Origin of the sequence: Halopolyspora algeriensis (genome assembly GCF_003337235.1) — a bacterium.
Taxonomy (GTDB): domain Bacteria; phylum Actinomycetota; class Actinomycetes; order Mycobacteriales; family Pseudonocardiaceae; genus Haloactinomyces; species Haloactinomyces algeriensis.
In genome coordinates, this window is the sequence record NZ_QPJC01000006.1 from 57,273 (window position 1) to 171,178 (window position 113,906).

The following is a 113,906-nucleotide window of genomic DNA, read 5'->3' on the forward strand; positions in this document are numbered from 1 at the left end:
GGCGGCTTGGGATCGATGGACACGGGTGGCGGTTTTGCCGCCGGTTCGCAGGGAGGTAGCAGGTGATTCCCGCATCGTTCGACTACATTGCCCCCACTACGGTGGAGGAAGCCATGGCCGCACTGGACGAGGCGGGTGAGGACGCCAAGATTCTCGCGGGCGGCCAGAGCCTGCTGCCGGTGCTGCGGATGCGGCTGGCCGATCCGCGTCTGGTCGTCGACCTCGGCAGGGTCCCGGAGTTGCGAGGTGTTCGTCAGGAGGGTGACTCGCTGGTCATCGGCTCGATGACCAGCCACCACGAGGTGCTCGGTGATCCGCTGATCCGCGAGCACGCGAAACTGCTGGCACTGGCCACCCGCACGGTCGCCGACCCGCAGGTGCGGCATCGGGGAACCTTCGGTGGTTCCCTGGCCCATGCCGATCCGGCGGGGGATCTCCCCGCTCCGGCACTGGCGCTGGAAGCGGACATGGTGATCGCAGGCTCCTCCGGGCGCCGCGTGGTCCCCGCTTCCGAGTTCTTCGTGGATTACTTCACGACCGCCCTGCAGCCCAACGAGCTGCTGGTCGAGGTGCGCATGCCGCACTGGACCGGGTGGGGTGCCCACTACGAGAAGTTCAACCGGGTGGCTCAGGCGTGGTCGGTGGTCGGTGTGGCCGCCGCCGTGCGCACCGAGGGAGGGGCGATCGCCGAGGCCAGGGTCGGGCTGACCAACATGGGTCCGACTCCCGTGCGCGCCACGGGGGTCGAACAGGCACTTCTCGGCAGGCCCGCCACATCGGAGACGATCCGGGAAGCGGCCCGGCATGCTGCCGAGGGCACCAGCCCGACCAGCGATGCCAGCGCCGATGTCGATTACCGCGAGCACCTCGCCGAGGTGTTGACCGGGAGGGCGCTGACCACAGCCGCCGGTGCATAGGGAGTGTGCGGATTGACTTGCGTGGGTGCAGGCAGCGGAACACCCGCAGCGGTGCCGGTTGCTTCCGTGGGTGCAAGCGGCTGACGCCGCTCACCCGGCATCCGACATGGCCGCCGACAGGCCGCTGCCTCTCTTCGCATCAATCCGCGCACCCTCGAGGAACGCGTGTCTGAGGAGGATCACCAGTGCAGATGCAACACCACTTCACGGTCCCCGCGCCGGTGGAGGTGGCCTGGCCGGCGTTGCTCGACGTCGAGGGGGTCGCCCCGTGCATGCCGGGTGCCACCCTCACCAAGGTCGAGGGCAACGAGTTCGGTGGTTCGGTCAAGGTCAAGCTCGGTCCGATTTCCCTGTTGTACAAGGGATCGGGCACGTTCACCGAGATCGACCCCGAGGCGCATCGGGTGGTGATCGAGGCCAGCGGCAAGGATTCGCGTGGCAACGGAACCGCTGCCGCCACGGTCACGGCGGTGCTTTCTCCCGAGAGCGGGAGCACCTCCGTGACCGTGGACACCGACCTGAAGGTCACCGGGAAACCGGCCCAGTTCGGGCGCGGCCTGATCTCCGAGGTGGGCAGCAAGATCATCGGACAGTTCGCTGATTGCCTGTCCGAGCGGCTCTCCGGACGGGAGCAGGCCGAGGAGCGGGCGGTCAGCGAGCAGGTCGGCGCGGAGTCGACACTTGATCAATCGGCTTTCGTCGAGCAGGAGGCCTCGGGTGCGGGGACGCCCGAGGCGGTAACGCCTCGACCGGAGCCGGTGCAGGCCGAGCCGGAAACCGCCAAGGCGGGGGCGAATACCTGGCGGGTCACCGCACCGGATGACCGGGAGGCGATCGATCTGCTGGATACCGCGGGCGCTCCGGTCCTCAAGCGCCTCGCCCCCGTGGCGGCGGCCCTTGCCGTGGTGGCCGCCGTGGTGCTGCTGCGGCGCCGCAGGCGCCGATAGATCGGCAGGGAGTCGTGCGGGTGGCGTGGGACCCGCACGGCACTCACCCCAGCGCGTGCACCCGGCGCAGTCGGTCGAGCCAGCGGCGCTGGGTGCTCGCCGAAGGGGTGGCCGCCGCGACGCGCACCGGGTCGGGTTCGGGGGCACGCCGGGGTACCGGAAGGTGACCGCCGGACGGCAACAGCGAATCGGCGACGGTATCGCCGCCGAGCAGCGACACCGTGCCCAGACCGCAGGCGAACGGCAGCTCCGGCAACGAGCCCGCCAGGGCGAGCTGGGCGGACAGGCCGACGCTGCTTTCCAGGGCGGAGGAGACGACGCAGGGCAGGCCGCAGGCTTCGGCAACCTGCAGTGCGCGGCGAACACCGCCGAGCGGCGCCACCTTCAGCACGGCGACATCCGCCGCCTCCGCGACGGCCACGCGCAGCGGGTCCTCGGCGCGGCGGATGGACTCGTCGGCGGCGATACGCACGTCGACACGCCGCCGCACGGCGGCGAGCTCCTCGACGGTGGCGCAGGGCTGCTCGACGTACTCGAGCCCGTGCGCGGCGCGGTCGAGCTCCTTGATGCGTGTCACCGCTTCGTCGACATCCCAGGCGGCGTTGGCGTCGACGCGCACGGCACCGGAGGCCCCGAGCGCCTCCCGCACGGCGGTGACACGGTCGGTGTCGTCGCCGGGTGTCTGCCCGGCCTCGGCGACCTTCACCTTCGCCGTGGAGCAGCCGGAGGCAGCGGCGATCTCGTACGCCCTGTTCGGGGTGACCGCCGGGACGGTGCAGTTGACCGGGATCTCCTCGCGTACCGGCTCCGGCCAGGCACCCGCGCAGGCTTCCAGTGCCGCATCGAGCCAGGGCACGGATTCGGTGTCGGAGTAGTCCTCGAAAGCGCAGAACTCGCCCCAGCCTGCAGGACCGCTCAGCAGGATGCCCTCGCGCACGGTGAGACCGCGGAAGCGGGTCCGCATCGGCAGTGCGTACACCCGCACGGCGTCCAGCTCCGTCAATGCGATCCTGTCTGTGCTCGGGCTCATGCCCCGATCCTGGCACGTCCGTGCCGGCACGGCCGCATCAGCGAATGTCAGAAGAGGCCGAGTATGAGACGCAGCGCCTGATCGACTTCGTGCTGTTCGTCGACGCTGAGCCGCCCGACCTTGCGTCCCAGCCGCTTTTCGGCATCGATCGCCTGTAGTTGCTCGACGAGGACGCGGGTACGGCGGCCACCCAGTTCGATCACCGGGTGAAAGGAACTTTCCCAGGATCCGGTGCTCGTGGGTGCGGCCACAACGGTCGCGAGTTGCTGCAGTGAGTCCGATTGCAGCGCGATGGCGTAACGCTTTCCTTTTTGCTCGCGGCCCTGCGCGTGTGGGTTCGCGCGAAGTTCGTAGATATCACCACGCATCTTCGGCACCCATGTCCGCGCGTGCTGCCTGTACTTCAGCCCGGTAATCGGAGTTGTCTCGCAACGCCTCCGCGTCCTCGCGAAGGCGCGCGTACGCTGCCTGCCGATATGCCTCGTGGATCGCGCTCACGATGGCCGCGTTGCGGGACCGGCCGTCGGCGGTGAGTACTGCGAGTTCTTCTTCGGTTTCGCTGTCGACTCTGATGCTGAGTGTTGCGGACATACCATTAATGTAGCACAATCAGTGGTTGAAATCGTATTGCACGAGTGCCACCACCTCAGGCGACGCTGGGGCGTCCGAGGTCGAAGACGTCGACCTCGAACCGCGACCACTGCTGCCGCAGCGCGGAAACCCCGCTGTCGAGCGCGAAGTTGATCTCGCCCAGCGTCACGGGCAGCAGGGTGAACACCTGGAGCTGCTCGACGCCGTCCGCATCGGTGAACCGGGTGAACTCCGCCGGAAACAACGGGTGCCCGCTGGTGAGCACACCGTGGAACTCCGTGTTCGCCAGCAGGGGCTCCTCATTGGGGATGACCTGATCGGGAACCACGTGGGTACCCATGTTCACGAGAAGCTGGGCGGTGAGATCGACCAGGTACCGCGCGGCTTCGGCCTGCTCCCGATACACGGTGCAGGCCAGCTCCTGGGCCGGCTCGGCGCCGATCGGCTGGAACCGCAGACCCGAGCTGATGACCGTGGTCAGGTGGTATTCCTCGCGCTGGAAGAACACCAGGCCGTAGCCACGGTTGTCACCGCGCACGTTCGGTGGTTCGGCCCCGCTGGGCGTGCCCGCGTAATACTCGAGGTTCTCGGCAAGCCCGACGAACCGGTGCGCGCCGCCCCCCGTCGCGATTTCCTGTTTCTCGGCGCTCATCTGCTCTCCCGTGCTCCATGTGCTCGCTGCCACCGTATCCGGTCGGTGGAGCGTGTCCGGAGGGCTTTCGGACACGTCCGGCGCGAGTCGAGCGATCCTATTCTCGGCCGGTGTCGGGAACGGCGGGTCCGAGCAGGTCGTCGGAGTCGACGATGTGGTAGGCGTAACCCTGTTCGGCGAGGAAGCGTTGCCGGTGAGCGGCGTAGTCGGTGTCGAGGGTGTCGCGGGAGACGACGGAGTAGAAGTGGGCCTGCTTGCGATCGGACTTGGGCCGCAGCAACCGCCCCAGCCGCTGCGCTTCCTCCTGGCGTGACCCGAAGGTGCCCGATACCTGCACGGCCACCGAAGCCTCGGGCAGGTCGATGGAGAAGTTGGCGACCTTCGACACCACCAGCCGGTTGATCTCGCCGCGCCGGAAGGCCTCGTAGAGTGCCTCGCGTTCCTTGTTCCTCGTGGAACCCTCGACGATCGAGGCGTCCAGGGCTTCGCCGAGTTCGTGCAACTGCTCCAGGTAGGCACCGATGACCAGGGCGGGTTCGCCGGGGTGGCGGTCGAGGATCGCCTGGACGACCGGTGCCTTGGTGTGCGCGGTGGAGCACACCTTGTAGCGCTCCTCGGACTCGGAGGTCGCATACGACAGGCGCTCGTTGTCGGTGAGCGTGACCCGCACCTCCACGCATTCGGCAGGGGCGATCCAGCCCTGCGACTCGATGTCCTTCCACGGCGCGTCGTAGCGCTTGGGGCCGATCAGGGAGAACACGTCGCCCTCGCGGCCGTCCTCGCGCACCAGTGTCGCGGTCAGGCCGAGCCGCCGCCGTGACTGCAGGTCGGCGGTCATCCGGAACACGGGGGCGGGTAGCAGGTGCACCTCGTCGTAGATGATCAGTCCCCAGTCGCGGGAGTCGAACAGATCCAGGTGCTTGTACTCGCCTTTGGATTTGCGGGTGATGACCTGGTACGTCGCGATGGTGATCGGACGGATCTCCTTTTTCTCCCCGGAGTACTCGCCGATCTCGTCTTCGGTCAGCGAGGTGCGTTCGACGAGTTCGCGCTTCCACTGCCTGCCCGCCACGGTGTTGGTGACCAGGATCAGCGTGGTCGCCTGGGCCTCGGCCATCGCCGCTGCCCCGACGAGTGTCTTACCCGCGCCGCAGGGCAGCACGACGACGCCGGAGCCGCCCGCCCAGAACGATTGCACGGCCTGGCGCTGGTAGTCGCGCAGTTGCCAGCCGTTTTCCTCCAGCGCGATCGCGTGCGCCTCACCGTCGACGTATCCGGCGAGGTCCTCGGCGGGCCAGCCGAGCTTGAGCAGCGCCTGCTTGAGCCGGCCGCGCTCGCTCGGGTGCACCACGACGGTGTCGTCGTCGATGCGCTCCCCCAGCATCGGCTTGATCTTCTTGCTGCGCAGCACCTCTTCGAGGACCGCGCGATCCCGGGACAGCAGCACGAGTCCGTGCGCCGGATCGTTGGACAGTTCCAGCCGGCCGAAGCGGCCCATCGTCTCGGTGATGTCGACCAGCAGCGGCTGCGGCACCGGGTAGCGGGAGTGCGTGACCAGCGCGTCGACGACCTGCTCCGGATCGTGCCCGGCGGCGCGGGCGTTCCACAGCGCCAGCGGCGTGATCCGGTAGGTGTGTACGTGCTCCGGGGCCCGTTCGAGTTCGGCGAACGGGGCGATGGCGGTGCGTGCGTCGTCGGCTTGAGCGTGGTCGACCTCGAGCAGCACGGTCTTGTCCGACTGGACGATGAGAGGTCCGTCAGTCACGGGGCAGACTCCTCGCAAGGGCGGGCTGGTCCGGTTCAGAGGTGGCGGGCACCGTTGGCGCCAACGGCTGCGCAGCCGTCCAGTATTCCACCGTCCTCAACCACGGTGGGCCGCCTGGGAGGAGGTGGAGTCCGGAATCGGTGTGTCGCGCAGCAGACGGGCGATCTCGCCACGCAGGTGAACGAAGGTCTCGGATTCGCGAGTGGTGATCTGGTCCCGGTCGTCGCCCAGCTCCACCGGCAGGTCCGCCACGATCTCCGCGGGCGCTTGCGACAGCACCAGCACCCGATCGCCGAGGTAGACGCTCTCGTCGATGTCGTGGGTGACCAGCAGCACCGTGGTGTCCTGCTCCTTGCGCACCCGCAGCAGCAGGTCCTCCAGGTCGAACCGGGTCTGGGCGTCCACTGAGGCGAACGGTTCGTCCATGAGCAGCAGCGCGGGTCGGCACGCCAGCGCCCGCGCGATCGCCACCCGTTGCTGCATGCCGCCGGAGAGCTGCCACGGATACTTCGCCGCCGCATCCGCCAGGCCGACCCAGCCCAGCGTCTCCGTGGCGCGCTCGCGCCGTTCGGCCTTGCTCAGACCTCGGGAGCGCAGCGGGAACTCGATGTTGCCCCGCACGCTCATCCACGGAAACAGCGAGCGGCTGTAGTCCTGGAACACCACCGCCAGATCCTCGGGAACCTCCCGTACGAGATCCCCGTGCAGGTGCACCTGCCCCCGGCTCGGTTCGACGAGCCGGGCGATACATCGCAGCAGGGTGGACTTCCCGCACCCGGAGGGACCAACGATGCAGGTGAGTTCGCCGGATGCCACGGTGAACGTCAGGTCCGACATCGCGGTGTGGGCCTGCCTGCCGTCGTAGGTGTGGCCGAGCCCGGTGACGTCGAGCATGGTTCCCACTACGAAACTCCTGTCCAGCTATTGGGGGAGGGCACGCAGTACGCGCTTCTCGACGGCCGTGAGGGCGGCGTTGAGCGCGTATCCGAGTACGCCCAGCAGCACCACGCCTGCCCAGAGTTGCGTGTACTCGAACCGGAACTGTGCGAGTTGCATCGCATGGCCGATGCCGTTGGTCGACCCGACCAGTTCGGAGATCACCATCATGATCAGTGCGAGCGCGAGACTGATCCGCAACCCCGCGAAGACCTTCGGCAACGCCGCGGGCAGCACGACGCTGCCGATCCACTGCCCACGCGGGATACGGAAGGCGCGGGCCGTCTCGGTCTTGGTGACGTCGACCGCGCGGGCGCCGTCGGCGCTGTTGAGCAGGACCGGCCAGACGACTCCGAAGACGATCGTGGCGACCTGCATCCTGAATCCGATGCCGAACAGCACCAGGAACACCGGCACCAGCGCGGGCGGCGGGATCGAGCGCGCGAAGGAGAACAACGCTCCGCAGTAGGCCATGGCGGTGCCGGAGCGTCCGAGCAGCAAGCCCGCGGTCACGCCCACGACGGCGGCGATCAGCCAGCCGAGCAGCAGCCTGCTCATGCTGGGGAGGATGTCGGTGAAGACCGCCTCGGTCAGGAACATCCTGCTCGCCGGCCCGCTGAACCAGTTGCTCCACATCCGGGCACCGATTTCCAGCGGTGTCGGGAAGAACACGCTCTGCACCGGGGTGGTGACCAGTTGCCAGCCGAGGAGGCAGGCGAGGAGCACTCCCCACTGCTGGGCCGGCCGCCCGAACCGTTTCCACAGCCGAGTGGACGGGGCTGCCGCTCCTGCCGTGCTCATGTCGTTCCTCCGGCCGGGGCCCAGGTGACCCAGCGGCGCTGCATGCCCGCCATCCCGGCGTTGATCGCATAGCCCAGCAGTCCGGCGACCAGCGTGCCCGCCAGTACCTGGTCCATGCGTCCCGCGCCGCTGCCTGCGAGGTAGATGAAGTGGCCGATACCGCCGCTTGCGGGGACCAGCATCTCGGTGCTGATCAGCACGATCAGCGCTGTGCTCGCGGACAGGCGCAGGCCGGTGAGCACGAACGGCGCCACGCCCGGCAGCGTGACCCGCAGCAGGAGTTCGGGCCGGGAGATGTTGAACGCCCGGGCCGAGTCGAGCAGTTGATCATCGATCTCGCCGAGAGCGTAGATGGTGTTGAACAGCAGCGGCCACACCGCCGCGTAGACGGCGAGGAAGATCTTGGTGCCGGGGCCACCGCCGGCGATGACCACCACCAGCGGGATCAATGCCACCGAGGGGATGGGGCGGAGAAATTCCACCACCGCGCCGACCGCGTTGCGCAGGAAGGGCACGCTGCCCAGCAGCAGGCCGGCGGGTACTGCGATCGCCGCTGCGATCGCCAGCGCGATCAGCCAGGACAGCACCGTGGCGATGACGTCGAGCAGGAAGGTGCGCTCACCGAGCAGACGAGCCAGTTCCACCAGCACGACCGACGGTGGGGGCAGGTATCCCTGCGGAGCCGAACCGGAGCGGCCGACGATCTCGCACACTGCGAGAAAGCCTGCCACACCGAGCAGGGGACGAATGCTGCCGCGCATGAAGTGCCGCTCCCGAGTTGTGCCCGCTCGCACTCACTCCTTCGGCGGTGCGTGGAACAGCATGGACTCGATGTCGAACTTCTTCTTGGGGAGTTGGCCGTTGGCCTTCATCAGCCCGGTGACACGCTCCAGCCGCGAGGCATCCAGCGTGGTGGGATAGGTGCCGATCTCCACCAGGGAGGCCGTGCTCGGGTCGATCTTGGTGTAGGTGGGCAGGAGCCGCTCCACCTTGTTGCGGTCCGCGCCCGCCTCTCGCTGGGCTCGTGACATCACCCGCTGGAACTTGGCGGCGACGTCCCGGTTGTTCTCGACCCATGTGCCGGTCGCCGCGTACCCGGCGATGGGCATGTTCGCGGTGGGGCCCGAGGCGGTGTCGGCCAGTGTCTCGGCGCCGAGCTTGTGGGCCTGCGAAATGAACGGCTCGATGACCGAGATCGCGGCGACATCGTTGTTTTTGAGGGCGGTCGGCATGTCGGGGAAGTCCATGACCACGAACTCGACGTCTTCTCTGGACAGCCCGTGGAGCTTCAGCGTCGCGAGCGTGGTCAGTTCGTTGATGTTGGCCCGGGTGTTGACCGCGATCTTCTCGTTCCGGAGCCGGTCGGGGGAGGTGATGCCTCGCCCGGGGTAGCGCATCAGCAGGAACGTGCCCTTGTCGGCCTGGTAGGCATCCGAGATCGCCTTGAGATCCACGACTCCCTGTTGCTGGGCTCGGAAGAACGACACCCAGTTGCCGAAGGTGATGTCCAGGGAGCCGTTGGCCAGTTTCGGGATGCCTTTGGCGCCCCCGGAGATGGTTTTCAGCTCGACGTTGAGGCCGGCCTGCTCGAAATATCCGTTCTGTATCGCCAGGTGTAGCGGGGCCACGTCGACCGCGGGCATGGTGCCGACCGTGATCGTGGTCAGATCACCCTTGGAGTCGGTGGATCCGCCCTCCGATCCACTGAGCATCCCGCAGCCGGAGACGACGAGGAGGCTGAGACAAGCAACAAGGGCCAGAACCGCGCGGGACGGTGAGCCGCGTCTGCGGTCGGCTCGGCAAGCAGATCGAACCATCTCGGGCTCTCCGGTGATACGGGCGGGTGAAGAACGCCATGTACTCTTACTTCTTCAACACTGTGAGTCAACAGTGGAGCCCCCACTCCTCGAAAGGGTGACGCTGTTCACCTTTGATTGCTCGTCAGGCAACGGAACGGAGCCGTGAGAGCGCGCCCGGCTCCTTCGAGACGCTCCGGCGAGAGAGGCTGCCGGATCGATACCGATCGCTGCCGACGAGGTGATCGGAATCGCAGCGGACGCAGGTTTTCGACGGTGGTGAGCGCGAGGGAAACGTAAACCACCTGAATGGCTGAACCTGGAAGGGATCGGGTCACATTGCGTACTGGTGCCCCACTTCCCCGTTCGTCGTCGACGCCAGTACGCTGGCCTCGCCCATGGGAGTGACCCAGCCCGTACTCCTGTGCGGTGAGGGGGTCGGTGGCCTGAGCGGTTACCATCCCATGAGCTGCAAATTTCGGCTTTTGTGTCGGCCGGTGAATGCGTCGGCGCGGCACGTGCCCCGCGACTGTCGGAATGAGGAAGCCCGGAGTGGCCCGAGGAGACAAAGGCTCCGATCGTCTCGACATGGTCGGCTCAGCGGACTCTCGTGCACCCTCAAAGGGTGACGAGTCGATTACTGCTGGTGAAGATGATGTGTCGTCGTCCACGCAGGGATCCTCGACCCGGAGTGGCGGCCTCGGTTCGGCCGGTGCCCACAACACCGGCCGCGGTTTCGGCGGTCTGCGGTCCATACGCGACTGGCGGCTGCGGACCAAACTCCTCGTGGTCATGCTGATTCCGTCGATCGCGGCACTGGTTCTGGGGGCTCTGCAGGTTCGCTCCGCGTACGTGCAGGTGCAAGACCTCGCCGGAAACAGTCGCCAGGTCGAGCTGTACTCCAGCGCCCTGTCGGTCATGCACGAGCTGCAGCGCGAGCGCGACCTCACGGTTGCCTACATCGCCTCGGGCCGGACAGCCGGCAGAGCCGAGCTGGACGAGCAGCGAGCCGCCGTGGACCGCGAGATCTCCCGGTTCCGTTCCGACATCGATCGGGTACGCAACGGTTCGCATCCCGAAGTGGCCGACCGGTTCCGCAGAGCCGCATCCAGCCTCGACCGCCTCGCTTCGCTGCGCCAGGTCACCGACAACACGCAATACCCCGTCGACGCTGCTCTGCGGGCCTACACCGGCATCGTGGACAGCCTGCTGCATCTGGGCGAGCAGGACATCAAACGGATCGACAACCCCGAGGTCGTCCGCCTCGTCCTGGCAGCCAGCGCGATGTCCCATGTCAAGGAACAGGAATCCACCAAACGGGCGCTGCTGGCCGCGGTGCTGCACGGCGGTGGTTTCGAGCCGGGTGAACAACGGAGGCTGCTCGCCGCCGACACGGCGCTGGATGCGGCCTTGCACGACTTCCGGAAGTGGGCCACTCCCGCGCAGTTGCAGCTCTACAACGACACCGTGGCCGGTGTGGCTGTGGACCAGGCAAGCACCATCGAGGAAACGGCGCTCGTGCGGGCCCAGTCCGGCGAGCAGCTCACCGACCTGTCGTCGCAGGAGTGGCTGCAGACCTCCACCGAGACCGTCAACCTGACGTACCGGGTGGGGCAGCAGTTGCACGGGCAGGTGCAGGACAGAGTGGACGAACTCGCCGGTGAGGCACGTACCCGGATGTACCTCTCGGCGGGGCTGGTCCTCGGTGCTTTGGTGCTGGCCTCCACGATCGCCTTGCTCGTGGCCCGCTCGCTGTTGCTGCCACTGCGGACCCTGCGCCGGTCGGCCCTGGAGGTGGCCGACAACCGGTTGCCCGATGCGGTGAACTCGATCCTCGACGAATCGACCCCGGAAATCTCCTCCCGTGGCCGGATCGAACCGATCCCGGTACACACCAGGGAGGAGATCGGGCGGGTGGCCCGCTCGTTCGATGCCGTGCATTCACAGGCGCTGCGTCTGGCTTCCGAACAGGCACTGCTGCGCAACAACGTCAACGATCTGTTCGTCAACCTGGCACGGCGCAGCCAGACCCTGGTGCAGCGTCAGCTCTCGCTCATCGACCGCCTCGAGCAGGACGAGCAGGATCCGGACCAGCTCAGCAGTCTGTTCGAACTGGACCATCTCGCCACCCGGATGCGGCGCAACAACGAGAACCTGCTGATTCTGGGCGGCACCGACCTGACCCGGCGCACGATACGTCCCGTTCCGCTGGCCGAGGTCGTCGGTGCCGCGGTCTCCGAGGTGGAGCAATACGCGCGGATCGCCATCGCCGATGCTCCCGAGCTTGCGATCCAGGGCCGCATCGTCAACGACGTGGTGCACCTGATCGCCGAGTTGCTGGAGAACGCCACCGTATTCTCCAACCCGGACACCGAGGTCACCGTCCGGACCGCCTATCGCCAGCAGGAACTCGTTCTGGAGATTCGCGACCGCGGAGTGGGCATCGACCCCGTGGAGCTGTCCGACATCAACGATCGGCTGATCCGGCCACCGGAAGTGGATGTCGCGGTTTCCCGCCGCATGGGGCTTTACGTGGTCGGCCAGCTCTCGCGGCGGCACGACATCGGCGTCGAGTTGCACAACAACGACGACCTCGAAGGTGGCGTCACCGCGACGGTTCACCTGTCCGGGGAGTACGTGCTCCAGCTCACCGCGGACGGTCCCGTGCCGATGCCGGACATGCAACGGGCGGCGGCTCACGACCGGCGTGATGCGCTCGTCGACAGCGGCTCCCAGGGCGGAGTCGCCGCGGCCTTCGGGCACGGTGGAACCGCACGCGCCCTCACCGAGCCGCCCACCGAGAGGGCCGTGCCGGTGAGCGGCCACGGTGCGCAGGCGCCGGCCGCGGAGGACGAAGACGCTTCGTGGCCGGATTCCGAGGCGGCGGACGAACCGGCCACCCAGTACTCCGTGCAGGTTGCTGCGGGACATTCCTACGGGGCGACCGATATCCCGCACTGGAACGCGGATTCCGGCACGGTGGCTCCCGAGGGGAGCGGAGAGCTCGCTCGGGACGAGGTCTCCGATGCCGAATGGCCGAGCGAAGATGTCGCCGTGGACCGCGACATCCCCGAGGTGTACGACGGGCAGTGCGGTGCTCCCCCGGGGGTCGAAGGCCCTGCGAGCCTGTTCCACAGTCCCCTCGAAACCGAGAAGACGACCCAGTTCGCACCGACCACCGACGATCGGGAGCCGGAAGGGCACATAGGGGGTGCTCTGGCGCCTGCGGACAGCGGTGTTCCGGAGCAGGAGCAGTCGGCGGGCGTGCAGCCGGAGGCCGCCGCCCGCGACATGGACGACGCGCCGACCGAGCGCCTACCGATTTACGAGGCCGTGCTCTCCCAGTGGTTCCGTGAACCCGAAGAGGAGGATGGTGCTTCTCCGGTGGCTCCCGACACCGCGGAGGAGAAAGCCGACGGTGCCGGGACGGCCTTGCCGGAGGATGTCGCGAGCCGGACGAACAGCGGCTTCCCCGCCTTCGATGCGGACCCGCCCCGGAACGGGGAGCATGGCCGGAACACGTCCGCCGAGACGGTGGAGGATCTCGCCGGAGCCGGTACGGCCGGAACCGGCGAAGTCGGCACCCGTAACGGCACGGATCTCTCACCCGATCGAGGTGACCCGCTCCAGGGGGTATTCGCCGAGGAGAACGAGCACGTCGACAGGAGTGCTCGCAACGGTTCGGAATACCCGGGCGGACCGATCGGGGAACCGGAACCGAACGGATCGGCTCCCGAGGCGGAGCCGGCTGAGGAGCCGCGGGTCGGGCGGCGGGCTGCGACCCGGGAGCAGCGGAACCGCGTTGCCGAGGAGCGGCAGGCTGCCGAGCCCGGCTGGGGAGCCGGCGACGCGGGCTGGCAGGCCGCCGAGGCGCTCATGGAGCAGTACGATCAGGAGCAGGAGACGACTTCGGCAGGACTGCCCAAGCGCAGACCCCAGTCTCACCTGGTTCCGGGTTCCGCCACGGTCCGGCTGCAGTCCCCGCCGCCGGAGAATCCCGCCAAGCCTCGCTCGGCCGAAGCCGTGCGTGGCAGGATGTCGAATTTTCAGCAAGGCGTCCAGCGTGGCCGGCACGCCAAGATCGACGATGAACCGGCCTCGACCGAACAGTCCCACTCGATCTCGAGTCGTCACGAGGAGCAGGAGTGACTGGGTCCGCCCACCAACCCATGAGCAGCAGCAACTTCAGTTGGCTGATTACCGACTTCGTGCGCCGGGTTCCCGGTGTCGCGCACTCGGTCGTGGTCTCAGCGGACGGACTGCTGCTCGCAGGCTCGCAGGGTTTGCCCCGCGACCGTGCCGAGCAGCTCTCCGCGGTCGCGTCCGGCCTGGCCAGCTTGACTCAGGGAGCAGCGCGATGTTTCGAGGCCGGTGATGTCACCCAGACCGTCGTCGAGATGGAACAGGGCTACTTGTTCCTGATGTCGATCAGCGATGGATCGTGCCTGGCGGTGCTGGCGGCTCCCAACGCCGACATCGGCCTGGTCGCCTACGAGATGACCCTCCTCGTGGAGCGGGTCGGTCGCCAGCTCACACCGGAGCTGCGCGCGCAGTTGCAGGGGATGAGCCGATGAGTACCGCCGCGGGAGCCGAGGGGAGTTCACCATGAGCGGGGGTGCCGATCCCAACTGGGACGGTGATCTTTTCCGGTTGTACAGCAAACGGATGGGGCCGGGTTCCTGGCAGGACGATTTCCTCGACGGTTCGAGTGCGGAGGAGGCGGACTTCGGCTCCTCCGCACCGTTCGAGAGAACAGGTGACCAGGAGTATGGTCTGTTCGGCGGGCCGGGAGCCGACCTGTTCGGCTCCGGTTACGGCTCGGAGCAGGCGGAGGCCGATGCCCGGTCCGGGCCGGAGCAGTACCCGGAGGGCGGCCCCGCCTCGATGCCGTCGATCTCCCAGCCGATGTCCCCGCTCTCGGGCTCCATGCCCTCCATTTCCGGATCGATGCCGTCCATACCCGATCAGGGGGCGGTCGAGGACGCCGGGAGTGAGACCGGCTCGCTGATGCGGCCGTACGCGCGCACCCGGGGCCGTACCCGAGCGGAATACGATCTGGCTATCGAGACGCTGGTGTCCACCAGCGAACGCGGTCGTACCCAGGCCGCGCAGTCCAAGCCCGAGCATCGCTCCATCTGCGGGCTGTGTACGGATGCCCGCTCGGTGGCCGAGATCTCGGCCCACCTGCGCCTCCCCCTCGGCGTGGTGCGGGTGCTGGTCGGTGACATGGCCGGTCTTGGCCTGGTGCAGATTCATGACAGTGGAATGGTCGTGGGCGACCGGCCGTCCATGGAGTTCTTGGAAAGGGTTCTCAGTGGGCTACGCAAGCTCTGATCCTCCCGGGATGGCCGGAGGCCACGGCAGCGAGAAGACCTCGACGAAGATCGTGGTCGCCGGTGGCTTCGGCGTCGGTAAGACGACGCTGGTGGGGTCGGTTTCCGAGATCGTTCCGCTGACCACCGAAGCGGTCATGACCGAAGCGAGCGTGGGGGTCGACGACCTCTCCGCGACTCCGGACAAGTCGACCACGACCGTGGCGATGGACTTCGGTCGTGTCTCGCTGGACTCCGATCTCATCCTGTACCTGTTCGGCACGCCGGGCCAGCACCGCTTCTGGTTCATGTGGGACGACCTGGTGCGCGGTGCGATCGGAGCCGTGGTGCTCGTCGACACCCGCAGGCTCGCGGACGCGTTCGCCTCGATCGACTTCTTCGACGATCGGCAGTTGCCCTACGTCGTCGCGGTGAACACCTTCGACGGCGTGCTGCATCACCGCGTGGAGGATGTGCGGGAAGCACTGACCATCGACGAGTCGGTGCCCATCCTGTGTTGCGATGCTCGCAGCAAGGATTCGACCAAGGAAACGCTGATCACGTTGGTGCAGCATTCCATGCGGCAGCACATGGCCACCGCATAGCGGGTCCTTTCAAAAGAATCTCTTGTCGCTCGAGTGCTCAGCCTGAGCAGGATGACCAGCTCCGGCGTCTCATTTGGATGCATTGCAAGGCAGAAGGACACGTGATGTAGGTGGCTACCTGATGTGTCCTTCAACGCCGCAAGGCGCCAAATGAGGCGGCGGTTCAGCAACCACTCGAGCAAGCTGCCAGAACCATTCTTTCCTCACTCCTCGACGACTGCCACCGAGGTAATGCGGTGCAGCGGGAAACTGCCCACCTCCCCACGAGCGCGGTCGAATCCCTGCAGCACGCCACCTCCGACACTGACCGGCTCCACGACGCGCTGTGTCGCCCCACCCTGGGCATCGACGAAGCCGAGCCAGACGCTCCGGTTCTGCCGTGCCGCGTCCCGCAGCAGTTCCAGAGTCGCCGTGGCGCTGGGGCGCCCGCGTTCGGGGATCACGGCGTTGCCACGCCGGGTGGCTGCCGCGCGATCGCCCGCCCGCATCGTGCGCACCCTTTCCGCGAGTTGCTCCTCGTCGGGCACCGAAGGGGCAGTCGGTGACTGTGCTGCCCGACTTCGCGCGCGCACGCGCCGTGCACCGGGCCGCAGGTCCAGAACCTGACCGTCCGGCCCTTCGGCCACGGGAGCGAATCCCGCTGTCTGCAGCCCGCTGACGACGTCGCTCAGCGGCAGCGGGCTGATCAGGACTGTCGGTGCGATCCTGCGCAGCCCCAGCTCGGACACTCCCGGATTGGCGAGCACCTCGGCGAGGAGGACGGGATCGTCGCAGCGCAGGAAAGTCGATGCGGTACCCGCGCGGAGCCGCCCGTGCCTGCGGGCGACATCGTCGACGAGATAGGTCAGCGACTGCGGCACCGGGGTGCGCGAGCGGTCCCGAAACAGGGCGTGCAGGTCGTCGGCACTGCGTCCGGCATCCAGTGCGCGCCGGATGCTGGATTCGCCGACCCGGTACACGGTGGCGCTGCCCGCGGACTCGACGTCGGCGACGAGGTTCATCTCGGAGGCCAGGTCCGGTTCCAGGCGTCCGGGCGCGACCACGGTCAGATCGGCCTGCACCAGCACGTGGTCGAGCGGTTCCGGCAGAGCCGCACCCAGGAGTCGCGCCGCCTCGGTCGCGTCGCCTTCAAGCAGTGCACGCCCGGCGGTGGTCAATCCCCCGAGCGCGATGATCCCCAGCGCGGTGGCCTCGGACAAGGACCAGTGCACGAAGTCGTCACGCAATCTCCCACCCCGCCTCGGTGCCCGCCAGGCCAGGACCGCTGCGGCGTTGCCGGGATCGCGCACCCCGTGCCCGGAGGGCAGTTCGTCGAGCAGGTTCAGGGCACGGCGCCTTTCCTCCGGCGCCTGCGGCCGCCGCAGATCCTCCGAGAGAGGGCCGATCAGCCGCTCCTTGTCGTCACGTGCGCCCACGAGCCCGGGAATCCTGGGCAGGTCCAGCCAGGCCCTGGCCAGCAGGGACCAGCGTTGTTCGGGCGCGGCGGCCAACCACGTGTCGGCCTGGACGGTGGGTACCCATTCCGGCTCGTCGCCCTCGCTCTCGGCGATCAGCCCCGCGGCGACGGCGATCTCCACGAGCAGCGCGAGCCGGTTCTCGTCGAGGCCCAGCGCCTTGCCGGTCCGGCGCAGGTCCCGGACTCCCACCCCGCCCGAGCGCAGCACGTCGGGTGGTTGCTCGCCCCAGGCCTCGATCAGCAGTTCGGTGTGCCGGGACAGTTCCAGTACCTCGCCGGCTGCGGTGCTGTCGATCGCGGATTGGCCGTGGTCGGCGGAATCGAGCAGTGGCTCCTCGGGTTCGACGGTCCCCATCGGCCGGTTGCCGCGCACGGCCAGGGCCAGTTGCCGGGGAAGTTCCACCGTGGCGCTGTCCCGACGCAGCAGCAGGTCCCCGGCGAGCAGGCGCTGAACGGGGGTGCGCTGCTGCTCTGCGGGAAGGGGAATGCCCGCGTCCCTCGTCCGCCCCACCGGTGGACCCTCGGCCAGCGCGTCGACCAGTTTCCGCTCCTCCTCGTCGAGAGTCTCCAGCACCTCCCGTGCCCGAGCCTCGGTGAGGTCCGGGGCGGCCCTGCCGAGCCCGCCCGGAAACGTCGAGATCGTCTCGCGCACGGCCGGGAGCAGCGACAATTGCGCCTCCTCGCCCCAGACGAGCGCGCGTTCACGCAGTGCGGCCAGTGAGCGCCGCACGCGCTCCGGTGTGATGTCCTCACCGAGGAAATCCGCGAGCGCGGCGATCGACACCGGCGACTCGTCGGCGTCGAGCAGGACGAGCGCCTCCAGCGTGGACAACATGAACGAGTCGAGGTCCTCGTAGGTCCGGGCCACCGAGGAACGCACATCCACGCGAGTGGCCAGCACCGACACGTCGGCGGGTGCGGGCGTGGCCAGATCGGGTCTGGCCCGCAGCAGCGCCAGCAACTCGTCGTCGCCGCGGGCACGGAGCCAGTCCACCAAAGAGGGCCGGTCCGACCGGGGGGAGTCCGCTCGTGAGCTACCGGGCATCCCTGCCAAGATACCGTTTGAACGGGGACACCGACCGAGGCAGTCGGCGAGGACAGCGCCGCTTGCCGAAGCCCGATGCAGGAAGCCGGGGCGGGTCGGGCAAACTGGAACCCGAAAGGTACTCGGGTCAGGAGGATGACGTGGCGAAAGCGAACAAGGCGGGTAACGAGCGCATCGATCCGACGTGGCCGCAGTCCGGGGAGAACGACGACGTCCCGGTCAGCGAGCTCGCCACCGACCGGCAGGGTGCCATGTCGCCGTTCGGTGACGTCGCTTTTCCGCTGCCGGAGGAGGACCTTCCCTACCGGCATCCGGTGACCAGGATCAACAAGTGATCGTGACCACCCGGTGAGCGATCATTCACATTTCAGCACGACAGGGGGGCACCATGGCGGTTCCGGGGCCGGGTTATTCGATCACCGTTCGCGTGGAGGCTCCGCCGTCGGCCAGCGCGGCCGGTGACCTGACCAGCGCTGTCGGCCGCGCCGGCGGTGTGATCACGGCGTTCGACGTCGTCGAGTCCCACGCTGACCGCATCGTGGTCGACATCACCTGCAATGCCCTGTCTTCCGACCATGCCGAAGACCTCACCGATGTCCTGCGCGCGCTGCCCGGTGTCGGGGTCCGCAAGGTCTCCGACCGGACATTCCTGGTGCATCTCGGTGGCAAGATCGAGGTCAATTCCAAGGTCGCCCTGTCCAATCGAGACGACCTCTCCCGCGCCTACACCCCCGGGGTGGCGCGGGTGTGCACGGCGATCGCGGACAACCCCGAGGATGCCCGTCGCCTGACCGTCAAGCGCAACAGCGTCGCCGTGGTCACCGACGGTTCCGCGGTTCTGGGGCTCGGCAACATCGGCCCGGAGGCCGCGCTGCCGGTCATGGAGGGCAAGGCGGCCCTGTTCAAGAAGTTCGCCGGTGTCAACGCCTGGCCGGTGTGTCTGAACACGCAGGACCCGGATGAGGTCGTCCGCGCGGTCGAACTCATCGCCCCCGTCTACGGCGGTATCAACCTGGAGGACATCGCCGCACCGCACTGCTTCGAGATCGAACGGCGTCTGCGGGACAAGCTCGACATCCCCGTGTTCCACGACGACCAGCACGGTACGGCGATCGTCGTGCTCGGCGCCCTGCGCAACGCGTTGCGCGTGGTCGACAAGGACATCACCGACTGCCGTGTCGTGGTCTGCGGAGTGGGCGCAGCCGGATCGGCGATCATTCGCCTGCTGCAGCACAAGCAGCCCCGCGATGTCATCGCCGCCGATATCGACGGCATCGTGCACAGCGGGCGAGGCGACACCGATGCCAATCTGCGCTCGATCGCCGAAAGCACGAACGCGCAGGGGCGGACCGGCGGCCTCGGCGACGCGGTGGCCGGTGCCGACGTGTTCATCGGTGTGTCGGCCCCCAACCTGCTCAGTGCCGAGCAGGTTGCCACGATGAATCCCGGCGCGATCGTGTTCGCGCTGGCCAATCCCGACCCGGAAATCGATCCGCTGGAGGCGCAGCAGCACGCCGCGGTGGTGGCCACCGGCCGCAGCGACTACCCGAACCAGATCAACAACGTGTTGGCGTTTCCGGGTTTCTTCCGCGGTCTGCTCGATGCTCATGCGCGCGAGATCACCGACGAGATGATGCTCGCCGCCGCGGACACGGTCGCCGACGTCGTCGACAGCAACGACCGGGTCAACGCTTCGTTCATCGTGCCCAGCGTGTTCGACACCTCGGTGGCACCCGCCGTGGCCGAAGCGGTGCGTCGCGTGGTGGCTTCCGAACGGCAGGAGGCCGAGTCGGTGACCGCGGCGTCGAGCGACGCGGCCATTCCCGGTGCCCCGGCGGGGAGCTCGAAGTCCTGAGCACCCGTGGCCGGGTCGGCACGGCCTTCCGGCCGGGCAGCCGTTGACTCACCGGGCATGGCGGCTGTTCTAGGGTCGGTGTATGGCCCAGCAGGACGGCAACCAGGGACTCACACACGTCGACGAAGTCGGTGCGGCCCGCATGGTCGATGTCTCGGAAAAGCGGACGAGCGCCCGCACGGCGATCGCCACCGGCATCGTACGGACCACCGAGGAGGTGGTCGGGTTGTTGCGCAGCGACGAGCTCCCCAAGGGTGATGCGTTGGCCACCGCCCGGATAGCGGGCATCATGGCCGCCAAACGAACTCCGGACCTGGTTCCACTGTGTCACCCGATCGCGCTCTCGGGGGTGCAGGTGGCTCTCGAGACCGGTGATGCCGAGGTGCGGATCACGGCCACGGTGCGCACCACCGACCGGACCGGTGTCGAGATGGAGGCGTTGACGGCCGTGACCGGTGCGGGACTCGCCTTGCATGACATGATCAAAGCCGTGGACCCCGCTGCCGTCCTCGACGGCGTCCGCGTGGAACGCAAGGAAGGCGGGAAGACCGGCACCTGGGTGCGCGACACGGAGGAGGAGGGCCAATGACCGCACGTACCGCCCGTGTGGTGGCGGCATCGAACCGGGCGGCCGCCGGGGTGTACGAGGATCGGACCGGGCCCGTCATCGCCGACTGGCTGCGCGAGCGCGGCTACGAGGTACCCGACCCCCAGGTGCTTCCGGACGGGGACCCGGTCGGACAGGCGCTGCGGCACGCCGTTGCCGAGGGCGTGCGCGTGGTCATCACGACCGGGGGCACGGGAATCAGCCCGACCGATCGCACCCCCGACGTCACCGCCGAGGTGCTCGACTACCCGATCCCGGGCCTGGCCGATGCCGTGCGCCGTGCAGGACTGCCCGACGTTCCCACCGCCGTCCTCTCCCGAGGAATCGCCGGGGTCGGTGGCAGGACGCTGATCGTCAACCTGCCCGGCTCACGAGGCGGGGTCGACGATGGCCTGCGGGTCCTCGACGGCGTCCTCGAGCACGCGGTGGATCAGGTGCTCGGCGGTGACCACGCTCCCGCGGGCCACGAGCAGGACGGAACAGACCGGGGAGCGCACGGCCGGGGACACGGCCATACCGCGACACCGGGAGAAGAGGGTGGCACGGGCGCCGAAGTGGTGCGTGCCGCCGTCACGCAGGAGCCGCTCGATGTCGACGGGCTCGCACGCCTGGTGGAGCACCGCGCTGCCGGCGCCGTGGTCACCTTCGGCGGAGTGGTGCGCGACCACGACGGCGGACGCGGCGTTCGGGAACTCGAATACGTGGGGCATCCCAGCGCCTCGGAGGTGATCACGACAGTCGCCGAGCAGATCGCGTCGCAGTGCGAGGGCGTCCGGGCCATCGCGGTGGAACACCGCCTCGGGATGCTGCGGATCGGCGAGGTTGCCCTGGCCTGTGCTGTTGCGGCCGATCATCGCAAGCAGGCATTCGAGACCTGCTCGGAACTGGTCGACGAGGTCAAGCGGCAGCTGCCGATCTGGAAGCGGCAGGTGTTCGAGGACGAGACCGAAGAGTGGGTCAACTGCCCGTGAGGGGATACCGGCGGTCTGCGTAGGTGGTTGCTGAACCGTCGTCTCGGCTCTCATCGCCAATCGCCGCCGTGGGTGCTTGAATCGCTGTCGCGGACCACGATCGTTGACTCCGTACGTACCGCAGGGGTTCCTCATGCGTGATGCCGAGGCGCTGCTGCCGAGTTGCACGCCACGGGAGATCGAGGAATGGGTGCGCCCGGAGGCGCTCGTGGCGGAGGTGTGGCTGCGATACTGCGTCCCATGCTCGTGCAGTTCCTCGCGGCGATCGGTGTGCTGGCCGTGCTGACCATGGTGCCCGGTCCGGATATGGCCGTGGTGACGAAGCGCGCCGTCGCCTCCAGCCGGCAGGACGGTCTGCGGACGGTCGGCGGCATCATCGCCGGGCTGCTGGGCTGGGGGGTGCTGACCGTGGTGGGTCTGGCCGCAGTCCTGGCCGCGTCCGCGACGGCCTACATGGTGGTCAAGGTGGCCGGGGCCGCCTACCTGGTCTTCCTCGGAATCCAAGCACTGGTGCACAGTCGCCGCGGTCGCTCAGCGGCTCCGACACCGACCGAGTCATTCTCAGCCGGCAACCCGTGGCGGACCGGTCTGGTCAGCAATCTCCTCAATCCCAAGATCGCCGTTTTCTACACCGGTCTGCTGCCCACCCTCGCGCCGTCCGGACTGTCCCCGCATGTCGGGATGGCGGTGCTGGTGCTGCTACACGCGGCACTGACCCTGGGTTGGCTCGGTGGCTACGTGCTGCTGCTGGCCAGGGCCCGCGCGTTCTTCGAACGGCCCCTCGTCCGCAGGGTCATGGAGCGGACTACCGGGGTCGTGCTGATCAGCTTCGGTGTGAAGGTCGCCGCCTCCCAGCACTGACAACCTTCACGCTCTCCGAGCGGAGTGCCTGCCCGAGCACTGTCGTCCGCGCTTGACTCCGCGACCTTCACACCCAGCAGCTGACCACAGCTCCTCCGCCCGCAGAGCGAACCCGCGGTTGGGATTCGTACGTGGCGCCAGGTGCGACCGCCGAGATAAGCAGGTGCTTCGTCCGCTCACCCGGTTGTAGCGTCCGCGTGTGGGTAGCGCCTCAGAACTGCAACGACGTTCGGGAGTCGTGTCGCACACGGCTCGTACACGGCCACGGCTGACGATGGCTCTGGGCGCCCTCGCCCTTGCCGCTCTCGTTCTCGGCGAGCAACCGACGCTGCTGCAACTGTTGGGATGCGCCCTGATGCTCACCAGCGCTTACGCAGCATCCGCGTCCAGCTCGTCCTGGCGCTGGTTCACCGGCCCCGTCAGGAGACTGCTTGGCCTCTCGTGACGTGTAAGCCTTCGACAATCGTTCGCAGCGGGAGGATCCCCTTCTGGGCAGGGGCAGACCGCCGGCGACGTGGATGTTCTGATCGGTGAGTCATCGCGCTGCTGGAGCCGGAAGACGCTCTGGTCGATCATCATCCAGGTGTCTCTTATCCGCCCGATTTTCGGCGAGTACTACGGCAACCCCCTGTGGAACCGTCCCCGGAAATGGGACGGGGCCCCACCGCTGGGGGAAGGCGGCGGGGCCCCGGGTTCATCGAGCCGGCCGGTTCGCTCGATCGCCGCACCGGAGTGATGCGCCGAGCGCCTGACCGTGCTGCCTGCCGGATCGACAGGCCGAGAAGGGTCAGCGAATGTCGAGCTGCTGACCGGGGAAGATCAGGTTCGGGTCGTTCAGGATATCGGTGTTGCGCTGGTAGATGTCCTGGTAGTTCACGCCGAACCGCTGACCGATCTTGCTCAGCGTGTCACCCTGCTGGACGGTGTAGTCCGCCCCGTTGGACTGCACGCTGCTGGAGCTCTTCACGCTGGCGGAGCTCTCCGTGGAGCCGGAGCTCTGCTCCGAGGAAGCCTCGGTGCTGCTCGAGGCGCTGGCGCTTCCCGAAGTGCTGCCGCTGACCCAGTTGGTCTTGGAGGTGCAGGCGGGCCAGGCACCCGGACCCTGGGCCTCGAGGACCTTCTTGGCGACGGCGATCTGCTGTTCACGGGTGGCCAGGTGGGCGTTGGCGGCGTACTGATCACCGCCGAAAGCGGCCCATGTGGACTCGGTGAACTGCAGCCCGCCGTAGAAGCCGTTACCGGTGTTGATGTGCCAGTCTCCGCTGCTCTCGCACTGGGCCAGCTCGTCCCAGTCGGCGGCGCTGGCCGGGGCGGCGACCGCGAGCGGGCTGGCGACCACGGCGCCCGCGACGGCTACGCGGGCGGCGGTGCGGGCAGTATTGGACTGCTTGCGATGCTTGCCTTTATAGCGAGCCATGTCCCTCTCTCCTACCGCGCCTGCGAAGTTAGCTGTCGGGTTCGGGCTGTTCGGGGACAACCCGGCCGGCTCGTCGAGCCGGCTTCACCCCTAGGGCGTCGGGGCGCCCAATGGTGGTTCCCCCGCCCCTGTCCGGTCCTGTTTTCGTTCGGGGGTAGGAGCCCGCCGGACAGGGTTCGGCGCTGCGGACTCCCGGACTCCTTGCTGGTCGGTTCGGGGCCGACCGAGGAGGACAGTACGTAATCATGAACGGGAACGGAAATCGCAGTGACAGTGACTCTGCTCACAGTAACGCCGCATCAGGGGTGTCCGATCTCGGGTATTTGCGCTGCTCAGAGCGTTGTTATCAAGTCGTATCCCACTCGATATTGATCACGGTCAGTGAGTCTTGGATCACCCGGTCGATGAGGTCGCAGCTGAACAGGTGAGAGCGTGTTACGTCAGATTCGACATATTTGTGCCCGTGCGGCGCTTCTCCGCGCCGTGACGGAGCGAATCGGCGGAAACGCACTGTGTCATGACTCGGGGTCGGCGCGGAAAGCTGATCCGTTCGAGTGAAGCCGTCTCGCCGACGATCTTGGACAAGATCGTCGAGGCCGGATGAAAATCACCTGGACGAGTGTCCTCGACACGCCTGTACAACGGCGGCGGAACGAGGCAAGAACGCTATGCGCGCGTGCGCGCACCTCCGCGCGCACGCGCGCGAGAAGAAGTTCGAGACCCGCTTTCGTCCCGGGCGACGAAGAAGTGCTTCAGCCCCCCGCGAAGGGCGGGAGAACGTCCAGCTGCGCACCTTCGCCGACCTCGGTATTGCGGTCCCGTACGGCGATGCCGTCGAGCAGGAAACCGGATGCCGCCAGCACCTGTGCCAACCGCTCGCCGTGCAGGGAGAGCACCGCCTCGAGGACGTCGGCGACGCTGACCGATGCGGAACCGGCGCCCGCCCTGCGCGGGAGCACCCGTACCGTCTCCTCGGCGGTCCCCGCGGCGGCGCGTGCTCCCGCGAAGTACCGGACACGGACGCCGAGAGCGGCTGCGGCAGCCTCCTCGGGAGCCGTGGCTCCTGTCGAGGCCCCTGCCGACGTCGTCGCCGGTGAATCCGGCTGTGACGGCCGTGCTGCCACTGCTACCCCCCGATCGCGCTCATGGGCCGGGACGGCTGGGCGAATCCTTCGCTGTCCATGCCGTGCCCGGCCGCTTTGGCCCACATGGTCTCCCGCCAGAGGCGGGCGATCTCGTCGTCACCGGCCCCGGTGCGCAGTGGTTCACGCAGATCGGTCTCGGTTTGCGAGAACAGGCACGAGCGGAGCTGGCCGTCGGCGGTGAGCCTGGTGCGGTCGCAGTCCGCACAGAACGGACGGGTCACCGACCCGATCACCCCGACCGTGCCCGGCCCGCCGTCGACCAACCAGCGTTCGGCCGGGGCCGAACCGCGGTCGGCGGAATGCGGGGTGAGAGTGAACTCCCGCTGGAGTCGCTCCAGGATCTCGTCCGCGGTGATCATCTGCTCGCGATCCCACGCGTGTTGCGCGTCCAGGGGCATCTGCTCGATGAACCGGAGCTGATAGCCCCTTTCCAGGCAGAAGTGCAGTAGGTCGCGGGTCTCGTGCTCGTTGATGCCCCGCATGAGCACGGCGTTGACCTTGACGGGTTCCAGGCCGGTGGACTTGGCCGCCTCCAGCCCGGCCAGCACGTCGTCCAGTCGGTCGCGCCGCGTGAGCTCTCGGAAGGTCTGCCGGTCGAGTGTGTCCAGCGAAACGTTGACCCGGTCGAGCCCTGCCTGGACGAGCCGGTCGGCGTAGTCGCCCAGGTTGATCCCATTGGTGGTCAACGAGGTTCGTGGTCGGCCCGGCAGTGCTGTGGTGGCCGCGATGATCTCCACCAGGTCCTGGCGCAGCAGGGGCTCGCCCCCGGTGAATCGCACGGTGGTCACGCCGAGCGTTTCGACCGCGAGCCGGATCAGCCGGATCATCTCGGCGGTGTCGAGCAGTTCGCTCCGCTTCAGCCAGGGCAGGCCCTCGGCGGGCATGCAGTAGGTACAGCGGAGATTGCACTTGTCGATCAGGGACACCCGGAGGTCGGTGGCGACCCGTCCGAAACGGTCCACCAGGTACGGCGTGTCCGGGCGTGCGGACGTGTCGGTCGGTCGGGCGACCGGAATTCCCAGGTCCACGGCACTCACATCCCCGAGCGTAACCACCATCACCCCGAAAATTCGATCGTCTTCGGGGGTTTTCGTCTCGATCGCCGAATCGACACGCGCATGCGTGGCACTTTCGGAGGAAACCACGAAAGCGCCGTGAGGCGCTTTTGCGTGCCGTGCAAGGTGGATGATTCCGCACATGCGGGTTTATCGTTCCGTGTGTGCCGCAATACCGGATTTCGGAAGCAGCCGAGCTCTTCGGTGTCAGCGATGACACCGTTCGCCGCTGGGTCGACGCGCAGCAGCTGACCGCCGAGCGGGACCCGGCCGGCCGCCTTGTCGTGGACGGCACGGTGCTGGCGACGTTCGCCCGGGCCCAGGCCCGATCGACACCGGATCCTTCCGGTGTGGGGCGTTCCGCGCGCAACCGGTTCGTCGGACTGGTCACCGAGGTGACCCAGGACAGTGTGATGGCGCAGGTCGAGCTCCAGTGCGGCCCGCACCGCGTGGTGTCTCTGATGAGCACGGAGGCGGTACGTGAGCTCGGGCTGACACCGGGAGTCCTGGCGGTGGCCGTGGTCAAGTCGACGACGGTCGTGGTGGAGACGCCGGGAGCACACGCATGAGCGGGCACCGGCGTCTGGCCGCCGGTCTCGCGGTGCTGCTCGTCCTGCTCACCGGATGCGCCGGCCGGGACTCCGGGGGAGGCCGGACGCTGACCGTGCTGGCAGCCGCCTCGCTGACCGAAGCGTTCCGCGACATCGGCGCGAAGTTCTCCGCCGAGCATCCCGGTGTGCGGGTGCGATTCAACTTCCAGGGCTCGACGTTGCTGGCCGAACAGATCCGGCAGGGGCGCAGCGCCGATGTGTATGCCTCGGCGGACACGCGGACGATGGCGAAGGTGGTCCGGGCGCAAGCGGCTGCGGGGCAGCCGCGGACCTTTGCCACGAACCGGCTGACGATCGCCGTGCCCGCGGGCAACCCCGCCGGCATCGCCTCGCTCGCCGACCTCGCCCGTCCCGGCCCTGCCGTGGTGGTGTGTGCTCCCCAGGTGCCTTGTGGTGCGGCCACGCAGGACGTGGAGCGGATCACCGGGGTACGGCTGAGCCCGGTCAGCGAGGAAAGCAACGTGAAGGCGGTGCTGAACAAGGTCATCGCGGGAGAGGCGGACGCGGGACTCGTCTACGTCACGGACGCCCGCGCCGCCGGCGAGCAGGTGCGCGCCATCGACTTCCCGGCTTCGAAGCGCGCGGTCCACTCCTACCCGGCCGTCGTGCTGAAAGGTGCCGACCACCCCGAGCTCGCGGCCGAGTTCGCCCGGTTCCTGCAGGGCACGCAGGCCCGCGAGATCCTCGGCAAGTACGGGTTCGGCACGCCGTGAAACACGACCACGGCACGGAGGAGTCCGTGCAGCCGGCGGACCGGAGCGCGCCGCGCACGCAACGGCGGCGCGGGGCTCCCGTGGAGCGCAGCCGCACCGGTGTCCCGGCACCGCTGTGGATGCCCGCGGCGATGGCGTTGGCACTGCTGGTGCTGCCGGTGCTGGGCCTGCTCACCCGCATCGAGCTGTCCCGGCTTCCGGAGCTGGTGACCGCTCCGGCCGCGCTGGACGCGCTGGAGCTGTCCCTGCGGACGTCGTTGGCCGCGACCGTGCTGTCGTTGCTGCTGGGGGCGCCACTGGCCGTGGTGCTCGCGCGGTCACGGCTTCGCGGGCTGCGCGTGCTCCGGGCAGCGGTCCTGCTGCCGCTCGTGCTGCCCCCGGTGGTGGGGGGACTCGCACTGCTGTACCTGCTCGGCCGGACCGGGCCGCTCGGCCGGTTGCTGGAGGATGCCTTCGGGGTGACGGTGCCCTACACCAGTGCCGCCGTGGTGCTGGCCCAGACGTTCGTGGCGATGCCGTTCCTCGTCGTAGGGCTGGAGGGTGCTCTGCGCACGTCCGGTGCGCGCTACGAGCGAGTCGCGGCGACGCTCGGAGCGGGACCGTGGTTGACCTTTCGGCGCGTGACCGTCCCTCTTCTCGTGCCCGCTCTGGGGTCGAGTCTGGTGTTGACCTTTGCCCGCGCACTCGGCGAGTTCGGTGCGACGATCACGTTCGCGGGCAGCCTGCGGGGAACCACGCGGACCCTGCCGTTGGCCATCTACACCACCGCGCAGTCCGATGTGGATGCCGCGGTGGCGATGTCGCTGCTGCTGGTGGTGATCGCTCTGCTGGTGATCGCCCTCGTGGGCCCGAAAGCGGTGGAGGGCAGAGGTGACTGAGCGGGCAGGCGAAGCCGCGATGCTCGCCGATGTCGCGCTACGGCGGGCGGGGTTCGGCCTGGATGTGACATGCACGGTGGCCCCGGGGGAGGTCGTGGCGGTCCTCGGCCCCAACGGCGCCGGGAAGTCGACCCTGCTGTCGGCGCTGTCCGGCCTGGTTCGCCCGGAGCGCGGCCGTATCGCTCTCGGCGACCGGGTATGGCTGGACACCGACCACAACGTCGACCTGCCCGCCCATCGCCGTGGTGTCGGGCTGCTGGCACAGAACGCACTGCTGTTTCCCTACCTGTCGGCACTGGACAACGTCGCGTTCGGACCGAGAGCCGCCGGGGCAGGCAAGCGCACCGCACGCACGATCGCCGAACGGTGGTTGGCGCGAGTGGACGCGGCCGACCTCGCCGGGCACCGGCCCGGCAGGCTCTCCGGCGGACAGGCACAGCGGGTGGCGCTGGCCCGGGCACTTGCCGCCGACCCCGAGCTGCTCCTGCTCGACGAGCCCCTCGCCGCTCTCGACGTCGATGCCGCACCCGCGCTGCGCGGTCTTCTGCACCGCGTGCTGCGGAGCCAGCACCGGCCCACGGTGCTGGTCACCCACGACGTCCTCGACGCGGTGGTGCTGGCCGACCGGGTGCTGGTGCTCGTCGACGGGCGGATTGCCGAGCAAGGGCCGACGCGCGCGGTGCTGGCCCGGCCGCGGGCGGCGTTCACCGCACGCATCGCCGGGCTCAACCTGGTACCCGGAATCGCGGAGGAGGAGGGGATCAAGACCGGTGAGGGCGTGATCAGCGGCCGCATCGCCGAGCCGGTCGAGCAGGGGGAGGCTGCTGCGGCGGTGTTCGCCCCTTCCGCGGTCGCCGTGCACCGTGAATGCCCGCACGGCAGCCCGCGCAACGCCCTGCGGGTGCGACTGGCCGGACTCGAACCACGTGGTGATGTGATCCGGCTGCGTGCCGCTGCCCGCCTCATGGGGGAGGATCCGGTACTGGCGGCGGACGTCACCCCGGCGGCCGTCGCCGACCTGGGACTGGCCGCAGGCGACGAGGTGTTCTTCGTCGTCAAGGCCACCGAGGTGGCCATCCACCCGGCTTCCGGAGGATCATCGTCGCCGTGACAGAGATACCCCCCTGGACCTACCTGATGGACATGGACGGCGTCCTGGTGCACGAGAGCCGCATGGTTCCGGGCGCGGACCGGTTCCTCGACGGCCTGCGCGAGCACGGGATGCCGTTCATGGTTTTCACCAACAACTCGATCTACACCCCGCGGGATCTGCGTGCCCGGCTGCTGCGGAGCGGGTTGGACGTACCGGAATCGGCGATCTGGACCTCGGCGCTGGCCACGGCACAGTTCCTCAACAAGCAGCGCCCCGGGGGATCGGCCCATGTCGTCGGTGAGTCGGGGTTGACCACGGCCCTGCACGGGATCGGCTACGTGCTCACCGACACCGACCCCGACTACGTGGTTCTGGGTGAGACCCGCACCTACAGCTTCGAAGCGATCACCAGGGCGATCCGGCTGGTCGAGGGAGGTGCCCGGTTCATCGCCACCAACCCGGACGAGAAGGGGCCGAGTCCGCAGGGCACGCTCCCCGCCACCGGTGCGGTCGCCGCGCTCATCGAGCGGGTCACCGGCCGTGCGCCCTACTACATCGGCAAGCCGAACCCGCTGATGATGCGTTCGGCACTGTGGGCATTGGGGGGACATTCCGAGAACACGCTCATGATCGGCGACCGGATGGACACCGACGTGCGGTCGGGGCTGGAATCCGGGATGCAGACGATCCTGGTGCTGTCGGGCATCTCGGACAGCAACACCGCCGAGCGTTACCCCTACCGCCCGACCAAGGTGATCAATTCGATCGCCGACCTCGTCGATCACGTCGCCGATCCGTTCGCCGCGTGACGCGCGGGGCCGGGCGGCTCCGAGTGGTGAGGTGCTCCTTCGAGTGGCCTGCTCCGCAGGCCATCTCTCTCCGGAGAGGACCGCAGCCGGACCGGCGGTGGGAGGGGCCTGCCCGAGCAGCTTTCGGCACGCTCGTCAGTGACGTGGCACCAGGGCATGCACATCGTCGGTGTCGACGATGTGCTTGCCCAGCGGGAACAGCGAGACCGGAACGAGTTTGAAGCTCGCCACTCCCAGCGGGATACCGATGATCGTCACGCACAGCGCGATACCCGTGAGGATGTGTCCCAGCGCGAGCCACCAGCCCGCGAGAACGAGCCACAGCACGTTGCCGATCGCCGAGAACACGCCGGCATCGTGGTCCTCGACCAAGCGACGGCCGAACGGCCACAGGGCGAAGTTGGCCATCCGGAACGAGGCAATGGCGAACGGGATCCCGATGATGGTGACGGTCAGAACCACCCCGGCGACCGCGTACCCCACGGCCATCCAGAAGCCGCTCAGCACGAGCCAGATGATGTTCAGCAACAGCCGCATGGCACCAGCCTGCCACGTCGACCGCCCTGCGCCCTCGGGGGTTTTCCCCGAGATCGGTGCTCGCGCGGATCGGGATCGGCCGCCTGCTCGGCCGCTTCTCGGATGTCAGGCCAGCAACTCGCCACGGAGGATCGTCACCGCCCGCCCTGCCAGCCCGACGCGGGAACCGTGCAGGGTCATGCGCACCAGGCCACCGCGCGGGGATGCCTGCTCCCCGATCAGCTCGGTACTCTCCGCCGTGCGGCCGAGCGCGGCCGACCACCAGGATGCGAGGGCGCAGTGCGCCGAACCGGTGACCGGGTCCTCACCGATACCGACCCGGGGGGCGAAAACGCGGCTGACGACGTCGACGCCTTCCCGATCTCCCGGTGCCGTGACGATCACCGCGCGCGTGGGGATCCGTGCGAGCGTGTCGAGATCGGGACGGAGCGCGCGGACCTCGGCGGCCGAGGCCACCTGCACGAGAAGGTCGAAATCACCCCGAGCGACGGATTCGACGGTGACGCCGGGCAACGCGGTGGTCAGTTCCTCGGGGGCCCGTACCGGCTGGGACGTCACGCTCGGGAAGTCCATCTCCACGATGCCGTCGCCGGTCGAGGTGCAGTTCAGCGTGCCGCTGCGGGTGTCGAACCGCTGGCTTCCGCCCAGGATGTAGGCGGTTGCCAGCGTGGCGTGTCCGCACAGGTCGACCTCGGTGGTCGGTGTGAACCAGCGCAGTGATTTCGGTTCGCCGCCGTCCGCACCTTCCGATCCGTCCGCCACGACGAACGCGGTCTCGGCGTGTTTGAACTCGGCGGCGACCGCCTGCATCCACGCGGGATCGGCCGGGGCGTCGAGCACCACCACCCCGGCCGGATTGCCGCAGAAAGCGGTGCTGGTGAAGGCATCCACGACGTAAGCGTCCATGATCACGAGTTTATGCGTTGCGCGTGTCCGCCGGTTGCCTTCGTGAGCTGCCTCCCTCGACCGAACAGCGGAGATGGGCAATCATGTGTTTCACCACACACGGGACGGGAGGCAGTCGTGGAGACACGGAACGGATCCGCCGCATCGGCAGTGCCCGCACAACCCAGCTATGCCTCGGGGACCTCGGAGGTGGCCCTGCTCGGGGACACCATCGGCACGAACCTCGATCGCACGGCCGCGCGCTTCGGCGAGCGGGACGCCCTCGTGGAGTTCGCCACCGGTCGCCGCTGGACGTACCGGGAGTTCGTCGCCGACGTGGACGCGCTCGCCCTGGGTCTGCTGGATGCCGGCCTCGGCAAGGGAGACCGGGTCGGGATCTGGGCGCCGAACCGGGCGGAGTGGACGCTGGTCCAGTACGCCACGGCGAAGATCGGCGCGATTCTGGTCAACATCAACCCGTCCTACCGGGTCCACGAGCTGGAGTTCGTGCTCAACCAGTCCGGTATCCGGATGCTGGTGTCGGCGCAGCGGTTCAAAACCTCCGACTACGTGACGATGGTGGAGCAGGTGCGTCCGCAGAGCCCGGCGCTGGAGCGGGTCGTCTTCCTCGACACCGCCGAGTGGGAAGCTCTGTTGCAGCCGGACGGTGATGCCCGCCGGCTGGCCGAGGCGCAGGCCGGGCTCTCCGCCGATGATCCGATCAACATCCAGTACACCTCGGGGACCACGGGATTCCCGAAGGGGGCGACGCTGTCGCACCACAACATCCTCAACAACGGGTTCTTCGTCGGGGAGCTGTGCGGCTACACCGAGATCGACCGGGTCGCGATCGTGCCGCCTTTTTATCATTGCTTCGGGATGGTCATGGGCAATCTCGCCTGCACCACCCACGGTTCGGCGATGGTCGTCCCGTCCGAGGGGTTCGACCCGGCCACCGCGCTGTCGGCCGTGGCCACCGAACGATGCACGTCGCTGTACGGGGTGCCGACGATGTTCATCGCCGAACTCGATCTGCCGGACTTCGACAGCTACGACCTGAGTTCGCTGCGCACCGGGATCATGGCCGGTTCGCCCTGCCCGACGGAAGTGATGAAGCAGGTCATCGACCGGATGGGCATGGCCGAGGTCGCGATCTGCTACGGCATGACGGAAACGAGTCCGGTCTCGACGCAGACCCGCGCCGACGACTCCCTGGACCGTCGGGTGTCCACGGTCGGCAGGGTCGGCCCGCACCTGGAGGTCAAGATCGTGGACCCGTCCACCGGGTTGACCGTGCCGGTCGGCGAGCCGGGTGAGCTGTGCACCCGGGGGTACTCGGTGATGCTCGGGTACTGGCAGCAACCGGACGCCACGGCCGAGGTCATCGATGCCGCTCGCTGGATGCACACGGGCGACCTCGCCGCGATGGACTCCTCGGGCTACGTCAGCATCACCGGACGGATCAAGGACATGATCATCCGTGGTGGGGAGAACCTCTACCCGCGCGAGATCGAGGAGTTCCTGTACACCCATCCCGACATCCTCGATGCGCAGGTCATCGGGGTGCCGGATCCTCGCTACGGCGAGGAGCTCATGGCCTGGGTGCGGTTGCGCGAGGGGGCGGGGGAGATGACCGCCGAGACCCTGCGCGAGTTCTGCTCGGGCCGGCTCGCGCACCACAAGATCCCGCGCTACGTGCACGTGGTGGACGAGTTCCCGATGACGGTGACGGGCAAGGTGCGCAAGGTGGAGATGCGCGAGGAGGCCAAGAAACTCCTCGACCTCGGTTGAGGAGAGTGTGTGGATTGGCTTGTTTCTCGGTGCGGGTGGCGGAACCTCCGGCTGCGCCTCGCTCCGGGAGTCCCGACCTCAGGGAGAGGCACTACATCACGTCGGAACTGTCCTCGCGAGGCTGTGCCGGAGAACCCGCAGCGGTGCCGGTTGCGTGCGTGGCGAACAAGCGGAATGCGCTGCCTTTCCGGCGCGGTTGGCCGGGTGCACGGCGGCAACCACCCACACAGCTCTAGGCGCCTGCTTTCGCCAGGGCCTGGGCGTCCTCGGCGCCGAACTGCTCTTCCAGTTGCTCGGGGGAGGCGTCGACGTCGATCTGCGCCAGCGGCATGCCCCGGGCCGAGGAGATCGCGCCGAGCCGTCGTCCCGCGCGGTCGGAGGCGTAGGCGGTGAGTTCCTCGGTGTCGAGCTGGAAGGGACGCTCCTCCGGGGCGTCCTCCGGCATCCACTCGATCTGGCTGACGGCGTAGGGCAGGAGCTCGTCCATCCGCTGCTGGACGACCTCCCAGTTGCGCTCGTCGGCGGCGACGTGCCTGCGGCAGGTGAACGTGCCCCACGCCATGTGCCGCCGCTCGTCGTCGCCGATGCGTCGCACCAGTTCCTGCATGCCGGGCATGATGCCCCGGCTGCGGCAGATCTTGTTCCACGCGAAGTAGCCGGTCAGCGCCAGGGTTCCCTCGACGACGTGGTTGTAGGTCACCGAGGCGCGGACCTGGTTGGCCGGGCTCGGGTCGGCGTGCAGCGCGTTCAGCGATTCGGGCAGCGCCTCGTAGAAGATGGCCCGGTACCCGGGATTGTCCTCGATGTAGGAGTGCAGGTCCTCCTCGAGACCGACCGCGTCCATCCACATCCGGAACACCTGTGTGTGCTTGGCTTCCTCGAATGCGAACTGCGTCAGGTACATCTCGTCGCCGAACCGCCCCTCGGCGGCCATGGCCGCCATGAACGGCTGTATGTCCTGGGTGACGGCTTCCTCGCCGGCGATGAACTGCGCGCACAGTGCCGCGACGCTGAATCGCTCGTCGTCGGTGAGTTGCTGCCAGTCCTCGGCGTCCTGGCTGAAGTCGATGTCGGCAGGGTTCCAGAACTTCGCGTTTCCCTTGGTGAACAGGCGCAGCGGCAGCGAGTCCCAGTTCATCCCGCCCGCACGCAGCGAGTGGAAGTTCTCGCGGTGGACAGTGGTGTCCGAGTCGGCGAGCAGCTCTTCGGTCATGTCGCGCTCCTGCCCATCAAGATCGTGCCCGTCGAGTGCCGGCTTGCTTCGGCGCGGCCCCGTGGAGGCCGGTCCCGGCGGGGCCGGCCTGTGAGTGGTGACACCGTGATTTTCGGTACGACCGAGTTTCGCGTCAAGGCTTCCCGGGTCGGCCCACGTCCCTGCGTGCCTGCACGACTGCGGAGACCAGGCCGACGCCCAGGGCCAGCGGTGCGAGCATGGCGGCCAGGTTCAGCCACACGGGAAGGTTGCGGTAACCCGCCGCGAACAGCCCGAAGATGGCGAGCACGGCGAGCAGGCCGATACCGAACAGGATCAGTACGGCGGGCATCACGGCGGATCTGCGAGTGGAACCGGTCATGTCGCCAGAGTAGGGCGAGCCTTCCGGCGGCGGGCACCGTGTGCCTGGCTGTGGCATTGTCCGGGAGAAGGCGATGCTGTTCCAGCCCCGCCAGGTACCCTTAGGATGACGCGTCCTGGGAAAGCCCGACTGCATCGGTGTGTCGAGACCGCGATGCAGGGGGCGGTCCCTGGGGCGCGTTCGTCGTACCGGGACGATGGTTTTCGCCATCGGAGGCGATGGCGTGCAAGCAACGTAGACAGGACCCGCTCGCGCGGTGTCCCCACCGGGCATCCGCGCGGAAATGCCCCGGTGGGCACACGGGGGGTCAGCAGCGACAGGGAACGGTGAGGACAGTGCCGACCGGCAGGGTCAAGTGGTTCGACGCGAACAAGGGCTTCGGCTTCGTGACCCAGGACGGTGGTGAGGACGTGTACGTCCGGGCCTCCGCGCTGCCGTCCGGGGTGGAGTCACTCAAGACCGGCCAGCGGGTCGACTTCGACATGGCGCAGGGACGTCGTGGGCCGCAGGCGCTCAAGCTCAAACTGCTGGACCCACCGCCCTCGGTGGTGGAGGCGCAGCGCCGTCCGGCCGACGAGCTGCACGGCATGGTCGATGACATGATCAAGTTGCTGGAGGCCCGGGTCCTTCCCGACCTGGCCAAGGGGCGCTACCCGGACAAGAAGTCCGCCAAGCGCGTCGGTGAGGTCGTCCGTGCGGTGGCTCGCGAACTCGATCCCGGTGGTTCCTGACGCCGCCCCGGGTGGTGTCAGGAACGTGCCGGCGGCGCGGGGTGCGCGTTCAGCGCCCAGCTGCCGCCGATGGTGAACCGGATGCCGCCCTCGGCGGCCAAGACCGGGGCCGCATACCGCTGTACCTCGACGTATTCGAGCTGCGCGCTCCCGGGCTCGCCGTTGCCCGGGGGGCGCAGGGTGTAGGCATGGCGCTGCCCCGCCTCGAACACCGTGCTTCGCCCGGCTTCCTGCCTGCCGTCGGCGGTGCGGTAGCGGAAGGCGACCTGCCACGGAGCCGAGGAGATCTCCTCGGACACCGAGATCTGCAGCGGTGCGCCGGGCGGTACGGTGAGGTTCACCACGGCTTCCGGGTTCGGCTCCGAGCAGTTCCGGCCCAGCCGGTCGCAGTGGCGGACCGGCGCGGCCCGCACGGAGTCCCCGTGGGAGTAGAAGGTGACCTGCGGTGAGGCGGGAGCGGAGCATCCCGCCAGGGCAATGCCGGCCACGGCCAGCAGCGACATCGGTCCTCGGCGCACGTCGCCGAGCCTACGACGTCGGCCCGGGCCGTTCGTTTCCCGGTGCAAGCGTTCCGGCGGGATCGCCGTTTTTCGGGCCCGTACCGCACTCCCCGAGCCCGGGGCGGCCGCGCACGATCACGCGGGCACGAAGCGCACGCGGTAGAGGTGCGGCCAGTTCTTGCCGGTGAGCAGGAACTCGTCGGTGCCCTCGACGGCGGCGATGCCGTTGAGCACTCCCGCTCGTGCGCGCTGCTCGGGGCGGAGCAGGCCGGAGGCGTCGACGACGGCGGTCACGCGCCCGGATGCCGGATCGATCCGCAGAATCCGCTCGCTTTTCCACACATTGGCCCACACCGAGCCGGCCGCGCATTCCAGCTCGTTGAGCTCGGCGGCGGGATCGCCGCCGAGCCGCACGGTGACCTCGCCGGTGGGGGTGAACGTCTCCGGGTCGCGGAAGGTCAGCCGGGCACTGCCGTCGCTCATGATCAGCCGCTCGCCGTCGTGGCACAGGCCCCAGCCCTCACCCTCGTAGCGCACCCGGGTGATCTCGGCCAGGTTCGTCCGGTTCCGCAGGATCGCCAGACCGGATTTCCAGGTGAGCTGCCAGACGCGGTCGCCGACCACGGTGATGCCCTCGCCGAAGAGCTGGTCGGGAAGCCGCACCTCGCGCAGGACACGCCCGCTGTTCGGGTCCACGGCACGCAGCACCGACTGCCCGCGCTTGCCGGTGCCTTCGTAGAGCGTTCCCCGGTGGAGTTCGAGTCCCTGGGTGAATGCGGAAGGATCGTGTGGCAGGACCTGAACCACATCGGCGCGTAAGTGTGACACGCTATCGGTGTGCCCAATGCCTTGTTCGGTCTGCTCGCGGTCGGACTGGCCGTGGTGCTCCGTTGGTACTGGCGGCGTGCCGCACTGCACCGCGCCGAGGACCAGGAGGGGCACCAGCGCCCTCAGCCCGACGCTCGACAGGCCACGCCCAGTTCCCTGCCGAGTCGGCCATCCCGCTCGTCGTCTCCGAATCCTCACCCGGAAAGCGTGACACGCCCGGCAACGGATTCGGCAGCGTACGGCACAATCGAAACCGTGACGCCTATGCCTGCTCCGATCAGCGACATCGACACCGAGTCGGCGCTGCGGACCCGGCCTCAGGAGCAACCTGAGCGGCAGCCGGATCCGGCCCTCGCCGACGCGGTGGGTACTGCCCGTGCTGCGGCGGAGGAAGAGGCGGCAGCCGGTAATGACCCGCTCGGGTCGCCTCTGCTGGCCAAGGAGGTCAGCGATGGCGATGCGGTCGGTGCGCATGCCGGTGTCGTGGCCGAGTCCGAGGGCACGGCCACGCACTACTTCGAGTCGACCTATCCCGGCTATGTGGGCTGGCGCTGGGCCGTGACGGTGGCGAGCGCCGGTCCCGGCGAGCCGGTGACGGTCAGCGAGGTCGTGCTCCTTCCCGGGCCGGAGGCGCTGACCGCGCCGGAGTGGGTGCCGTGGAGCGACCGGGTCCGGCCGGGAGACCTCGGCGCGGGTGATCTGCTGCCGAGCGAGCACGACGATCCGCGCCTGGCCCCCGGGTACCTCCCCGGCGACGATTCCTCCGAGGAGCTGGCCCGCGATGCCGGCTTCGAGCGCAACCGGGTGCTCAGTCACGAGGGACGCAGGCAGGCCGCCGAACGCTGGCATGCCGGGGATTTCGGCCCGGACACCGAGACGGCGAGACTGGCACCGGGAGCCTGCGGTACGTGTGGCTTCTTCCTGCCGCTTGCGGGGTCGATGAGCGCGGCGTTCGGGGTGTGCGGCAATGCGCTCGCCCCGGCCGACGGTCGTGTGGTGCACGTCGAGTTCGGGTGCGGGGCGCATTCGGAGGGCGAGGTGGACACCGCATCGACGGTGCCCGTGGCCGAGGTCGTCTACGACGACACGACCCTGGACTACGAGTCGCGCGATCCCGGCGCCGGCGAGTGAGCGGTTCCGATCCCTTCGGCACGGCGGAACTTCGCCGTGCCGTGCTGCGGGCCTGGGAAGGATCACCCACCCGGTTCCGGGAGGACGCCAACGCCGAGGAGGATCTGCGCCTCGGCGGCTACCGGGACAGGCTGCTGGTCGAACTCGCCCAGAACGCGGCGGATGCGGCCGGTGCCGGTGGTGTGCTGCGTGTCGAGCTGGCCGAGGGGCAACCGGTGGGTGGTGGCCCGGCGGTTCGGGAGCTGCGCGTGGCCAATACCGGCACCCCGCTGACCGCGGCCGGGGTGACGGGGCTGGCCTCGTTGCGTGCTTCGGCCAAGCGCGAGGGTGCTTCGGTCGGCCGGTTCGGTGTGGGGTTCGCGGCGGTCCTGGCGGTCAGTGACGAGCCTCGCGTGGTGTCGACCGGGGGTGGTGTGGCGTTTTCGGCCCAGCACACCCGCGAGGAGGTGGCACATCTCACCGGTCCTGCCGAGGAGCTTGCCGCGCGTGGGGGAGCGGTTCCGGTGTTGCGGCTGGTGTGGCCGCAGGCCGGCGAGCCGCCGCACGGGTTCGCCACCGAGGTGCGCCTGCCCCTGCGCAGCGATATCGACGCCGATGCTCTGCTGGAGTCCTGTGCACAGCAGGCCCCCGACCTGCTGCTGGCGTTGCCCGCGCTGGCCGAGATCCGCGTCGGCGCGCGATCGTGGCGGCGAGAGGATCTCGGCGCCGATCGTGTCGTCGTGCACGGGCCGCAGCGCAGTGACCGGTGGCTGCTGCATCACCGATCGGGGCGGTTGCCGGAGGCGGCCCTGTCGGATCTGGGGGCAGAGGCCCGGCAGCACACCGAGTGGCGGGTGTGCTGGGCGTTGCCATTGGACGAGGAGGGGGAGCCGGCACCGCTCGAGCGCGATGTGCTGCACACTCCCACCCCCACCGAGGAGCGGCTGTCGCTGCCCGCGCGGCTGCTGGCCGGTGTCCCGATGGAGCCCGACCGTCGGCGCGTGTCGGCGTCCTCGGCCACGGATGCGGTGCTGATGTTCGCCGCCGAGTGCTATCCCGAGCTGATCGACAAGGTCACACCGCAGGATCGGCCGGTACTCGTGCCGCTCCCGGAATTCCCGCTGTCCGATGTGGACGACAGCTTGCGGCGGGCCGTGCTCGACCGGCTGCGGTCGACTTCCTGGCTGCCTGCCGCCGACGGCGGTACGGTCACTCCGAACCGGGCCGGGGTCCTGGATCGGGAATCGCCGGAGCTGGTCGCCCTGCTGGCGGATGTGGTGCCCGGTTTGCTCGTCTCCGAGCTCTCCGGCGCCCGGCATCGGCGCGCCCTGGCCGCGCTGGAGGTCCGGCGCCTGGGCATGGCCGAGCTGGTGGAGGCGGTGACCGGGCTGCAGCGTCCGGCATCGTGGTGGCGGCGTCTGTACGAGGCTCTGGACCCGATCGAACGAGCCGACCGGTCCGTGCGCGAGGAGCTCGAAGCTCTGCCGGTGCCCCTGGCCGACGGCCGCACCGTGATCGGCGTGCGGGACGTGCTGCTCGGCGACGGCGAAGGCGGGCCCGATCCGGTGGCAACTCTGTCCACCCTGGACATCGCGGGGTTGCGGATCGCCGACCGGGAGGCCGCCCATCCTCTCCTGGAGCGGCTGGGTGCCCATCGTGCGGATCCGGGCGAGTTGCTCGACACCAGGCCGCTGGTCGATGCCGTGCGCAACAGCGTGTCCGACGCGCAGGCGGGAACCGACACTCGCCCACTGGCCGAGGCCGTGTTGCGCCTGGTCGAGCACACGGGTGCGCGGGACTGGATCGGCGCGCTCGCCCTGCCCGATGCCGACGGCGGCCGGCGCCGGGCCGACGAGCTGCTGCTGCCCGGCGCCGCGCTGCTCGACGTCCTGGACCCGGAGGCGGTGGGCGAGGACGCGGCGCTGGGCGTTCTCGACGCCGACTTCGCCGCGCAGTGGCCACCGGAGGTGTTGCGCTCGGTCGGGGTGCTGGACGGCTTCGCCGTGCACGTCGAGGACGACCCGGTGCGGCCGGAGGAGACGCTTGCCGATGTCGAGCAGTGGTGGGCCGAGCAGGAAGCCGCCGCCCCCGGACAGTGGCCACCGGCGCGCTTCGTCGGTGTCCGCGATCTCGACCTCGTCTCCGATGAGGCTTGGCCTGCGGCGATCCGCCTGCTCACCGCTGACCCGGACACGCTGGAGGCGCTGCGGGAACCGGGTGGCTACTCGACCTGGTGGATCGAGCGGTTCGCCATGCTGGCCGGTCACCCGCCCCGGCACTGGCGATTGCCCGGGGCCGAGGGGCTCGCGGGGCTGTACGAGGTGGCGCCCGAGGTCGGCCTGTCGGAGGAGCAGCTGCGGCTCGCCGGGGTGCGCGCCGAGCTGCGTGTGACCGGCGCTGCGGACGCGGCCGACCTGATGCGGCGGCTCGGTGATCGGGAACGGTCCGTGCGCGCGGGCACGGCACTGCGCGCACATCGCGCGCTCGCCGACGCGGTCGCGTGCGAGCTGGTCGATCCGGCCGAGGCGGAGCCACCGCAGGCGGTGCGCTCGGTTTCGGGGGCGGTCGTCGGCGCGGAGCGCGCGGTCGTGCTCGACGAGCCGTGGCTGCTCGGCGTGTTCGAGGCCCCGCTGGTGGTGGCGGGTGGCAGCCCGGAGGAGTTCGATGCGGAGGCGCTCGCGGAGCTGTTCGACCTGCCGTTGGCTTCCGAGCAGGGGCCGATGCGGGTGCGGGAAGGGGCCGGGGCGGTGCAGCGCTGGCGCGATGTCGGCCGCGTTCCCGCCGCGTGCGAATTGCTGGGGATGCCGGTTCCGGACGGCGATGTCACCCTGCAGGACGGCCTGCGGGTGGTCATGGCCGGGGAGGAGCACCCGGTGCACTGGTGGGTGGACGAGTCCGGTGCTGTCCGTGCGGAGCGGACACCGGACGGTCTCGGGCGTGCCCTCGCCTGGGCGGCGGGTCGCTGGAGCGAGCGCTTCGCGCTGACCGCGTTGCTCGCCGATCCCCAGGCGACGACTCTGCTGCGGTGAGGGGTGCAGCGATGAGCGCGCTCAGCCTGCGAGGTCGGCAAGGACGAAGTGGCGGTTCGAAGACCACAGTGCCCACTCCTGTCGAAAGCGGTCCTTACCCGTCGAGGCCGGACAATCCCTGCCAGGCGCCGCGGGAACCGCGGCGGGCAGCGGAGCGCTGCCAGCGGAACACGCCGTAGCCGAGGCTGCCGAGGATTCCGCCGATGAGGCAGGTCCAGAACCGGATGTCGACTCCGCCGCTCAGCCCACTCGTGATGCCGAATACGAGGCAGGCGGTGAACCACAGCAGGGTCCCGGTGAGCACGACCGGGGTGGGGTCGGCAAGTTTGCGCGGCAGGGACGGCACGTGTTGCATCGGCGGCGGTCCGGTCGAAGTGCGGTTGTCCTCGGCTGCCACACCGGAGAGGTTACCCGGACCGTGGCTGTCCGGTTTGCCCGGCACCACGAAGATGCTTTGCTAGACTAACGAGTGTGTCCGAGACCGACCGTACCGGCAATGCCGCCGTCGACACCGTCGAGGCACAGCGAACCTTGGCAGGGCGCCTGCGCGTCGCGGTCGTCCGGCTCAACCGCCGGTTACGGGCACAGGCCGAATCCGGTGTGACGCTGTCGCAGCTGTCGACGCTGGCGTCCCTGCGTCGGAACGGAGCCCTGACACCGGGGGAGCTGGCTGCCAAGGAAGGTGTCCAGCCGCCGTCGATGACCCGGGTCATCGCGTCCCTGGAGGACCTCGGCCTGGTGGCCCGGCGCAAGCACCCCACCGACGGGCGGCAGGTGATCGTCGAGCTGACCGATGCCGGGAACGCTCGTATCGAGGCGGAGGTGTCGGCGCGTGAGCGCTGGCTGGACCTGCGGCTGGCGGATCTGACCGAGGACGAGCGAGCGACGCTGTCCCGAGCGGTGGAGATTCTCGACCGCATGGCAGGACGATGATCGAAGGGCTGAACGCATAACGGTGGCTGCTTACACCTCCGGACGATCGGAAACCGACCGGAACGGGGGGCAGGTCACCTCGGCGCAGCCGTCCATATCGGACACATCGGCGCGTTCCGGTTCCGCGGAGCGCACGGACACCGGCGGCATGTTCCGTTCCCTGCGGGAACGCAACTACCGCTACTACGCCTCCGGTCAGATCGTCTCGCTGACCGGCACCTGGATGCAGCGGGCCGCGCAGGACTGGCTCGTGCTGGAGTTGTCCGGTGGCAGCCCCGCCGCACTCGGTTTTGCCGTGGCCCTGCAGTTCATGCCGACGTTGTTGCTGACGTTGTGGGCGGGGCTCATCGCCGACCGCTTCGACAAGCGGCGCCTGCTGATCGTGGTGCAGACCGCGATGGGTCTGTGCGGCCTCGCGCTCGGGTTGCTCGATGTCACGGGCGTGGTCGAGCTTTGGCACGTGTACGCGCTCGCGATGGTACTGGGAGCGTTCTCCGCGATCGATGCGCCGGTGCGTCAGTCGTTCGTGGTGGAAATGGTCGGTCCCGCGCAGTTGACCAACGCGGTCGCGCTGAACTCCATGACCTTCAACCTGGCCCGGATCGTGGGTCCGGCGATCGCCGGGGTGCTGATCACGATGATCGGCACCGGACCGGTGTTTGTGTCCAACGGTGCGAGTTCCGCCGCGGTGGTGTTGGGGCTGGTGCTCATGGACCCCGCTCGGCTGCGGCGTCCCACGGCGGCGCCGAAGGAAGGCGGCCAACTGCGGGCGGGCCTGCGCTACGTGCGCGGGCGCGCGGAACTGATGGTCATCCTCGCACTGGTGTTCTGCGTCAGCACCTTCGGGATGAACTTCGAGAGCGTCTTCGCCGTGATCGCGCGCAACGTGTTCCACCGCGACGCCGCCGGGTACGGATTGCTGATCACGATGCTGGCCGTGGGCACGCTCAGCGGTGCGGCTCTGGCGGCACGGCGCAGCGGGAGCGGGCGACCGCGCCTGCGCCTGCTGTTCGCGGGAGCGGCGGCATTCGGCGCACTGGAGGCGTTCGCCTCGCAGTTGCCGAGCTACGAGATTTTCGCGATGGCGCTCGTTCCGGTCGGTGTCGCGGTCATGACGTTTACGACCACGGCGAACTCGACCGTGCAGCTCTCGATCGACCCGGCGATGCGGGGGCGGGTGATGGGCCTGTACATGATGTTGTTCTTGGGCGGCAGACCGATCGGCGGCCTGTTGTCGGGTTGGCTTGCCGAGGTCCTGGGGGGCCGCGCGCCGCTGCTGTTGGGCGGTCTCGCGACGCTGGTGGCCACGGCGGCCGGGGCTGCGGTGCTGGCCTGGCGACGACGCGAGGTTGCCGATGACAGCAGGTTAGGCTAACCTAATTATTGTCCGCTTCGTGGTGGGAGCGGCGGTCAGTTCGGGAACCGCTCGGGCCCCGGCTCCCCTGCGGGAGCCGGGGCCCGAGCATGTGCGTGCCGGTCACTTAGTGGCCGCGCGGATGGGGGTCGGCTGACCGGCTGTGTGCGGTCGTTTCGGCAAGCGGCGTCAGCCGCTTCCTTGTCACGTATGCAGCCGGCACCGCCGCGGGTTCTCGCCGCACAGCCTCGCGAGGACACTGCCGACGTGATGTAGCGCCTCTCCCTGATGTCGGGGCTCCCGGAGCGAGGCGCAGCCGGAGGTTCCGCCGCCCGCACTCCTACGCAAACCAATCCGCGGACCCTTTTACTGCCACATGGCCATCCCGCGCACCTCCGGCCACAGCTGGGACCAGGGGGCCTTGCGTTCCTCGGCAAGCCAGATCGGTCTCCCGTTGTGCGGCTCGGTCCCGGGGCTCACCGTGGCAATCCGGCGGACGCTGTCGAAGTGGCGCTGCAGGGATCGGCGCGTGCTGCCGACGTAGAGGACCGCGCGGGTGGCTTCCGGGGGCCGGCCGAAGTAGCCGTAGCCACGGCTTCCGCTGTAGACGGTGTGGATTCCGTACCGCGGGCCGAAGTGGTGCAGCGCAGCGGCCGACCAGTAACTGGCGGCGATGACCGCGGTGTGCTGCTGCTCTTCGGCGGGTAAGGAGTGCAGCGCAGCGGCGGTGTCCCGGGCGAGTACCGGCCATTGCTCGCCGCTGTGGTTCACGAGGTCCCCGGGGAGCGCGGAAACAAGCGGGTTGGGTGTCAGCGTGGAGACGCAGATGACGGCCGAGAGCGCATAGACGGGCCAGGCAAGCCAGGTTCCCCGGGGGCGGGTCCTGACCTCCCGGCGCCGCTGCAGTCCCACTGCGCCGACCGCCCAGAGCAGGGGATACATCCCGGCCAGGTAGTACTCGCGCGCGCCGGTACTCACAAAGATCGCGGCCAGGAGCAGGAAGGTGACCCCGAGGAATCGGTAGGGACGCAACTCCGCCGAGCGCAGGAGCTTCAGCAGGCCGTAGCAGAGCAGTACGGCGCCGACGGTGCCCGCGATGATCAGCGCCCGTTTCAACAACACCGCACCATCGGCCTGGCTTTCCGCGTTGATGACACCCGCCATGCCCAGTTGCGGCCAGCCGTGGGTGGCCTGCCAGATCAGCGTGGGAATCGTTGTCAGCACGACGATGGCCGCCCCCGCCCACAGCTTCGGGCGGCGCAGCACATCCCGCGGCCCGGTGAGCAGCAGGGCGATTCCCGCGGCCGCCCAGAAACCGACGACGAGGAACTTGACCTGGATCGCCACTGCGGTGGTCACTCCCGCCCACAGCAGCAGGCGATCGTCCCCGCGGCCGTCCTGGCGCAGGCGTACCCAGCGCACGAGCAGCCACGTGAGCAGTACCCACAGGATCGGATCGAAGGTCATGGTGCCCAGCAGGCGGCCATTGAGCAGGAACTGGGGGCAGATCGCGAAGGCGCCCGCAGCGAGCACCTGGGCACGGCGGTCTGCCCCGAGTTCCCGCGCGAGCAGTGCGGTCAGGGGAACACCTGCCGCGGTAACCAGGATGGCGGGCAGGCGAAGCCCCAGCGGAGATCCGGGAAAGAGGAACTCCATCATCCGGGCCAGCAACGGCACCAACGGTTGCTGATCCGCGTAGCCCCATGCCAGGTGATCGCCGGCTGCCAGAAAGTACAGCTCATCGCCGAAATAGCCGTACCGGCTGCTTGCCGCCGCCAGCAGCAGCCCCATCGCCCCGGCGATCAGGAGGACGGGCACGGTCGCCGGCGGTGCGAGGCGAGCTCGGGCAGGCATCTCCGCCGGAGCGGAAATCGTGCTGGTCATGAGGTGGCTCTTCGCAGTCGGTCCTCGATCGGGAGAGTGATACCGGACCCGATCGGGCGGCCGATACCGGATCGATCGTAACTACTGTTTGCAAGGCGCCGGTGAAGAAGTGCTCATCGACCGGGTACGGTCCTGTCGTATACGGCAGTCGAGACATTCGGGGACCGGAAAAGCACCTCGGGACCCTCCGAGCAGGAGAGTCCCGAGGTGTCTCGGCAGCGTCGCTTGTCGGAGCATTCACTGCCGGGTCCGTGGGCCGGTCCGGGCCGTCAGGCTTGCGGAAGCCGCAGCCCGTTGTAACCGGCACGCGCGTCGGCGAACCGCCGGGATACCTCGTCCCAGTTCACGACGTTCCAGAGCTGCTGGACGTAGTCCGCTTTCGCGTTCTTGTACTGCAGGTAGTAGGCGTGTTCCCAGATGTCGAACACGAGCAGCGACGTCGTGGCGATCGACAGGTTCAACGACAAGTCTGTCTTAGTTGCAACTATGAGGCAACTGATGAGTTCCCGCATCTGGGAGGTATGGATCTCACCCCTGATCGTTTGACCTTGCCCGGCCACTCGTGGAGCATTCGGGCGAGACCTCGCGAACGGGGAAAGTCCGGTCGAACTCCGGCGCTGACCCGCAACGGTGGGCCGCGCACGCGCGCGGCGAGCCCGATCACCCGCTCGCGGGAAGGCTCCAACGACCGTCGCGGTCTGCGGTCGGGGCTTGGGTGGCCGCGCAGGATGCCCGCGGTGGATCCGGGCCGGCGCAGGCCTCACCCGGAAGGTAACGATGCGCACCACAGCGCGAGTCATACGGCGCCTGCTCGCCTTGCTCCTGACCGCCGGTGTCCTGGTCGGTTGCGGTACCGCGACCTCCGGCCGGGTTTCGCCCGACGCAGTACGTGTCGACAATTGTGGGCGCACCGAAACCTTCGAGCACCCGCCGCAGCGGGTGGTGAGCCTGAATCAGCACGCCACCGAGATCCTGCTGGCGATCGGGCTCGGAGACCGACTCGTCGGCACCGCCTTCCCGGACGATCACACACCGCCGGAGTCGGTCGCCGCCGAGTACGCGACGGTGCCGGTGCTGGCGCAGAAGTATCCCTCGGTCGAACGCATCCTCGCGGCGCGACCGGACCTCGTCGTCGGCGGCTATGCCAGTGCTTTCAGCAAGGCCGAAGGGCGCGGCCGAGCATCCCTGGAAGCCAAGGGGATCGACACGCTGCTGCTCTCGGAATCCTGTACTCAGACCCCGGCGGGGATGCACACCCTGCTCGACGACATCGCCATGTTCGGCGAGGTTCTCGGTCTGCAGGACGGTGCCGCCGAGCTCGCCGCGAGTATCAGGCAGCGGGTGAGCGCCGCCGAGCAACGGCTCAGCGGCGTGCGACCGATCGACGTGTTCGTCTACGACTCCGGCGAGAAGGCCCCGCTGACGCTCGGCGGGCACGGTATCGGCAACGATGTTCTGACGCGGGCGGGAGCGCGCAACGTGTTCGCCGACGTTGCCGAGGACTTCGCCACCGTGAGCTGGGAACAGGTCGCCGCTCGGGCACCCGGGACGATCGTGCTCGTCGACTACCTCGGCGGCGGATCGGTGCGGGACAAGCGGGCGTTCCTGGAAGGGCACCCGCTGGCCTCGCGGACCCCGGCCGTGCGCCACGATCGCTACATCACCCTGGATCTCGTCCAGTTGACCGAGGGGATCCGGTTTCCCGGCGCGGTCGAGCATCTCGCCCACGCACTGCACGGGGTGTGAGCAATGGCGACCGTTCCGCGCAATTCGAACGGCGTGGCCCGGATCGTGCTCGTGCAGGCCGCGCTGCTGGCGGCACTGGTCGTCGCCGGTGTCCTGGCCGTGTCGATGGGTTCCGTCCGGATCCCGCCGAGCCAGGTGTGGCGCATCGTCGCCGAACCGGTGGTTCCCTGGCTGGAGGCCGACTGGTCCGGGGTGTGGGAGGTGATCGTCTGGGAGTCGCGGCTGCCCCGCGTGGTCACCGCCATGGTCGTCGGTGCGGCACTGGCGCTGTCGGGTGGGGTCGCCCAGCTCGTCACCGCCAATCCGATGGCCGACCCGTACCTGCTCGGCGTGTCCAGTGGGGCGGGACTGGCGGTCACGCTGCTGACCGTGCTCGGCTTCGGTGCCGGGGCGCTGGGGCCGGTGACGCTGCCTGCAGCGGCCTTCCTCGGTGGACTGGGGGCATTGCTGGCGGTACTGGTGTTCGCGGGGCGCTCGGGTTCGGTGCTGACGTTGATTCTCGGTGGTCTCGCGGTGGGGCAGGTCGCGGGAGCGCTGACCTCGCTGGTGATCCACACGTCCGCCACCGGGGAACAGACCAGGCAGGTCGTGTTCTGGATGGCAGGCGGCCTGGGCGGATCCAGATGGGGGCTGCTGGCGGTGCCCGGCGCGGTGCTCGTGCTCGCGTTGGTCGTGGCGCTGGCGGCCGGCCGTTGGATGAACGTGCTGCACGCCGGCGACGACGGTGCCGCCGCGCTGGGGTTGAACGCGCGCCGGTTCCGGGCGCTGGCGCTGGTCGGCATCTCCCTGCTGGCGGGTACCTCGGTGGCGGTGGCGGGCGGCATCGCGTTCGTCGGGTTGCTGATCCCGCACGCTGCGAGCTTTCTCGTCGGCTCGGAGGCCCGGCGCATGCTGAGCGTCTCGGCGCTACTGGGCGCGGTGTTCCTCGTGCTGGCCGACCTGGCGGCACGCCTGGTGGTGGCGCCCTCGGAGCTGCCCGTCGGGGTGCTCACCGCGATCGTGGGAGGTCCGGTCTTCCTGCTCATGCTGCGGCGCCGGAGGAGGTTGCTGTGACAGGGGTGTCGATGAGTGGTGTCCGGGTCGACCTGGGCGCCCGTAGCGTGGTCTCCGATGTGGACCTGACGGTCGCTGCCGGCGAGGTGCTGGGGTTGGTCGGCCCGAACGGCAGCGGCAAGACGACCCTGCTGCGTACCCTGTATCGGTCGGTTCGGCCGGTTGCCGGTGCCGTGGACGTGGCGGGCCTGCCGGTCTCCTCGACCTCCCGACACCGCCTGGCCCGCACGTTGGCGGCCACGACACAGGAATCCGAGAACCGGGTCGCGTTGACGGTCCGGGAGGTGGTCGAGCAGGGCCGGGTGCCGCATCTGGGACTGCTGGATCCGATGCGCGCCGAGGACCGGCGCATTGTCGCGGACGCGCTGGCCGCCACCGGGATGCAGCAGTGGCAGGACCGGGATGTGCGGACACTGTCCGGGGGAGAGTCGCAGCGGGTGGCGATCGCGCGGGCGCTGGCGCAGTGCCCAGAGGTGCTGGTACTCGACGAGCCCACCAACCACCTCGACCTGCGCCACCAGTTCGGAGTGCTGGAGTTGCTGCGCACGCTCGCCGCGGAGGGGATGGCGGTGCTGCTCACGCTGCACGACCTGCGCCACGCGGCCGAGCACTGTGACCGCTTGGTGGTACTCGACGCCGGGCGTGTCGTCGCGGTGGGCAGCCCGGTGGAGGTGCTCGACGAGCGGCTGCTCGCCGAGGTCTTCGGCGTGCGCGGGCGGCTGCGTGTGCCGGACGCAGCATCGCAGGAGGTGGTGGGTGAGGAGCCGCATGACGCGTCCGCGCGGCCCGTCCTGGACCTCCACGGCACGGTGTGAGCATGGCTACCTGATGTGGCCTCCAACGCTGGGCAACCCTTCTCCGGGAAGGACTGCACCCGAGAAGACGGTTCACCGACCACCGCGCCAGGCCGATCGTGAAAGCACTCCTCAGCTCACCCCACGGGCCAGGTGTGCACGGGCTCACCCGAGTCGGTCAGGTCGATGTAGCGGTGCAGCATGCCCGCCAGTGCCTCCCGACGATCCATGCGCCGTTCCAGCAGCCGAACCGTGTCCCGCTGCCAGGTCGATCCGGTCTGGCCGTGCAGGCAGCGTTGCTCGATCACACCGAGGTGGCGTTCCCGCGCGCCGTCGGAGACCCCGATGGCGCGCAGACCCTCGTGCGCCATCGGCAGCAGGCGGCGCAGCACCAGTTCGTCCGGCGCGATCCACCCGACCCCGGGCCAGTACAGGTGGCCGTTCATGCCGTTGCGTGCGCCGGTGTAGAAGTTCTCCTCGGCCGCGGTGAACGACATCTGAGTCCACAGCGGTCGCTCCTGCTCGGTCAGCGCCCGCTGGACGCCGTAGAAGAAGGCCGCGTTGGCCAGGACGTCGATGACGGTCGGACCCGCCGGGAGCACCCGGTTTTCCACCCGCAGGTGCGGAACACCGTCGACCAGGTCGTACACGGGGCGGTTCCAGCGCCAGATCGTGCCGTTGTGCAATCGCAGCTCGGCCAGCGTCGGTGCCCGGCCCGCGTTCAGCGCGGCCACCGGGTCCTCCTCCTCGGGTTCCGGCAGCAGCGCCGGGAAGTAGCGGACATTCTCCTCGAACAGGTCGAAGATCGATGTGATCCAGCGCTCCCCGAACCACACCCGCGGGCGCACGCCCTGGTTCTTCAACTCCTCGGGGCGGCTGTCGGTGGCCTGCTGGAACAGCGGCACCCGCGTTTCCTGCCAGAGAGCCTTACCCAGCAGGAACGGTGAGTTGGAGCCGATGGCGAGCTGCACACCGGCCAGGCACTGGGCGGCGTTCCAGTGCGCGGCGAAGTCCTCCGGGGCCACCTGCAGGTGCAGCTGCACCGAGGTGCACGCCGAGGTGGGCAGGATCGACTCCGCATACGAGCGCAGCCGTTCGGTGCCCCCCTCGCTCAGCGGTATCCCCTCCATGTCCAGCAGGATCTCCTCGCCCCGGGCGTTGCAGATCTGCTGGTTGAGTACCGAGTACCGGGGCGGTCGGGACAGCCACTGCGGGTCGAAATGCGTGCTGCGCAGGGTCGGCAGGGTACCGATCATGACGAGTTTCGCGCCCGCATCGTGCGCCTTGCCGTCGGCACGGACCAGCGCCGTGCGCAGTTCGTCCTCCAGCTCCAGCGCACCGTCACCGGCCAGCACCCGGGGACGCACGTTGATTTCGATGTTGTGCTGACCGAGTTCGGTCGTGAAGGAGGAGTCGCCGATCTTCTCCAGCACCGTGCCGTTCGACATCGAGGGATCCATCTCGTCGTTGACGAGACTGAGTTCCATCTCCAGACCCATCTGCTGGTGCGGAAAGGAGAAGTTGCCCCCGGCGAGCATGCGGGCCAGCGCATCCAGGCCCCGCTGCATCTTGTCCCGGTACCGCTGGCGATCCACCGCCTTGAACGACCGGTCCGTCACTTGCCTTCCCATGCCGTTTCTCCCCCGCTCCTCCGGCCGGTGTACCGGCCTTCAAGGCTGGTCAGCAGGAAATTCACGGTGACACATCGGCAGAGTCGGTACCAGGGGCCAAAACGGTGGTGCCCGAGTTCATGCCGAGGTGGCGTCCCGGCGTTGCAGTTCGGCGTCGGTCAACGTGGTATCGGCCGCAGGCAGGATCGTGGTGAGCTGTGCGGAGTTGCGCGCGCCGGCGATCGGAGCAATCACATCCTGCCGGGCGAGCAACCAGGCGAGTGAGACCGCCGAAACCGGTACGTTACGCAGCGTGGCTGCCTCGTCGAGAGCAGCCAGCATCGTGACTCCCCGCTCGTCGCCGCGGATCATCGCCGTCGCCCTTCTGAGGAGTGGGGTACGCCCCCTCCGCCTGCGTCGGCGACCGGGCGCCTGCCCGCGGGCTCGGCGTTCCCCCGCGTGCCGTGGCCGCTGGCGACGGTGACGTGCCCGGTCTGCCTGATCCCGCGGCGCCCGAGCGTGAGGTGAACGACCGTCGCGGACAGCGCCACCCCGAACATCACCAGCGCCATCGGCAGGGCCGATTCGACGCCACCCAGTCCGACCAGCGGTGCCGCGAGGGCACCGACCACGAATTGGGTGACTCCGAGCAGCGCCGAGGCAGTGCCCGAAACCTCGCGATGCTCGCCCAGCACCAGTGTCGTGGTGTTGGGCATGACGAAGCCGAGGCTGGCGATCATCACGAACAGCGCCGCCAGGAGAACCGGCAGGGGAAGGCCGAACAGGACGGTGCTGACGAGGAACACCCCGGCGACCGAGGCCGAGACGAGGGCGCCGAGGAGCAACTGCGACTCCGTGGCCAGGCGCCCGACCAATCGGGCGTTGAGCTGCCCGGCGGCGACCAGGCCGATCGCGTTCATGCCGAACACGAGGCCGTAGGTCTGTGGCGACATCCCGTAGATGCCCTGCAGGACGAAGGAGGAGCCGGAGACGTAGGCGAACATCGCGGCCATCGCGAGCCCGGCGGCGAGTGCGTTGCCGAGGAACGACGGCTCGGTCAGCAACCGGCCGATGGTGGTGAAGGTGCTTCCCAGCCGGGCGGGTTGGCGCCACTGCTGCGGCTTGGTCTCCGGGAGGGCGAATATGACCACCAGCATGAGCAGGAGGCCGAAAGCGGTCAGTACGGCGAAGATCCCGCGCCACGTCGTGTATGCCAGTACCTGGCCTCCGATGACCGGTGCGAGGATCGGAGCCAGCCCGGTGACCAGCATCAATCCGGAGAAGAACCGGGTGACTTCCAGCCCCGAGTACAGATCCCGGACCGAGGCACGCGCGATGACCATGCCCGCGGCGGCACCGAAGCCCTGCAGGGCGCGCAGCGCGGTCAGCGCATACACCGACTCGGACAGGGCGCACAGCACCGAGGCGACGATGTAGATCACGAGGCCGACCATGAGCGGCTTGCGCCGCCCGACGGAGTCGCTGATCGGCCCGGCGAGAAGCTGGCCGAAAGCCAGGCCGAGCAGTGTCGCCATCAGGGTGAGTTGTCCCTGCGCTGCCGTGGCCCCCAGGTCCTCGGTCAGTTGTGGCAGGGCGGGCAGGTACATGTCGATGGACAGCGGCCCGAACGCGGTCAGACCGCCCAGGATCAGCGCGAAGCGGGTCTTGCGCCGCAGGCTGGAATTGTTGACGCCGGTCGCCGCGTCGGCCCCGTGGTCGGGGGAGACTTGTTCGCCCACGGCTTCCCTCCTCGAATCCACGGCACTGCGCTGCGCTCGCCGTACAACGTCGATGACTGTTGATTTATGCCAACTATCCTGCTTCCGCAGTCGTGAATTCCCTCACCGCGCGGGGTGGGCGGTGTGCGATCGGTGTGCGCGGCGAATGAAAAAATGAGCGGCGTGGCGCGGCTGATCGAAGTGACCGCAGTGGAGGACCCCCGGGTCGACGACTTCCGCGATCTGTCGACCGCCGACCGGCGCCCCGACCGCCCTGGTGGGCGGGGACTGGTCATCGCGGAGGGAGTCGTCGTGGTCCGACGCATGCTCGCCTCCCCGTACCCGATCCGCGCACTGCTCGGAGTGCGGCGACGCATCGAGGAACTCGGTGACGAGATCGCCGACCTCGACGTGCCCGCCTACATCGCCGATGCCGAGGTGATGGCAGGCATCGTCGGGTTCCACCTCAACCGTGGCGTGCTGGCCATCGCCGACCGAGCCCCCGAGGTCGAGCTCACGAGACTGACCGCCACCGCACGGCGCCTGGCCGTGCTGGAAGGCATCGGTGACCACGAGAACCTCGGATCGCTGTTCCGCAACGCCGCCGCGTTCGGCATCGACGGGGTGCTGCTCGGGGCCGGATGCTCGGACCCGCTGTACCGGCGCAGCGTCCGGGTGTCGATGGGACACGTGCTGCGAGTGCCGTTCACACGCGTGCACTCGTGGCCCGGGGACCTGAAACTGCTGCGCGATGAGGGTTTCCGCATCGTCGCGCTGTCCCCGCGGGCGAGCTCGGTGCCGCTGCGCGAGGCGGAACCGGGGCGGGAACCCGTCGCGATACTGCTGGGTTCCGAGGGCCCGGGCCTGACCGAGCAGGCCATGACGGCAGCGGACGTGACGGTTCGAATCCCGATGGCAGGCGAGGTGGACTCGCTCAATGTCGCCACCTCGGCGGCGATCGTCTTCCACATCATGGGTGAGGGATCCGAGGGAGGCGGCCGGTGAACAGGGTGAAAGCGGGCGCGGGCACCAGGGTGCCGGCGATGGAACTGCACGCGCGGGCCGGACGCGCGATGGTGCTCGCTGCTTCCGACCGCGCCGAGCTGGCCCCGGAGAGCTTGCCGGTGTCCGAGGCCCTGGCCGAGGCGCTGCACGAGTGGGCGCACGTGGCGGATCGGGTTGCCCACCGCGAGGCGATCGACCACGATTCCTCCCTCGTGCGGACGATCTCCCGGCGTGGGAGGCAGCTCGCGGGATTGCTGGCCGGCGAGATCGGGGCCGAGGTCGATTACGTGGACCCGAGCAGCGGGCAGGTGCACCGGATGGCCCCGCGGCGACCGGCTCGTCCCGCAACGCGCGAGCCCGCAGGGGCGCCGCGTGCTGTTCCGGCCGGAGGTGCCATGGCCGGAGAGGACGCGAGCGGACCGACCCCGTGGGCCACCGGTTCGACCGTGAGCGTGATCATCGCTGCCATCGTCGTTGTCGCGCTCGTCATCGTCTCGTCCGGGCTGGCGGAGGTCAGCGTGCTGCTGGCCGTGATCGTCAACGTGGCGATGGCCGCGGGCTTCGCCCCCTCGATCTGGCTGGGGCGGCACGTGCCGGTCTGGCGTTGGGTGGCCCTGGGCACGGCCGGGGGGATTTTCCTGTCCTGGGGGGCCCTGCTCCTCAACCTGCTGGGGTAGCGGATCCGCGGATTGGCTCGGGTGGCTGCCTCAGCGGTGGGAGCGAACGCCGAGAAGGACGTCTTCCCAGGAGGGCACGATCGGGTGCTGCTTGCGTCCCCGACGTGGGGCCTGCTCGTGCGTGGCGGATTCCTGCGCGGACGCGTCTCCGAGGACCTCTCCCACATCCGGTACTTCCGTGGTCGCGGCCTCCGTGTGCTCGCAGGGGTCGACTCGCCGGTTCCTCGCCTCTGCTGCCACTTCATCGGGTGACGTTCCGTCGGGTGCCGTTGCACCCGGTGGCGCCTCGATGTGCGGGTTGCTCGCAACAGGCGGTATCTGCGGGGACGGGCGTGCCGCCGGGGCGGGTGCCTCCGCCCCGGCCGGTGCGCCCGATGGCGGAGAAGAGGGGAGCGGGACCTCGTGTTCCGGCCGGGACGGCGCCTGCTCACCGATGGGACTCGGTGTCCATCCCGTGCCCGGTTCTCCCGACGCGGCGCTGCTGCCGGTGTCGTCCTGGTCGAGTTCGAGAGCCTCCCGGGCCAGCTCGGTCACCGGCCGTACCGTCCGCAACGGGCGGTTGGGGGAAGGGTCGAGGAGGTCGGCGGCGTGCTCGTCCAGTGCGGTGGCCGTTCCGCCTTGCGCGCCCGGGTGGAAAACCCAGTACGCGGTGTTCTCGGACTTGCCTGCCTGCCAGCGCAACTGGACGACCCACTTGCCGTCCTCCCCGCGCCAGGAGTCCCATACCGTCTCGGCGTAATCGTGCCCGCGCATGCCGAAGGTGTGCGCGACGATTTCGCCGAGAGTCTGCACATCGGGCCCGTCCTCGCGGATCGGGTGTGCCCGCTGGGCCTTCTCGGCGATTTGGGCCCGCTCCAGCAGCACGGGGTAGGCGTAGCGTTCGACACGCTGCTCCGGGAGGCCGGATGCCGCCGCGACCTGCTCGACGGAGGCTCCCCCGCGGATCCGGGACTGGATCTCGCGCGGCCGCATCTGGGCTTCCAGCTCGATCTGGACTTGTCCGAGCCGGGTCAGATCGCCCCGGGCGGCGGCCCGCAGACGCTCGTCGGCGGGTACGGAAAAGCGTTCGCCGTTGTCGGGGTCCTCGCAGATGACGGTCTCGCCGTCCTCGTCGAGCCCGACCACCCGCAGCGCTCGCATTGCTCGGCCTCCCCGCGCCTCCGGCTGCATACATGTCACCAAGTCATAACGGTAACCCGGCGTGCCGTGTCGAAGAGGCAGGCACGCCGGGCCGCCGCCTGCATGGGTGCCACGATCTTGCCCGAGGAACGAAGACTGTGCGAATCGGTAAGATCACTCATCTTCGCGTCGATCACGCAGTGCTCGATCGTGGCCGCGGGTGAGTGCCGCGCCGGTGTGGCGCGCTCAGCCCAGCTTGTTGACGATCCAGTCGATGGACTGCGTCAGCGCGGTGACGTCATCGGGTTCGATGGCGGGGAACGTTCCGACCCGCAGCTGGTTGCGGCCGAGCTTGCGGTAGGGCTCGGTGTCGACGATCCCGTTCGCACGCAGCGCCTTGGCCACCGCTGCGGCGTCGACCGACTCGGCGAAGTCGATCGTGCCGACCACCTGGGAACGCTTGGCCGGATCGGCGACGAACGGTGCCGCGTACTCCGAGGCTTCCGCCCACGAGTACAGCCTGCCCGAGGACTCGGCCGTGCGTCGGACGCACCAGTCCAGGCCGCCCTGGCCGAGCATCCACTCGATCTGGTCGGCCAGCAGGAACAGCGTGGCCAGGGCCGGGGTGTTGTAGGTCTGGTCCTTGCGGGAGTTGTCCAGCGCCGTGGTCAGCGACAGGAACTCCGGCACCCAGCGACCGGAGGCGCCGATCTCACCGATCCGCTCGATCGCGGCGGGGCTCATCGCGGCGAGCCACAGGCCACCGTCGGAGGCGAAGGACTTCTGTGGTGCGAAGTAGTACACGTCGACATCGGCGGGATCGAACGCGAGGCCTCCGGCTCCCGAGGTGGCATCCACGGCGATCAACGCGTGCTCGGATCCGGCAGGCCGTGTCGGTGGCAGCATCACGCCGGTCGAGGTCTCGTTGTGGGCCCAGGCGATCAGGTCCGCGCTCGGGTCCGAGACCGGTTCCGGTGCGTCACCGGGGTCGGACGAGACCTGCAGGGAGTCCTGCAGGAAGGGGGCGTCCTGGGTGGCCTTGGCGAACTTCTGCGAGAACTCACCGTAGGTCAGGTGCAGCGCGCGCTCGCGGACGAGCCCGAACGTCGCCGCATCCCAGAAGGCCGTGGTGCCACCGACCCCGAGGACGACCTCGTAGCCCTCGGGTAGGGAGAACAGCTGGCTGAGACCTTCCCGAACGCGCCCGACGAGGGACTTCACCGGCTTCTGCCGGTGCGAGGTGCCCATCACCGCAGCGCCCTCCGAGGCGAGCCGCGCGAGCTGCTCGTCGCGGACCTTGGACGGACCGCAGCCGAACCGGCCGTCGGAGGGGGCGAGGTCGGAGGGCAGCTGCAGGGTCGTCGGGTCGGTCGTGGTTTCGGCCTGCGTCATGCCGGCGCCTTTCGGTCGTTGTTGTGTCGGGACCAACCTGGGTCGCAGGTGGCCGTGCTTGCAAACGTCTCCTGGAGAGCGGCCGGATGACCGGCGCCGTTGCCGGATCAAGCGCGGCCGTGCCGCGGTGGACGGCTCGCAACGTCCGGTGGCCGTGTACTGCCGCGAACCGTCATCGGGCAACTTACTGCCCCGAGCGAGCTGTTGGCCACCGGTGACAGCCAGAAGGGGACTTAAGACCCACCACCGGGGCCGCCGAACCCGCGGCCCCGTTCAACCTAATCCTCCGGGTACCGGGGCCGGAGCGCGATCGTGACCAGAGGCACCGCCGGTGAAATCAGCCACCGGGGTCGGCGCGGGGTGCGGGAGCGTCGTCGCGCAGGTGCTCGGCGAGGTCGGATCGAGCTCTGGCCACCCGGGACCGCACCGTGCCGATCCTGCAGCCGCAGACCCGGGCGGTTTCCTCGTAGCTGAGCCCCAGGACCTGGGTGAGTACGAAGGCCTCCCGCCGGTCGGCATCCAGCTCGCCGAGAGCGACACGGAGCGCATAGCTCTCGGACATCGCAGGCTGGAGCGGCTGGACGCGCTCGGCGGCCGACTGCCAGTCCACGCAGTCGGCCTGCTGCGGGCGTCGGCGCCGCCGGCGCAGGTGATCGGCGGCGACGCGGCGTGCGATCGCCAGGAGCCAGCTGCGCGCGGAGGCCTGCCCGCGAAACGATGCCAGCGAGGAGAAGGCCCGCACGTAGCAGTCCTGGGTGAGGTCGTCGGCGTGGTGGCGATCGGTCAGGTGTCGCAGCAATTGCCGGACCTGCCGTTGCGTTCCCCGGACAAAAGCGGCGGCAGCTTCGCGATCGCCCTGCTTCGCCGCGATCGCATACCACGTCAGCTGCTGGTCATCCACCGTTACCCACCAGGTTCACCGGCACCGGAAAGCTTCTCGGCCGTCTCTGCCGCAGAGCACGATACGCCGCACGCGTCGGGGAACCGAAACGGTGTCGGCGAGCACGAAGCATGCGTGCCGCACGGCACAGCGAGGAGAGACACGGGTCGTCCGGCCGCTTCCCGCGGACCACTCCGCAGGACAGGGCCGGTGCGGCGCGTACATTGGCTTTGCCTCGCCAAGCCTGTGGGCTGCGGGTTCGGTGGTGCGCGCCCGCTGGTGGCAGGGCCGAACCCGCCCGACTCGACCGTTACGGAAAGGTACAGGTGACAATGTCGGCGACGTCGTCGCTCACCGGAGAATCCGCCACGGGTCGTGATGTGGAGCTGGCTGTGAGCGGTATGACCTGTGCTGCCTGCGCGGCCCGTGTCGAACGCAAGCTGAACAAGCTCGACGGTGTCCGGGCCAATGTCAACTATGCGACCGCGCGTGCGAGCGTGACCGTGTCCGCACCGGCCGGCGACGACGTGCTCACGGACACCGTGGAGAAGGCCGGCTATCACGCCGAGGTGCTTCGCCCGGCCGCGGCGGGCGGGACCGCGGAACATTCCGACGACCGCACGCGCGACCTGTGGCGCAGGCTCGTGGTCGCCGTGCTGCTGTTCGTTCCGCTGGCGGATCTGGCCATCCTGTTCACGGTCATGCCCGCGGCGCGCTTCGCCGGCTGGCAGTGGTTGCTCGTTGCTCTCGCCCTGCCGGTGGCGGGGTGGGCGGCCTGGCCGTTCCATCGAGCTGCATTCGTCAACGCGCGGCACGGCTCCTCCTCGATGGACACGCTGGTCTCGATCGGCATCGTCGCCGCCAGTGCCTGGTCGCTGTACGCGATGTTCACCCGGACCGGCACCACCTCCGACGCTTCCGGCCTGTGGCTGCTGGTGAACGCCGAAGGCGTGGCGTACCTGGAGGTCGCCGCCGGAGTGACCACCTTCGTCCTGGCAGGCCGGTATTTCGAAGCCCGCGCGCAACGCAAGGCAGGCAGCGCCCTTCGCGCGCTGGCCGAGCTCAGCGCCTCCAGTGCCACCGTGCTGCTCGAGGACGGCTCGCAGCGCGACATCGCGATCGAGGACCTGCAGGTCGGTCAGCGCTTCGTCACTCGTCCCGGGGGCACGATCGCCACCGACGGCCGTGTCGTCGAGGGCCGGGCCGCGGTCGACGGCAGTTCGATGACGGGCGAGTCGGTTCCGACCGAAGTCGCCCCGGGCGAGGAGGTCATCGGCGGCACAGTGGTCTCGAACGGGCGGCTGGTGGTCGAGGCCACCAGGGTCGGGCGGGACACCCAGCTCGCCGCCATGGTGCGCCTGGTCGAAGAGGCGCAAACGGGCAAGGCGGCCGTGCAACGCCTGGCCGACCGCATCTCGGCGTACTTCGTCCCCGCCGTTCTGGTGCTCGCGACACTCACGTTCGGCGGATGGCTGCTCGCAGGCGGCTCGGTCGAGCGGTCGTTCACCGTGGCCCTGTCGGTGCTGATCATCGCCTGCCCGTGCGCGCTGGGGCTGGCGACCCCGACCGCGTTGATGGCGGCGTCCGGGCGAGGGGCGCAACTCGGGATCTTCCTCAAGGGCTATCAGGCCCTGGAATCCACGCGTGCCATCGACACGGTCGTGTTCGACAAGACGGGCACGGTCACCTCGGGCCGGATGTCGCTGGTCGACGTCTCCTGCACCGAAGGCGTCGATCGAGCCGGGGTGCTGCGCTTGGCCGGTGCCCTGGAGGAGGCCTCGGAACACGCGGTGGCCGCGGCGATCAGCGCGGCGGCCCGCGCGGAGCTGGACGAGCTGCCGCAGGTCGAGCGGTTCGTCAGCGAGCCGGGGCTCGGCGCCGGTGGTGTCGTGGACGGCCACGACGTGCTGGCGGGCCGGGCGAAGTTGTTCACCGAGCGCGGCCTGGCGATTCCTCCGGAACTCGACCGGCAGCGCGAGCAATGGGAGCAGCAGGGCAGAACGACCGTGCTCATCGGGTGCGATGACCGGGTGCTCGCCGTGCTGGCCCTGGCGGATCTGGTCAAGCCCTCTGCGGAGCGGGCTGTGCGGCAACTGCACCGGCTCGGTCTCCGCACCGTCCTGCTGACCGGGGACAACGAGGCCACTGCCGATGCCGTGGCCGGTGAGGTCGGGATCGGGGAGGCGATCGCGGGAGTCCTTCCCGGGGAGAAGGTCGATGTCGTCCACGAGCTGCAGTCCGCGGGACGCACGGTGGCGGTCGTGGGGGACGGTGTCAACGATGCTCCGGCACTGGCTGCCGCCGATCTCGGTCTGGCGGTGGTGGCCGGTACCGACGTGGCGATCAAGGCCGCCGACCTGATCCTGGTGCGCGAGGACCTGACCGTGGTCCCGGACGCGATCAAGCTCGCCCGCGGTGCCCTGCGCACCATTCGCGGCAATCTGATGTGGGCCTTCGGCTACAACATCGCCGCGATCCCCTTGGCGATGTTGGGACTGCTGAACCCGCTGATCGCCGGAGGGGCCATGGCGCTCTCGTCGGGCTTCGTCGTGTCGAACAGCCTGCGCCTGCGTCGCTTTCCCGCCGGTGCCGCGCCCACCGGTGCCGCGTCCGCCAGTGCTGCGCCTGCGGAGGCCACGTGAGCGGTCTGTTCAGGCCCGGCGCGACTCGGCCATCTTGGCGAGCATCGCGGTGTAGGCCGCGTCCTCCTCGGAACCGCCGGTGCCGTCCCCGTCTCGCTGCTCGCGATGCCACTGCCACAGCAAGGCCGCCAGGGCCAGCATCAACGGCACTTCGCCTGCGAGCCAGCCGATCACCCCGCCGAGTCGCTGATCGGCGAGCAGGTCCGGTGCCCACGGAAGATCCAGGGTGCGGTAGTAGTTGCCCGCGATCACCGCGGGCATGCTCATGACGAGCACGCCGAAGAAGACCTGGAACGGCATGGCGCCGAGCACGATGCCGAGTCGGGGCAGGTGCGGCACCTGCCGCGGTGTCGCGTCCACCCCGACGACCGCCCAGTAGTACAGGTACCCGACCACGAGGAAGTACCCGTACAGGATCTGATGCGCCCAGTGCTCCTCCATCGCGGCCTCGAAGAGCCCGGTGAGGTACAGCCCGTAGAGCGAACCGATCAACAGTACCGCGGCGAGCACGGGGTGGGTGAGCACGCGCACCAGCGGGGAATGCGCGATCGCGAGTACCCATTCGCGAGGACCGTACGGCTGCCCGCCTGCGGCGGAGGGCAGGGCCCGCAGCGCGAGTGTCACCGGCCCGCCGAGCACGAGCAGTACGGGGGCGAGCATGTTCAGCAGCACGTGGGTGACCATGTGCACGCTGAACACCGCCGGTGCGTACATCCCCAGGCCGGACGAGGTGGCGATCAGGACCGTCGCGCACCCGCCCAGCCAGGCCGCCGTGCGTCCGAGTGGCCAGTGCTCGCCGCGCAGGCGCAGCCGGCGTGCGCCCAGCAGGTACCCGAGGGCCAGGACGATCGCGGCTGTGCCCAGCACGAGGTCGAGGCGCCACATGGTCGCGAACCGCAGCAACGTGGGTGCCTCGGGCAGGCTGTAGCCGAAGATCACTTCGGTGGCGGTCACATCCCGGGTGAGCAGGTTCGGCGGCGGGGTGTGGGCCATGCCCATCGACACCCCGATGGTGATCAGCATGATCGCGGTGTCGAGGCCGACCAGGCGCCACAGCGTGCGGCGCGGGCCGCCGGGACGGGCCGCACCGGTGATCCGCCTGCGGGCGAGGACACCGCTCGCGCCGAGAAGAAGCAAGCAGAGGGCCTTGAGCAGCACCAGAGCCCCGTAGCCGGTACCGAGCAACCGGGTCGGTGTCATCAGCACCAGCGCGTCGATCGTGCCCGAGACGGCCAGCACGAGCCAGCATCCTGCGGCGAGCCGCCGGTACCGGGTGGCGACGGATTCGAGGTGGGAGCCCCGACGGCGCAGGTGAGCGGCCACCGCGATCAGCACTCCCAGCCACACGGAGGCGGCGAGCACGTGGAACACGAGACTGTTGGTGGCGTAATCGTGCCCGGCATTGGAGGCGGAGTGGCTCACGAACACCGGAGGCAGCAGCCCCACGGCCGCCACCCCCGCCAGCGCCATGCTCGTCCGCCAGCGCAGCACCACGTGGCAGGACACGGCCACGATCAGGGACAGCAGCGCGGACAGCAGCCACGCCTTGGGCGCGTCGAGCGCGCCGAGCAGACCGAGCAGGGCTTCGGGGCTCGCGACCTCGGAAACCGGTTGGCCCGCCGAGTCGGCGGTGTCGAACACGGTCATGAGCAGTGTCGCCCCGAACCACACCCAGGCCGCGCCCCCGCCGAAGCGCAAGGCCGCATAGCCGTCGGCGGAGACGATGCCGGACTGCTGGGGAGCGGTGAAGAACGCGGAGAAGACCAGCGAACCCACGCATGCGGCACCGGCGACGTCGACCACCCAGCGGAGGAGGTTGACGCCCACCTTCGTCACCACGCCGGGATCGGCGTACCCCAGAACCGTGTAGGCCGTGCTTCCGGCGGTGAGCACCAGAACGGTGATCACCGCGACCGCCCCGATCACCCCGGTCGCCATCCAGGCGAGAGCGACCGACCGCCCGGGTGTGGCGGCCCGGGAATCGGTGCGCGAATCCCGCGAATCCGCAGGGTCGGTGGTCGGTACGGAATCGGGCATGGATCGACCTCGGTTCGATGCGGATATGCCGGCCGGTCGGCTCTCCGAACCGGTCGATGCGCAGGATAAACCCTTGCCGACTCGCTACCGTGAAGCACCGGTGTGCGGTGTGACGTGCCCGTACACGGCCGCCGGCGTGCAGGCCATGCCGGCGGCCGTCAGGGCGTCCCCGGCGATACCGACCGTTTCCTCGGAAGAGCTCCCGGCGACCGGAGCCGACCCCCGTGCCCGCTGCCTGTCCCCGTCAGCCGACGGCGGCCTCCAGCGGGGTGACCGAGGACCATCCCTCCAGCTCGTGCGGCGACCGCGGCCCGGGGCCGACGTAGTGGGCCGAGGGGCGCACCAGACGCCCGGTGCGCTTCTGCTCCAGGATGTGCGCACACCAGCCGGCCGTGCGGGCACAGGTGAACATCGCGGGCATCATGCGCGTGGGTACCTGGGCGAAGTCGAGAATCAGAGCTGCCCAGAATTCGACGTTGGTCGCGATCGGCCGGTCGGGGCGGCGCTCGGCCAGGACCGACAGCGCGGCCTGCTCCAGCTCGGCCGCCACTTCGAAACGGGGGGCACCCAGCTGCTTGCAGGTGCTGCGCAGCACGCGGGCGCGCGGGTCTTCGGCCCGGTAGACCCGGTGACCGAAACCCATGAGACGGTCCCCGCGGTCGAGGATCGACTCGACCACCTTGCGGGCATCGCCGGTGAGTTCGACCTCTTCGACCATCGGCAGCACGCGGGCGGGAGCGCCGCCGTGCAGCGGTCCGGACATCGCACCGATCGCGCCGGAGAGCGTGGCCGCGACGTCGGCTCCGGTCGAGGCGATCACACGTGCGGTGAACGTCGAGGCGTTCAGGCCGTGCTCCGCCGCCGAGGCCCAGTAGGCGTCCAGTGCCTTGACGTGGGCCGGGTCGGCCTCGCCGCGCCAGCGTGTCAGGAACCGCTCGGTCACCGTCGAGCAGCGGTCGAGCTCGCGTTGCGCAACGGCGGGCCGGTCACCGCGAGCGGACTGCGCGACATAGGACAGCCCGAGTTCGGAGGCGCGGGCGAGCTGCTCCCGCGCCTGCTCGTCACCGATGTCGAGCAGCGGTTCGAAACCGAGCTCCGGGGCGAGCATGGCCAGGGCGGACTGCACATCGACCCGCACGTCCCCGGTGCGCACCGGGAGCGGCAGGTCCTCGGAGGGGCGCAGCCCGTTGCCGAAGCGTCCGTCGACGAGCAGGGCCCACACGTCTCCGAAGGAGACCCTGCCCGCGAGTTCCTCGATGTCGACGCCGCGATAACGCAGCGCACCCCCGTCACGGTCGGGTTCGGCGATCTCCGTTTCGAATGCCACCACGCCTTCCAGCCCGGGCCGGAAAGTGGAGTGTTCCTGCTCCGGTTCACCTTGCCCTGCGGTGGCTTGCCCGGTCTTGTCCTCAACTGGGTTCGGCATCGTCGCCTCGTCTCCTCGTCGCTGGTTGTGACCGCATACCGGTGGTACACGGCGGGGACGTGGCGGGGTGCGCAGGACACGGCCAGTGGCCGCGGCCGTTGCTGTGGGAACAACGGTGCACCCGACGGGGCCCCGGAAGCAACGCCGATGAGCAAAGTCACAGTGCCACCGGGGCGGTGATCACGTTGTCGCCTCGAACGCGCGGGCCCCGCACCCGGAGACGACCAGGAGCAACGCGGTGCTCCGGCGTGCTGGATCGGTGACGGGATCGATTGTGAACAATCCGGTGATTCAGCACACGCTCGGTTGCCGTTTACCGTCGTCGTCAGTGGCTCATTGCGGTGGCATGGCCGGAGCTTTCTCCGGCGGTGTTGCGTCTGCCGTACGGGCCCGTAGTCTCCGGCGTCACAGCCCGAGCAGTTCAGCAGCACCGCGCAGCCCCACCGACCCGGCCGTGCGGCCGAGACAGGGAGGAACAACGGATGTCGGAGGCAAATGCCACATTGTCGTCCATGCGGGTCTCCTACGACGAGGGCTCGCTGGACGAGGCGGTGCTCGCCGAGAGCTGGCACGAGCAGCTCCGGGGGTGGTTCGACGCGGCTGTGCAGGCCGAGGTGAACGAACCCAACGCGATGGTGCTGGCCACGGCCGATGCCGAGGGAATGCCCTCCTCGCGCACCGTGCTGTGCAAGGGGTTCGACGAGCGCGGCCTGGTGTTTTTCACCAACTACACATCCGCCAAGAGCCACGATCTCGCCTCCACCAGGGTCGCGGCGGCGACATTCCCGTGGCTGACCATGCAGCGTCAGGTCAACGTGCGTGGCACGGTCGAAAAGGTCAGGACGGACGAGACCACCCGGTACTGGTCGGGGCGCCCGCGCGGCTCGCAGCTCGGTGCGTGGGCCTCTCCCCAGTCCCGGGTCGTGCCGGATCGTGCCGCACTGGAATCCTCGCTCAGCGGCATCGAACGTCGGTTCTCCGACGCCGAACAGGTGCCGGTCCCACCGCACTGGGGCGGGTGGCGGATTCTGCCGGACTTCGTCGAGTTCTGGCAGGGCCGCCCGGACCGCCTGCACGACCGGCTCTGCTTCCGGCGGGAGAACGACACCTGGGTCGTCGAACGGTTGGCTCCCTGAGCGGACGTCAGCGCCTGCGCGAACCTCCGAACGGTCCCTAGGGTGGGGATGTGCATGATCCCATCCCCGCCACCGGCAGGCAGCTCGAGATCACCCACGGTGCCGCGCGCGCCGTCGTCACCGAGGTCGGCGCGGCGCTGCGCGCGTTCGACGTGGACGGCGTGCCCTACTCGGAGACCTACGGCGCCGATGAGCGTCCTCCGGCAGGCGCCGGTGCGGTGCTGATTCCGTGGCCCAACCGGGTCGCCGACGGCCGGTGGGTCCTGGAGGGAGAATCCCAGCAGCTGGCGCTCACCGAACCGGACAAGCACAACGCGATCCACGGGTTGCTGCGCCACGTGCCGTGGACGGTGACCGAGCACGGCGAGTCGACCGTCATCCTGCACGCGATGGTGCCCGTGCAGCCGGGATGGCCGATGCCGCTGCTGACCTCGGTCGGCTACTCGCTGGATGCGGCCGGGTTGACCGTCACCCACACCGTGGAGAATCTCGGCTCCCGAACCGTCCCGTTCGGTATGGGTGTGCACCCGTATCCGAGGGCGGGGCATGCCGCCACCGACGACTGCACGCTGCGGCTGGCGGCGTCCAGCGTGCTGCCCGTGGACCCCGAGCGGCTGTTGCCCGCCCGGCCGCCGCGCGCGCTGCAGGGGAACGAGCAGGAGTTCCGCAGTGGCCGGCGACTCGGTGGCGTGGTGCTGGACACCGCCTTCGGTGGGGCGAGTCCCCGCCCGGACGATCCGCGGCAGCTCGTGCGCCACTCGGTCACCGACCCCACGGGGCACGGTATCGAGCTGTGGGCGGATCCGGTGTTCGGCTGGGTGCAGGTGTTCACGGCCTCGGAATTCCCCGGCCGGGGGCGGGCGGTCGCGATCGAGCCCATGACCTGCCCGCCCGATGCCCTGAACTCGGGGACCGACCTGATCACACTGCCGCCCGGGGAGACATGGACCGCCCGGTGGGGCCTGCGCCCGTTTTAGGGGTCCTCGGGTTGGCTCGCGTAGGGATGCGGGTGGCGGAATCCTCCTCACACCTGGGCGAGGTGGCGTCCGATGACCATCCGCTGAATCTGGTTGGTGCCTTCGAAGATCTGCAGCACCTTGGCCTCCCGCATGTAGCGCTCGGCCGGAAAGTCGCGGGTGTAGCCGGCGCCACCGAGCACCTGCACGGCGTCGGTGGTCACCTTCATCGCCGCGTCGGTGGCCACCAGCTTGGCCACCGAGGCCTCCTGCCCGAACGACATCCCGGCATCCCGCCGCCGGGCGGCGTCGAGGTAGGTTGCGCGCGCCGAGTGCACGGCGGCGGCCATGTCGGCCAGCAGGAACTCCAGGCCCTGGAAGGTGATGATCGGCTGCCCGAACTGGTGGCGCTGCCGGGCGTAGTCGACGGCGAGGTCGAGTGCGGCCTGCGCGAGTCCGACCGCGCACGCGGCGATGCCGAGCCGCCCGGAGTTCAGCGCGGTCAGAGCGATCTTGAGTCCGCTTCCTTCGGCGCCGATGAGCCGGTCACCGGCGACCGGCGCGCCGTCGAAATGCAGCTCGGTGGTCGGTGACCCCGTCAGTCCCATCTTGTGTTCCGGAGGGCCGGCGGAAAGGCCTTCGGTGGCGCCGTCGACGAGGAAGCAGCTGATGTCGTCGTCGGACGTGCGGGCCATGAGGGTGTAGAAGTCCGCGACACCACCGTGGGTGATCCAGCACTTGGTGCCGGTGACGGTGTAGCCGTCGCCCGTCCGTTCGGCGCGCGTGCGCAGCGCTGCCGCGTCGGATCCCGCGTGTGCCTCGGACAGGGCGTACGCGCCGAGGGTGTCGCCGCCGAGCATGTCCGGCAGCAGGCGGGCCCGCTGCTCGTCCGTGCCGAAGTGGGCCAGCGGGAAGCACGACATGGTGTGCACCGACAGGCCCACCCCGACGGTCATCGACGCGCTGCTGAGCTCTTCGAGGACCTGCAGGTAGACCTCGTAGGGCTGGGCACCCCCGCCGTGCTCCTCGGCATAGGGCAGGCCGAGCAGGCCGGACTTGCCGAGCAGTCGGAACGTGTCCCGGGGGAAGTGCTCGGCGGCCTCGTGCTCGGCGGTGGTGGGTGCGATCTCGTCACGCGCGATTTCCCTGGTGAGCGCGAGCAGGTCGGTGGCCTCGGTGGTGGTGAGCAGGCGGTGAGCGGGCATGGCGTTCGTGCTCCTGTGGCCGGGTGCCGGTGGCGGGGTGGCGCCGTGCGGGCGGACAGCAGTACTCGTTTCAGTACTGTGGGACTGTTTATAGTACTGAGGTGTGTATCCCGGCAAGCCGTCGCCGAGCGCCCGTTTCCCGCGTAGCGGGCCCTTCGCCGAGATGTGGCAGGCTCGGGTCATGACCATGTCCGAACCGGTGGCCACGTCCCGGGAGGCGGTACACGCGCGCCGCGCGGACCTGCTGGACCGGCTGTGCGAGCTCTTTCTCGCCGAGGGCTTCGCCCACTTCACGCTCAACGAGCTGGCCGCGCGGCTACGGTGCTCCAAGTCGACGCTGTACAACCTGGCGGGCAGCAAGGAGCAACTTGCGGTTCGCGTGGTCAATCACTACTTCAAGTGCGCGACCGCGAGCATCGAGCACCGTGTCTCCGAGATGACCGACGTGCGCGCGCGGATGCACGCCTACTTGCAGGCGGCCTCCGAGGCACTGGCCCCCGCCTCGCGCCGGTTCATCGAGGACATGGCCGCCAATCCGGCGACGCGGGCCACCTACGAGGCCAATGCCAGGGCCGCGGCCGAACACATCCGCTCCGACGTGAAGGAGGGCGTGCGGGACGGCGTGTTCCGCGAGGTGGACGCGGCTCTGGTCGGCGAGATGGTCGGCCTGACCATCACCGCGATCCAGCGTGGCGAGATCGGCGAGCGCACCGGGCTGTCCGACTCCGAGGCGTTCGCGGCGCTGTCGCATTTCCTCGTGGACGGGCTGGCCACCCGATCCGAGCACTCCGCGCGGCGACGCACCGGTGATCCGGACACGGCGGAGGATCCGTGATCGCCGTCTGCGGTGAGGCGCTGGTCGACCTCGTCCCGGACCCGTCCACCGCGGAAGGAGAACTCGGGCCGCTGCATCCGAGGCTGGGCGGTGGCCCCTACAACGCGGCGATCGCGCTGGGCAGGCTCGGCGTTCCCGTGAACTTCCAGACCCGGCTGTCCACCGACCGGTTCGGTGACACGTTGCTCGACCGGCTCCGCGAGGCCGGGGTGGACACCGATGCGGTGCAGCGCGGTGCGGAGCCGACGGCGCTGGCCGTGGTGGGATTCGGTGCCGGCGGTTCGGCCCGCTACAGCTTCCACACGGCCGGGACCGCGGGGAGGTTCTTCACCGACCCGGGACCGTTGCCGGAGGAGATCACAGCGGTGTCCTTCGGAACCCTGTCCATGGTTCTGGAACCCGGCGCCACCGCCTACGAGAGCGTTCTGTTCCGGCAGGCCCGCAGTGGCGCGCTCGTCGTGCTCGACCCGAACATCCGGGCCGACCTGATCGACGATGCCGAGGCATACCGCGCACGCTTCGGCACCTGGCTCGGCGGTGTGGGCCTGCTCAAGCTCTCCGCCGAGGACGCCGCCTGGCTGGCGAGGCAGCCGGGGGAGGCGGATCCGGCCGAGCTGATCGGCGCACTCCGGCGCTGGCAGCAGGCCGGCCCGGCCGCTGTGGTGCTGACCCGGGGAGCCGAGGGGATGACGGTGCTCACCGGCGCGGGCGAACTTGTCGAGGTGCCGGGGGTCGACGCGCCGGTCGTGGACACGATCGGCGCGGGTGACACCGTTCAAGCAGCCCTGCTGGCCTGGCTGTACCGGCATGACGCGCTGTCGGAGGCGGCCGTGCGCGCGCTCGACCGCGGGCAGTGGGAGCTTGCGCTGCGATTCGCTGCCTCGGCTGCGGCGGTGACGGTTTCGCGGCCGGGTGCTCAACCACCGTGTGCCGACGAACTCGACTGACCGGCGCCCGCACATGAGTTGCCCGGTGGCCCGCGGGCGGGGAAGGTGGAGGGGGTGCCGCAGGTGTGTGCCCGTTCCCCGGGCGACGGGTGCGCGAACCGGCACGCTGCCCGGAAGCGTTGTCGCCGGTGGCCGTAGCGCCTCCCCACACCGGCGATCCGACCGGTGTGGAGCGGAAAATGATGTGATCGTGGTCCCACCTGCTCGATTCGGCGAAAACGGTTGCTGCGCGAGAGGCCTCCGGCGGTCTAGCGTGGCTACTGACAGGACCCCAATGGGGTGGTACTGCGGCGGTACTGCGCCGGTTCGGACAGATCCCGACCGGCGTGCGCGTTCGCCGGGCGCGCTCCATGCAGGGCAGTCCGGGCTATGGCGCATCGGCCTGCCTGCTGCGCACACCAGTGCTACCCCTGACCGAGCGCGAGAGGTTCGACAGAATGCCCGACGACGCGACCACCGAACGTAACGTCGCGCTGCGCTACGACGCCGGCGAACACGAGATGAGCGTGACGCCGTCCACCGAGGGCGCACCCGGTGTGGATCTCGACAAGCTGATGGCCAAGACCGGTTTGGTGACGCTCGATCCGGGCTTCGTCAACACGGCGGCGTGCACCTCCGGCATCACCTACATCGACGGTGACGCCGGTATCCTGCGCTACCGTGGCTATCCGATCGAGGAGCTCGCGGACAAGTCGAACTTCGTCGAGGTCAGCTACCTGTTGATCTACGGTGAGCTGCCGAACAAGCAGCAGTACGAGGAGTTCGCCCAGCGCATCCAGCGCCACACCCTGCTGCACGAGGACCTCAAGCAGTTCTTCGACGGCTTCCCCCGCGACGCGCACCCGATGCCGGTGCTGTCCTCGGCGGTCTCGGCGCTGTCCACCTTCTACCAGGACAGCCTCAACCCGTTCGACGATCAGCAGGTCGAGTTGTCCACGGTGCGGTTGCTGGCCAAGTTGCCGACCATCGCGGCCTATGCCTACAAGAAGTCGGTGGGCCAGCCGTTCCTCTACCCGGACAACTCGCTGGGACTGGTGGAGAACTTCCTGCGGATGACCTTCGGGTTCCCCGCCGAGCCCTACGAGGTCGACCCGGCCCTGACGCGGGCACTGGACCTGCTGTTCATCCTGCACGCCGACCACGAGCAGAACTGCTCGACGTCGACCGTGCGGATGGTGGGGTCCTCCGAGGCGAACCTCTTCGCCAGCATCTCGGCAGGCATCAACGCCCTGTTCGGACCGCTGCACGGTGGTGCCAACAGTGCGGTGCTGGACATGCTCGAGGGAATCCGCGCCGACGGTGGCGACGTGGACAAGTTCGTCGAGCGAGTCAAGAACAAGGAGCCGGGGGTGAAGCTGATGGGCTTCGGCCACCGGGTCTACAAGAACTACGACCCGCGCGCCAAGATCGTCAAGAAGACGGCGGACGAGGTGCTCTCCAAGCTCGGAACCAACGATCCGCTGCTGGACATCGCGCTGAAGCTGGAGGAGCGGGCGTTGTCCGACGACTACTTCGTCGAGCGCAAGCTCTACCCGAACGTCGACTTCTACACCGGCCTGATCTACAAGGCGATGGGCTTCCCCACGAAGTACTTCACCGTGCTGTTCGCGCTGGGGCGGCTGCCGGGCTGGATCGCGCACTGGCGCGAGATGCTGGTCGACCCGCAGCGCAAGATCAGCCGTCCGCGTCAGGTGTACACCGGTCAGCCCGAGCGCTCGTTCACGCCGATCGAGCAGCGCTGAATCCTTCTCGGAACCGTTGTGCCCCGGGACAGCTGGGCCGTCCCGGGGCGACGGTTTCCGGCAGGGGAGGGTGCTCACGCCGCCCGTAGTGCCTCGGAGAGCTTGACACGAGCACCGGTGCGCAGCACCGCGTTGGAGTAGATCCGGCCACCGAGCCACAGCAGTCCGACCGTGGCCAGCACCGTCAGCGCCAGTGCGGTCGCGATCTCCCAGGGTGCGGCAACGCCGAGTGCGATCCGCATCGGCATGAGCACCGGGGAGAAGCCGGGGATCAGCGACAGCGTCGCGCCGAGCGAGCTTTCCGGGTTGCTCGGCAGGATCGACACGCCGACGACGAACGGCACGATCAGGAGCATGATGGCCGGGGTCATGACACTTTGCAGCTCTTCCTGCCGGGAGACCAGGGAGGCACCCGCCGCCATGATGGTGGCGTAGAAGAAGAATCCGAGCAGGAACCACACCAGTGCCCACACCAGGGTGCCCGCCAGCGCTGTCGACGGCAGGGTCATCAATCCGGCCGCGGTGGTCACCACCATGCCGACGGCTCCGATGATGACGAACTGCAGCAGGCTCGTCAGCCCGATGCCGACCACTTTTCCCGCCAGCAACTGACTCGGCCGGATGGTCGACAGCAGGATTTCGACCACGCGGCTGGACTTCTCCTCGACCACACCCTGAGCCACCATCTGGCCGGATCCGATCAGCATGAAGTAGAGCAGGAAAGCCGCCGCCATCGCGAGCGCGAGCCGCTGACCCTGCTGGGGATCGGCGGCTTCCAGACTGGTCACCGCCACCCGGGCGGAGGCCACTCTCTCGTTGACCTCGGCCGGATCGAGCCCGGCCCGGGAGAGTTCGGCGTTGAGGGCACGCTGCTGTACCACGGCGTTCAGCGCCGACCGGAGCTCTTCGTCGGGTTGTTGCTCGACGACGAGTTTCAGTGCTCCCGGCGTGCCGGTGACCAGTGCGTCGAGTTCACCTTCGCGGACCTGTTGCCTCCCGGTGGCCGGATCGGGAGTCTCGCGGGTTTCGATGGGATCGCCCATCGACTCCGCCGTTGTTTCCACCGGCTGGAGCACCGCGGTGGCCTGCCCGGTGAACCCCACGGTCGTGGTGCCCATGCTCCGGCCGATGAAGAACATCAGCGCCGGGTAAGCCGCGATGATCAGGACCATGACCAGGGTGCCGATGAGGAAGGAACGCTTGCGTACGTGGGTGTCGAGCTCGCGGCCCGCCACCAGCCCCACGGTGCGCAGGGTGCCCGTCCTGCCCGCGCCCTGCTGATCGGAGTCCTGCCGACGGGGGTTCGCCGGGTCGCCGCCCTGCTGCGGGGTGTCCGTTCGGCCGGTGACGGTCATGCGGCGCTCTCCTCGGTGACGACGTTGCGGAACAGTTCGGTCAGCTCGGGACGTCGCCTGCTGAACTCGTGGACCGGGCCGGTGGCCAGGGCCGCGGCGAGCACGGCCTGGTCGTCGGCGCCGCGTTCCAGTTCCAGCGTGGTGCGACCGGAGTCGGTGCCGACCGTCCGCACCCCGGGCAGCCCCTCGGCCCAACCGGCGGGTGCCTGCGGCGCGTCGACGACCAGCGTGGCCGCGCCGCTGTCGCGCAGTTCGTCCACGGTGCCGCAGGCCACCATCCGTCCGCTGCGCACGATGCCGATCCGGTCGCACAGGCGCTGCACGAGTTCCAGCTGGTGGCTGGAGAACACCACCGGCACTCCGGCCTCGCACCGCTCGCGCAGCACCTGGCTCATCACGTCGACGGCGACCGGGTCCAGGCCGGAGAACGGTTCGTCGAGCACGAGTATCTCGGGTTCGTGGATCAGTGCGGCGGCCAGCTGCACGCGCTGCTGATTGCCGAGGCTGAGTTTCTGCACCTCGTCGTTGCGGCGCTCGGCCAGCCCGAGCCGCTCCGTCCAGCTTTCGGCGCTCCTCCGGGCCTCGCGTGGTGCCATCCCGTGCAGCCTGCCGAAGTAGGCGAGCTGTCCTGCGACCTTCATCTTCGGGTACAGGCCGCGTTCCTCCGGCATGTAGCCGATGCGGCGCCGGGTGTGCAGGTCCAGCGGGGCACCGTTCCAGCGCACCTCGCCGGAGTCGGCGGCCAGTACACCGAGCGCGATGCGCATCGTGGTGGTCTTGCCCGCACCGTTGCTGCCGACGAAACCGAACATCTCACCCGCGCGCACCGTGAATGCCATGTCCTCCAGGGCCACGACATTCCCGTATCTTTTGGAGATCCGGTCGATCTCAAGCACGCTCTCGGGCATGTTCTCCCCTCCAGACCGATGCCCGTCTTCGACGAACATCCGCGGGCGTTCGGACGAGCCGCCCGCGCTGCCTCCAGTACGTCTTCGGATGCCCCTGCAGAGGCGAGCACCCGCTCGCTTTTCGGCATGACTCTAGCGAGCCGAAGTCACGCGGAGATCACCATCGGAAAGTTCCACCGGCGCCCGGAGCCGATCCTGCCGCTCTGCCCGGCGAACGGCACAATTCGTGCGGTTCGCCCGGTATTCGTCAGGCGTAGACGCCGTGCATCGCACGCGCGACGAGCCCTGCCACGGTGGCATGAGCGGTCTCGCGCTCGGCCGGAGCCAGGCCGAGCCGGGTACGCCGGTCGAGGACGTCATCGGTGTCGAACGCCCCCTCGTGGCGTACGGCCCACAGCACCTCGGCCGCCGTGAGCGGGAGCGATTCAACGACCGGATCCGCCAGATCGGGATCGAGCTCGGCGAGCGCGGCGACCCGGGCGGCCTCGGTGCCGTAGCGCGAGACCAGGCGAGGAGCGGCCTCGATGCTGTCCAACCGGGCGCGTTCGGCAGCACCGACCAGCGGTACGGCGGCAGTCCGCGACGGTCCGGCGGGCAATCCTGCGCTGCCGAGAGCCGTGTCGACGGCCTCGGCGGCCATCTTCCGGTAGGTGGTCAGCTTCCCACCGACCACCGTCACCACGCCGCCCGCCGAGGTCAGCACGGCGTGCTTGCGGGACAGGTCGGCCGAACCACCGGAGCGGCGGCGCAGCGCACCGAATCCGCCCCTCGGTCCGGTCGCGTCCAGCAGCGGACGCAGCCCGGCGAAGGATCCCAGCACGTGCTCACGGCCCAGGGGCCGTCCCAGTGCTCGGCTCGCGGCACTGAGCAGGAAATCCACGTCGGATTCCGGCACTTCGGGCACCGAGGGCACGGGGCCCTCGACAGGTTCGTCGGTCAGGCCCAGATAGGCATGGCCGTCCGGCTGGGGCAACAACAGCAGGAATCGCCCGGAGTGCTCGGGCAGCGGTGCGATGACGGCGGTTCCGGCGAGCCCGGCAGCGTCCGCGTCGAGCACCAGGTGGGAGCCGCGCGACGGCCGCAGCCGGATCTCCGGTGCCAGCTCGTCGGCCCACACGCCCGTCGCGTTGACCACCGAATGCGCGCGGATGCGCAGTGACTCGCCGCTGCGCTGGTCCACGACCTCGGCGCCGTTCCGATCGAGTGTCCGCGCGCGCACGCGGGTGAGGATGCGGGCGCCGAAACCGGCTGCCGTGCGGGCGAGAGCGACGACGAGCCGCGCGTCGTCGACGAGCTGCCCGTCGAAGCTCAACAACCCCCCGCGCAGACCGTCCAGGCGCAGTCCGGGAACCAGCGCTCTGGCCTCGGCCTCTGGTACGCGATGTGGGGGCGGGAGCACCGAGGAGGGTGTCCGGGCGCTGCGGCGCAGCGCATCACCGGCGTGCAGGCCACTGGACAACGTCAGCTCGGAGCGGCGTGACACTCCGCTGTGCAGGGGAATGAGCTGGGGCAGGGTCCGTACGAGATGCGGTGCCGTCCGGGTCATCAGGACGCCGCGCTCCACGGCACTCTCCCTGGCCAGGCCGAGCTCGCCGTGCGCGAGGTAGCGCAGCCCACCGTGCACCAGCTTGCTCGACCAGCGCGAGGTGCCCCAGGCGAGATCCTCCGCCTCGACCAGTGCCACCGACAAGCCACGCGCCGCCGCATCGAGGGCCACTCCGGTACCGGTGACCCCGCCGCCCACGACCAGCATGTCCACCTGCCGGCCGTTGCCGACCTCGGACAGTTCCCGATCACGCCGGGCAGCGTTGAGCGAGGTGGCCTGCAGGGATCCGGCGGGCAGCGGCGTGGTGGTCATCGCGCCTCCTCGGCGGCAGTGTTCTCGGCAGGGCCCGCGGAGGTGTGTTCCTGCCCGCCGCGGTCCTGGGCGGTGGGAATCGACGGATGCAGGGCGGAGTCGAGGGAGTGGGCGAGTTCGGCGGACAGGTTCCGCGGGTCGACCCCGGTGGCAGCGGGAGCGGCGGAGATCACGAAGGACTGCGCGATCAGCACCAGCGTCCTGGCCTGGGTGGCGGTATCGGTGCGGCGGATCGAGCCGTCGGCATGCCCTTCGTACAGGTACTCGTGCACGAAACGCTCGGCGGCCAGTTGTGCGCTGCCGAGCCGCTCGACCAGGTAGGGCAGCAGCATCTCGGCATCGGTGTCCAGCACGCGCTGCAGCAGGGGATCGGACTGCAGCATCCGCACGCAGCGGATCGTGGCGGTGACCAGACGGGTGCGGGCGGTGCCGGTGCCCGCCGCGGCGTGTGCCTTGCGGAGTGTCTCGGCGAACTCCTCGGTCATCAACGCCGCGACCATGCTGTGTACGTCGGGGAAGCGCCGGTAGAGCGTCATCCGGCTGACCCCGGCGCGCCGGGCGATCCCGGTCAGTGTGCTCCGGCGCACACCGTGGGCCAGGACGCACTCGCGTGCCGCCTGCAGCAGGGTGGCATCGGAGATCCGGTGCACGGCCGGTTTCGCCGCCGCTTCGGAGGCGGCGGCATGATCGGGAGCTTCCGGAGCGGACGCGGGGGAAGTCGGCCGGTCGGTGTGCTGTCCACGCACCGGACGGTCCTGCTGCGGCAGCTCGCAGCGAGTGTGACGCTGGGACGTCATATGTAACACTGTACTGGTGAGCGAGTCGATCGACCATACCCTGCGGGGCAGCTGGACACCGTCGGGCGCCGGTGCGGCACCCCTTTCCGCGCATGCCGTGCGCTGGTTGCGGCAACGCACGGGCCTGGGTGAACAACTCACACCCGCCGTCCCCCCGTCCCTGATCGAGATACCCGAGGACGTGCTGCCACAGGCCGCGCACGCCGAACTCGTCGCGCTCGTCGGTGCCGAGAACGTGCTGACCGAACCGGGGCAGCGGCTCGGCCGTGCGGGCGGCCTTTCCTACAGCGATCTGATCCGCAGGCGCCGCGGCACCGGTGTCACCGTTCCGGACGCCGTGGTGCTGCCCGCCGATCCCGGGCAGGTGCAGCGAGTTCTGGAGCTGTGCGTCCGGCACGACCTCGCCGTGGTCCCGTTCGGCGGCGGAACCTCCGTGGTCGGTGGGGTCGATGCGTTGCGCGGCGACAAGGTCGCCGCCGTCACGCTCGATCTGGCCAGGCTGGACCGGCTGATCTCGGTGGACCCCGTCTCGCACGTGGCCGTCATGCAGGCGGGGATGCGCGCACCCGACGCGGAAGCGCTACTGGCCGCGCACGGGTTCACGCTCGGCCACTTCCCGCAGTCCTTCGAGCGGGCCACCATCGGCGGTTTCGCGGCCACCCGCTCGGCCGGGCAGGCTTCCTCGGGTTACGGGCGTTTCGAGAGCCTGGTCGAGGGGGTGCGGCTGGCGACACCGGCCGGGGAGTGGCAGCTCGGAACGGCTCCGGCCTCGGCGGCGGGGCCGGATCTGCGACACCTGGCCGTGGGCAGCGAGGGGGCGCTCGGGGTCATCACGGAGGTGGCGCTGCGGGTTCGCCCCGCGCCGGTGCACAGCCGGTACGAGGCGGTGATCCTGGACGGTTGGCAATCCGGGTCGGACGCCGTGCGGGCGCTGGCGCAGTCCCACGCGCTCGCCGACGTCACCCGATTGTCCGACAGAGACGAAACGGAGGTCCAGGTCGAGCTCTCCGGTGGGATGCAGGCCCGTGTGCTATGGGCGCTGTTGCGTGCCCGGCGGGTCCACGAACCGTGCATGCTGGTGCTGGGCTGGGACGCTGCGACTCGCCGCGAACTCGACGATCGGCGGGATGCGACGTGGCGGGTGCTGCGCCGCTTCCGTCCCGTCCGGCTCGGCGACAAGGTCGGCGAGTCCTGGAAGGCGAACCGCTTCTCGGGGCCGCGGCAGCGGGACACGCTGCTGGATTACGGGGTGTGCGTGGAGACCCTGGAGACGGCGACGCACTGGGCGGGGTTGAGCGAGCTGCGCTCGGCCGTGCGCGCGGCGTTGTTGCGGACCCTGGAAAGCGAGGGGAAACCACCGATCGTGATGTGTCACCTCTCGCATGCCTACGAGACCGGCGCCTCGCTGTACTTCACGGTGCTCGCGGTGCGGGACCAGCAGGATCCACTCGGGCAGTGGCAGCGTGCGAAGCAGGCGGCCACGGAGGCCATCACCGAGCGCTCGCCGGGTCGTGCGATGGGGCGTGGCACGATCACCCACCATCATGCCGTCGGGACCGACCACAAGCCCTGGCTCGCCGGTGAGGTCGGCCCGGTCGGCGTTCGGGTGCTGGCGGCGGCGAAGCAAGCGGTGGATCCCACGGGGATCCTCAACCCCGGAAAGCTCGTCGACGGGGAGTAGCCGGGCGGCTCGTCACCCCTCGAAGCCAGAGCGAATTCGGTTGTCGACTTGCTGGGTGTGAGTGCGCAGCTATGCACGCATCCATGCATGCATGAAATGCATGTTATCATGGTCACATGCACAACGTGCAGGTGAGAGACGTTCCGCCGGAGATTTACGAGGCCCTGCGTTCCGAGGCCAAAGCGGAAGGAAAGTCGCTGCAGCAGCACCTGCTCGCGGTGCTCGACGAGCACACCGCACGCACCCGCAGGCAGGCGCTTTTCCGCAGGCTCGATGACGTTCTCGGTGACGAGCCCGTGCTCACCGCCGACCCGGCCGATGCCGTTCGCGCTGGTCGGGATGAGCGGGAGGCACGCGACAACACCAGGGCGGAGGATTACGAGTGAGCGTCGCGGTCGTCGATGCCAGCGTGTGGTGCGATGCCCTCCTGCCCGGCCCGCGCCGGACTGCTGCCCGGTCCGCACTCGACAGCTATACGGCGATGGCCGCGCCGGAGCACCTGCAACTGGAGATCACGCAGGTTCTCCGGCGCCACGCCCGCCACGATCTCGGGGCCGTCCGGGCGGAGGCGATCCTGCGCACACTGCGGGAGATGCCGGTCGAGCACGTTCCCACGAGAACCCTGCTCGACCGGATCTGGGAGCTGCGCGAGGCCCTCACTGCCTACGATGCCGCCTATGTCGCGGTCGCCGAACAACGCGATGCCCCCCTGATCACGCGTGACAAGGGACTGCTCGCCCACGCCGGGACAGTGCGCTGTGCGGTTCTGGCCGTTCCACCGGAGCAAGGGGCCTCGGCTCAGTGAGTCCAGGACCGGTGAGCCACCGTCACACGGTGACGAGCATCTTGCCGGTGTTCCGACCCTGCAGCATGCCCAGGAAGGCGTCGGGAGCGTTGCGCAGCCCGGCCACCGTGGTCTCGTCGTAGCGCAGCTTTCCGTCGCGGACCAGGGGGCCGACGTCGTTGAAGAACTGGTCACGCCGGTCGGCGTGGTCGATCACGATGAAACCGCGCAGGCTCAGCCGCTTGGTGACGATCTGGAACATGTTGCGCGGCCCCGGCTGGGGCTCGCTGGCGTTGTACTGCGACACCGCCCCGCAGGCGGCGATGCGTCCGAAGTCGTTGAGCGAGCCGATCGCGGCTTCGAGGTGATCGCCGCCGACGTTGTCGAAGTAGACGCTGATGCCGTCCGGGGCGGCGGCCTTCAACTGCTCGGCCACGGGGGCGTCCTTGTAGTTGAAGGCGGTGTCGAAGCCCAGGTCCTCGGTGAGGTAGCGCACCTTCTCGGCCGATCCCGCGCTGCCGATCACCCGCGAGGCCCCGTGCAGTTTGGCCAGCTGTCCCACGATGGAACCGACGGCACCCGCTGCTCCCGAGACGAACACGGTGTCGCCCTGCTGGAACCGTGCGATGTCGAACAGCCCGACGTAGGCCGTCAGCCCCGGCATCCCGAGCACGCCGAGATAGGCGCCGAGCGGGGCGGTCTCGCCCGAAACCGCGACCGCGTGCGACTCGCCGACCGTGGCGTACTCCCGCCACCCGAGCTGGTGCAGCACGGCTTGGCCGACCTCGAAATTGTCCGAGTTGGAGGCCACGACCTCACCGACCGCGCCGCCGGACAGTGGCTTGCCGATTTCGAACGGCGGTACGTAGGACTTCGCGTTGTTCATCCGGCCACGCATGGCCGGGTCGACGCTCATGACCTTGTTGCGTACGAGAATCTGCCCCTCACCCGGTGCGGCGATCGGGGCCTGCGTGATCTCGAAGTTGTCCTGGGTGGGCCAGCCCTGCGGCCGGGAAGCCAGCCGGATCTCCAGACCCTGGTCGGGGATTTCCTGGTCTGCCACACCATCCTCCAAATGCGAAACTATTACGTATCGTAATTTTACCGCGGCTGCTCCGAATGTGCCATGAACAGCATACCGACCAGTCGGTTCCGTATATCACCTCTCGCCGCGGCGGGAGCGGGGCTTCGGAGGTAGTGGACCTCCTGCCGTTGTGATGACTATAATTCTGTCCATGAAGACACTGCCACTTGCCGAGGTCAAAGCCAAGCTCTCGTCGTTGCTTTCCGAGGTCGAGCGTGAGCACGACGAGATCACGGTGACCCGCAACGGCGTGCCCTCGGCCGTGGTGATCTCCGCCGACGAGTGGGAGTCGCTGCAGGAAACCCTGGCGGTGCTCAGTGATCAGGACGCGCTGGCCGATCTCAAAGAGGCGCGGGAAACCACGGCCGAAGGCGAGCTCTACGACACCGATGACGTACTCGCGGAGTTCGAACAGCAGCGCTCGCACGGCTCATGAGTGAGCCGTATGCCGTGAAGTGGTCGAAGCCGGCCAAACGAGCCGTCGCCAAGGAGTTGCCGGAAGCGGTCGCGGCCGCGGTGATCGAGTTGGTGACCGGTGCGCTCGCGCAACAGCCGTATCGAGTCGGCAAGCCGCTCAAGGAACCGTTCGAGGGCATGTGGTCCGCGCGGCGGGCGACCTATCGGGTGCTGTACCGGGTCGATGATCAGCAGCGGATCGTGGTGATCGAATCGGTTCAGCACCGCGGTCACGCCTACCGGCCCTGATTTCCTCGGCCGCGTGTCACCTCTCGTCGCGGCGGGAGCGGGGCTTCGGGAGCAGGGACGTCACCGACCAGCGGGGCTTGCCCAGCGCCTCGTGCAGCTCCAGAGAGGCATCCTGAACCGAGCGCAGGGACTCCTCCGGCGTCGCGGCAGGAGCCGAGGGGTCCGGGGCGGGTATGCTGGTGACCCGCATCCAGCGCTCGTCCCACAGCGCCTCCATCGCGGCGTTCCACCGCGATCGCACGCCTTCGGCGACCCGCTCCTCCTGCTGCTCGGCCTCGGCAATGCGTTCCCGCCCGGCCACGACCTCGTCCTCGAGTTGCTCGGCGCGCTTGCGTTCCAGTTCGTGCATGCGCTCGACCGCGTCGGTGGCCGTCGCGGTGATCTCCTTGTAGCGTTCGACCGCGCCGGGCGGCCTGCCGGAGGGGTCCTCACTCATCGGTTTCCTTCCGGATCTCCTGCTCGATCGAGGGCCCACCGCCGGAACCACCCTCGGCGCAGCCGTGCGGCGGCGAGACCTCGGGAAGTGTTTCGGGGTCGAACGGCAGCACGACCTCGGGTCGCGAGTGGATCGATCGATCGAAGAACAGGCCCCTGCGGGCACGTGGTGACCAGTTCACGGGCTGGCCGGCCGCGAAGGGAGAGAGCTCCTGGCCGTGGACGTCGAAGGCGATCCATGCGCCGATATCGTCCACCGGGCCCATGCCGAGGGTGTTCTTCAGACGTTGCGTGCTGCGCCACCATCCGACGGTGTGAATCCCGGACTCCGGGCCCTGCTTGAGAATCCTGCGCAACTGCTCCTGACCGCTCACGCGCGTCTCCGGACTCCTGCGTTCCAGCAGCGTCTGCGCCGCATCCGCCGCGTAGAGCAGCAGGCAGTGCGGCACCGGAGGTGCTGCCTCGAAGGTGGTTTCGGCACGCTCGTCGACGAGTTCGGCCAGACCGTTCAGCGCAGATCCCAGGTCTCCCGGACCGAGCAGATCCACCTCGTGTCCCGCGTCCCGTAGTGCTGCGGTCAGCGCGCGTACCTGCTCGTCGCAATCCTCCAGCAGGCCGGCCACGGTGAATGTGATCCGGCCCGCGGAGTGCCGGCGTGCCAGGGAAAGTGCCGCGGCGCCCAGGACACCGGTCGCATCCTGCTGCGTCGAGCCGAGCACGGCGATGTTGCGTCCCGGTGCGCGGGTGAGTCGCACCGATGCCGCCGTCCCCGCCACGTCGATCACCTGCCCCAGCAGGACCTGTGGCGCGGTGCCCGGAACCTCCCGCAGTCGCCGGAATTCGTCGAGCGTGTCCAGCGCGGGAAGATTCGAACCGTCGAACAGGCGTGGCGGCGGCAGGCGCTCGGTGCCCTGCTCGCGCAGATGCCGTTGCCACAGGCACTGCTGCAGCCCGTCCAGACCGCCGGCATCCGGAATCCGCGCGACCTCGTTGCCGTGCTTGGCCCCGGACTCGTGGTTGATGACCGCATGCCGCCGGGGGAGTTCGAGTGCGGTCGTGTTGGTCTCGGTGAGCATCCGCCGCGCCTTGGGCAGCGCGACACGCAGGATGAACTGCTCGAAGATCGCGGGCTTGCCCCAGAACGCTTCGATACCGGAGATGTCCTGGCTGGCCAGTACCAGATGGATGCCCTGTGAGCGGCCGCGCCGCGCGACGTCCTCCAGAAGCGCGGCGGCCTGTGTCGAGACCACGTCCCGCTCGGCGAACAGGTACTGGAACTCGTCGATCACCGCCACGATCCGGGGCCACCGTCCCTGCGGGTCCTCGGCTCGCAGTTCCTCCAGCTTGGTGACCTCGTGGGCCTTCGCCGCGTCGGCCCGGCGCCGCATCTCCGCGGACAGGAACCGCAGCAGGGCCAGGCCGAATTCGCGATCGGTGTTCACATTGATCCCCACGAGCCGGGCGTGCGGCAACCAGCTCGGATCGCGGCGGCCCGGCGTGAACTGCGCGAAGGAGACTCCCTCCTTGAAGTCCATCAGGTACAGCTCGAGTTCGTCGGGGCTGTAGCGCGCGGTCAGACTGCCCAGCATGCCGTACAGGAAATTCGTCTTCCCCGACCCGCTGGGGCCGCCGATCAGCGTGTGCGGACTCGCGTCCCCCAGCGTGATCCGGACCTGTTCACCCTCGTGGAAACCGACGGGAGCCTGCAGGCCGGTGGTGGAGTGGTGCGCCCAGAGCTGCTCGGGCAGCAGGTCGTCGAAGGTGTGCACGCGGGAGCGCCGGGCGAGGAACTCGTCGGCGATGGCCGAGCACGCCCTGGTCGTTCTCTCCCGGGGGAACGCCTCGTCGGGGCGGACCACCGCGTAGGGGCCGGTCATGCTGGTGCGAGCGTGATCCGGGGTGGACAGCGTGATCGACTCGACCGCGCTGTTCACCGTCATCGGCAGGTCGACGACGACGAGCTGTACACCGCAGGCCAGGCCGTTGCGGGCGATGCGCTGCAGTTGCTGCTGCTGCTCGTCCTTGAGCGGGTGCCCGTCTCCGAAGAGCACCGCGATCCGCCATGGTTCACCGCGGTGGCCGGTCTCCTCGGCCAGCGAGCGCAGTGAGGTGTACCCGCCGAGCAGGGAACCGGTGTGGATGCGGCGGATGTGCTCGGACAGCTCCTCGAGCATCTCCTCCAGCCGCGTCGGGTCGTGCGCGGTGAGCAGTCCGGCCCGCGTGAGCGGGTACAGCCCCGGAAGGGTCCCGGTCAGGCGGGCGACATCCCAGACGTGGATGCGCACCAAGCCCGGTTGGTAGTGGCTCAGCACACGCAACAGCAGGTTCTGCACCAGCAGCTCGGCGGCGTCCCGGGTGGCCGTTGCTCGAGCACCGGAACTTCCCGCGGATGTGATGCGCAGGTGGGACTCGTCGAGGAGGGGCACGGCCGCCGGGAAGGGTTGCGGATCCGGCGAGTCCGGTACCACAGCGGTGCCGAGACGCCACAGTGGCGGCGTGGAACCGGCGGCTTCGGACGAACCGGTCCGGCCCAGCCAGTCCTGCCACGGCAGCGAGGCGGTGCCGGGCGCCGCCGAGGCGACCAGCTCGGTGAGTTGCGCGGGGCCGTGCGACCACTGTGCATAGACCTCCGCGCGTTCGCGCAGAGCCTCGTCCAGCGCCTCCTGGAAAGCGGGAGCGTCCGGTTCCCCGACCGCTGACGGATCACGCTCCACCGTCGACACGCCCAGTTGGGCGATCCGCAGTGCGCACTCCTGCCGTGCGTGTTCGGCCCGAACACGCGCACTTTCGTTCGCGGCCGCGCCGAGGGCCGTGGCGACGCCGGCGCTCAGGTGTTCGAAGGCTGTTTCGATGGCACTGCGGCGCTCGTTGCGTCTACGCACACCTCACCCCGGTACACGTTGCTACTGACCGTGATCAAAATAGCACTTTGCTCGTCCAGCGAGCGTGGACTTCGCGTCTTGGACAACCGGACCGCACCTCGCGCGTTCACAGCCGCGCGGCGAAGTCGCGGAGCGCTTCGGCGACGTGGTCGACCGCCGTGAGCGTGTGCTCGATCCGATCCTGCGCATGGGGGAGCCCCGGTGGAACCACGGTCTCCGGATGATCGGGATCGATGCGGGTCAGCGCCACCTCGGCTTCCCGCAGTACGCGCTGCGCATGCGCCAGATGTCGTTGTCCCCGGTCGAGGTGGTCCTCGACGGTCCGCAAAGCCTGCAGGAGTTCTTCCAGGGCCGACACCGCGTTACAGCCGTCCCGCGTAGCCCTCGGCGGACGAGATGACCGCGTTGAGCGTGCCCTGGGCCCCGCTGATGTTCTGCGTGACCTCGGCGAGCATCCCGTAAGCGTGCTGAATCTCCTCCTGGCTGCTGCCCTGCGTGGCTGCGGCCAGCGCCTGCTGCGCCTCTTCCAGAGCCAGGGTGGCCTGCTGCAGCGCGGCGATGCCATCCGAAGCCTTCTGGGTCGCCAGGGAAATCCCTGCGCGAACCTCTTCCACGCCTGTCATCTGTACGGGGCCCTCCAGGATGCGGACGAAACACAAGGCGCCACCCGCCGAAAGCAGGTGCTGTATCGGTCCACAAGTTAGCGTCCGGTGCCCGAGTCCGCGCAGGCAGGTCGGTGCTCGCTGTCGTGCTGCGTGCACTCCGCGTAACGAAACTTCGGCCCGTTCGGCTACGCCGAGTGCTCGAAACTGCCCACGGCGGCGGCGAACTGCGCTGTGGAGTGCGGGGAAATCTCCGCCACGGCCTCCGGCCGGAAGGCGAAGAGCTCGATCGCCGCGATCCCGGACGGGGAAGCGGAGGCGGTCGACCAGTGGGCCACGGTGTTCGCCGTCGAGTGCATGGCGGGCATCGACCAGCCCTGGCCGCCGAGTTCGGACGCCGCCCACGACACGAGCTCGGGGCCGTCGGCGGTGAAAGGTCCCAGATCCAGCACCACGCGCACCGCGGGAGGCCGTTCGGCACTGCCTGCGACGGTGACGGCGCGCGAGACTCGGCTCGCCAGCGCCCTGGCGGGCCACTCCGCACCGGAGTGCCGCTCGGTCAGAACATCGACCACCATGCCCAGGCGAGTACGTGGCCTGCCACTCTCGTCGACATCGTCGAGCGGGGGGTCGGCGGTTGTCTCCGGAGCGGGTTCGTCGGGGTCGCCGAGCTCCTCGGGATCGGCCGACTCCTCCGGGCGAGTGGACTCCTGCGGAACCGCCGGCAGCAACGAGTCGCCCTGCCACGCTTCCACCAGCAGGCGCTCGCCCCCGTCGACCAGCTCACCCACCAGTTCGGGATCGTCCACCACGGTCCAGGCGGTCGGCGGCTCGCACGACACCCGTGCGTTGCTGTAGGCGGGGCCGAGTTCACGCATGAAGGCGCGTACGGAGCGGGACAGCGCCGCAGCACTCGCCGAGTTCCCGGACTCGCCGCCGTTGCGCAGCAGAGTGACCGACCAGCAGCCCGGCTCCTCGTCGGAGCAGTCTCCGGACTCCACGATCCGACCGCCGACACGCCGGACCAGTTTCCGGCATGCCTCGCGTGCGTCGCGGTCGTCCTCGGCGGCGAGCACGATCGTGATCAGTAATTCGAGTTCGGTTTCCTCACCCATGACGGGGAGCATTCTCGCCCATGTCCCGCGGGTGGGCGAGGCCTCGTCGGCAGTGCGGCGGTGATGCGTGCCGTGGTTGCCGTTCACGCGGATGTTCGTGGGCGCACCTCGCCGCCCCGGGCGGCGAGGTGCCGGTACCACCACGGCGTTCGGGGACGTTCAGTCACCGGGATCCTTGCGGTGTCTGCCCTCCCGGCTCCGGCCGGCTGCCGGGACCACGAGTCGTTCCTCGGAATCGATCTCCGATCGGTGGTGCCGGCCGGTCGGTACCGGTGCCGCCCTCTCGGTCCGCCGTTGCTCGCCGCCTTCGCCGGAGTCGAGGTGCCGTGGCCGGTCGGCCACCGGGTGCGGTGTCGACGCCGAGAGCGAACGGAAGCCGTAATACCTGTAGAGGTCCCGGCCCTCCTGCTCGGACAGGTGGCCGTGCTCGGCATCGACGCGGGGAGCGTCCTCGACCTGCTTGCGCGATACGTCGAGCTGGACCCGCTGCTCCTGGGACGAGGCGCCCGCCAGCGGCACGAAGTGCTCCTTCATGCCGAACAGTCCGGTACGGACCGTGATCCACTCCGGCTGATGGGTGGTGTCGTCCAGGTAGACGGTGCCGACCCGGCCGATTCTGGCGCCGTCGCGGTCGTAGACGTCGTTGCCGATCAGTTCCTGTGCCCGTGTGGCGTCGTCCATGTGGCTCGCCTCGATCGTGTCCGTGGGGAGGGCGCCGCGACGAGTTCCGGCGCAGTGACGCTGCGCTGCAGACGCTGCATGCGGATCTCGCCACCCGCAACCGGACATGCGCCGCAATTCACGCCTTCGGGTGAGTGGGGTGTGCGCCGAGGTCGTCAGGGCGGCGCAAAAGTTCGCAGATGCCTGCTGCAGGCATCTGCGAACGGTCCTCGAACACTCAGGAGCCCCTGTCCCTGCGGTGCCGTCCGCCTTCGTCGTCGACGTCGAACTGTTCCCGCTGTACCTCGTCGGAGACGGTCTGCTCCTCGGTCACCTCGTCCTTGTCCAGTTTCACGCGCTCGACGGGCACGGATTCCTTGCCGACCACCGGCTGCTCCGAGTGCAGGACGACCTCCTGCTCCTGTTCGCCGATTTCGGCGTCCGAGGACATCCGCTGCTGTTCGGACTCGTTGATCGGTTCCCGCTCGACACGCACCTCCTCGCGGCTGACGGGTACCGTCACCGACTCCTGCTCGGTCGTGACGTACTTGCGCAGGCGTACGCGACCCGACTCGACATTCTGCTTGCCGACACGGAGGTGCTCCTCGGAGCGAGTCATCGACTGCGGCTCCGTGCTGCGGGTCTCCGTCTCCTGTCCGGCGGTTTCGGTCCGTCGTGTGGACATCTCCTCACCGCGCTGCTGCCCGCCGGCGGCTCCCGGCTGCATGTGGTAGTACTCGTAGAGTTCCCGGCCCTCCTGCTCGGACAGGTGGCCCTGCTCCGCCTCGATCCGGGGAGCTTGGCTGACCTGGTCCTTCGAGACCTCGACGTTGACCCCCGAGTCCGTTGCGGTGGCCCCGGCCAGTGGCACGAAGCTCTCCTTGGTGCCGAACATGCCGGTCTTCACGGTCACCCATTCCGGCTGGCGCGTGTCATCGTCCAGATACACGTTGCCGATACGGCCGACCTTGCTGCCGTCAGGGGAATAGACATCGCTGCCGATCAGGTCTTGTGCGTTTCGGACATCCTTCATGAATATCGCCTCCATCACGTCGGCTGGAAGGCTGCTCTATTCGGGTTACCCATCGGATTCCGTCGTATGCGCGCCGGATTCAATGAAAAGCGGTGACATCCAGGGAACCGCCTGCGCAGACCGGCCCGAGGGCCCAGGGCGTGGCCAGCGGGTCCCTCTCGTCCGGCGGGATGACTTCGAGTTCGGCGGGCTCGGGACCGCACGGACCGTCGACCGGTTCGTTCCCGGCGGGCACCACACCCCAGTGCAAGGTGGCCACCGCCGACTCGCCCGGCGCCAGTCGCACCGGCTCGGGGTCCGTATCCGGCATCCGGCTCACGTCGGTGGGCAGTGGCCGCCCGTCCGAACCGACCAGCAGCAGTCCCGGGTAGCCGTGGACGGTGCAGGTACGGGCGCTGCTGTTGCGCAGGACCAGCTCGGCGTAGCGCTGCCCCGCTGCCGGATTTTCGCGCCGGAGGTTTCCCGCCAGCATCGAGGTGTGGCAGCGCTCGGTCACCGGTGGCTGCTGTGCCGCCCCGGCGGGCACGAGCCCGCTGTTGGCGTGTGGTGAGGGTGTTCGCGTGGGCGGGGGTGACAGGGGCGGTGAAGAGGGCGTTCCCGCCACGCTGCCCTCCCGCGTCCCGGGCATCGAGGTGCCCGGCGGTGTGGGCACGGTTCGCGCCGAGGGAACGGGGTTGTTCGCCTGTTGTGCCCGGGGTGCCTGCTGGGTCTGTTGCCCGCAGCCTGCCAGCAGTGCGCCGACCACGAGCACGGCCGAAGCCCGTATTGCCACCCGCATGGCGGTGTCCAGTGTGCCTGCGACCACGATGGCCACCTCCGCTTCCCACGAAGAGGGTGGGATCGCTCCCGGCGAATCCTCTCGCCGGTGAAGACGTGTGGCGGGATATCCGGTTGCACGCCGCCGGGTACGTCTGCCGCCCGCTTCACATTTCCCCCGGCCGGGGGGTCGGTATGGCCCCGACGGTGGTCTGCTCCCGCCGCCGACTTCGCTACGTTGAGCATGTACGTGCCTGCACAGGCTCTCTATCGACCTACCCGTGAGGTTTGCGATGGCCACTCGAATTCCCGGTATCGATGTGGCGCGTTACCAGGGTGAACCCGATTGGCCCGCAGTGCGCGATGCGGGATACCGGTTCGCCTACATCAAAGCCACGGAGGGCATCGGCCACGTCAGTCCCACGCTGGATCTCCAGCTCGCCGGTGCTCGGCGGGCGGGGATGGCCACGGGCCTGTATCACTTCGCGCGGCCGGACACGAACGCCCCGCTGCAGGAGGCCGCGGATTTCGCCGCGCAGCTGGCCCGGCTCGACTCCGGTGCACCGGGCAATCTGCCGCCATGCCTGGACATCGAGACGGACGGCGCCGAACTCGCGAGCTGGGTGCGGGAATTCATCGACGCCCTCCGCGGGCACACGGGCCGTCACGAGGTGACGGTTTATGCGTCCGCCTCCTGGTTCGACGGCAAGCTCGGCACGGAGAACTGGGTCGACTCCGGGGTGTTCCTGTGGGTGGCCCACTACGGCCGTACGCCGGGGCAGCCCGGGTACCTCACGGAGCACGTGAAGCTGCATCAGTATGCGTCGGAGGGCCGGGTCCCCGGCATCGCGGGCCACACGGACCTGAATGTGTCGCTCGTCGAGCTGTCGCTGCTCACCGGAGGGATGGTTCCGCCCGCCCCACCTCCTCCGCCGCCGGACGGGACCTACGTTGTTCAGCCCGGTGACACGCTCTCGGGGATCGGGGCACGCCTGGGTGTGGACTGGCGGACGGTGGCCGATGTGAACGGGATCTTCGATCCCGACTTGATCTACGTGGGGCAGGTTCTGTCGATCCCCCGCTGAGATCGGCAGCCGGCTGCCTGCCCGAGGTGATCACTCCGGGAGAACGCACCACCGCGTGGCACGCGACTGTGGTGAAACACTCGACCGGTTCGGAAAATATGTGAAATCGGTGTGAGGTTCCACGGGTGCCGTTGTGAGCGCGATTCGCGCGAGAAAAGTTGATCTTCGTGTGCATTCGCGTCGCCATGAACTGCGACTTCGGTGACGCGCGGTGGTATCGCGAGGCCGCGCTCCGAAGGTTGCGGGCTTTCCTGTCGGGACGGTGACGCATTCCCCGCCCATCTCTCCGTTGCGATTGTTCTAGAGTCGTATTCGTGTACGGGGTCTCGGTGTCGCCACGGCGATGTGGCAGCGTCGGATCCGGGAGTGTGTGCTCTGCCCGGATCGGGAGGTGCTCGCGGAGTCCCCGAGGTTCGAAAGGAGGTGGGCCCGGTGGGGTACGGGCACGGAAACCTCAGGGAAATGGGGGGTGTGGCCCCGGATGTGGGGCGAGAGCAGGATGCACGAGATTGGTGATGTGGACGGACAGCGACACCGGCTCGCGCCGGTAGCGGACTCCGGAATGAGCGACACCGGCTCCTGCCCCGACCGGTGCGGCCCGGCCTTTCCCGGTGAGGATCCATGAATCATCCGCTGTGCTCACCGAGTGAACGTCCGCGCTGCGGGCAGCCGAAGAGCGGCCCGGCCGTGGTGAGATCCCCGATTCGCCCACCGGGGTGTGATTCGCCATGACCCTGCTCGCGGTGGCTCTTGCGGCGCTGGCCGCATGCGGGTGCGCCGTCGGCGCGCGAATGCAGCACGGTGCCGTGCACACCACCACCGAAGGCCGGGGTTTCGGCATCCGGTCCCAGTTACGACTCGTCCGTACTCCCCGATGGCTCCTGGGCCTGGGATGCCTGATGGGCGGAGCACTGCTGCACGCGGTGGCACTCGGGTTGGCTCCGCTGAGCGTGGTGCAGCCGATCGGTGTGCTGGCACTGCCCATCACGGTGTTGCTCAACGTGCGCGAGCAGGGCTTGCACGTCCGCGATATCCACCGCTCGGCCGTGTTCGCCGTGGTGGCGAGCACGGGAGGTGTGGCGGCCTTCGTCCTCCTCGCCGCCGGAAGTGCGACGGCAACCCCAGTCTCGGATGAGGCCGCGAGCACAGCCATCCGGCTCGTTGCCGGGATGGTTCTGATACTGGGCGGTATCGCTGTACTGAACAGGGGAAACGTCCGTTGTGTGGCCTATGCCGCCGGGTGTGCGGTCTGCTACGGGCTGGTCTCCCTGCTGATGCGCGCGGTTTCGCAGCAGGTCACGGTCTGGGAACTCGCGGAAATCAGCCTGCTTCCGCCCGTCGGTCTCGTCACGGCGCTGCTGGTCGGGGGCTGGCTGCTGCAGCACAGCTATGCCAGTGGGCCGCCGGATCTGGTGGTGGCATGCCTGACCGTGATCGATCCGCTGGTGGCGGTGGGGCTCGGTATCGGGCTGCTGGGGGAGGCGGACAACGTCGGCATGTGGACAGCGACCGGTGAAGCCGTGTGCGCGATGGTCGCCTGTGCCGGGGTGTTCGTACTCGCGCGGTATCACCCCGAGCAGCAACAGCGCCCTCCGGATCTCGCTGTGGCCGGTGGCCGTGGACTCGCCGGACCGGCTTCGATGGATCGTTCCTGACAGGAGTGTCACTTGATTTCGCAACCGCTCGACAGGCGGCCGCTCCGGATCGTGATCGGGGCGGTGACCTACCCGCCCGACGTCAACGGTGCGGCGAACTTCGGCCACCGGCTGGCCACGGGATTGGCCCGCCGGGGTCATGACGTGCACGTGATCTGCCACTCGACCGACCGCTGTTCCGGCACGACGGTCGAAGAAGGGGTGACGGTGCACCGGGTCGGCTCGTACGCGACGCCCGTGCATCCCACGATCCGCGTCTGCACGCCCTGGCGCGCCTCCACCGCCGCCAAGCGCCTGCTGGACGAGATCCGGCCCGATGTGGTGCACGTACAGTCGCACTTCTTCATCGGGCGGGGCATCATCAACGCGGCCCGGCGACGTGGCAACGGGTTGGTGGCGACCAACCACTTCATGCCGGAGAACATCTTCGGCTACATCCGGGTGCCCCGGATGCTGCAGACCGCCGCGTCCCGGCTGCTGTGGCGCAACCTGGTCAAGCACTACAGCAAGGCACAGGTGGTGACCGCGCCGACACCACGCGCGGTGCAGCTGCTGCGGGACAACGGTTTCGCCAACACGGCGATGCCGGTCTCCTGCGGTATCGACGTCGACCGGTACCGGCGGCGGGCCGCGGCCTTCCGCAGCAGCAACCCCGACCCGGAGACCCGCACGGTGCTGTTCGTCGGCCGACTCGACGAGGAAAAGCACATCGAGGACCTGCTCCGGGCCATGTCGCTGCTGCACACGCACGTGCCGACGCGGCTGGAAATCGTGGGGGACGGCAGCAAGCGGGAGCACTACGAGCAGCTCGCCGCCGACCTCGGAATCGCCGAGCGGGTGCGTTTCACCGGGTTCGTCGACGACGAGGAACTGCTCGACGCCTACGCCCGTGCCGACTTGTTCTGCATGCCGAGCGTGGCCGAACTGCAGAGCCTGGCCACCATGGAGGCGATGTCGGCCGGTACACCGGTGGTGCTCGCCAACGCCATGGCCCTGCCGCACCTGGTGCGGCAGGGACGGAACGGTTGGCTCCACCCGCCCCGGGACGTGCAGTCCCTCGCCACCGCGATCGACAGGATCATCAGTGATCGCTCCGTCATCGACCGGATGGGGGCCGCCAGCCAGGAACTGGTCTCCCAGCACGACATCGACGCGATCCTGGAGCGCTTCGAGCAGCTCTACGGGCACGCGATCGATGCCGGAGAGCAAGCGCCGGAACCGGCCGAGGTCCACACCGGACTCGCGAGCTGAGCCGCTGTCGTGAGCAGCGTGAATGGGGAAACCGGTCCGGTCGAGCACACGGTACGGCTCGGCGGCAGCGACCTGCACTACTGGGTGTACGGCGCGGCCACCACCGTGCGGCGTTCCGACGCCAGGGCTCCCGTCGTCATGATCCACGGCCTGCGTGGAACCCACCATGGCCTGGAACTCATCGCCGAGCACTTCCCCGAACGCACCGTCGTGATCCCGGACCTGCCCGGCTTCGGTGACTCCGGCCCGATGCGACAACGGCAGCACGATGTCGAGGGCTATGCCCAGCTCGTGACCGAGCTGGTGGAGCACCTCGGTGGGCGCGATCGTCCGGTGCTGCTGCTGGGCCATTCGTTCGGGTCTCTCGTCGCCGCTCGTGCCGCCCGGCTGGCTCCCGAGCCGGTGTGGCGGCTCGTCCTGGTCAATCCGATCTCGACGCCGGCATTGCGCGGGCCGCGGGTCGTGCTCTCCCGCCTGACCTCGGTGTACTACCGGCTGGGCAAGGCCCTGCCTCCGCGGGTCGGCCGGGCGCTGTTGTCGAACAGAGGGATCGTGCTCGCGGCGAGCGCGGCCATGGTGCGCAGTCGGGACAAGCGAGTGCGCCGGTTCGTGCACGGCAGCCACCTGCGTTACTTCAGCCGCTTCCACAGCCCGGCTCTGCTGTCCGAAACCTACGAGGCGTCGGTGACGCACACCGTGGCCGAGTACGCCGCGGGGCTGGACACGCCCACGTTGCTGATCGCCGGGGCGGAGGACGACATCGCACCGGTGCACGGCCAGCGCCGGCTGGCGGCCGAGCTGACCGATGCCGAGCTGACCGTGATCCCCGATGTCGGTCACCTGGTGCACTACGAGACCCCGGTGGCCGCCTCCCGGGCGATTCAGCGGTTTCTCGACGCCCGAGAGGAGGAGGAAGCGCGGCAGTGAAGGGGACCGCCGTGGACGGAGAACCGATGAGCGTGTTCGTCGACGCGCGATGGACACGAACCGATGCCTACGACGGGATCAGCCGCTACGGCGCAAGCCTGATCGCCGAGCTGCATCGGCTCCACCCCGTGACGATGTTGATTCACGACCGGGCACAGCTGGCACTGCTGCCCCGTGACGTCCCGTACGTCGTGGTGAACAACCCCCTCTCGCCACGCGAGCTGTGGCTGTCGCGGACGCTGCACCGCCTCGGTGCGGATGTCGTGTTCAGCCCGTTGCAGGTCATCGGTGGTTTCCGGCGCCGCTATCGGCTGATCCTGACGCTGCACGACCTGATCTACTACCGGCATCCGCAGCCTCCCGGTTTCCTGCCGTTGCCGGTCCGGCTCGCCTGGCGCCTGTACCACCGGGCTTTCTGGCCGCAACGGGTGCTGCTCAACCGTGCCGATGCGGTCGTCACGGTCAGCGAGACCACCAGAAACCTCATCGCCGAACACGGGCTGACCCGGCGTCCCGTCGCCGTGGTGGCCAATGCTCCCTCGGCCGGAACCTCGCAGACCGACGCCGCCGGCGAGCGGGATGCCGCAGCCGGGCCGGTCCGGGCGGATGATTCACGTGGCGCTCGGCGTGATCTGGTGTACATGGGATCGTTCATGCCGTACAAGAACGTCGAGACGTTGCTGGCGGGGATGGCGGCACTTCCCGGGTACCGCTTGCACCTGCTCAGCCGGATCGACCCGGCGCGGGAGGCCGAACTGGCCGGCTCTGTTCCCGCAGGCGCCGACGTGGTGTTCTGGCGTGGCATCGGCGACGACGACTACCGTGACCTGCTCGCGGGTGCGGCGGCACTGGTCACCGCATCCAGGGACGAGGGATTCGGCCTTCCCGTCATCGAGGCGATGAACGCGCAAACCCCCGTGGTGTGCAGTGATCTGGCCATCTTCCGGGAGGTCACCGGGGGTCATGCCGAGTTCTTCGCCCCGGATTCCGCCGAGGGGTTCGCAGCGGCGGTACGGCGGTTGGAAGAGCCGGAACACCGGGCCCGCCTGGTCTCCTCGGCGCGGGAGCAAGCGGCCGGATTCACCTGGGCGGCCTCGGCCGGACGGCTGCTGGAGTTGATGCGGTCCGTGGTGCACTCCTGAGGAGAGTGCGCGGATGGGCGTGCGTGGCCGAGAGCGGCTGACGCCGCTTGCCTCCACGACCGCAAACAGCCAGTCGGTCGAGCACAGTGCGTGCGGTCGGCAAATGCATCGAAGGCCCGGTTGTTGTCGGCGCGCCCCGGCCGCATACCGTCGGTCGGCATGACCGTCGAGAGCATCGGCCCCGGCATCGAGGAAACCGGCGATGTGGCCGCGGTCGCCGCCCGACTGGCGCGTGCGACCCTGGCCGACCTCGACGCGGTCACCGACCGCCTGGTCGCCGAGATCCTCAGCGAGAACCCGGACTACTACGAGGCGGCGCTGGTGTCGGAGCCGGATCTGCGCACCTCGTGCCGCAGCAACATCGAGCGGGTGCTGCAACTGCTCGGTGAGTGCGTGACGGAGGGGGAGGATCCCTACGACGCGGCGAAGCGCACGGGCAGGCGGCGGGCCGAGCAGCGAGTGGCGCTCGATCTGGTGTTGCGCTCGTTCCGGTTGGGCGGGCGCGTGGTGTGGTCCAGCGCGCTCGACGCCGCGCGCCGCGAGAGCGATGTCGAACCCGAGATGCTGCTGGATGTGGCGACCTCCATCTGGACCGTGGTCGATGCGGTGTCGTCGTCGGTGGCGGACTCCTACCGCCGTACCGAGTTGGAGATGCTGCGTGCCGACGAGCAACGGCGCCGGGTGCTCATCGACGAGCTGCTTCGAGGTGCAGGCGAGGATCCCGCTTTCGCGGACGAAGCGCTGCGCACTCTCGGGTTGTCGACCGAAGGGGCCTATGCGGTGGTGGCCGCCGAGGACGGGCAGGGCTCCATCGGCCTGCTGGAACCGGAGGAAGCGCTCGCGTGCCACGGCCTCCACTCGGTGTGGCAGACCCGGTCCGGTGCGCTGATCGGCATCGTGGCGATCGGCGATCGTTCCGTCGAGGAAGTGGCGGCTGCCTTGGGCCGCAAGATCCGTGCCAAGGTCGGTGTCTCGCCCGCCGTGCCCCGGTGTGCGGGCATCCCCCAGGCACGGGAACTCGCGCTCGTCGCACTGCGCACGATCCCGCCCGGGGTAGTACGCACGGTGTCGCTGGACGATTACCTGCCGCAGGCGCTGCTCGCCCGGTCACCGGATCTGGCCGACCGGCTCGTCGACAGGACACTCGGTCCGGTGCTGGCGCTGCCGCAGGGGGAACGCGAGTTGCTGCTGACCACGCTCGCGACCTGGCTGGATGCGGATTGCTCGGCCAAGGCCACGGCAGGAAGGCTGTACTGCCATCGCAACACGGTCCTCAACCGCCTTTCCCGGATCGAGTCCCTGCTCGGCCCCGTGCACGGTGCCCAGCGTTGTGTGTGGCTGTCGTTGGCGTTGCAGGCACGCACGCTGCGCTCGGCGTAGTCGCCGATCGACGCGGCACACCGCCGAGCCCGCTGTGCCCGGTGCACAACGGGGTTGCCACAACGATGGGCTCGTGGCCTAGTGATCTCGAGTGTCTGCGGCTGCTAAACACTCCGTGTTTGCCATCACATCCCTTCGAGACCGATCTCGGCTCGGAAAGGAATGGAGAAAGCCGGCTATGGCACCACGTCACTGCGATCCGGGCCACCGCGATCCGAGCAGACGAGCGTTCCTGGCTCGTATCGGGCTGCTCGGTGCGGCCGTCGGTGCGGGCGGGTTGCTTCCGCGCAGTGCCCTGGCGGAGGGAGCTTTCGCCGACCCGCTCGACAGGCTCGCCGATCGGCTCTCCCCACTGCTCGACGAGCTCGGCCGCGACACCTGGAACGGGTTCTGCGCCTTCGTGATGCCCGGGCCGGACCCGTACTCGGCCGCCCAGGGAACACCGCGCGAGGAAGCCGGCGCCATGGAGGCCCGGGTTCCCGATCTCGTGATCGACTCGCTGAACAACTTCGTGCTTTTCCCACGGAAACCGGCCCGTCCCATCGCGACCGCGGTGGCGACCGGGATTTCCGATGCGGGGATCGATCTCCCGTCGGGGGCGGACGAGCTCCTGCCGAGCGAGATCGTGACGCTGGATCGTGCGCTGCAGCGGCTGATCTCCTCCGACGCCACCATTCCGCTGTCGGTGTCCGTGGCCCTGTTGCTGAATCTGGTGGCCACCCGGGTGAATCCCGCGGCCGTGCAGGGGCCGTTCCTCTCGCCGTTCGCGCGCCTGACCTTCGCCGAGAAGGCCCGCGCGATGTCGCTGGCGGCGGATGCCGATTCCGACCTGGTGCACCCGCTCGACACGAACTTCCCGGATCCGCTGAAGGACCCGGTTTCCGGGTTGCTGAAGTTCGTCGGCGGGGCGCTGCTGGAATTCGCCGCGTCCGGAGACCACTCGGAACAGGCGGTGTTCGACCGGGACGGCGAAGAGGATCTTTCGGAAGTATTCCGACGGCAACCCGTGGGTGGGCTCGCAGGAACCGGTCGTCCCGACCGAGCCGCGGATCAGCGTCCGTCTCGCGGAACTCGGATTGTGACAGAAACCACCAGTCGGTAACTTTCACTCCGACGGGTGGATGAACACGGCCATTACCGTTGCACGAACAGGGCCAACCCTGTGGAGGGGACACGGGCTCTCCAGTCCCGGGCCCCACGTGCACGCTCGCGGACAAGGAGAGCACAGCATGCACGGTTTGATGCAGGATCGGCCACTGACCCTGCCGCACCTTTTTCACCGCGCGGAACGCCACTTCGGCGGCAAGACCATGGTCACCGCCACTGCCGATGGAGGCGAGAGCACCGCCACCTACGCGGAGTGGGCCACGCGGGTCCGCCGGCTGGCGACCGTGATGGACACTCTCGAGGTCCCGGCGGGCGCGCGGGTGGCGTCCTTCGGATGGAACACCCAGCGCCACCTGGAGTTGTACTTCGCCGTGCCGTGCACCGGCCGGGTGCTGCACACGCTGAACATCCGGCTGTTCCCGGAACAGATCGGCTACATCGCCGCGCACGCGGAGGACGACGTCGTATTCGTCGACCGCTCCCTGCTTTCCGTGCTGTGGCCGCTGGCCGACAAGCTCTCCACCGTGCGGCACTTCGTGGTCCTCGACGACGGTGCCGATGTCGACATCCCGGATGACCCGCGCGTGCACGACTACGAGCGGTTGCTGGCGCAGGCATCGCCCCGCGAGGGCGAGTTCCGCGTCGACGACGAGAACGCCGCCGCCGCCATGTGCTACACCTCGGGAACGACCGGCAACCCCAAGGGCGTGGTGTACTCGCACCGCTCGACCGTGCTGCACTCGCTGGTCAGCCTCACCACCGACTCGCTCGGCCTGAGTGAGCGCGACACGTTGATGCCGGTGGTCCCGATGTTCCACGTCAACGCCTGGGGTCTGCCGTACGCGGCGGTGTTCGCCGGCTCGGACCTGGTTTTCCCCGGCCCCGCGATGAAGCCCGAGGCGCTGGTCGGCGCGATCGAACGGCACCGTGTGACGGTCACGGCGGGTGTGCCGACCATCTGGATGGGGATGCTGCCGCTGCTGGGTGACCACGACCTGTCGAGCCTGCGGACGGTGGTCGGCGGCGGCTCGGCCATCCCGCGGTCGCTGTCGGAGGGATGGCGCGAGGCGATCGGCCTCCCGATCACCCAGGCGTGGGGGATGACCGAGACCAGCCCGCTGGCCTCGGCGGCGACCCCGCGCAGCCACCACGACAACCTCGATGCGGACGAACTGGCCGAGGTTCGCGCGACCCAGGGGCAGGCGGTGCCGCTGGTGGAGCTGCGCATCGTGGACATGGACACCGGCGCCGAGCAGCCCTGGGACGGGGTCTCCGCAGGGGAGCTGCAGGCGGCAGGCCCCTGGATCGCCTCCGCCTACTACGGCGACAACGTGGGCACCGATGCGTTCACTTCCGACGGTTGGCTGCGCACCGGCGATGTGGCCACGATGGACGAGCACGGCTTCGTGCGGCTGGTCGATCGCACCAAGGACCTGGTGAAGTCCGGTGGCGAGTGGATCTCCTCGGTCGAGCTGGAAAACCACATCATGGCGCACCCGCGGGTGGCCGAGGCCGCCGTGATCGCCAAACCCGATCCGCGGTGGACGGAGCGACCGCTGGCCTGTGTCGTCGTTGCCGAGGGTGAGCAGCTCACCGGCGACGAGCTGTTGGAGCACCTGCGCGAGCGGGTGGCCAAGTGGTGGCTGCCGGACGAGGTCCGGTTCGTCGAGGAGTTGCCCAAGACCAGTACCGGCAAGTTCTCCAAGAAGTCCCTGCGCGAGCAACTGCTCGGGTAGATCGATGCGCGCGGACCGCTGTGGCCGCCTGCCGATGGCCACAGCGGCCCGTGCACTCTCTCATCGGTCCCGCCGAGTGGGGGGAGGCTTGCACTCCAACGGCCGCACGGCGGGGCCCTCCAGGACGCTGCCGTCGATGTCGAAGCGGGAGCCGTGGCAGGGGCAGTCCCAACTGCGGTCGGCGCCGTTGAAGCGCAGCAGGCAGCCGAGATGCGTGCAACGCAGCGAAACCGCGTGCAGCATGCCGTCCTCATCGCGGTAGACACCGGTGCGCTCGGACCCCTGTCGCACGACACCGGCCTCGCCGCGGGGAATGTCCTCGGCGCTGCCTGCCTGTCCCGGCGCGAACCGGTCACCGACGAAGTCGGCCCCGACACCGGCGTTGATCCGGACCAGCGTCGGGGACGAGTGCGGCGAGAACCTGGTGGGCGACAGCGTCTCGGCCCACGGGTTGGGGCGCCTGCCGATGAGGTCGGCCAGCACCATTCCCGAGAACGTCCCGCCGGTCAGGCCCCACTTCATGAAGCCCGTGGCCACGAACAGCCGGGACGATTCCGGTGTGTGGGGCCCGACCATCGGGAAGTGGTCATAGGCCGTGGGGTCCTGGGCGGACCAGCGATGGGTGATCTCCTCGACGTCCCAATGGCGGTGTGCGAATTCCTCCAGGCGCCCGTACTGCTGTGCTCCCACGCCGCGGGCTCCGGTCGGGTGGCTTTCCCCGGCGAGGACGAGCAGGTCGCCGTACGAGCGCAGGGACCGCTTGGGACTGCCCGCGTTGATGGACAGCCCGCGCGGTGGGCTGCCCCGGACTCGTGCGGCGAGGCAGTAGGAGCGGTCGGGTTCGAGCCTGGCGAAGTACAGCCCGCGGTCCAGGATCGGATAGTGGGTGGCGACGACCACCTGGTCGGCGGTGACCGTGCCACTGCTCGTGCGCACCCGGCACGGCGACCCTTCCAGCACGTTCAGCGCCCTCGTGTGCTCGCACACCTGTGACCCGTCACCGTGGACGGCCCGGGCCAGCCCCAGTGCGTAGCGGACGGGATGGAACTCGATCTGGTCGTCCAGGCGCAGCGCACCCGTCACGGGAAAGGGAAGATCGGTGTCGTCGTCGAGCACGGTGGGCAAGCCGGCCTCGTGCGTGACCGCTGCTTCCCGTTCGATCGACCGGAGTTCGGCGTCGTCGACGGCGTAGGTGTAGGCAGTCCTGCGCCGCAGATCACACGAGATGCTCTCCTCCTCGCAGAGTTCGGCGACCTTGTCCACGGCGGCCGCGCTCGCCGAGGCGTACGTCGCGGCAGCCCGGCTGCCCCGGTGGGAGCGCACCGTCGAGTACAGCGTGGACTGCAGCGCGGTGACCTTGGCGGTATTGGACCCGGTGGTTCCGGAGGCCACGCGGTCGGCCTCGAGCACGGCCACTCGGGCCCCTTGCCGCTTGAGCAGCAAGGCGGTCGTCAGTCCGGTGATCCCGCCTCCCAGGACCGCCACGTCGAAGGACCGACCGTTCTCCGAAGGGGAAAAGGACGGTCGCTCGACATCCATCCACAGTGAGCTTCTCGCGGTGGCGTGGCCCATGGTCGCGCTCTCCAACGGTCGGTGGCCGCCCGAACGGCTCCGGAATTCCCGCCCCGTACCTCCGCCAAACCGCGCCGCATGGGTGCGGCGAAGCCCGTATCCTCGAAAGCTCCGGGTGAGCACTCTGCCGGAAGAGGCCGACCGTGAGCCGAGGAGGTCGCCATGGCTCGTGGCGACGGTCCTGCGCGGGACCGTGATGCCGGGCAGTCGCGCCCGCACGCGGGACCGCCTCGCGGAAGGGATGCCGCCGGTGGCCGTGCGGGTTCCACCGGGCGCACGGTGCCCGCTTCCGGCCGGCGCTCTCGGCCGCAACGAACCCGAGCGGGCAGGTACCGGCATATTGCCCTGTGTACCGTGCTCGCGCTGTTCTCGGTGGTGGTGCTCGGCGTCACCGGCTACGGCTGGCTGGCCTTCAGCGATCTCGAGCGCGGCATGTCGACCAGTGACGCCACCATCGATGCCGGTGCGGACAGGGCGGTCGACATCCTGCTGGTCGGTATGGACAGCCGTACCGATGCGCAGGGCAATCCGCTCCCGGACGAGGTATTGGCCAAGCTCCGTGCCGGCGACAACGGAGCCGAGTTGACTGACACGATGATCCTGCTGCGGATCCCCGAGGACCGTTCCCGGGCGGTGGCCTATTCCCTGCCGCGCGACTCCTACGTGTCGATTCCGGGGCACGGCAAGCACAAGCTCAACTCGGCTTTCGGGCGTGGCAAGGCCGAGGCCGCCGACAGGTTGCGCTCTCAGGGGGTGACCGAGTCGGCCGAGCTGGAACGGCGGTCCGCCGAGGCGGGCCGCAAGCTGATGGTGCGCACCGTGGAACGGCTCACCGGGGTGGGGATCGATCACTACGCCGAGGTGAACCTGCTGGGCTTCTACCGGCTCACCAAGGCTGTGGGCGGGGTGGAGGTGTGCCTGAAGGCCCCGGTGGACGATCCCTACTCGGGGGCGGACTTTCCGGCCGGGCGCCAGGTCATCTCCGGAGCTGATGCGCTGGCGTTCGTCCGGCAGCGCCACGGCTTGCCCGACGGTGATCTGGATCGGGTGGTGCGCCAGCAGGCCTTTCTGGCCGGGATGGCCCGGTCGGTGCTCTCCAGCGGCATGCTGGCCGACCCGGCCAGGCTCCGCGAGGTGTTCGATTCCCTGAAGCGTTTCGTGGTGCTGGATCAGGGCTGGGATGTGCTCGCCTTTGCTCGGCAGATGCAGGGTTTGGCCGAGGGCAACATCCGCTTCGACACGATCCCCGTCGAAGACTCGACCTACGACACCCCCGACGGGATGGCCGTCCGTGTCGACCCCGCCGAGGTCCGGGCCGCCATCCGACAGGTGGTTCACGAGCCTTCCGCTGCTCCGACGACATCGGAGCAGCGGACGAAGACGAGGCCGGAGGACACGGACGTGTCCGGCACCACCGAGCGTGCCGGCCCCGGCACGCGGCACGAAGATAGTCGGGACGGGCGAGACGGAGCCGGCCGGGAGGCCATCACCGCCGACGAGGTCCCCTGCGTGGATTGATTCGCGAGGTGGTTCGGTCCCTCTTGCTCGGGAGCGGGGAAGGGCCGAGAAGGGGCCGCCACTCCGGTGCCGTGGCCGTCGAGAGGTGGCATGGGAGCAAACAATGCGGCACCTTCCCAGCGTTGGTGCCGGCTGACTGCTCAACCAGCCGTTTTCGATCGTACGGACCCTGCTGTGCCGTGTCGAGCCTCGTCCGCGAATTCGCTGGCACACACTGGAATCCGTCTCTCCCGAGTGGACCTACCTACCGGCGAGTTGCCTGTCGCCCGGTGCTATCGTTCCCTTCGCCGGTTGAGCCCTAGCCGCGCTTGAAATCCCGTCGCCAGGGGTGGCGTGTCCGCGGTGAGCCTCCCGCAGCACTGATCCCGGCGGCTGCGAGGAGAGGCGGATGCAGGGCGAGACCGAATACGATCTGGTTCAGACATTGGGGGATCTCGCTCGTCGACTGGAAGCCGAGCAGGATCTCACTGCCACGTTGGAGGCGACCACGCACGCCGCGGTGGCCACCGTTCCCGGGGCGGACTACGCGGGCATCAGCTGGTCCGGACCTCGGCGGGTGACCGCGCAGGCCCCCACCCACGAGTTGGTGAGCTACTGCGACCAGCTGCAGTCCGAACTCGGCGAGGGGCCGTGCCTGCGGGCGATCAGTTCGCAGGACACCATCGTCGTCGACGACCTGACCCGGGACGACCGGTGGCCTGCCTTCGCTCCCCGCGCCGCCGAGATCGGTGTGCGCAGCATGATCTCGTTTCGGCTGTTCGTCGAGAGCGATACCCTCGGTGCGCTGAACCTGTACGCGACCGCGCCGGGACAATTCGGTACGCAGGCGCGGATCGTCGGTGAACTGTTCGCCTCCCACGCGGCGATGGTGCTCTCCGGCAAGAAGCGGGAGGACCAGCTCACCGAGGCATTGGCCACGCGCGATCTCATCGGCCAGGCCAAGGGGCTGCTGATGGCCCGGGAGAAGATCACGGGTGAGCAGGCCTTCCAGCTGCTGGTGCGTACCTCCCAGGACACCAACATCAAACTGGTCGAGGTGGCCCGATGGCTGGTCGACGAGCACGAGAACCCCGGCCAGGACACGCGCTCGAGATGAATCCGAACCACCGCGAACCGAGCCCGCCTCCCACGTCACCCGGGTCTGAACACGGTTCGGATGAACAGAGTTCCGTGTGGGTGGTCCGAGGCGACCGGGTGCTGCGCGAGGAAGGTGCGGATGTCGGAGCGTTCCGAATACGAGCAATTGGCCACAGCGCTCGCCCACATGGCCCGTGACCTGCTGTCGCAGCACTCGGTGCAGGACACGCTCAACCGGATCGCGGAGTACTCGGTGGAGCTCATCGAGGGCGTTGATGCTGCCTGGGCCTGCGGGGCTTTCAACCGGCATCCGCCGAGCACCGTCACGCACGATCTCGTCACCATGCGCCGGTGATTCTTCCGTGCGTCGGCATCCGTGTGTCGGCATGCTCGGTGGAGCACGTGGGTACTCGAGCGCTGCGTCACTTCAGTTCCGAGCCGAGCGCGCAACGCACTCGACTTCCCGGGAGGGTTCCATGTCCACAACAGAAACCCCCTCGCAGGCATCGCGGTCCGGCGATGCACACGTCCCGATGGTCGGCGATCAGCACACCCGGGGCGCTATGGCACTGATCGCGCTCTTCACCATCACCCCGCTGCTCGCCCTGTTCGCCGCCGTGCCCGTCGCCTGGGGCTGGGGGTTGGGTTGGGTGGATGTCGGTTTGGCCGTCCTCTTCTACTACGCGAGCGGTCTCGGCGTGACGGTGGGCTTTCACCGCCACTTCACCCACCGGTCGTTCAAGGCTCGAAAGCCGCTCCGCATCGCGCTGGCCGTGGCGGGCAGCTTCGCGGTGCAGGGGCCGGTGATGCGGCCAACTTCTGGCCGCTGGCCATCGCGTCCTTCGGCGAGTCCTGGCACAACTCCCACCACGCCGACCCGACCTGCGCCCGCCACGGAGTCGTCCGCGGCCAACTCGACACCTCGGCCCGGGTGATCTGGGTGCTGGAAAAGCTCGGCTGGGCGTATCAGGTCCGCTGGCCCACACCGCAACGCCTGGCCAAGCGGAGCCTGCAGAACGCGTAATCGTGTCAGCCGCTGCAGTGACAAGTGTGCGGGGTTGCGGCGGCGTGAACGCTGTGGCCGACTGTGGCCGAAAGGCGTGAGGCGGGAAGCGGGTGTGATGGCGGTGCGCAAGGTGAAGGATCTGACCGGGCCGGGGCACACGGACCGTTTCGGTGTCGGCGGCACCGACCTGGGGGTCATGACGACCGCGCCGGACGGGCGGCTGGTGGCGGTGTTCGGCGACACCTTCGAGCGTGCGGGCATCGGCGGGCCCGGATGGCGCTCCCCGGTCGTGCTCTTCGGGGATCCGGCGAGTGCTCGCACGGGCCTGGAGTGGACCGGCGCGGCCGGTGACGGTACGTACGCGGAACAGGTACTGCCCTACCACCACGACTCGGTGATCCACGGGCGGCAGGTCAGCACCGTGATCCCGACCGATGTCCTCACGATCGGCGCGGAGATGTATCTGCACGTGATGGTGTGCGCCGGGATCGGCAACGTGCACTGGACCGAGGTGCACCGCTCGACCGACAACGGCGAAACCTGGTCGCACACCGGAACGACCTGGCCCGGCGACCACCACGGGGGGCTGTTCCAGATGCTGACCTGGGCACAGGGCGGTGACGGCTACGTCTACGCCTTCTCCACCGGGTTCCAGCGGGACAAGGGGCTCATTCTGCAGCGTGTACCCGCCGACCGCCTCACCGACCCAGACGCATGGGAGGGGTGGGGTTTCCGCGACGGTGCGTGGGCCTGGGGCAATCCGCCGACGGTCGCGCTCACCGGCGCCTACGGCGAACTGTGCCTGCGCCCCGTCGACGGCCGCTGGTTGCTGGCCTTTTTCGATGCGGGCAACTACCGCATCGACGTGCTGAACCTGCAGGCACCCACGGACAATCTCTACGAGGCCACACGCGGCACGGTTGTGTACGGCGCCTCGTGGCGCGGCGAGGACCACGCAGGCGGGCATGTCGCCCAGCTCTACGGCGGCTACATCGTGCCCGGCTCGACACTGGAGGAGCTGCACCTGGTGGTCAGCCAGTGGAACACGGAGACCAACTGGCCCTACCGGTCGATGCAGTTCACCGGTGGTGCCCCGGGATCCGGCCGGGCAGCTTCGAGTTCACGAAGCAGCACAGCCACCGAGCGGCCTTCGCAGCCGACGTCTCGAGCTGTCGAGGGCGAAAGTTCCGGAAGCACATCGATCCTGGGCAAGGCTCGGGAGCTGGCTCAGCGGTATCTCCGGCCTCCGAATCGGTGACGCTGTCCCCGCCTCGCTGCTGATGCGGTGCACGTTCGCGCGCCGGAGCGGTTCCGCGTCACATACTCTGGGATATGGCTCTGCTGCGGCGTGGACGGCTTTCCCTGCTGGGGCGCATCTATGTGCTGGTGGTGGTCCTGGTCGGGCTGCTCGGTGTCGTCGCCGTGGGCACGCTCGGATTCCGGCAGCGGGCAGATGCTGCGACCACGCAGCTGACCACCGAGATTCACCCTGCCCAGCGGTCGGCCACCGGATTGACCGCGGCTTACTTCAACCAGGCCAGAGCAGTACGCGGATTCGAACTCACCGGTGCTCCCTCCTCTCGGGATGCGTACACGACCGGCAGGGACAACGCCGTGCGCCTTCAAGACGTCATCGCTCGGGAGATGGACGGCTACCCGGGGGTGCTGAGTTCCCTGGCCGAGGTTCGTCGGACAGGTCATGCCTGGCGCAGGCAATTCGCCGAACCGGTGATGGGAGCAGGGGAAGCATCGGCGCTGTCCCCGGCGGAAGCGCGGGCCGCGCAGCAGCGTTTCGACGCGTTGCGGGCCGAGCTGGCCGATCTGCAGAACCGGATCAACGAGATCGCCGCCGCGGAAGCCGCCACGGCCGAGGCGGCACGCACAGCGGCGAACTGGCTCACCGCGGGCACCGTTCTGGTCGGCCTCGTCGTCGCGGCAGGCACCGTCCTCTTCCTCCGCACGTCGCTGACCCGGCCGCTACGTACCCTTGTCTCCCAGGTCAATCAGGTGGCCGAGGGCCATCTCGACCGCCCGGTCGGGTCGGTGGGACCACCCGAGTTGAGCACGGTCGCGGGTGCAGTGGAGACCATGCGCAGGCGCATCCTGGACGAAACCCGCCGGATCACCCGGATACAGCAGGACCTGGCTCGCCATGAGGCGGCGGAGCGTCGGCGAGCCGAGCAGGATTACGCCACCGTGGTCACCGCTCTCGACGAGGGCGTCATCGTGGTCGGCTCGGTGGGCGTGATCGAGTCGGCCAATCCGGCAGCCCAGCGCATTCTCGGTGTGTCCGAGTCCGAGGTCGTCGGTTCCTCGCCCACGTCCTGGTCGCTGTTCGACGAGGCCGGGCAAGCACTGCGGCCGGAGGAGCACCCGTCGATGTCGGCCCAGCGGACCGGAGAGCCGGGGAACCCGCGAGTGGTCCGCTTCGAGCGTGCGGACGGGCACAGCGTGTGGCTGTCGGTCACCCCCAGCGTGTTGAACTCGCAGGATCGCCCACCCCACGCGGTCGTCGTCTCGTTCACCGACATTTCCGAGAGCCGGGCTGCCCGGCAGCGCCTGGAACACGAAGCCACCCACGACCCGCTCACCGGCCTGGCCAACCGAACGCTGGTGCTGCGGCGCTGCGACGAGCGCTCGCGGGCACACCCGATAGCCGTGTTGTACATCGACCTGGACAATTTCAAGCGCATCAACGATTCCCTCGGGCACGGCATCGGTGACGACGTGCTGCGCATCGTCGGGGAAAGGCTGGTGCACGCCACGTTCGGCGAGACTCTGGTCGGTCGCATCGGTGGTGACGAGTTCGTCGTTCTGTCTTCCGGTGAGAGCGCCCACGACACTCTCGCCGAGCTCGGCGAACGCCTCCTCGATTCCCTCACCCGGCCGATTCACCTGCAGGGCAGGCAGCTGCACGTCAACGGAAGCATCGGGATATCGGTGTCCCCGGCAGGCGACATCCGAACCGGTCAGGATCTGCTGCGCGATGCCGATGTGGCCATGTACCGGGCCAAGGCGCAAGGAAGCAGACGGTATGCGTTCTTCGACGTCGAGCTCCGCGAACGCATGCAGCGGCACATGGTTCTGGAGCAGGACCTGCGCCACGCCGTGCACCGGGACCAGCTCTGGGTGGCCTACCAGCCCGTCGTCGATCTACGCACCGATCGCACTGTCGTCGTGGAGGGCCTGCTGCGCTGGGCACACCCGTCCCACGGCGCGGTCTCGCCCGGTGAGTTCATCCCGATCGCCGAGGAAAGCGACCTGATCAACACCATCGGCGCGCACATGCTGTGCATGGCGACCCGTCAGCTCGCGGCCGAACGCGAGCGGCACGCCCTCGATCTGCGGCTCAACGCGAACCTCTCACCACGCCAGCTCGAGGATCCGCAGCTGCGTTCCGTGGTCCAGCGCGCGCTCGACGAAGCCGGGCTGCCCGCCCACGCCCTGTGTCTCGAGGTCACCGAAAACGCGATCATGCACGAGCCCACGCAGGCAATACGTGTCCTGGGCGAGCTGCGCGAGCTCGGCGTGTCCCTGGCGATCGACGACTTCGGGACCGGGCACTCCTCGCTGGCCCAGCTGCGGCACCTGCCGCTGGACACCCTCAAGATCGACCGGTCGTTCATCACCGATCTCGGTGAGTCCCGCGATCTCGAGGCCATCGTCACCGGCATCCTCACCATGGCTCACGCCGTCGGGCTCGGTGTCGTGGCGGAAGGCGTCGAAACAGCCCACCAGCTCGAACTCCTGCGTCACCTCGGCTGCGACTATGCTCAGGGCTACTACCTGAGCAAACCCGTTCCCATCGACGAACTCCTCACTTCGCAGCACGGGAGCAATCCGCGCCCGTAATCCTTCTCGCCGGGCGAGTGCGGCGGCGAACCGGTCGAGCCGGGCTAGAGCCGAGCCTTCGGTTGCCCGAGGTCCTCTCACCTTCCGTGACGCACCACGACCACCGGGCAGGCGCTGCGTGCTGCTACTGGCGCGCTCACGGACCCCAGCAGGGCGTTCACGAAGCGGCTGTGCCCGCGGCACCCCACGGCGATCATCTGCGCCTGCGCGGAGCGGTTCACCAGTGCATGAACGGGATGGTCGACAACGACCTCTTCGGTGACCTCCAGGTCCGGGTCCTCACGGCGGCATCTCGCGGCGACCTCGTACACCGTCTCCTCGGCGTAGTCCGCCCGAGCCGGGTCCCCTGCGATCACGAGATGCAACTCCACGTGGTGGCGACGTGCTTCCGCCGCTGCCCACGATACGGCCGCGGACGACGGTGCGGACCCGTCGACTCCCACCACGATCGGACGCTTCGACACCGCCATGCCAGCCCCTTTCCGAGCACTGCCATGCCGGACACACGCATATCTCTCCCGGCACAGTCGAGCATACACACGAAGCGGCGATATCAGCGGTCTGTGGGCGACGGGCTCTTGGGTCGAGGGTGCCTGCTCACCGGCATCCGGCCGCTGTACGGGGCACGATGGGGTGGTCCAGCCGATGATTCGGACCGGCCGACACGCCGGGAGGCCGATCGAGCGCCTGGTAGTTGGTGTGCTGCGACGACCGCGTCGACCGGCAGGGAAGCACGTGTCGCCCCGCCGGTGCAGTGCCCCAGAATCGGCAGTGAGCGTGTAATGGGTCGGCAGTGGGAGTGAGCGGCGGTTGGACAGCGACGATGGTGCAGAGCACCGGCGCACGTCGCCCGAATCCGAGACGGCCTGGCTGGAGCAAGTGGCCGAGGCCGCCGGCCGGGCAGCGGGCGGAGTACCGGTGGAACTGCTGGGTGACTACCTGACGCTGCTGGTCGAAGCTGCCACCACGGGGCGCCGTCCGAGGGGATCCGAACTCAAAGTGGTGAGATTGCTCGGGCAGCGGGCCGCCGAGCTGGGTGTGTCGGCGGGAAGTGTGGTGCAACTCTATCTTTCGGCGACGTGGCGGCTGTGGCAGCAATTGCCGATGGTCGCCCATTCGCGCGACAGCGAGGCCATCCGCGCCTCCGCCGAGACATTCCTGCGTGTGATCGCCGACGCGGTCGCAACCCTCGCCGAGGGGCACACGGAGGCTCGCAGGCAGCGCGTTCGGTGGGAGGAGACACTGCGCCGGGAACTGGTCGACGACCTGCTGCGCGGGGATGCCGATGTCGGAAGCCTGGTACAGCGTGCCGAACCCTTCGGACTCGACCTCACCCGAACCCATCGGGTCGCGCTGGCCATGTCCCGCGACCGGTCACCCGAGGAGCAAACCACGGCAGGTTCGCTGGAAAGGGCCATCCTGAACGCATTCGGCGACCGCGACGTGCTGGTCGCCACGAAAGAGGGTGCGCTGGTCGTCCTCGTCCCCGCAGCCGAGGCGGACGCAGCAGGCACCGCACCACCGAGCACGGGCGAGGACCTCGGCGCACTCATGCACGCCGAGCTCAGCCGCCTGTCCCGCAGCCGACCATGGCAGATCGCAGTCGGACGCTCCCACCCGGGCCCGTACGGCATCGCTCGTTCCTACGAGGAGGCCCGCGAGGCGCTCACCATGGCCGAGAGGCTGAACTGGGAAACCTCGGTGATCCACGCGGAGGAACTGCTCATCTACCGTGTGCTCGTTCGCGATCAGCCGGCCATCGCCGACCTGGTACACGCCGTGCTCGGACCGCTTCTCCAAGCCCGTGGCGGAGCCGAGCCGCTGCTTGCCACCCTGGAGGCGTACTTCGCCACCGGAGGCGTGGCCACCGAAACGGCACGCCGACTTCATCTGTCGGTACGCGCCGTCACCTATCGGCTGGACCGGGTCGGGAAACTCACCGGCTACGACCCGACTGATCCGGCGCACAGGTTCACCCTGCATGCGACGGTGCTCGGCGCGAGACTGCTCGGCTGGCCCCAGCGGGAGCTGCCCGCCGTGGGCGACTGAATCCCGAGCGGGTGGTTACCCGGCCAAAGACACTTGCCCCTGCAGTAGCGCATATCCGAGTGCCCAAGCGGTCCCGATGCCGATGATCGTCGTCACATAGCCGGTCAGGCGCCCGATGGGGTGCTCCAGGGCGAGCAGCATGAAAAACATGAACCACAGCACCGCCCAGGCGAACCAGTCGATCCCGAGCCAGATCGACCCGGCGTGGCCCTCCGCATTCACCAGGGTGAACACGCCGGTGGGCACGGCCGTGATGGCAACGAACAGGCAGTACCAGCCGAACGCATGCCCGCCCGCCTCGAGAAATTGATTCAGAGCCAGCCACAGGTAGGTGAAGGCAAAGAGGAACACAAATCCTCCCGTGGCAATGCTCACATCATCGTCGTACACCGCCCCCAGGGTGAAGGAGATGATGGCGATAATCGCACCCAGGCCACCGGTGAAGAAATTGATGACCGAGATCTCACGATTTTGAATGTAGCTGGAACGTTTTTCTTCGGCGGCGCCGTGTTCCGGACCCGATACGCGTTCCTCCTCGCGCTCCAGACGCTTCGCCTCCTGGCCGAGACGCGGACCCGCCTGGGGCTCTGCGGACGTGCTGGCTGAGGCCGCTGCACGTGCGGCGCGGGCCTGGCCGACAAGCCAGATACCGTTGATCCCGAGCACAGCACCCACATACAGCAAAACGATGCCCAGCAACATCGTTCCCCACCCCCCGTCGGCGATGACTCGAAGCCGCTCGCTGTGTCTCAGGGCCGGGTGGCGCCGCCGGCCGGTGAAGCCGTACAGCGACGCCACCCAACCCGTTTCGAAGTACTTCCCGGATCCCGCTACCTTTCGGATCCTGCGGCGGAATCGATGTGCGTACACGGGACGACGCCGCGGACATGGCCTCCCTAGTTAGCCTGTGCCAAGGAGCCTCGGCTTGCTCTCGCGGCCCCGGCGCTGCTCGGCCGGATATCGAAGTCGAAGATCTCGGTGGGCAGGTACAGGGAGCAGCACGCGTTGGGAATGTCGACAATACTGCTCACCCGGCCTTCGATCGGTGCGGCGTTCAGGATGATGTAGGCCTGCTCGCCGCTGTAACCGAACTTCTTGAGGTATTCGATCGCGTTCAGGCACGCGCGCCGGTACGCGATCGTGGCATTCATGTAGTGCTGATCGCCGTCCTCGTCCACCGAGATTCCGATGAAGGTGAGGAATTCCGTGTAGCGCGGTTCCTGCCGACCGGGCTCGAAGATCGGCATGGTCACACCGTAGGCGTCCATGCCTCCCTTTATGAGGTCCACTCCCACATCGATGTAACCGCCCATCTCCACCGCACCGCAGAAACTGATCTCGCCGTCGCCCTGCGCGAAGTGCAGGTCGCCGATGGAGTAGTTGGCACCGGGTACGTACACCGGGTAATAGACCCTGGAGCCGATGCTCAGATTCTTGATGTCGACATTGCCGCCGTGGTCGCGCGGCGGAACCGTCCGCGCGCCTTCGCGTGCAGCGCGGTCCCGCGCCTCTCCGGAGAGTCCGCCCAGGAGGGACCCGGACTCCAGGGGAGGCAATGCGAGCGGTGGCACGCGGTTCGGATCCGTATCGATCAATGCCCGCTCGCGTCGATTCCACTTCGCGAGCAGGTCCTCCGACGGAGCGCAGCCCGCCAGGCCCGGATGGATGTTCGACGTGATACGCACGCCCGGCAGGTGCCGCGACGTGGCCTGCTGACCGTGGAAGTCCCAGATCGCTTTACCCGCGTCGGGGAAGTGCTCGGTCAGAAACCCTCCGCCGTTCTCCTTGGCGAAGATACCGGTGTACCCCCAGCCTTGGCCGGCTTCCCGCCCTTGCGCGACCTCGATGTTGCTGGCAGGGCCGATATCGAGAAAGTCGACGACAAGCAGGTCACCGGGTTCCGCTCCGGCCACTCCGACAGGTCCGCTGAGCATGTGGTTGTAGTCCAGCACCATGTCCCGGATGTCGTTGGCGGAGTCGTCGTTTCGGACCTGCCCGTCGGTCCACTCCTTGCATTCGATGCGGAACTCGCTGCCGGGACGAACCTGCGCGGCAGGTGGGATATCAGGGTGCCAGCGGTTGTGCCCCGGAACCGCCTGATCCCGCATGGACTTCGATTGATCGACATGAAATACTGTCTCAGGCATTTCCATTTCCTTCTTTCGTGGCCGATATCGAAAATCGGATGCGCTCCTGCGGAGCCGCGAACAAAACGACTACCGCAGACGGATCAACGCGGAACGGAGCGGACCACTTCGGGATGATCCCGACTGGCCTCTTCCCGCTGCAGTGCAGCAGCCAACGGCGCCGGCACCGAATTTCTCAAGTGAGCGACGTGGTAGACGCGGAATGCGGGTGAATCGCAGTGTGGGCAGGCACACGAGGCCGGCGCATTCCCCAGGGAAAAGCGCGCTTCGAATTCGCCGCATGCCTCGCACCGAAACCCGTATACCACCACACCTATCACCCCTGATCGAGAAGAACAATGGATACGTGGATATTGGTTTGGCGTGCCGGAAGTGAGTTCAGTGTGCCTCAGGAGTACATGGAGGGCAACTTTTGAAGAGGCCTCGCGGAAATACTCTGCCGCAACTGGTGATCCTTTCCGGCCGCATGCGTGTCCCGATGCCCCCGGCCGGTGTCCGGCACAGGCACTGCATCGGCTGGTTCCGGCTTCGACCGGTGTGGAGCACTGTGCATGTGCGAGTGTCTGACGACGGCCACCGGGCAGGCGGCGTGACGCACGACGTAGCGCGTGGTCGAGCCCAGAGACGACTCGGGGAAGATCGTGTCCTGCTGCTTTCCGGTGGCTCCGATGACGAGCAAATCGGCGTCGCGGCCGAGATCGACCAGCGCCGGCCCCGGTCTCCCCTCGACCTTCCGGTGCTCCACCACCACCGATTCCCCGTCCACACGGAGCGGTGCCTCGCTCAGGATGGTCTCGGCGTTCGCTGCGTCGTGGACCTGATTCGCCTCCGGCCCCCGAGGGCGTCTCCGCAGCAACCCGTACCCGGGTGGAGTCGAGACATGGACCGCTCGCACCACGGCGCGGAGTGCCGCCGCATGGCCGACCGCCCAGCGCAGTGCCGTGGTCGAGTCCACCGAACCATCGATACCGACCATGATCACCCTGGACATCTCTCCACCATTCCCTCTCGCACGTTTCTTGCCCGAGCACGGGACAGCGGTTGCCTCGAGCGGTCCTCCGCGGAGTCGGCACGCAGGCAGGCAGCAATGCCGAAAAATCGTGCGGGAAAACCGCTCGCAGGACAGGAACTCGTCACCTCTGTGGTTTCGAGTCTGTCGTCGATTCGGCGATCCGGCCAGGTCCGCAGCCGGAAGCGTGCCTTCACGGGGTATTGCCGGACACCGGCAATCGAAGAACAAAAGCGCCGTGCGACCACCGGCTGGAGTACCACTTCCTTCGCGAGGCCGCTCGGGACCGCTCCTCGTGGCGTTGCCGGGAGTCGGCAGCATGATGCCGACCTTGTTGGCCGGACACGACCGGCGACGGGAGCGGCCGATTCGAGAAGAATAGGAGTCACCGGGCCGGCACACGGACTCCATCACGTCATGCGGACCGGGCGAGACTGCCTCCGCTTTCTTGGCGGACAGACCCTGATGACTGCGGGAGGTTGCTGTGCGTCCCACCGACCTTTTCGAGACACCCGATGCCGAATTCACACTGACGGCGACGAAAAACCGGCCGGACGGTGAAGGCCGTGGCCTCAAGCAATTCGACGGGGCCTGGTCGAATGGTCGGCAGGAGGAGGCGCGGATCTTCGTCCGTAACTGGCTCAACCGCGTCCTCGCCGACTGCCAGGTTCTGTCCGCCCTGTGTCGAAAACATCACCGGGTCGCTCGTTCGATGGCCCCTCACCTGGGCGCCATGCTGGCCGGGCATGCCGAGCAGCAGCTCGCTCTGGCCGACGAGTTGGCCGAACGGATCCACCTCGCCGGAGGCGTTGCCGCAGCGGACCCGTGGCGCGTCGCCGAACTCACCTGCGTGCCACGACCTCCGGACGGGGCGGAATCGGTCCAGAGCATGGTCGCTCGCCTGTTGCAGGCGCACGATATCGCTCTACGTCGCACCCGTGCGGGCGCTTGCGTACTTCGGGAGCGCGGCGACCGGATCAGCGCTGAGCTGCTGGATCCCCGCGTGGTGGACATTGCCGAGGCACAGATGCGGGAACTGATCGAGTAACTCGTCGACACGGAAGGACCTTGCTCGAGACCGCGGCACGCCCTCTCTCGGCGTCACTCGCTCCTGTTGAAGGGACACGTCATGACGGCAGAAGCGCACTGGGCCGAATACCGGAATACGACCGTGACGGCGCGCCCCACCCCGACACTGTCAGTGCTGTGGCTGCTGCGCAGGGCAGTGCTCGGTCCGGAAGAACAGCACTTGGGGCATGTGCGAGATGTTGTGGTGCGCCCGGGTGAGTGCCGCTATCCCCTGGTCGCCGGGGTGGTGGCTCTCCTGGGAGGCTGCGAGGTGTTCCTGCCGACAGCGGCGTTGGCCTGCCTGCCCCCCGAGTGGGTGCAGCTGACCAGCGCTGTGAAGCTGCGGAGATTCGCTCATCGCGACGGGGATCTCCTGCTGGGGGCCGAAATCCTTGATCGGCGCCTGAGCACATGGTTGCATCGCCGCCCGGTCCGTGCTCACGATCTCCTGCTGTCACCTTCGATCGACGGGTGGCTCCTGTCCAAGGTGGTGATACAGAATCGGGTACACCGTTGGCTCCGATCCGGGCAGCACGACGGGCTGCTTGATTGGAAAGCGGTCCGGACTCGATGATCCCCGATCACCGGGTCGAGAAAGCTCTTCCGTCGATCCGGCCGACCTCACGGTGGGATCGTGCCATCCAACCGGCCCGGCTGTACCGGTCGCCGATCCTCGGCTGCGATGCCGGCGATCTCCTCTCGGTCTCGATCGAGCCTCTGCACGGCAAGGTGGCGCACTCACGCATCCGAGCCGTAGAGCGCGGCGATGTCTTCGGATGCGGCCCACCGGCTGTAGGTGGGCGACTGCGGCCAGCCCTCGGGCGAGTCTTGCCACTCCTCCTGCCGCCCGTACGGCAGCAGGTCGATCAGTGCGAAGCTGTGGCTGAGCTGCTCGGTGCCGCGGCCGTTGGTGTGCCAGGTGCGATACACGGTGCCGCCGTCGCGCAGGAACACGTTGACGGCGAATCCTCCGCCGGGCGGTGCACCGACGTCGGTGCCGAAGGGACTGTTCGCTGTGGAGTACCAGGTCATTGTGTTCCCGACCCGCCGCTTGTAAGCGAGTGCCTCGTCGATCGGACCTTGGGTGACGATGACGAACCGGGCGTCGTAGTTGTCCAGGAACTCCAATCGGGTGAACTGTGAGGTGAACCCGGTGCAGCCCGGGCACTGCCACTGCTCGCCGGGGAACCACATGTGGTTGTAGACGATCAGCTGCGACGCACTGCCGAAGATGTCCGCCAGCCGGACCTGCCCTTGCTCGCCCTCAAGGGTGTAGTCGGGCATCGTGACCATCGGCATGCGGCGGCGCTGCGCGGCGATCGCGTCGAGTTCTCGGGTCGCGGCCTTTTCCCGGTCGCGCAGTGCGTCGAGTTGGCGCTGCCAGGTATCGGCGTCGACGACGGGCGGTAGTGCGTTGGTGGCCATGGCTCCCCCCCCGATCATGGTCGTGTGCACAACTTGCGGTTTGCAGGTATGGACCCTGCCCGGGCGACGAACTCATCGGTGACCGGCCGCGCCGATCGAAAGGTCGTGTACCTGCCGGAAAGACCGCAGGCACCATGCCCGTGAGCGCCTTCCGCAGGTAGTCGCCCAGGTAGGCCGCATACAGGGGCCTGCGGCGAACCGCTCGTCCGTGCGCGTTGGGTCCCGTGTCTCGCGATAGCTTGTGATGAGGGGCGAGCTGCAGGGAGGTGACCGTGGCGGACGAATTCGACGTGGAGGGGTT

General features: G+C 68.8%; 106 protein-coding genes, 2 pseudogenes and 1 riboswitch (2 of these 109 cut by a window edge). Of the genes and pseudogenes, 58 read left to right on the plus strand and 50 right to left on the minus strand.

Annotated features, from left to right (window positions below):
* The 3 genes from DFQ14_RS11090 to DFQ14_RS11100 all read left to right on the plus strand — a co-directional run.
* On the plus strand, positions 1-66 hold the 3' end of the coding sequence (locus DFQ14_RS11090; RefSeq protein ID WP_114453165.1) for a xanthine dehydrogenase family protein molybdopterin-binding subunit. 2,406 nt of this gene lie to the left of the window's left edge; only the last 66 of its 2,472 coding nucleotides appear in the window; its start codon lies beyond the left edge, outside the window; its stop codon occupies positions 64-66.
* Positions 63-917 carry an FAD binding domain-containing protein gene (locus DFQ14_RS11095; protein WP_114453166.1) on the plus strand — a complete coding sequence of 285 codons (855 nt, stop codon included), beginning with the start codon at positions 63-65 and terminating at the stop codon, positions 915-917. Before DFQ14_RS11090 ends, DFQ14_RS11095 begins: the two co-directional genes overlap by 4 nt.
* 185 nt (positions 918-1,102) lie before the next feature.
* The gene (locus DFQ14_RS11100) at positions 1,103-1,864 is read left to right on the plus strand and encodes an SRPBCC family protein (protein WP_114453167.1); all 762 of its coding nucleotides are present in this window, start codon (positions 1,103-1,105) and stop codon (positions 1,862-1,864) included.
* A 43-nt stretch (positions 1,865-1,907) separates the two neighbouring features.
* On the opposite strand, the gene DFQ14_RS11105 is transcribed toward DFQ14_RS11100, so the two are convergent.
* From DFQ14_RS11105 to DFQ14_RS11145, 9 genes are all read right to left on the minus strand, one after another.
* Complete coding sequence (locus DFQ14_RS11105) at positions 1,908-2,894, minus strand: o-succinylbenzoate synthase (protein WP_114453168.1); 987 nt, start codon at positions 2,892-2,894, stop codon at positions 1,908-1,910.
* A gap of 47 nt (positions 2,895-2,941) precedes the next feature.
* A complete protein-coding gene (locus DFQ14_RS11110; RefSeq protein ID WP_114453169.1) occupies positions 2,942-3,262 on the minus strand; it encodes a type II toxin-antitoxin system PemK/MazF family toxin in 321 nt (106 codons plus the stop codon).
* The gene (locus DFQ14_RS11115) at positions 3,252-3,485 is read right to left on the minus strand and encodes a hypothetical protein (protein WP_114453170.1); all 234 of its coding nucleotides are present in this window, start codon (positions 3,483-3,485) and stop codon (positions 3,252-3,254) included. The genes DFQ14_RS11110 and DFQ14_RS11115 overlap by 11 nt, the downstream gene beginning before the upstream one ends.
* Positions 3,486-3,540: 55 nt before the next feature.
* Positions 3,541-4,137 (minus strand): suppressor of fused domain protein, encoded by a 597-nt coding sequence (locus DFQ14_RS11120; protein WP_114453171.1) that lies wholly within the window; start codon positions 4,135-4,137, stop codon positions 3,541-3,543.
* 97 nt (positions 4,138-4,234) lie between these two features.
* Entirely contained in the window at positions 4,235-5,902 is a 1,668-nt protein-coding gene (locus DFQ14_RS11125; protein WP_114453172.1) for a DNA repair helicase XPB, read from the minus strand.
* Positions 5,903-5,998: 96 nt separating this feature from the next.
* Complete coding sequence (locus DFQ14_RS11130) at positions 5,999-6,805, minus strand: ABC transporter ATP-binding protein (RefSeq protein ID WP_114453173.1); 807 nt, start codon at positions 6,803-6,805, stop codon at positions 5,999-6,001.
* Positions 6,806-6,823: 18 nt separating this feature from the next.
* A complete protein-coding gene (locus DFQ14_RS11135) occupies positions 6,824-7,639 on the minus strand; it encodes an ABC transporter permease (RefSeq protein ID WP_114453174.1) in 816 nt (271 codons plus the stop codon).
* Positions 7,636-8,400: an ABC transporter permease gene (locus DFQ14_RS11140; protein ID WP_114453303.1), complete on the minus strand. Its 765-nt coding sequence runs from the start codon at positions 8,398-8,400 to the stop codon at positions 7,636-7,638. The genes DFQ14_RS11135 and DFQ14_RS11140 overlap by 4 nt, the downstream gene beginning before the upstream one ends.
* Positions 8,401-8,433: 33 nt before the next feature.
* Entirely contained in the window at positions 8,434-9,456 is a 1,023-nt protein-coding gene (locus DFQ14_RS11145; protein ID WP_114453175.1) for an ABC transporter substrate-binding protein, read from the minus strand.
* Positions 9,457-10,092: 636 nt separating this feature from the next.
* On the opposite strand from DFQ14_RS11145, the gene DFQ14_RS11150 reads away from it, so the two are divergent.
* The 4 genes from DFQ14_RS11150 to DFQ14_RS11165 are packed head-to-tail and all read left to right on the plus strand — an operon-like array spanning position 10,093 to position 15,352.
* On the plus strand, positions 10,093-13,584 hold the full coding sequence (locus DFQ14_RS11150; protein ID WP_158546689.1) for a sensor histidine kinase: 3,492 nt from the start codon (positions 10,093-10,095) through the stop codon (positions 13,582-13,584).
* Positions 13,581-14,009 (plus strand): roadblock/LC7 domain-containing protein, encoded by a 429-nt coding sequence (locus DFQ14_RS11155; protein ID WP_114453177.1) that lies wholly within the window; start codon positions 13,581-13,583, stop codon positions 14,007-14,009. Before DFQ14_RS11150 ends, DFQ14_RS11155 begins: the two co-directional genes overlap by 4 nt.
* A gap of 31 nt (positions 14,010-14,040) precedes the next feature.
* On the plus strand, positions 14,041-14,769 hold the full coding sequence (locus tag DFQ14_RS11160; RefSeq protein WP_114453178.1) for a DUF742 domain-containing protein: 729 nt from the start codon (positions 14,041-14,043) through the stop codon (positions 14,767-14,769).
* Positions 14,750-15,352, plus strand: coding sequence for a GTP-binding protein (locus DFQ14_RS11165; protein WP_420810155.1), 603 nt, complete (start codon positions 14,750-14,752; stop codon positions 15,350-15,352). The genes DFQ14_RS11160 and DFQ14_RS11165 overlap by 20 nt, the downstream gene beginning before the upstream one ends.
* 203 nt (positions 15,353-15,555) lie before the next feature.
* On the opposite strand, the gene DFQ14_RS11170 is transcribed toward DFQ14_RS11165, so the two are convergent.
* On the minus strand, positions 15,556-17,853 hold the full coding sequence (locus tag DFQ14_RS11170) for a helicase-associated domain-containing protein (protein WP_114453180.1): 2,298 nt from the start codon (positions 17,851-17,853) through the stop codon (positions 15,556-15,558).
* A 140-nt stretch (positions 17,854-17,993) separates the two neighbouring features.
* Between DFQ14_RS11170 and DFQ14_RS11175 the strand changes: the two genes are divergently transcribed.
* The 6 genes from DFQ14_RS11175 (at position 17,994) to DFQ14_RS11200 (ending at position 22,592) form a co-directional block, all read left to right on the plus strand.
* The gene (locus DFQ14_RS11175; RefSeq protein ID WP_114453181.1) at positions 17,994-18,188 is read left to right on the plus strand and encodes a hypothetical protein; all 195 of its coding nucleotides are present in this window, start codon (positions 17,994-17,996) and stop codon (positions 18,186-18,188) included.
* A 53-nt stretch (positions 18,189-18,241) separates the two neighbouring features.
* A complete protein-coding gene (locus DFQ14_RS11180; protein WP_114453182.1) occupies positions 18,242-19,708 on the plus strand; it encodes an NAD-dependent malic enzyme in 1,467 nt (488 codons plus the stop codon).
* 82 nt (positions 19,709-19,790) lie between these two features.
* Positions 19,791-20,297, plus strand: coding sequence for a cyclic pyranopterin monophosphate synthase MoaC (gene moaC, locus DFQ14_RS11185; RefSeq protein WP_114453183.1), 507 nt, complete (start codon positions 19,791-19,793; stop codon positions 20,295-20,297).
* Positions 20,294-21,286, plus strand: coding sequence for a molybdenum cofactor biosynthesis protein MoaE (locus tag DFQ14_RS11190; RefSeq protein ID WP_114453184.1), 993 nt, complete (start codon positions 20,294-20,296; stop codon positions 21,284-21,286). Before moaC ends, DFQ14_RS11190 begins: the two co-directional genes overlap by 4 nt.
* A gap of 240 nt (positions 21,287-21,526) precedes the next feature.
* The gene (locus DFQ14_RS11195) at positions 21,527-22,147 is read left to right on the plus strand and encodes a LysE family translocator (RefSeq protein WP_114453185.1); all 621 of its coding nucleotides are present in this window, start codon (positions 21,527-21,529) and stop codon (positions 22,145-22,147) included.
* 199 nt (positions 22,148-22,346) lie between these two features.
* Positions 22,347-22,592, plus strand: a complete 246-nt coding sequence (locus tag DFQ14_RS11200) for a hypothetical protein (protein ID WP_179951544.1) — start codon at positions 22,347-22,349, stop codon at positions 22,590-22,592.
* Positions 22,593-22,934: 342 nt separating this feature from the next.
* Here the strand turns inward: DFQ14_RS11200 and DFQ14_RS11205 are convergent, their stop codons facing one another.
* The 3 genes from DFQ14_RS11205 to moaA all read right to left on the minus strand — a co-directional run bounded on the left by DFQ14_RS11205 (position 22,935) and on the right by moaA (position 25,746).
* Complete coding sequence (locus DFQ14_RS11205; RefSeq protein WP_114453186.1) at positions 22,935-23,564, minus strand: LysM peptidoglycan-binding domain-containing protein; 630 nt, start codon at positions 23,562-23,564, stop codon at positions 22,935-22,937.
* Position 23,565: 1 nt separating this feature from the next.
* Positions 23,566-23,728, minus strand: a riboswitch (cyclic di-AMP (ydaO/yuaA leader).
* A 588-nt stretch (positions 23,729-24,316) separates the two neighbouring features.
* Complete coding sequence (locus DFQ14_RS11210; RefSeq protein ID WP_114453187.1) at positions 24,317-24,688, minus strand: MoaD/ThiS family protein; 372 nt, start codon at positions 24,686-24,688, stop codon at positions 24,317-24,319.
* Positions 24,689-24,690: 2 nt separating this feature from the next.
* A complete protein-coding gene (moaA, locus tag DFQ14_RS11215) occupies positions 24,691-25,746 on the minus strand; it encodes a GTP 3',8-cyclase MoaA (protein ID WP_420810156.1) in 1,056 nt (351 codons plus the stop codon).
* Between the two features lie 182 nt (positions 25,747-25,928).
* Between moaA and DFQ14_RS11220 the strand changes: the two genes are divergently transcribed.
* The 5 genes from DFQ14_RS11220 (at position 25,929) to DFQ14_RS11240 (ending at position 29,868) form a co-directional block, all read left to right on the plus strand.
* Positions 25,929-26,333, plus strand: coding sequence for a TOBE domain-containing protein (locus tag DFQ14_RS11220; RefSeq protein WP_114453188.1), 405 nt, complete (start codon positions 25,929-25,931; stop codon positions 26,331-26,333).
* Complete coding sequence (gene modA, locus DFQ14_RS11225; RefSeq protein ID WP_114453189.1) at positions 26,330-27,088, plus strand: molybdate ABC transporter substrate-binding protein; 759 nt, start codon at positions 26,330-26,332, stop codon at positions 27,086-27,088. Before DFQ14_RS11220 ends, modA begins: the two co-directional genes overlap by 4 nt.
* 119 nt (positions 27,089-27,207) lie before the next feature.
* On the plus strand, positions 27,208-27,966 hold the full coding sequence (locus DFQ14_RS11230) for an ABC transporter permease (protein ID WP_114453305.1): 759 nt from the start codon (positions 27,208-27,210) through the stop codon (positions 27,964-27,966).
* A 19-nt stretch (positions 27,967-27,985) separates the two neighbouring features.
* Positions 27,986-29,077, plus strand: coding sequence for a sulfate/molybdate ABC transporter ATP-binding protein (locus tag DFQ14_RS22640; protein WP_114453306.1), 1,092 nt, complete (start codon positions 27,986-27,988; stop codon positions 29,075-29,077).
* A 26-nt stretch (positions 29,078-29,103) separates the two neighbouring features.
* Complete coding sequence (locus DFQ14_RS11240; protein ID WP_179951557.1) at positions 29,104-29,868, plus strand: HAD-IIA family hydrolase; 765 nt, start codon at positions 29,104-29,106, stop codon at positions 29,866-29,868.
* 135 nt (positions 29,869-30,003) lie between these two features.
* On the opposite strand, the gene DFQ14_RS11245 is transcribed toward DFQ14_RS11240, so the two are convergent.
* Positions 30,004-30,405 carry a YccF domain-containing protein gene (locus DFQ14_RS11245; RefSeq protein ID WP_179951545.1) on the minus strand — a complete coding sequence of 134 codons (402 nt, stop codon included), beginning with the start codon at positions 30,403-30,405 and terminating at the stop codon, positions 30,004-30,006.
* A gap of 105 nt (positions 30,406-30,510) precedes the next feature.
* Entirely contained in the window at positions 30,511-31,311 is an 801-nt protein-coding gene (locus DFQ14_RS11250) for a PhzF family phenazine biosynthesis protein (protein ID WP_114453308.1), read from the minus strand.
* A 150-nt stretch (positions 31,312-31,461) separates the two neighbouring features.
* On the opposite strand from DFQ14_RS11250, the gene DFQ14_RS11255 reads away from it, so the two are divergent.
* Positions 31,462-33,081, plus strand: a complete 1,620-nt coding sequence (locus DFQ14_RS11255; RefSeq protein WP_170206396.1) for an AMP-binding protein — start codon at positions 31,462-31,464, stop codon at positions 33,079-33,081.
* Between the two features lie 232 nt (positions 33,082-33,313).
* Here the strand turns inward: DFQ14_RS11255 and DFQ14_RS11260 are convergent, their stop codons facing one another.
* Both DFQ14_RS11260 and DFQ14_RS11265 read right to left on the minus strand, forming a co-directional pair.
* Positions 33,314-34,294: a R2-like ligand-binding oxidase gene (locus DFQ14_RS11260; RefSeq protein ID WP_114453192.1), complete on the minus strand. Its 981-nt coding sequence runs from the start codon at positions 34,292-34,294 to the stop codon at positions 33,314-33,316.
* A 133-nt stretch (positions 34,295-34,427) separates the two neighbouring features.
* Positions 34,428-34,655, minus strand: coding sequence for a hypothetical protein (locus tag DFQ14_RS11265; protein ID WP_114453193.1), 228 nt, complete (start codon positions 34,653-34,655; stop codon positions 34,428-34,430).
* 335 nt (positions 34,656-34,990) lie between these two features.
* On the opposite strand from DFQ14_RS11265, the gene DFQ14_RS22510 reads away from it, so the two are divergent.
* Positions 34,991-35,386 (plus strand): cold-shock protein, encoded by a 396-nt coding sequence (locus tag DFQ14_RS22510; RefSeq protein ID WP_114453194.1) that lies wholly within the window; start codon positions 34,991-34,993, stop codon positions 35,384-35,386.
* 17 nt (positions 35,387-35,403) lie between these two features.
* On the opposite strand, the gene DFQ14_RS11275 is transcribed toward DFQ14_RS22510, so the two are convergent.
* Positions 35,404-35,904: a DUF2771 family protein gene (locus DFQ14_RS11275; protein ID WP_114453195.1), complete on the minus strand. Its 501-nt coding sequence runs from the start codon at positions 35,902-35,904 to the stop codon at positions 35,404-35,406.
* A gap of 117 nt (positions 35,905-36,021) precedes the next feature.
* Positions 36,022-36,840 carry a glutaminyl-peptide cyclotransferase gene (locus DFQ14_RS22300; protein ID WP_420810157.1) on the minus strand — a complete coding sequence of 273 codons (819 nt, stop codon included), beginning with the start codon at positions 36,838-36,840 and terminating at the stop codon, positions 36,022-36,024.
* Between the two features lie 138 nt (positions 36,841-36,978).
* Between DFQ14_RS22300 and DFQ14_RS11285 the strand changes: the two genes are divergently transcribed.
* Both DFQ14_RS11285 and DFQ14_RS11290 read left to right on the plus strand, forming a co-directional pair.
* Positions 36,979-37,845 (plus strand): DUF3027 domain-containing protein, encoded by an 867-nt coding sequence (locus DFQ14_RS11285; protein ID WP_114453196.1) that lies wholly within the window; start codon positions 36,979-36,981, stop codon positions 37,843-37,845.
* Positions 37,842-40,853, plus strand: coding sequence for a sacsin N-terminal ATP-binding-like domain-containing protein (locus DFQ14_RS11290; RefSeq protein WP_114453197.1), 3,012 nt, complete (start codon positions 37,842-37,844; stop codon positions 40,851-40,853). Before DFQ14_RS11285 ends, DFQ14_RS11290 begins: the two co-directional genes overlap by 4 nt.
* 94 nt (positions 40,854-40,947) lie before the next feature.
* Here the strand turns inward: DFQ14_RS11290 and DFQ14_RS11295 are convergent, their stop codons facing one another.
* Positions 40,948-41,250 (minus strand): DUF2530 domain-containing protein, encoded by a 303-nt coding sequence (locus DFQ14_RS11295; protein WP_338072604.1) that lies wholly within the window; start codon positions 41,248-41,250, stop codon positions 40,948-40,950.
* Positions 41,251-41,324: 74 nt separating this feature from the next.
* Between DFQ14_RS11295 and DFQ14_RS11300 the strand changes: the two genes are divergently transcribed.
* Together DFQ14_RS11300 and DFQ14_RS11305 are read left to right on the plus strand one after the other, a co-directional pair.
* Positions 41,325-41,786, plus strand: coding sequence for a MarR family winged helix-turn-helix transcriptional regulator (locus tag DFQ14_RS11300; RefSeq protein WP_246195804.1), 462 nt, complete (start codon positions 41,325-41,327; stop codon positions 41,784-41,786).
* Positions 41,787-41,934: 148 nt separating this feature from the next.
* Complete coding sequence (locus DFQ14_RS11305) at positions 41,935-43,161, plus strand: MFS transporter (protein WP_114453198.1); 1,227 nt, start codon at positions 41,935-41,937, stop codon at positions 43,159-43,161.
* A 345-nt stretch (positions 43,162-43,506) separates the two neighbouring features.
* On the opposite strand, the gene DFQ14_RS11310 is transcribed toward DFQ14_RS11305, so the two are convergent.
* A complete protein-coding gene (locus DFQ14_RS11310; protein WP_114453199.1) occupies positions 43,507-45,024 on the minus strand; it encodes an ArnT family glycosyltransferase in 1,518 nt (505 codons plus the stop codon).
* A gap of 269 nt (positions 45,025-45,293) precedes the next feature.
* A pseudogene (locus DFQ14_RS11315) lies at positions 45,294-45,488 on the minus strand (Fe-Mn family superoxide dismutase); the annotation flags it as partial.
* 313 nt (positions 45,489-45,801) lie between these two features.
* Here DFQ14_RS11315 and DFQ14_RS11320 point away from each other — a divergent pair.
* Genes DFQ14_RS11320 through DFQ14_RS11330 form a run of 3 tightly spaced genes read left to right on the plus strand, consistent with a single transcriptional unit; the run spans position 45,802 to position 48,638 of the window.
* Complete coding sequence (locus DFQ14_RS11320) at positions 45,802-46,770, plus strand: ABC transporter substrate-binding protein (protein WP_246195803.1); 969 nt, start codon at positions 45,802-45,804, stop codon at positions 46,768-46,770.
* Between the two features lie 3 nt (positions 46,771-46,773).
* A complete protein-coding gene (locus DFQ14_RS11325) occupies positions 46,774-47,823 on the plus strand; it encodes a FecCD family ABC transporter permease (protein WP_114453200.1) in 1,050 nt (349 codons plus the stop codon).
* The gene (locus DFQ14_RS11330; RefSeq protein WP_179951548.1) at positions 47,820-48,638 is read left to right on the plus strand and encodes an ABC transporter ATP-binding protein; all 819 of its coding nucleotides are present in this window, start codon (positions 47,820-47,822) and stop codon (positions 48,636-48,638) included. Before DFQ14_RS11325 ends, DFQ14_RS11330 begins: the two co-directional genes overlap by 4 nt.
* A 116-nt stretch (positions 48,639-48,754) precedes the next feature.
* Here the strand turns inward: DFQ14_RS11330 and DFQ14_RS11335 are convergent, their stop codons facing one another.
* The 3 genes from DFQ14_RS11335 to DFQ14_RS11345 form a co-directional block, all read right to left on the minus strand.
* Positions 48,755-50,248 (minus strand): glutamate-cysteine ligase family protein, encoded by a 1,494-nt coding sequence (locus DFQ14_RS11335; RefSeq protein ID WP_114453201.1) that lies wholly within the window; start codon positions 50,246-50,248, stop codon positions 48,755-48,757.
* A 117-nt stretch (positions 50,249-50,365) separates the two neighbouring features.
* Positions 50,366-50,599, minus strand: coding sequence for an aldo/keto reductase (locus tag DFQ14_RS11340; protein ID WP_114453202.1), 234 nt, complete (start codon positions 50,597-50,599; stop codon positions 50,366-50,368).
* Positions 50,596-51,966 (minus strand): multidrug effflux MFS transporter, encoded by a 1,371-nt coding sequence (locus DFQ14_RS11345; RefSeq protein WP_114453203.1) that lies wholly within the window; start codon positions 51,964-51,966, stop codon positions 50,596-50,598. The genes DFQ14_RS11340 and DFQ14_RS11345 overlap by 4 nt, the downstream gene beginning before the upstream one ends.
* A 153-nt stretch (positions 51,967-52,119) precedes the next feature.
* On the opposite strand from DFQ14_RS11345, the gene DFQ14_RS11350 reads away from it, so the two are divergent.
* Together DFQ14_RS11350 and DFQ14_RS11355 are read left to right on the plus strand one after the other, a co-directional pair.
* Positions 52,120-52,950 (plus strand): TrmH family RNA methyltransferase, encoded by an 831-nt coding sequence (locus tag DFQ14_RS11350; protein WP_179951549.1) that lies wholly within the window; start codon positions 52,120-52,122, stop codon positions 52,948-52,950.
* Positions 52,947-53,627 carry a DUF2537 domain-containing protein gene (locus DFQ14_RS11355; protein ID WP_246195802.1) on the plus strand — a complete coding sequence of 227 codons (681 nt, stop codon included), beginning with the start codon at positions 52,947-52,949 and terminating at the stop codon, positions 53,625-53,627. Before DFQ14_RS11350 ends, DFQ14_RS11355 begins: the two co-directional genes overlap by 4 nt.
* Before the next feature lie 30 nt (positions 53,628-53,657).
* Here the strand turns inward: DFQ14_RS11355 and sepH are convergent, their stop codons facing one another.
* The 3 genes from sepH to DFQ14_RS11370 form a co-directional block, all read right to left on the minus strand.
* Entirely contained in the window at positions 53,658-54,767 is a 1,110-nt protein-coding gene (gene sepH, locus DFQ14_RS11360; RefSeq protein WP_114453204.1) for a septation protein SepH, read from the minus strand.
* Positions 54,768-54,992: 225 nt separating this feature from the next.
* Positions 54,993-56,138 (minus strand): phosphoserine transaminase, encoded by a 1,146-nt coding sequence (serC, locus tag DFQ14_RS11365; RefSeq protein WP_114453205.1) that lies wholly within the window; start codon positions 56,136-56,138, stop codon positions 54,993-54,995.
* Between the two features lie 337 nt (positions 56,139-56,475).
* Entirely contained in the window at positions 56,476-57,039 is a 564-nt protein-coding gene (locus tag DFQ14_RS11370; RefSeq protein WP_114453206.1) for a sigma-70 family RNA polymerase sigma factor, read from the minus strand.
* 311 nt (positions 57,040-57,350) lie between these two features.
* Here DFQ14_RS11370 and DFQ14_RS11375 point away from each other — a divergent pair, with 311 nt between their 5' ends.
* Complete coding sequence (locus DFQ14_RS11375) at positions 57,351-59,660, plus strand: heavy metal translocating P-type ATPase (protein ID WP_114453207.1); 2,310 nt, start codon at positions 57,351-57,353, stop codon at positions 59,658-59,660.
* 9 nt (positions 59,661-59,669) lie between these two features.
* Here DFQ14_RS11375 and DFQ14_RS11380 read toward each other — a convergent pair whose 3' ends face one another.
* Positions 59,670-61,697 carry a bifunctional copper resistance protein CopD/cytochrome c oxidase assembly protein gene (locus DFQ14_RS11380; RefSeq protein WP_246195801.1) on the minus strand — a complete coding sequence of 676 codons (2,028 nt, stop codon included), beginning with the start codon at positions 61,695-61,697 and terminating at the stop codon, positions 59,670-59,672.
* 244 nt (positions 61,698-61,941) lie between these two features.
* Complete coding sequence (locus DFQ14_RS11385) at positions 61,942-63,123, minus strand: citrate synthase 2 (RefSeq protein WP_114453208.1); 1,182 nt, start codon at positions 63,121-63,123, stop codon at positions 61,942-61,944.
* Between the two features lie 482 nt (positions 63,124-63,605).
* Between DFQ14_RS11385 and pdxH the strand changes: the two genes are divergently transcribed.
* Positions 63,606-64,259, plus strand: coding sequence for a pyridoxamine 5'-phosphate oxidase (gene pdxH, locus DFQ14_RS11390; RefSeq protein WP_114453209.1), 654 nt, complete (start codon positions 63,606-63,608; stop codon positions 64,257-64,259).
* 50 nt (positions 64,260-64,309) lie between these two features.
* Positions 64,310-65,236, plus strand: a complete 927-nt coding sequence (locus DFQ14_RS11395) for an aldose 1-epimerase family protein (protein ID WP_114453210.1) — start codon at positions 64,310-64,312, stop codon at positions 65,234-65,236.
* A 47-nt stretch (positions 65,237-65,283) separates the two neighbouring features.
* Here the strand turns inward: DFQ14_RS11395 and DFQ14_RS11400 are convergent, their stop codons facing one another.
* Entirely contained in the window at positions 65,284-66,420 is a 1,137-nt protein-coding gene (locus tag DFQ14_RS11400) for an acyl-CoA dehydrogenase family protein (RefSeq protein WP_114453211.1), read from the minus strand.
* Positions 66,421-66,601: 181 nt separating this feature from the next.
* Here DFQ14_RS11400 and DFQ14_RS11405 point away from each other — a divergent pair, with 181 nt between their 5' ends.
* The 3 genes from DFQ14_RS11405 (at position 66,602) to DFQ14_RS11415 (ending at position 69,944) form a co-directional block, all read left to right on the plus strand.
* A complete protein-coding gene (locus DFQ14_RS11405; protein ID WP_246195800.1) occupies positions 66,602-67,255 on the plus strand; it encodes a TetR/AcrR family transcriptional regulator in 654 nt (217 codons plus the stop codon).
* On the plus strand, positions 67,252-68,202 hold the full coding sequence (locus tag DFQ14_RS11410; RefSeq protein ID WP_114453213.1) for a carbohydrate kinase family protein: 951 nt from the start codon (positions 67,252-67,254) through the stop codon (positions 68,200-68,202). Before DFQ14_RS11405 ends, DFQ14_RS11410 begins: the two co-directional genes overlap by 4 nt.
* Positions 68,203-68,639: 437 nt before the next feature.
* Complete coding sequence (locus DFQ14_RS11415) at positions 68,640-69,944, plus strand: citrate synthase (protein ID WP_114453214.1); 1,305 nt, start codon at positions 68,640-68,642, stop codon at positions 69,942-69,944.
* A gap of 74 nt (positions 69,945-70,018) precedes the next feature.
* On the opposite strand, the gene DFQ14_RS11420 is transcribed toward DFQ14_RS11415, so the two are convergent.
* The 4 genes from DFQ14_RS11420 to DFQ14_RS11435 all read right to left on the minus strand — a co-directional run bounded on the left by DFQ14_RS11420 (position 70,019) and on the right by DFQ14_RS11435 (position 74,862).
* Complete coding sequence (locus DFQ14_RS11420; protein ID WP_179951550.1) at positions 70,019-71,299, minus strand: ABC transporter permease; 1,281 nt, start codon at positions 71,297-71,299, stop codon at positions 70,019-70,021.
* Positions 71,296-72,207 (minus strand): ABC transporter ATP-binding protein, encoded by a 912-nt coding sequence (locus tag DFQ14_RS11425; RefSeq protein WP_114453215.1) that lies wholly within the window; start codon positions 72,205-72,207, stop codon positions 71,296-71,298. Before DFQ14_RS11425 ends, DFQ14_RS11420 begins: the two co-directional genes overlap by 4 nt.
* A gap of 247 nt (positions 72,208-72,454) precedes the next feature.
* Positions 72,455-74,065, minus strand: a complete 1,611-nt coding sequence (locus DFQ14_RS11430; protein WP_114453216.1) for a glycerol-3-phosphate dehydrogenase/oxidase — start codon at positions 74,063-74,065, stop codon at positions 72,455-72,457.
* Positions 74,062-74,862, minus strand: coding sequence for a TetR/AcrR family transcriptional regulator (locus DFQ14_RS11435; RefSeq protein WP_114453217.1), 801 nt, complete (start codon positions 74,860-74,862; stop codon positions 74,062-74,064). Before DFQ14_RS11435 ends, DFQ14_RS11430 begins: the two co-directional genes overlap by 4 nt.
* 16 nt (positions 74,863-74,878) lie before the next feature.
* Here DFQ14_RS11435 and DFQ14_RS11440 point away from each other — a divergent pair, with 16 nt between their 5' ends.
* The 3 genes from DFQ14_RS11440 (at position 74,879) to DFQ14_RS11450 (ending at position 77,348) form a co-directional block, all read left to right on the plus strand.
* Positions 74,879-76,543, plus strand: a complete 1,665-nt coding sequence (locus tag DFQ14_RS11440) for an FAD-binding oxidoreductase (RefSeq protein ID WP_114453218.1) — start codon at positions 74,879-74,881, stop codon at positions 76,541-76,543.
* 116 nt (positions 76,544-76,659) lie between these two features.
* Positions 76,660-76,929 (plus strand): FitA-like ribbon-helix-helix domain-containing protein, encoded by a 270-nt coding sequence (locus tag DFQ14_RS11445; RefSeq protein ID WP_114453219.1) that lies wholly within the window; start codon positions 76,660-76,662, stop codon positions 76,927-76,929.
* Positions 76,926-77,348 (plus strand): type II toxin-antitoxin system VapC family toxin, encoded by a 423-nt coding sequence (locus DFQ14_RS11450; RefSeq protein WP_114453220.1) that lies wholly within the window; start codon positions 76,926-76,928, stop codon positions 77,346-77,348. The genes DFQ14_RS11445 and DFQ14_RS11450 overlap by 4 nt, the downstream gene beginning before the upstream one ends.
* A 22-nt stretch (positions 77,349-77,370) precedes the next feature.
* Here the strand turns inward: DFQ14_RS11450 and DFQ14_RS11455 are convergent, their stop codons facing one another.
* Positions 77,371-78,390, minus strand: coding sequence for an NADP-dependent oxidoreductase (locus DFQ14_RS11455; RefSeq protein WP_246195799.1), 1,020 nt, complete (start codon positions 78,388-78,390; stop codon positions 77,371-77,373).
* Between the two features lie 172 nt (positions 78,391-78,562).
* Here DFQ14_RS11455 and DFQ14_RS11460 point away from each other — a divergent pair, with 172 nt between their 5' ends.
* Together DFQ14_RS11460 and DFQ14_RS11465 are read left to right on the plus strand one after the other, a co-directional pair.
* A complete protein-coding gene (locus tag DFQ14_RS11460) occupies positions 78,563-78,847 on the plus strand; it encodes a type II toxin-antitoxin system Phd/YefM family antitoxin (protein ID WP_158546690.1) in 285 nt (94 codons plus the stop codon).
* Positions 78,844-79,116, plus strand: a complete 273-nt coding sequence (locus DFQ14_RS11465; RefSeq protein WP_114453222.1) for a type II toxin-antitoxin system RelE family toxin — start codon at positions 78,844-78,846, stop codon at positions 79,114-79,116. The genes DFQ14_RS11460 and DFQ14_RS11465 overlap by 4 nt, the downstream gene beginning before the upstream one ends.
* 16 nt (positions 79,117-79,132) lie before the next feature.
* Here DFQ14_RS11465 and DFQ14_RS11470 read toward each other — a convergent pair whose 3' ends face one another.
* The 8 genes from DFQ14_RS11470 to DFQ14_RS11505 all read right to left on the minus strand — a co-directional run bounded on the left by DFQ14_RS11470 (position 79,133) and on the right by DFQ14_RS11505 (position 86,648).
* Positions 79,133-79,552, minus strand: a complete 420-nt coding sequence (locus DFQ14_RS11470; RefSeq protein WP_114453223.1) for a hypothetical protein — start codon at positions 79,550-79,552, stop codon at positions 79,133-79,135.
* Positions 79,545-82,433, minus strand: coding sequence for an FtsK/SpoIIIE domain-containing protein (locus tag DFQ14_RS11475; RefSeq protein ID WP_114453224.1), 2,889 nt, complete (start codon positions 82,431-82,433; stop codon positions 79,545-79,547). The genes DFQ14_RS11470 and DFQ14_RS11475 overlap by 8 nt, the downstream gene beginning before the upstream one ends.
* A 106-nt stretch (positions 82,434-82,539) precedes the next feature.
* The gene (locus DFQ14_RS11480) at positions 82,540-82,791 is read right to left on the minus strand and encodes a hypothetical protein (protein WP_114453225.1); all 252 of its coding nucleotides are present in this window, start codon (positions 82,789-82,791) and stop codon (positions 82,540-82,542) included.
* 4 nt (positions 82,792-82,795) lie between these two features.
* Positions 82,796-83,056 (minus strand): hypothetical protein, encoded by a 261-nt coding sequence (locus DFQ14_RS11485; protein WP_114453319.1) that lies wholly within the window; start codon positions 83,054-83,056, stop codon positions 82,796-82,798.
* Between the two features lie 167 nt (positions 83,057-83,223).
* Positions 83,224-84,150 (minus strand): hypothetical protein, encoded by a 927-nt coding sequence (locus tag DFQ14_RS11490; protein WP_179951551.1) that lies wholly within the window; start codon positions 84,148-84,150, stop codon positions 83,224-83,226.
* A gap of 159 nt (positions 84,151-84,309) precedes the next feature.
* Positions 84,310-84,831, minus strand: a complete 522-nt coding sequence (locus tag DFQ14_RS11495; RefSeq protein ID WP_114453226.1) for a PRC-barrel domain-containing protein — start codon at positions 84,829-84,831, stop codon at positions 84,310-84,312.
* Between the two features lie 217 nt (positions 84,832-85,048).
* A complete protein-coding gene (locus tag DFQ14_RS11500) occupies positions 85,049-85,843 on the minus strand; it encodes a DUF2382 domain-containing protein (RefSeq protein WP_114453227.1) in 795 nt (264 codons plus the stop codon).
* Positions 85,844-85,922: 79 nt separating this feature from the next.
* Positions 85,923-86,648 (minus strand): DUF4232 domain-containing protein, encoded by a 726-nt coding sequence (locus tag DFQ14_RS11505; protein ID WP_246195798.1) that lies wholly within the window; start codon positions 86,646-86,648, stop codon positions 85,923-85,925.
* A gap of 244 nt (positions 86,649-86,892) precedes the next feature.
* On the opposite strand from DFQ14_RS11505, the gene DFQ14_RS11510 reads away from it, so the two are divergent.
* The 8 genes from DFQ14_RS11510 to DFQ14_RS11545 all read left to right on the plus strand — a co-directional run bounded on the left by DFQ14_RS11510 (position 86,893) and on the right by DFQ14_RS11545 (position 96,882).
* Positions 86,893-87,684: a GH25 family lysozyme gene (locus tag DFQ14_RS11510; RefSeq protein WP_114453228.1), complete on the plus strand. Its 792-nt coding sequence runs from the start codon at positions 86,893-86,895 to the stop codon at positions 87,682-87,684.
* Between the two features lie 728 nt (positions 87,685-88,412).
* Positions 88,413-89,339 (plus strand): hypothetical protein, encoded by a 927-nt coding sequence (locus tag DFQ14_RS11515; protein ID WP_114453229.1) that lies wholly within the window; start codon positions 88,413-88,415, stop codon positions 89,337-89,339.
* Positions 89,340-89,351: 12 nt separating this feature from the next.
* Positions 89,352-90,590, plus strand: a complete 1,239-nt coding sequence (locus DFQ14_RS11520) for a glycosyltransferase (RefSeq protein ID WP_114453230.1) — start codon at positions 89,352-89,354, stop codon at positions 90,588-90,590.
* A gap of 9 nt (positions 90,591-90,599) precedes the next feature.
* Complete coding sequence (locus tag DFQ14_RS11525; RefSeq protein ID WP_246195797.1) at positions 90,600-91,517, plus strand: alpha/beta fold hydrolase; 918 nt, start codon at positions 90,600-90,602, stop codon at positions 91,515-91,517.
* 26 nt (positions 91,518-91,543) lie between these two features.
* The gene (locus DFQ14_RS11530) at positions 91,544-92,659 is read left to right on the plus strand and encodes a glycosyltransferase family 4 protein (RefSeq protein ID WP_114453322.1); all 1,116 of its coding nucleotides are present in this window, start codon (positions 91,544-91,546) and stop codon (positions 92,657-92,659) included.
* 159 nt (positions 92,660-92,818) lie between these two features.
* Complete coding sequence (locus DFQ14_RS11535; RefSeq protein WP_114453323.1) at positions 92,819-94,039, plus strand: PucR family transcriptional regulator; 1,221 nt, start codon at positions 92,819-92,821, stop codon at positions 94,037-94,039.
* 178 nt (positions 94,040-94,217) lie between these two features.
* Complete coding sequence (locus DFQ14_RS11540) at positions 94,218-95,141, plus strand: hypothetical protein (protein ID WP_114453231.1); 924 nt, start codon at positions 94,218-94,220, stop codon at positions 95,139-95,141.
* 127 nt (positions 95,142-95,268) lie between these two features.
* Positions 95,269-96,882: a long-chain fatty acid--CoA ligase gene (locus DFQ14_RS11545; protein ID WP_114453232.1), complete on the plus strand. Its 1,614-nt coding sequence runs from the start codon at positions 95,269-95,271 to the stop codon at positions 96,880-96,882.
* A 60-nt stretch (positions 96,883-96,942) separates the two neighbouring features.
* On the opposite strand, the gene DFQ14_RS11550 is transcribed toward DFQ14_RS11545, so the two are convergent.
* Positions 96,943-98,421, minus strand: coding sequence for an FAD-dependent oxidoreductase (locus DFQ14_RS11550; RefSeq protein ID WP_246195796.1), 1,479 nt, complete (start codon positions 98,419-98,421; stop codon positions 96,943-96,945).
* Between the two features lie 195 nt (positions 98,422-98,616).
* Here DFQ14_RS11550 and DFQ14_RS11555 point away from each other — a divergent pair, with 195 nt between their 5' ends.
* The 6 genes and pseudogenes from DFQ14_RS11555 (at position 98,617) to DFQ14_RS11580 (ending at position 105,907) form a co-directional block, all read left to right on the plus strand.
* Positions 98,617-99,972 (plus strand): LCP family protein, encoded by a 1,356-nt coding sequence (locus DFQ14_RS11555; RefSeq protein ID WP_114453234.1) that lies wholly within the window; start codon positions 98,617-98,619, stop codon positions 99,970-99,972.
* Between the two features lie 388 nt (positions 99,973-100,360).
* Positions 100,361-101,068, plus strand: a complete 708-nt coding sequence (locus DFQ14_RS11560; protein WP_114453235.1) for a GAF and ANTAR domain-containing protein — start codon at positions 100,361-100,363, stop codon at positions 101,066-101,068.
* Between the two features lie 120 nt (positions 101,069-101,188).
* On the plus strand, positions 101,189-101,404 hold the full coding sequence (locus DFQ14_RS11565) for a hypothetical protein (RefSeq protein WP_114453236.1): 216 nt from the start codon (positions 101,189-101,191) through the stop codon (positions 101,402-101,404).
* 121 nt (positions 101,405-101,525) lie between these two features.
* Positions 101,526-102,073: pseudogene (locus tag DFQ14_RS11570) on the plus strand (hypothetical protein).
* Positions 102,074-102,170: 97 nt separating this feature from the next.
* Positions 102,171-103,313, plus strand: coding sequence for a DUF4185 domain-containing protein (locus DFQ14_RS11575; protein ID WP_114453237.1), 1,143 nt, complete (start codon positions 102,171-102,173; stop codon positions 103,311-103,313).
* Between the two features lie 74 nt (positions 103,314-103,387).
* Positions 103,388-105,907, plus strand: a complete 2,520-nt coding sequence (locus DFQ14_RS11580; RefSeq protein ID WP_114453238.1) for an EAL domain-containing protein — start codon at positions 103,388-103,390, stop codon at positions 105,905-105,907.
* A gap of 77 nt (positions 105,908-105,984) precedes the next feature.
* On the opposite strand, the gene DFQ14_RS11585 is transcribed toward DFQ14_RS11580, so the two are convergent.
* Positions 105,985-106,377, minus strand: a complete 393-nt coding sequence (locus DFQ14_RS11585) for a universal stress protein (protein WP_114453239.1) — start codon at positions 106,375-106,377, stop codon at positions 105,985-105,987.
* Between the two features lie 340 nt (positions 106,378-106,717).
* On the opposite strand from DFQ14_RS11585, the gene DFQ14_RS11590 reads away from it, so the two are divergent.
* Complete coding sequence (locus DFQ14_RS11590) at positions 106,718-107,956, plus strand: PucR family transcriptional regulator (RefSeq protein WP_246195795.1); 1,239 nt, start codon at positions 106,718-106,720, stop codon at positions 107,954-107,956.
* A 15-nt stretch (positions 107,957-107,971) separates the two neighbouring features.
* Here the strand turns inward: DFQ14_RS11590 and DFQ14_RS11595 are convergent, their stop codons facing one another.
* The 3 genes from DFQ14_RS11595 to DFQ14_RS21865 all read right to left on the minus strand — a co-directional run bounded on the left by DFQ14_RS11595 (position 107,972) and on the right by DFQ14_RS21865 (position 111,094).
* Positions 107,972-108,754, minus strand: coding sequence for an AmiS/UreI family transporter (locus DFQ14_RS11595; RefSeq protein ID WP_257233651.1), 783 nt, complete (start codon positions 108,752-108,754; stop codon positions 107,972-107,974).
* Between the two features lie 98 nt (positions 108,755-108,852).
* Entirely contained in the window at positions 108,853-110,103 is a 1,251-nt protein-coding gene (fmdA, locus tag DFQ14_RS11600) for a formamidase (RefSeq protein ID WP_114453240.1), read from the minus strand.
* Positions 110,104-110,491: 388 nt separating this feature from the next.
* Positions 110,492-111,094 (minus strand): universal stress protein, encoded by a 603-nt coding sequence (locus tag DFQ14_RS21865; RefSeq protein ID WP_158546691.1) that lies wholly within the window; start codon positions 111,092-111,094, stop codon positions 110,492-110,494.
* Positions 111,095-111,596: 502 nt separating this feature from the next.
* Here DFQ14_RS21865 and DFQ14_RS11610 point away from each other — a divergent pair.
* Together DFQ14_RS11610 and DFQ14_RS11615 are read left to right on the plus strand one after the other, a co-directional pair.
* Positions 111,597-112,160 carry a Dps family protein gene (locus DFQ14_RS11610; RefSeq protein WP_158546692.1) on the plus strand — a complete coding sequence of 188 codons (564 nt, stop codon included), beginning with the start codon at positions 111,597-111,599 and terminating at the stop codon, positions 112,158-112,160.
* A gap of 81 nt (positions 112,161-112,241) precedes the next feature.
* Positions 112,242-112,754: a hypothetical protein gene (locus tag DFQ14_RS11615; RefSeq protein WP_114453243.1), complete on the plus strand. Its 513-nt coding sequence runs from the start codon at positions 112,242-112,244 to the stop codon at positions 112,752-112,754.
* Positions 112,755-112,918: 164 nt separating this feature from the next.
* Here DFQ14_RS11615 and DFQ14_RS11620 read toward each other — a convergent pair whose 3' ends face one another.
* Positions 112,919-113,605, minus strand: coding sequence for a DUF899 domain-containing protein (locus DFQ14_RS11620; protein WP_114453244.1), 687 nt, complete (start codon positions 113,603-113,605; stop codon positions 112,919-112,921).
* Between the two features lie 272 nt (positions 113,606-113,877).
* Between DFQ14_RS11620 and DFQ14_RS11625 the strand changes: the two genes are divergently transcribed.
* On the plus strand, positions 113,878-113,906 hold the beginning of the coding sequence (locus tag DFQ14_RS11625) for a GAF and ANTAR domain-containing protein (RefSeq protein WP_246195794.1). The gene runs 673 nt beyond the window's last position; only the first 29 of its 702 coding nucleotides appear in the window; it begins with the start codon at positions 113,878-113,880; its stop codon lies beyond the right edge, outside the window.

Coding starts and splice junctions, on each gene's coding strand:
- DFQ14_RS11190 (WP_114453184.1), top strand. CDS start 20,294: ATGACCGCACGTACCGCCCGTGTGGTGGCGGCATCGAACCGGGCGGCC.
- DFQ14_RS11250 (WP_114453308.1), bottom strand. CDS start 31,311: ATGGACGCTTACGTCGTGGATGCCTTCACCAGCACCGCTTTCTGCGGC.
- modA (WP_114453189.1), top strand. CDS start 26,330: ATGAGCGGGCACCGGCGTCTGGCCGCCGGTCTCGCGGTGCTGCTCGTC.
- DFQ14_RS11245 (WP_179951545.1), bottom strand. CDS start 30,405: ATGCGGCTGTTGCTGAACATCATCTGGCTCGTGCTGAGCGGCTTCTGG.
- DFQ14_RS11560 (WP_114453235.1), top strand. CDS start 100,361: ATGCAGGGCGAGACCGAATACGATCTGGTTCAGACATTGGGGGATCTC.
- DFQ14_RS11120 (WP_114453171.1), bottom strand. CDS start 4,137: ATGAGCGCCGAGAAACAGGAAATCGCGACGGGGGGCGGCGCGCACCGG.
- fmdA (WP_114453240.1), bottom strand. CDS start 110,103: ATGCCTGAGACAGTATTTCATGTCGATCAATCGAAGTCCATGCGGGAT.
- DFQ14_RS11420 (WP_179951550.1), bottom strand. CDS start 71,299: ATGACCGTCACCGGCCGAACGGACACCCCGCAGCAGGGCGGCGACCCG.
- DFQ14_RS11550 (WP_246195796.1), bottom strand. CDS start 98,421: ATGGATGTCGAGCGACCGTCCTTTTCCCCTTCGGAGAACGGTCGGTCC.
- DFQ14_RS11400 (WP_114453211.1), bottom strand. CDS start 66,420: ATGCCCGCTCACCGCCTGCTCACCACCACCGAGGCCACCGACCTGCTC.
- DFQ14_RS11350 (WP_179951549.1), top strand. CDS start 52,120: ATGAGCGGCGTGGCGCGGCTGATCGAAGTGACCGCAGTGGAGGACCCC.
- DFQ14_RS11405 (WP_246195800.1), top strand. CDS start 66,602: ATGACCATGTCCGAACCGGTGGCCACGTCCCGGGAGGCGGTACACGCG.
- DFQ14_RS11585 (WP_114453239.1), bottom strand. CDS start 106,377: ATGGCGGTGTCGAAGCGTCCGATCGTGGTGGGAGTCGACGGGTCCGCA.
- DFQ14_RS11380 (WP_246195801.1), bottom strand. CDS start 61,697: ATGCCCGATTCCGTACCGACCACCGACCCTGCGGATTCGCGGGATTCG.
- DFQ14_RS11615 (WP_114453243.1), top strand. CDS start 112,242: ATGACGGCAGAAGCGCACTGGGCCGAATACCGGAATACGACCGTGACG.
- DFQ14_RS11445 (WP_114453219.1), top strand. CDS start 76,660: ATGCACAACGTGCAGGTGAGAGACGTTCCGCCGGAGATTTACGAGGCC.
- DFQ14_RS11385 (WP_114453208.1), bottom strand. CDS start 63,123: ATGCCGAACCCAGTTGAGGACAAGACCGGGCAAGCCACCGCAGGGCAA.
- DFQ14_RS11195 (WP_114453185.1), top strand. CDS start 21,527: ATGCTCGTGCAGTTCCTCGCGGCGATCGGTGTGCTGGCCGTGCTGACC.
- DFQ14_RS11260 (WP_114453192.1), bottom strand. CDS start 34,294: ATGACCGAAGAGCTGCTCGCCGACTCGGACACCACTGTCCACCGCGAG.
- DFQ14_RS11230 (WP_114453305.1), top strand. CDS start 27,208: ATGCCCGCGGCGATGGCGTTGGCACTGCTGGTGCTGCCGGTGCTGGGC.
- DFQ14_RS11110 (WP_114453169.1), bottom strand. CDS start 3,262: ATGCGTGGTGATATCTACGAACTTCGCGCGAACCCACACGCGCAGGGC.
- DFQ14_RS11320 (WP_246195803.1), top strand. CDS start 45,802: ATGCGCACCACAGCGCGAGTCATACGGCGCCTGCTCGCCTTGCTCCTG.
- serC (WP_114453205.1), bottom strand. CDS start 56,138: ATGACGCAGGCCGAAACCACGACCGACCCGACGACCCTGCAGCTGCCC.
- DFQ14_RS11115 (WP_114453170.1), bottom strand. CDS start 3,485: ATGTCCGCAACACTCAGCATCAGAGTCGACAGCGAAACCGAAGAAGAA.
- DFQ14_RS11490 (WP_179951551.1), bottom strand. CDS start 84,150: ATGGGTGAGGAAACCGAACTCGAATTACTGATCACGATCGTGCTCGCC.
- DFQ14_RS11305 (WP_114453198.1), top strand. CDS start 41,935: ATGTTCCGTTCCCTGCGGGAACGCAACTACCGCTACTACGCCTCCGGT.
- DFQ14_RS22640 (WP_114453306.1), top strand. CDS start 27,986: ATGCTCGCCGATGTCGCGCTACGGCGGGCGGGGTTCGGCCTGGATGTG.
- DFQ14_RS11535 (WP_114453323.1), top strand. CDS start 92,819: ATGACCGTCGAGAGCATCGGCCCCGGCATCGAGGAAACCGGCGATGTG.
- DFQ14_RS11240 (WP_179951557.1), top strand. CDS start 29,104: ATGGACATGGACGGCGTCCTGGTGCACGAGAGCCGCATGGTTCCGGGC.
- DFQ14_RS11485 (WP_114453319.1), bottom strand. CDS start 83,056: ATGACAGGCGTGGAAGAGGTTCGCGCAGGGATTTCCCTGGCGACCCAG.
- DFQ14_RS11160 (WP_114453178.1), top strand. CDS start 14,041: ATGAGCGGGGGTGCCGATCCCAACTGGGACGGTGATCTTTTCCGGTTG.
- DFQ14_RS11470 (WP_114453223.1), bottom strand. CDS start 79,552: ATGAGTGAGGACCCCTCCGGCAGGCCGCCCGGCGCGGTCGAACGCTAC.
- DFQ14_RS11140 (WP_114453303.1), bottom strand. CDS start 8,400: ATGCGCGGCAGCATTCGTCCCCTGCTCGGTGTGGCAGGCTTTCTCGCA.
- DFQ14_RS11145 (WP_114453175.1), bottom strand. CDS start 9,456: ATGGTTCGATCTGCTTGCCGAGCCGACCGCAGACGCGGCTCACCGTCC.
- DFQ14_RS11310 (WP_114453199.1), bottom strand. CDS start 45,024: ATGACCAGCACGATTTCCGCTCCGGCGGAGATGCCTGCCCGAGCTCGC.
- DFQ14_RS11325 (WP_114453200.1), top strand. CDS start 46,774: ATGGCGACCGTTCCGCGCAATTCGAACGGCGTGGCCCGGATCGTGCTC.
- DFQ14_RS11460 (WP_158546690.1), top strand. CDS start 78,563: ATGAAGACACTGCCACTTGCCGAGGTCAAAGCCAAGCTCTCGTCGTTG.
- DFQ14_RS11205 (WP_114453186.1), bottom strand. CDS start 23,564: ATGGCTCGCTATAAAGGCAAGCATCGCAAGCAGTCCAATACTGCCCGC.
- DFQ14_RS11545 (WP_114453232.1), top strand. CDS start 95,269: ATGCACGGTTTGATGCAGGATCGGCCACTGACCCTGCCGCACCTTTTT.
- DFQ14_RS11580 (WP_114453238.1), top strand. CDS start 103,388: ATGGCTCTGCTGCGGCGTGGACGGCTTTCCCTGCTGGGGCGCATCTAT.
- DFQ14_RS11180 (WP_114453182.1), top strand. CDS start 18,242: ATGGCGGTTCCGGGGCCGGGTTATTCGATCACCGTTCGCGTGGAGGCT.
- DFQ14_RS11375 (WP_114453207.1), top strand. CDS start 57,351: ATGTCGGCGACGTCGTCGCTCACCGGAGAATCCGCCACGGGTCGTGAT.
- DFQ14_RS11340 (WP_114453202.1), bottom strand. CDS start 50,599: ATGATCCGCGGCGACGAGCGGGGAGTCACGATGCTGGCTGCTCTCGAC.
- DFQ14_RS11530 (WP_114453322.1), top strand. CDS start 91,544: ATGAGCGTGTTCGTCGACGCGCGATGGACACGAACCGATGCCTACGAC.
- pdxH (WP_114453209.1), top strand. CDS start 63,606: ATGTCGGAGGCAAATGCCACATTGTCGTCCATGCGGGTCTCCTACGAC.
- DFQ14_RS21865 (WP_158546691.1), bottom strand. CDS start 111,094: ATGTCCAGGGTGATCATGGTCGGTATCGATGGTTCGGTGGACTCGACC.
- DFQ14_RS11465 (WP_114453222.1), top strand. CDS start 78,844: ATGAGTGAGCCGTATGCCGTGAAGTGGTCGAAGCCGGCCAAACGAGCC.
- DFQ14_RS11565 (WP_114453236.1), top strand. CDS start 101,189: ATGTCGGAGCGTTCCGAATACGAGCAATTGGCCACAGCGCTCGCCCAC.
- sepH (WP_114453204.1), bottom strand. CDS start 54,767: ATGCGAGCGCTGCGGGTGGTCGGGCTCGACGAGGACGGCGAGACCGTC.
- DFQ14_RS11430 (WP_114453216.1), bottom strand. CDS start 74,065: ATGACCACCACGCCGCTGCCCGCCGGATCCCTGCAGGCCACCTCGCTC.
- DFQ14_RS11510 (WP_114453228.1), top strand. CDS start 86,893: ATGGCCACTCGAATTCCCGGTATCGATGTGGCGCGTTACCAGGGTGAA.
- DFQ14_RS11435 (WP_114453217.1), bottom strand. CDS start 74,862: ATGACGTCCCAGCGTCACACTCGCTGCGAGCTGCCGCAGCAGGACCGT.
- DFQ14_RS11425 (WP_114453215.1), bottom strand. CDS start 72,207: ATGCCCGAGAGCGTGCTTGAGATCGACCGGATCTCCAAAAGATACGGG.
- DFQ14_RS11415 (WP_114453214.1), top strand. CDS start 68,640: ATGCCCGACGACGCGACCACCGAACGTAACGTCGCGCTGCGCTACGAC.
- DFQ14_RS11515 (WP_114453229.1), top strand. CDS start 88,413: ATGACCCTGCTCGCGGTGGCTCTTGCGGCGCTGGCCGCATGCGGGTGC.
- DFQ14_RS11105 (WP_114453168.1), bottom strand. CDS start 2,894: ATGAGCCCGAGCACAGACAGGATCGCATTGACGGAGCTGGACGCCGTG.
- DFQ14_RS11265 (WP_114453193.1), bottom strand. CDS start 34,655: ATGACCGGTTCCACTCGCAGATCCGCCGTGATGCCCGCCGTACTGATC.
- DFQ14_RS11495 (WP_114453226.1), bottom strand. CDS start 84,831: ATGGACGACGCCACACGGGCACAGGAACTGATCGGCAACGACGTCTAC.
- DFQ14_RS11285 (WP_114453196.1), top strand. CDS start 36,979: ATGCCTGCTCCGATCAGCGACATCGACACCGAGTCGGCGCTGCGGACC.
- DFQ14_RS11620 (WP_114453244.1), bottom strand. CDS start 113,605: ATGGCCACCAACGCACTACCGCCCGTCGTCGACGCCGATACCTGGCAG.
- DFQ14_RS11335 (WP_114453201.1), bottom strand. CDS start 50,248: ATGGGAAGGCAAGTGACGGACCGGTCGTTCAAGGCGGTGGATCGCCAG.
- DFQ14_RS11170 (WP_114453180.1), bottom strand. CDS start 17,853: ATGCCCGGTAGCTCACGAGCGGACTCCCCCCGGTCGGACCGGCCCTCT.
- DFQ14_RS11500 (WP_114453227.1), bottom strand. CDS start 85,843: ATGAAGGATGTCCGAAACGCACAAGACCTGATCGGCAGCGATGTCTAT.
- moaC (WP_114453183.1), top strand. CDS start 19,791: ATGGCCCAGCAGGACGGCAACCAGGGACTCACACACGTCGACGAAGTC.
- DFQ14_RS11575 (WP_114453237.1), top strand. CDS start 102,171: ATGGCGGTGCGCAAGGTGAAGGATCTGACCGGGCCGGGGCACACGGAC.
- DFQ14_RS11135 (WP_114453174.1), bottom strand. CDS start 7,639: ATGAGCACGGCAGGAGCGGCAGCCCCGTCCACTCGGCTGTGGAAACGG.
- DFQ14_RS11555 (WP_114453234.1), top strand. CDS start 98,617: ATGGCTCGTGGCGACGGTCCTGCGCGGGACCGTGATGCCGGGCAGTCG.
- DFQ14_RS11540 (WP_114453231.1), top strand. CDS start 94,218: ATGGCACCACGTCACTGCGATCCGGGCCACCGCGATCCGAGCAGACGA.